Below are 115,343 nucleotides of genomic sequence, written 5' to 3'. Positions count from 1 at the left end.
AATTCGCCAACAAGACTTTATCGAGAGTATTGAAGATGCGCTGCAGTATATCTCGTACTATCATCCACTGGATTTTATTCAGGCGCTGGAGCAGGCTTACCATAAAGAGCAGAATCAGGCGGCTAAAGATGCTATTGCCCAAATTCTGATTAATTCGCGAATGTCAGCGGAAGGCCATCGGCCAATTTGCCAGGACACCGGTATTGTTACCTGTTTTGTCAAAATAGGCATGGATGTGAAGTGGGATAAAACTGACCTGACCGTGCAGCAAATGGTTGACGAAGGTACCCGTCGTGCTTACTTAAACCCGGACAACCCATTGCGCGCTTCTATTGTCGCTGATCCTGCTGGCGCCCGCAAAAATACCAAAGACAATACGCCGTCAGTGGTACATATCGATTTAGTTGCCGGTCATCATGTTGAAGTAATGATTGCCGCCAAAGGTGGTGGCTCAGAAAATAAAACTAAAATGGCCATGTTAAACCCGTCTGATTCTATTGTTGACTGGGTACTGGAAACCTTACCAAAAATGGGTGCTGGCTGGTGTCCGCCTGGTATGCTCGGCATAGGTATTGGCGGCACGGCGGAAAAAGCGGCGGTACTGGCTAAAGAAGCGCTGATGGAGCCGGTTGATATTCAGGAGCTTATTGCAAAGGGTGCTGAAACCGCTGATGAAAAACTGCGGCTGGAACTGTATGAAAAAGTAAACAAACTGGGCATTGGTGCCCAGGGCTTAGGTGGCTTAACGACCGTAGTTGATGTAAAAATTAATAGCGTGCCAACCCATGCTGCCAGCTTACCGGTAGTGATGATCCCGAATTGTGCTGCTACCCGCCATTTGCATTTTCACTTAGATGGCAGTGGCCCGGCCGATATTAAACCGCCAAAACTGGAAGACTGGCCACAGGTTACCTGGGAGCTGGGCAGTAAAGTGCGGCGGGTGAACCTCGATACTATTACTCCGGCCGATGTGCAAAGCTGGCAGGCCGGCGAGACCGTGCTTTTAAGCGGCAAGATGCTGACCGGCCGTGACGCTGCTCACAAACGGATTGCCGATATGCTGAATAAAGGTGAAGGCTTGCCCGAAGGGGTCGATCTGCGTAACCGCTTTATTTATTACGTCGGTCCGGTAGATTCAGTGCGGGACGAAGTAGTAGGCCCGGCCGGCCCGACAACTGCCACCCGGATGGATAAGTTTACCGAAATGATGTTATCGCAAACCGGTTTGCTGGGAATGATTGGTAAATCCGAGCGCGGTGATTTAACCGTAGAAAGCATTAAAAAGCACAAAGCGGTGTATTTAATGGCAGTAGGTGGTGCGGCCTATCTGGTATCGAAAGCCATTAAGAAATCACGGGTAGTGGCGTTCGCCGATTTAGGGATGGAAGCCATTTACGAGTTTGAAGTAGAAGATATGCCGGTTACGGTAGCGGTAGACTCCAACGGCAATAACGTGCATAAACAAGGCCCGGCTATCTGGAAAGCGAATATCGCTGAACTGGATGCTAAGCTAAAAGCAAAATAATAACGACATAACAGCGCTGGTTTATACCGGCGTTTTGCTTTGATTTTGATATCCTGAAGGGGAGCGACAATGAAATACTCACTGATGCTGCTAACTGCCTTAGTTGCAGCGCCATTGGCAGCACCACTGGCGGCAAAAGGGCCGTTGACGGTAGAACACCTGAATCAGTTTAATAAAATTAATGCCATTAGCATGTCAGACGACGGCCGCTACCTGGCTTATGTGCAAAGCAACGGCGGTTTTGCCCCGGCTAATCACAGCACTGATATTTATTTAAAAGACCTGCGCCAGAACAGCCCGGCTAAGCGGTTAACCCAGAGTACTGCCAGCGAGCGGGCACTGGCGTTTAGCCAGGATGGCCAACACTTATATTTTATTGCCAATCGTAGTGGCAGTAATCAGGTATGGCGTTTGCCGCTAAACGGTGGCGAAGCGCTGCAACTTACTGATTTACCACTAGCGGTTGAAGGTTTTAAAGTCGCGGCAGATGGCAAAACCCTGGCGCTTTCACTGGCGGTATTGCCGGGTTGTGACACATTACAGTGTACGGTAGATGCCAAGGCAGCAGAGAAAGAGCGTAAAGATAGTGCGCTGGCATATGACAGCCTGATGGTGCGGCACTGGGATCACTGGCGTGAACCGTATCGCAGCCAGCTGCACGTTGCCACTATTGGCGATGACATGGTGACTGATGCCAGAAACCTGATAAGCGACTGGGATACCGATATCGCCGGCATCGACCAGGTTGCGTTTACACCCGACAACCAGCATCTGGTATTCAGTGCCAAAGCACCGGCTAAAGATCAGGCCTGGCATACTAACTACGATATATTCCAGGTCTCGGTAAATGGCGGGGAGAAGGTTAACTTAACAGCAGAGAATCAAGCCTGGGATGCCAGGCCAAAATTTTCGGCTGACGGCCGTTTTATGGCTTACTTGGCAATGAGCAAGCCCGGCGCTGAAGCGGACAGTTTTGGTTTAATGCTGCTGGATATGGTGACCGGACAGCGCAAAGAGCTGGCAGCAGACTTTGACCGCTCGGTCAGTGACTACCAGTTTGGCAGTGACAACCGGACTATTTATGTTACCGCTCAGGATCTGGGCCAGTACAGTATTTTTGCCATCAACACCAGCTTTGGTGATGTGCGCAAAGTCTATGGCAATGGTTACGCCGGTAATTTACAGGTAGCCAGCGACAAGCTGGTGTTTACCAATCATCGCTTAGATATGCCGACCGAAGTGATGCAACTCAGTACCGATGGTGGCCAGTTAACCCAGCTAACCGATATCAATGCTAAATGGCGGGAACAAGTGCAATTTGGCGACTATGAGCAATTCAGCTTTAAAGGCGCCAATGATGCCACTGTGTATGGTTACCTGGTAAAACCATGGGATTTTGACGCCAGTAAAAAATACCCGATGGCGTTTTTAGTGCATGGCGGGCCGCAGGGTAGTTTTGGCAATATGTTTAACGAGCGCTGGAACGCTCAGATGTATGCTGCTAAGGGTTATGCAGTAGTGATGGTCGATTTTCACGGCTCAACCGGTTATGGCCAGGCGTTTACCGATGCAATCAGTCGTGATTGGGGCGGTAAGCCTTTGGAAGATCTTAAAAAAGGCTTTGAGTACATTGTTAAAGCCCAACCATGGATTGACGGCGACCGTGCCTGTGCACTTGGGGCCTCGTACGGCGGTTATATGATGAACTGGATTGCCGGCAACTGGCCAACCGGTTTTAAATGTCTGGTTAACCATGCTGGTTTGTACGATATGCCAAGCTTTTATGGCAGCACCGAAGAGCTGTGGTTTCCGGAATATGATTTAGGCGGGCCAGCTTGGCAGGAAGGTAGTGATTATCAGAAATTTAACCCGGCGGCCCATGCTGATAAATGGCAAACGCCGATGCTGGTTATTCATGGCTTAAAAGATTACCGGGTGCCTTATGCCCAGGGTTTAGGTGCTTTTACCAACCTGCAACGCAAAGGTATCGATTCGCGCTTGGTGATTTTCCCGGATGAAAACCACTGGATCTTAAATAAAGATAACCGGGTGCGCTGGTATAACGAAGTATTTGAGTGGCTGGAGAAGTACACCAAATAGTCAGTAAATATACAAAACCCCGCTTTAAGCGGGGTTTTGTATAAAAACGCCTTTGTGGGTTGGAGCAAAGAATGCAATTAAACGACGTAGTTATTCTGGACGGTGCCCGCACAGCTATTGGTAGCTTTGGTGGCAGCCTGGCCGGTTTAAGTCCGGCAGAGTTAGGCACAGCGGCCGCGACAGCGGCGATAAGCCGTAGCACTGTGACGCCAGCAGATATTGATCATGCGGTGTTTGGCCATATTATTACTACTGGCCCGGCAGATGCTTATCTGGCGCGGCATATTGCGCTTAACAGCGGCATGCTGCCCTCATCTGCTGCTTTTAACGTTAACCGCTTATGTGGCTCCGGCGTGCAGGCAGTGATCTCGGCCGCGCAGCAAATCCAGCTGGGACAAAGCAACATAGCCCTGGCAGGCGGTGCTGAGAGCATGAGTAATGGCGCCTATTTACTACCCAATGTCCGCCGTGGCCTGCGGATGGGCCATGCCACGGCTATCGATCTGACCCTGGCTATTTTAACCGACCCCTTTGGTAGCGGCCATATGGGTGTTACTGCTGAAACTATTGCCAGCCAGTATGGTTTAAGCCGCACAGATTTAGATAGCTTTGCTGCGCTAAGCCATAGCCGGGCAGCTTATGCGCAGCAGCAAGGCTATTTTAATGAACAAATAGTGCCGATTACCGTTAAAGCCGGCCGCAGTGAAAGGGTATTTTCGCAGGATGAGCATATCCGGCCGGATACCAGCATTGAGAGTTTAGCTAGGCTAAAGCCAGCGTTTCAAACAGACGGTATTGTTACAGCAGGTAATGCTTCAGGCTTAAATGACGGTGCGGCTGCGATGGTGCTGACCAGTATGGCTGAGGCAACCAGGCGCGATTTAAAGCCGCGCGCCCGCCTGCTCGGTTACGCCTTTGCCGGGGTAAAGCCCGGCGTAATGGGGCTGGGGCCGATACCGGCGGTGCAGCAGGTATTGGCGCAAAGCGGTATTACGCTTTGCGATATAGATGTTATCGAATCCAATGAAGCTTTTGCTGCCCAGGCCTTGGCGGTAAGCCAGGCACTGGAGTTAGAGCCGGCAAAAGTTAACCCGAATGGCGGTGCCATTGCACTGGGCCATCCTGTTGGCGCGACCGGTTCTATTTTAATTATTAAACTAATGGCAGAGCTTAAGCGCACCGGTGGCCGCTATGGATTAGTGACCATGTGTATTGGCGGCGGCCAGGGCATTGCGCTGTTGCTGGAATCCCTGCAATAGCGCTGCATGCTTTGGTGCTTAGGCACTTTCGCCGGCGATTTGCTGCAGCGCCTGGGCCAGTTGTGCCGGCTCCTGCGCGCCGGAAATAAGGTATTTATTATTAATAATAAAGGCCGGTACCGACGAAATGCCAGCCTGCTGATATTTGGCAATATCTTCGCTGACGGTATTGGCAAAGTCATCCGTTGCCAGAATCCGCTCTGCTTCACTCTTATCCAAACCTGCTTGCTCAGCACAATCGGCTAATACCACTGAGGCAGAGACGTCTTTTGCTTCACCAAAATAAGCGTCAAACAGTGCCAGCTTCATCTCTGTTGCTTTATTATCGGTGGCCGCCCATTTCACCAGCCGATGGGCATCAAAGGTATTGCAGGTAAACCGCTGCTGCATTTTATCAAAATTAAGACCAAGCTCACTGGCAACGTTCATCATATTGGCCTGGGCAGCGCGCATTTCATCTTCACTGCGGCCATATTTGCGGCTCAGCGCCGGCAAAATAGGCTCTTGTGCTGCGTTCTTATCCGGGTTTAGTTCAAAGGCATGCCACTCCAGCTCAACGCTAAGGTCTGGCAACGAAGCCAGCGCCTGCTGCAGTCGGGCATAGCCAATGGCACACCAGGGGCAGGCGATATCTGATACTAGGTCAATTTTCAGGGTGGTCATGCTGGCGATACCTCGCAATTTGCCCGGTTAATGTCATTGAGTCAGACGTTATCATAACCGTTTAAAACCAACCAGCCAGCTTGCTGCAAAGTGGCAACTAAACAAGTTTAGCAGTAAGAAAGTCGACTAGCACCCGCACCTTGGCAGACAAATGACGGTTTTGTGGGTAGATCGCCCAGATACCATCATCGGGTTGGCGAAGATCATTCAGCACCGCGACTAACTCACCACTTTGTAATTTTTCACTAACGTAATAGTCGGGCAGTTGCACCAGACCTAAATCTTTTAATGCGGCATCGAGCAGCGCCACCCCACTGTTACAGATAACCCGGCCCTGCGGTTTAAACTGCAGTATTTTCCCTTGCTGCATAAAGCGCCACTGGGTGACTGTGCCGGTTAAGCATTGGTGCTGTGCCAGCTCAGCAATACTTGTGGGTGTGCCATTCGCTGCCAGATAAGCCGGCGAGGCCACCACATATTGGGTGCGGCTGGCCAGCTTACGGGCAATCAGGCTGGAGCTTTCCAGGGTACCCAACCTGATAGCCAGGTCAAACCCGCCCTGAATTAAATCAAGCTTGTTATTGGATAGTTGTAAATCCAGCTCGGTATCAGGATAAAGCTGTAAAAAATCATGCAGCAGTGGCGCGATGCGGGTTTCGCCGTAAAACACCGGCGCAGTAAGTTTAATTAAGCCGCGTGGCGTGGCTTTTAAATTTGCCAGCGTACGGTTGGCTTCTTCCAAACTGCTGACCAGGTGGCGGCAATGCTGTAAATACAGCTGGCCTTCTTCGGTCAGGTTGACATTGCGGGTGGTGCGATACAACAGCTTAATAGCCAGCTGCTGCTCCAGCTCGGCAATATTGCGGCTGACCTGAGCGACTGAAATACCCAGCTGTTTGGCAGCTTTGGTAAAGCTGTGCTGTTCGGCAACCGCCACAAATTCGCTAATTCCGGTCCATTGTTTCATAAGTATCTCATAGTAGCTGCTTATTTATCCCAGGCTGTTTGGTAGATCTAGTTAGCCCGTACTAAGTAAGGCAGCGGTTGGAACCCCGTTTTGGTTGCCACAGAGTGTCTGAGCGAGCGCGCCAGCGCGAACGAGTTGCTGTGGCAAGCCAGGGCGGGCGTTGCAACGCAAGCTGCCTGCAGACCAACTATTACAAATTTGCAAAACTAATTTGTATTTTAGCTGTATTAACCCGGATATGGAAAAGATAAAAAACGCGTTATAGTTAAAGCCGTTAAATTTAAAATTACCGAGTTGTTAAAAGGATACCTTATGAAGATGATTAAAACCCGCGCCGCCGTCGCCTGGGGCCCAGGCCAGCCGTTATCGATTGAAGAAGTCGATTTAATGCCACCACAAAAAGGCGAAGTGCTGGTAAAAATTATCGCCAGCGGGGTGTGTCATACCGATGCTTTTACCTTGTCTGGTGAAGACCCTGAAGGTATTTTTCCGGCCATTTTAGGCCATGAGGGCGGTGGTATTGTTGAGGCAGTAGGTGAGGGTGTAACCTCGGTAGCAGTGGGCGATCATGTTATTCCACTGTATACACCTGAGTGCAGTAAATGTAAGTTCTGCTTATCTGGTAAAACCAATCTATGTCAGGCGATTCGTGCCACCCAGGGCAAAGGCCTGATGCCGGATGGCACTACCCGGTTCTCGAAAGACGGCAAGCCGATTTATCACTATATGGGCACTTCTACCTTCTCGGAGTACACCGTACTGCCGGAAATATCCCTGGCGAAAATCAATAAAGAAGCGCCGCTGGAAAAAGTCTGTTTGCTGGGCTGTGGCGTGACCACTGGCATGGGCGCGGTAATGAACACGGCCAAGGTAAAAGAGGGCGACACTGTTGCGGTATTTGGCCTGGGTGGGATTGGTTTGTCGGCGATTATTGGTGCGGTAATGGCTAAAGCCAGCCGGATCATCGCCATTGATATTAACGAAGATAAGTTTGATATTGCTAAGAAACTGGGCGCAACCGATGTGGTGAACCCAAAGAAATTCGATAAACCCATTCAGGATGTTATCGTTGAAATGACCGACGGCGGTGTTGATTTCTCGTTTGAATGTATCGGTAATGTCAATGTGATGCGCTCGGCGCTCGAATGCTGTCACAAAGGTTGGGGCGAGTCGGTAATTATTGGGGTGGCCGGTGCTGGCCAGGAGATTTCAACCAGGCCGTTTCAGCTGGTGACAGGCCGGGTATGGCGCGGTACGGCGTTTGGCGGCGTAAAAGGGCGCAGCGAATTGCCAGATTATGTGGAGCGCTATTTAAAAGGTGAGTTTGAGTTGGATACCTTTATTACCCACACTATGCCATTGGAGCGGATTAACGAAGCCTTTGATTTAATGCATCAAGGTAAGTCGATCCGGACTGTTATTCATTTTTAGAAATTAATTATTCTGGCTCAGGACAACCAAATATTTTGGGCAAAGACAATGTCAGAACAGAGACGGATTAGAACCCCGTTTTGGGCGCCACAGAGTGTCTGAGCGAGCGCGCAAGCGCGAACGAGTTGCTGTGGCGAGCCAGGGCGGGCGTTGTAATCTGTCTCTTTAACACTAAACGAGACATTTTATGACAACTTCAGCTTTAACCAAAGTTAGCGAACAACTTTGCTTTGGTGGGAAACAAATCAGGTTTACTCATCAGTCAGCCGTAACCAACTGTGAAATGCAGTTCTCGGTATTTCTGCCGCCTCAGGCACAAACCGGCAAGGTACCGGCACTGTACTGGTTATCGGGCCTGACTTGCACTGATGAGAATTTCTCAGGTAAAGCAGGCGCCCAGCGGGTTGCTGCAGAGTTGGGAATAGCACTGATTATTCCCGACACCAGTCCGCGCGGCGATGGTGTGCCGGATGATCCAGACGGCGCTTACGACTTTGGTTTGGGAGCCGGATTTTATGTTAATGCCACCCGCGAGCCTTTCGTAAAACACTACCAGATGTATGATTATATCGTCAGTGAATTACCAGCCCTGGTTGAGGCTGAGTTGCCGGTATCAGCAGTGCGGGCCATTAGTGGCCATTCAATGGGTGGCCACGGTGCGCTGGTTATTGGCTTGCGTAATCCTGAGCGCTACCGCTCAATATCAGCTTTCTCGCCAATTGGTAACCCAGCAAAAAGCCCATGGGGCATCAAAGCATTTAGCGGCTATTTGGGCGATGATCAAAGCCAATGGGTCCATTATGATGCTTCAGTGTTGCTGGCAAAAACTGAAAAGGAATTGCCAATCCTGGTCGATCAGGGGTTAGCAGATAACTTTTATCCGCAACAGCTGCGCACTGAAGCTTTAATTGCCGCGGCAGAGCAAAGCGGTGCTAAAGCACAGATCCGGCTACAGGACGGTTATGATCACAGCTACTACTTTATCGCCAGTTTTATCGAGCAGCATTTACGCTTTCATGCAAAATATTTAGCAAACTAACTTTAAGTTTGAAAAGCGGCTGGAACCCCGTTTCGGTCGCCACAGAGTGTCTGAATGAGCGGAAGCGAATGAGTTGCTGTGGCGAGCCGGGGCGGGTGTTGCAGCCAGTTTTCTTTTTGAGTTTACGGTTTATGCCTAGCTCCAGCCCGCGCTTTGGTTACTAGCAGATACCTTATCTCTGGTATTTTTGCTTTTGGTACTGGCATAATCAACTACATTTGCCGTAACGGCCCGCAACAAGGAGTATTGCATGAGCTACGATACCAATAATATTTTCGCCAAAATTTTGCGCGGTGAAATTCCCAGTTTCAAAATATATGAAGACGACTACACCCTGGCGTTTATGGACATTATGCCGCAGGCTGAGGGCCATGCCCTGGTGATACCGAAATTTGAAGCCACCACCTTGCTGGACATTCCGGCTGACCAGCTTACCCATACCATGACTACCGTTCAGAAAGTGATAGCAGCGCAAAAATCAGAACTGGGCGCTGAGGGTGTGGTGTTAATGCAGCTTAATGGCGAAGGTGCCGGCCAGACGGTACCGCATTTACATTTTCATCTTATCCCGGCCCATTTATCCCAGTTAAAACGCCATGGAGCTGAGCAGGGAGATATGAAAAAAATAGAGGCAATTGCGGAAAAAATTCGCGCCGCGCTGTAAAGCGCAGTAAGCTTTGGCAAAACTACAATAATAAGTAGCTTATGCCTTACCAAGCCGAGAACGCACCAGCCTTATTGTCGTGGCTACGAAGTTCAGTACTTCTGCGTCATAGTCTGCTATTTATTTTATGGCTGGCAGTCTGGATGCTGGGTTTACTGGTGGAGTACACCGAACACGCCAGCGTCTGGTTTCCTGCTGCCGGGCTAACATTTGCAGCGCTGTTTATTGTCGGGCTGCGAATACTACCGGTACTGCTTTTGGCGTGTGTGGTTATTACCTTCTGGACCGTCCATTATTATCAGTTGCAACTGACTAGCTGGCAGACCTTACAGGGCGGCTTCCTGTTCGGACTGGCCCATATTGTGCCCTATTACCTGGGTAGTCAGCTGTTGCGCCGTTTGGCAATAACTACACAATGTACCCTGCCACTGTTTGTTATAGGCTTTATTTTGCTGGCGGCAAGCAGTGCGCTAATTGCCACCTGGACTGTTATCGCAGCTTTAGTGTTTGCTGGTATGATGTCAATCAGCGCAGTCTCTGCAACCTGGTTACCATTCTGGGTCGGTGACATGGCAGGCGTGATAGTTCTTGCCCCGCTATTTGCCGCGATACTCAGTGTGTTTTATCCGGCGACGACATCACTTGGCCAGTTTGTCGGGCCGGGCCAGCGCTTTGCCAGTCGTTACTTTATTTACAAATTACTGTTAAATCTGGTTCTGCTGAGCCTGGCAATGTTACTGGCCAACTATGCTGATACGCCGGAAAGTGCCTTCGCTATCTTTTTTCTGGTGATCCCCCATATGTGGATTGCCTGCACCGAATCTGCCTTTTATACCACCTTAAGCGTTGCTATCAGCAGCTTTGCTATTGCTTTGCTGGTAAATATTTTCGCCCTGATGGACTACGTTATGGTGTATCAGTTCGCGATAGTTGTTATCGGGGCTAATGCCCTGTTTGGGTTGGCGGTGCCGGCGTTAATGGCCTCGAACAACCAGTTACGATTAGTGGCCTCGACCGACAGTCTGACCCGGGTTGCGTCACGCGACTACCTGCAACAACGGTCGGAACTGGAAATCAGCCGCAGTTTGCAGCAGGACGAACCGTTATGTCTGATGGTGTTTGATATTGATCATTTTAAGCAAATTAATGATAAATATGGCCATAGCACCGGCGATCAGGTGCTGTTACATGCTTGTCAGCAGGCACAGCAAATACTCAGGCCAGCCGATGTAATCGGCCGCTATGGCGGTGATGAGTTTGTGGTGATTTTACCCAATACCGCTAAAGAAGCCGTGGTAGCCATTGGCAACAGGATTATCGAACGGTTGCAGCAGATAGAATTAGCGGAGCAGTTAACGGTATCTGCCAGTTTTGGTGTGGCAGCATTGCAGCCGGGGGACAGCTTCCGCAGTCTATTTGAACGGGCAGATGCTGCGCTATACCGTGCCAAACAGCAAGGGCGAAGTCAGGTTGCCTGGCACTGATCCCGAATGGGTAATTGACCTGACTTATTTTCACTTGAGCTCAAAGCGGTTTGTGCTTATGGTAAGCGCAAGTTATCAGTTTTAGCAAAATGGACTTGTTTATGTTGTTTTCTAAACGTGCTGCTGCGCTTGTTGCCTCTCTTGCAATTAGCTGCGTTGTTGTTGGCTGCAGCAGCCAGCTTGCTACAGACAGTAGCAATGAACAGAATGATGGCCTGCGCCTGACCCTGGTTCATATTAATGACACTCACTCTCAGTTTGATGCCACCCCGGCCAGTGTGCGGGGGCCGGATGGTGAGCCTTTATATACCTTTATCGGCGGCCACCCGCGCTTATTGACCAAAGCACAGCAACTGCAGCAGCAGGCAACGGCGAACGGGATTGCATCTTTGTTCCTGCATGGCGGCGATGCCTTTAAAGGCAGTGCTTATTTCGAGTTATTTGAGCAGAAAATAAATATCGATATTCTGAACCGGATGGGCCTGGATGCCATGGCCCTCGGCAACCACGAGTTTGATATTGGCCTGACCAAGTTGGCCGATTTTGCCGCTAATATTAACTTTCCGCTACTGGCGGCCAATGTCGACACTGACGCTGAGCCGGCCTTAGCAGATGTTAATAACTTAAAAAGTTACCAGTTATTTACTGTTGATGGCAATGAGCTTACCCCGGTTGCCGGCACCACCGATGCAGCAGGCAAAATCATTGTAGCCGTGTTTGGCCTGGCGCTGGAAGATATGCGCAGCATGGTGCCGGGCACCGGCGAGCTGGTGTTCGCTGCTGAGGTGGCATCTGCCCAGGCAACAGTTGATTATCTGCAAACCCAGGGCGTAAACCATATTGTTGCGCTGACTCATTTAGGCCATCAGCGCGATTTACGGTTAGCACAACAGGTTAATGGTATTGATGTGATTGTCGGCGGCCATTCGCACAGTTTACTTGGCGATTTTCGCCAGTGGTACCTGGGCCAGCAGCCGCCGTATGCGGAGCTCATCGCTAATCCGGATGGTGTCGGCCAGACCTGTATTGTGCAGGCCGGCCAGTTTGCTCAGGCAGTCGGGGCGGCAGAGCTTAAATTTGACAGCGCCGGACGCTTAAGCCAGTGCGATGGTGAAAACACCTTACTGGCCAGCCGGGATTATTTCAGTTTGCCCCTGCGTAGTGAAAGTAGCCGTATAGCCGAAGCAGAGCAGGCAACAACCGAAAGTTATATTAACAAGCTTAAACGCACCGCTATTACTGAAGAGAACCCACAGCTGCGTCAGGTATTAGACGAGGTGTATTTACCGGCTGTGCAAAAAGCTTATGGGGCGCAAATTGGTGTCACCGAACAAACTATTAACCATGTACGCTTGCCGGGTACTGGCGGTAGCGATCAGCATGGCTCGGTACTGGCCGGTCATATTACTGATGCGATGTATTATTGGTTAAACCAGCCGGCGGTGCGTGCTAAAACTGGTCGTCAGGTTGATTTCACCTTAATTGGCGCTGGTAATATCCGGGCTGATCTGGCGGCAGGCGCGATTTATGAAGGCCATATCCGCTTAGAGGTATTACCCTTTGATACTCCGCTGAGTATTGTCACAATAACCGGCGCTGAGCTGACAGAGCTACTGAGGGATGTGATTAGTGCCACCTTACCGGAGGGCGCCCATGCCGGCAAATTCCCGTATGGCAGTCATTTGCGCTATATCGCCCGTGAAGCAGAAAATGGCGAGGCTGTCCTGGAGCAGTTGCAATGGTTGCAGGGACAGCGCTGGCAGGATATTGAGCCGGATGCCCAATACAGTCTGGCGACCACTAATTATCTGGCTAACGGCAATGATGGCTGGCAGCGGCTGCAACAGGTACAGCAGCAAAGCACCGACCGGATTGACGTGATTATTGAGCAGCAGCAACTGGCCATTTATCCGCTTAACCGGGTAGAGGCTATTACCGACAGCAGCGGCCAGCAGGCATTTGTGCCGCAGTATCAGCAAGCAGACGGCCTGCCGTGTAAAGTAGCAGGTAACGATTGCAAGGTGGCAGCCGCTGCGATGATCGATTATTTAAAAGCCACACCGACCTTGTGGCAGCAACAACGGCAACCCACCGTTACGCTCTACAGGCGTTAGAGCGGGCCATGGATAAGACTAAGCAGCATGCCGGCCACGGCTGCTGCGGCCAATACCCGCATAATGCTTTGCTCAAATTTAAATAATGCCAGGCCGGCCGCTAAACCCAGCAACAAGGCGATAATATCGAACTGGCCGCTTAAGCCCGCTGGCCACAGCACATAGTAGCCAAAAAATAGCGCCAGATTAACAATTACCCCGACTACCGCCGCGGTAACGCCTGTCAGCGGCCCGGTAAAAGCCGCTTGCTGACGGCTGGCTTCCACTAACGGCGCACCGGCGATAATAAACAAAAAAGATGGCAAAAAGGTGAAGAAGGTGACGATGGCCGCCGCCATCACCCCGGCCTGGAATAAACTCTCCGGGCCAAATAACTGCTCGCTCCAGCCGGCGACAAAACCGACAAATGTCACCACCATAATCAGCGGCCCCGGCGTGCTTTCGCCCAGGGCCAGGCCATCAATCATTTGCAGCGCGGTTAGCCACTGGTATTGCTCTACTGCAGCCTGATACACATAGGGCAGTACCGCATAGGCACCGCCAAAGGTCAGCAGTGCGGCTTTAGTGAAAAACCAGGCCAATTGGGTTTGAGTACTGTGCCAGCCATAGACGGCAGTCAGCAAGCCAATCGCCGCCAGCCAGATAACAATACCAATTGCCAGGGCAGCAAGCAGTTTGCGCCAGCTAAAACCTGCTGCCGAGTGCGGGCTGTCATCATTGATAAGCGGGGCAGTCTCTGCCACGCCACTGGCCGCTGCAGAGGGCACCGCCAGCTGGCTTGGCCACCATTTCATCAGTATTAACCCGCCGAGTGCTGCTGCCAATATGATTAGCGGAAAGGGCAGGTTAAAGCCGGCAATGCCAATTAATGCCAATAGCGCTAACGCTGCCAGGGCAGGGGTATGCAGGGTTTTCTTCGCCAGACGCCAGGCAGCAAACAATACGATGGCAGTAACGGCTGGCTTTATGCCATACAGCACACCTTGCAGTAACGGTACGTCGCCGTGTGCCAGATACAGCCAGGCCAGTAAAGACAAAATAAAGAAAGAGGGCAGAATAAACAGCCCTCCGGCAATAAAAGCGCCGCGTTTGCCATGCAGCAGCCAGCCGATGTAAGTCGCCAGTTGTTGTGCTTCCGGCCCGGGTAGTAACATGGTGTAATTCAGCGCATGTAAAAAACGCTGCTCTGATAGCCAGCGCCGCTTTTCAACCAGTTCCTGATGCATCATGCCCAGCTGGCCAGCCGGGCCACCAAAGCTGATAAAACCCAGCTTCAGCCAGTATAAAAAGGCCTCGCGCAGGCTGACCTGAGTTTGCTGTTCTGCCATCAATTTTTTCCTTAGCGCTTAAATTTCGTTTCCAGAATAACCGACGAGGTGGTGCGTTCCACCCCTTCCAGGTTACCAATATCATCCAGAATATGGCTGAGCTGCTCGGTATTTTGCGCCTGTACTATGGCAATTAAATCGTATTCGCCACTGATGGCATACAGTGCCGCCACCTGGGGTATTTGCTTGAGCTCAATATTAGTGCGGGCAGTCAGTTTCTGGCGCACTTTAATACTGACATGGGCTGCTACCAGGGTGGCTAAATACGCATCGCCATACTCTACCGTGTAGCCTTTGATCACGCCGCTTAATTCCAGCTTTTGCAGCCGGGTTTGCACCGTAGAGCGTGACACACTGAGCTGGCGGGCTAAATCAGAAATACTGGCCCGGGCGTTATGCTGTAACACCGCTAGCAACTTTTCATCTTCTTTGCTAATGGCGCTTCTATTGGCACTTTTAAGGGGGTGTTCTGACACTTTACTAAATCCTTCCGTTAAAATGACGTATTTACCTATTAAATTGTTAATAATGATACTGCACATTGCTAAAGCTAGCCAATATAATAGTGGCATTGTTTCCGCCCCAACTAACACCAACAACATTTACGGGGCCTTTGCTGACCGACAGAGGTAAAAAATGGTAGTAAGCAGAAGTTTGTTTGATGAAGTGATGGTACCTAACTATGCTCCGGCGCAGATTATTCCGGTAAAAGGCCAGGGTTCTAAACTGTGGGACCAGGCGGGCAAAGAATATATCGATTTTGCCGGTGGTATTGCCGTTAACTGTCTGGGCCACTGCCATCCGGCGTTAGTTACCGCTTTAAAAGATCAAGCCGATAAGCTGTGGCATTTATCTAATGTACTCACCAATGAACCAGCATTGCTGCTGGCCAAAGCGCTGGTCGATAATACCTTTGCTGAAAAAGTCTACTTTGCTAACTCGGGCGCCGAAGCCAATGAAGCCGCGTTAAAGCTGGCCCGTCGTTATGCTAAAGACAAATATGGTGAGCATAAAGATCAGATCATCTCGTTTAAGCAGGGCTTCCATGGCCGTACTTTCTTCACCGTTACCGTTGGCGGCCAGCCAGCCTATTCAGATGGCTTTGGCCCTAAACCCGAGGGCATTGAACATGCTGAGTTTAATAACCTGGATAGCTTAAAAGCACTGATCAGCGCCAATACCTGTGCGGTAATGGTTGAGCCAATGCAGGGCGAGGGCGGTGTGGTGCCGGCTACTAACGATTTTATTAAAGGCGTGCGCGAACTGTGTGATGCCAACAACGCGCTGCTGATTTTTGATGAAGTGCAAACCGGCGTCGGCCGTACCGGCGAGCTGTATGCCTACATGGCGTATGGCGTTACCCCGGATATTCTGACCACCGCCAAAGCGCTGGGTGGCGGCTTTCCAATTGGTGCCATGTTAACCACCACCGAAATTGCTAAGCACTTAGTGGTGGGCACCCATGGTTCTACCTATGGTGGCAACCCACTGGCTTGTGCGGTGGCATTGGCGGCAGTGGATACCGTCAACACCCCGGCGGTACTTAAGGGTGTGCATAGCAAAGCGGAGCTGTTTAAGCAGGAATTACAGCGGATTAACGCTAAGTACAAGATATTTAGTGAAGTACGTGGCATGGGCTTATTAATTGGCGCGGTATTAAATGCCGATTACGCCGGTAAAGCGCGGGATATTATGCTGGCGGGCGCTGAGCACGGGGTAATGACCCTGGTGGCCGGGATGAACGTAGTGCGCTTTGCGCCATCACTGGTTATTCCGGATGCTGATATTATTGAAGGCATGGCCCGGTTTGAGCAGGCAATTGCTCAGATCGCAGCAGCAAAACAGGCGTAAATTATGTTGGTTATCAGGCCTATTACGTCCGCTGATTTTGCAGCACTTAAGCAAATAGCCATTGAGTCCGGCCATGGCTTTACCTCCTTGCCGGTGCATGATGGCCGCTTAACCCAGAAAATTAAGCATGCCGAGCAGAGCTTTAACGTCGACGTAACGGCGCCTGGCGATCAGGGTTATTTGTTTGTGCTGGAGGATACCACTAGCGGCGAAATTGTCGGTACTACCGGTATTGAAGCCGCAGTAGGCCTGCAAACCCCGTTGTATCATTTTCAGCAGAACACCGTTATTCACCACAGTGCTGAGCTGAACGTAATGAACCAGCTGCGTACCCTGACCCTGTGTAATGACTACACCGGTGCTTCAGAGATTTGCACGCTGTTCCTGCGCGAAAGTTACCGCCGTAACCATGCCGGGCGCTTTTTATCCAAGGTGCGGTTTTTATTTATGGCCGAGCACCCACAGCGTTTCGCCAGCAAAGTGATTGCGGAAATGCGCGGTGCTGCCGACAAAGACGGTCAGCCACCGTTCTGGCACTGGCTGCAAAAGCTGTTTTTAACTATCGATTTCCCGACTGCCGATCAGCTGATTGGCGTTGGTAAAAAAGCCTTTATTGCCGAGCTGATGCCACGCCATCCGATTTATGTTGGTTTGCTGCCAGAAAGTGCTCAGGCGGTAATTGGCCAGGTGCATGAAAACACCAAGCCGGCACTGCGGATGCTGGAAAAAGAAGGCTTCAGTCATCGCGGCTACATCGATTTATTCGATGCCGGGCCAACGGTGGAAGCGCCGCTGCACCAGATCAAATCAGTCGCTGCCAGCAGAAAAGTGCCGGTAAAAGTGGCTGCATCAGCAGAAGAAGCGCAGGGCGAATATACCCTGGCCGTCGCCAATACCGAGATTAAAGATTTTCGGGCCAGCTTTGGTAAAACCGCCCGTGTTGATGAGCAAAGCAATACCCTGATTATCAGCCCACAGCTGGCAGAAATTCTGCAGCTCAGCAACGGCGAAATGGCACGATTTATTAATCTGGATCAGGCCTGACGCTCTGGTATTACTGTATACTGCGCGCCATAAATTCAAGCTTATTAAATTAACGTTTTAAACATTGTGATTAGACCTAAACCGGAGTAGATATGCACACTGATGTAAATGCCCTGTTCGCCAACTTATGGCAAGACTATGTAGCGGTAACGCCGTCGGCCAAAAAAGTGCACCAGCTGCTGGGTTCGTCACAACAGGATGATGTGATAAACGATCATATTGCCCTGCGTACCTTTAACCTGGAAAAAGTAAGCCTGGACAAACTGGCCGCGCATTTTCTGGCTTTGGGTTATGAAGAGTGTGGTGAGTATCATTTCGAGGCGAAAAAGCTGTACGCCAAGCATTTCGAGCACCCGGACCGCAACCAGCCTAAAGTGTTTATCTCGGAATTACTGTTAGATAAATGCTCGGCCTTTTTACGTGACACCATTACTGAACTGGTTGCGCAAATACCAGATGAAGCAGTAACGGCTGATAACTTTTTATACAGCGGCACTCACTGGCAGGTAAGCCAGGCTACTTATGAAAAACTGCTGGAAGAAAGTGAATACGCTGCCTGGGTTGCTGCCTGGGGTTACCGTGCCAACCACTTTACTGTTAGCGTCAACGAGTTGGCCAGTTTCGATAGCCTGGAGCAGGTAAACACTGAGCTGAAACACGCCGGCTTTTTACTGAATACCTCTGGTGGCGAAATTAAAGGCACGCCGGACGTGTATCTGGAGCAGTCATCTACCCTGGCTGACTTGCACCCGGTGCAGTTCAGCGACACCGTAGCCACTATCCCCAGCTGCTTTTACGAGTTCGCCCGCCGTTACCCATTAAGCAACGGCATGCTGTACAGTGGTTTTGTTGCCGCATCCGCCGATAAAATCTTTGAAAGTACTAACGCTCGTTAAGATCAGGCCCGTTAAGATCAGGCTTGTTAATTAGCACTAGAATTAACTGCGTTTACAAGGCCAGCACTCAGCTGGCCTTTTTTATGTTTATCATCCCGCATATGTTCTATTCTTAGCTGATATGTTGTTAATCAGGCTTAAGAAAGTCAAATTGCTATGAATCAACCGGAACGATATTTAGTTGAGCAAAACCAACAAACTGTCGGTGGCTGGGGCAGCTTTCTGGCTTATCTATTGTTTATTCTTGCCGCCTGGACACTATTTATTAAGTATCTGTTTCCAATTGGCTATTCGCTGGCCTATGGTGAGCCGCTGACAAAATATATTTACTGGGACTTATGGCCAATAGCCCATGTTTGGCTGGGTTGGGCGCTATTAGCGCGCCCGACATACACCCGTATGCTGGCCATTAGCATGGCGGTGATTGAAATTGCCATTATTTGCACGCTATTCGCCTGGTTTCTGGCCGAACCCGACTGGAGCATCTGGCGCACCAACTGGTTTGTTAATAAAGCCTTTGTGCTGAGCTGTTTTGCGCTGATCCTGGGCACCGCTTTGTATCGTCCCCACAAGCTTTGAGAATGTCTTTGCTGTCCGCCAGATGCTTGTTAATTTTACAAAAGGACTAAAATTCGATGTTTAACTCCAAATTTGTGACTCCTGCCACCTTAGCTATTTTATTGATCGTCAGTAACTTTACATCGGCAGCTGACACCGAGAGTGCAGCGGATACAAAGATCGCTGCTGAACCAACCTACCGCCATGCCAATGAAGCCATCGGTACCGTGCGCCAGGTGTATGATGGCAAGCTGTATCCGGATCTTCAGGTAAACACTTTTCGCAATATTGACCGCTTATTTCCAACCCGCACGGTAGCGCGGGGTGACAGAGTTAGTGAGTTACCAGTTAGTGATAAGCCTCTGCAAGCGTTTAGCTATGCCGTTGATGATCAGACTTACGATTTATACGATGTGTTGGCCATGAACCGGGTCAGCGGTATGCTGATTATTCACAACGGTGAAATTAAGTTTGAGAAATACCTGCTGGGGAATGATGAGCATAGCCGCTGGATGTCGATGTCGGTAGTGAAATCGATGACCGGACTATTAATTGGTGCAGCGATAAAAGACGGCCATATCAACAGCATCGACGATAAAATTGTCGATTACCTGCCACGTTTTAAAGGCACGGCTTATGATGGGGTAACGGTAAAACACCTGCTGCAAATGAGCTCAGGTGTCGCCTGGAATGAAACGTACACCGACCCGGGCTCCGACCGGCGGCGGATGCTGGAGGCGCAAATTAGCGGCAAGCCGGGCGCAGTGCTGGAGCTGATGGCCTCGCTGCCAAGAGCAGCAGAGCCGGGTAGTGTCTGGAATTACAGTACCGGCGAAACCCAGCTGGCCGGGGCGCTGGTGCGCGCGGCGACCGGTAAGCCGGTGGCAGAGTATTTATCGCAGAAAATCTGGGCGCCACTTGGCATGGAAAGCGATGCCAACTGGTGGCTGCAATCGCAGAGTGGCCTGGAAGTCGGGGGTAGTGGCTTATCGGCCACCCTGCGCGACTATGGCCGTTTTGGTTTGTTTATGCTAAATGATGGCGTAATTACTGTTGATGACAAGCCACAGCGGGTATTGCCACAGGGCTGGATGCAAGCGGCCAGTACCCGCCAGCTAATTGGCGGCAAGACCGTTAATTATGGCTATATGCTGTGGCCGATGCACGGCAACAGTTATGCCGCTGAAGGTATTTTTGGCCAGTATGTATTTGTCGACCCGGACATCAATTTAGTAGTGGTGCAGTGGGCCGCACAACCAAAACCGCTGTATCGGGTCGGGTTGGATGAATATAGCTTTTTTAAGGCGCTGTCAGCATATTTCGCGTTATAGTTAACAGCATAGCTGGCATAAATGCCAGAGGGTAACGGGTTAATTGAGGCCAGATCAGATGCCATTTCGGACCTTGCAGGGTTTGTCAGCCTGTTTGTCGGTAAACGTGTTGCTGATAAAAGTATTGCTGATAACAGCGCTGCTGTTATTCAGCGGCGCACTGTTGGCTGAGCCGTTGGCACCTTGTCAGTTCAGCGTCCGGGTAGAGTCAGAGCGCCAGAACGATGCGGCGGGCTCGCACAACGACACCCGGGTATCGCAGCAGTTTTATACCCTGCTTGACAGCCTAGCCGCAAAAGTAAACTGCACGGTTCGGCCGATTGCCTTGCCGGCTGGCCGGGCCATAAAAATGCTGGAGCAAGGCGAACTGGATGTGATGGTGGGCATGTCTGAAACAGCTGAGCGCGCCCGCTTCAGTTTTTTTGTCGGACCGCACCATAGTGAGCGGATGGTGGTTGTTGCTTCGCGTCGTATCGCCGATTCAGTGACTGATCTGAAGCAACTGCTGGCGCTTGACGGCTTTATTTCTATTACCGAGGGAGCTTATTATGGTCCGGAGTGGCAGCAATTACTGCTGGATAACCCGGCGTTACAGGCGCGGTTGTTTGCTGCTTCCGGTAACCAGCAAAAGCTGGCGATGCTGGTATCTGGCCGGGTGATGGCTTCGCTGGAAGACGAAGCCATTGTTGATGAGCTGCTTAAACGGGATGATCTCAGTAGCCAGTATCGTAAGCTTTTTGTCATTCACGATAACCCTGTCTATTTTGCGTTCAGCCGCCAGTCGGTTAATCAGGTACTGTTGTTGCAATTACAACAACAATGGCAGCTAATGCAGGCGTCAGGTGAGGTTGAACGTATCAGACAGCAGCTGCCGACAGCACTGCCGTAACAGATTGATCCGGCCTGTAGTTTACTCAGTACTTCTTACTAAATTATTGTTACTAAGTTATTGTTAGTTAAAGCCAGCTGGTGTTGCTAGCCGATATCGCGCTTATAATTTATTCAGGGATGTTTTTGCCTATGTACTCTTTGTTACCGTTAGCCTTAATCAGTGTAGCGTTAATCAGTGCGCCACTGGCCGCTAAGCAGATGGATAAAGTGACCATTGCCCTCGGCCACCCGGCTAATGGCAATATGGTGCACCTGGATGATGAAAAACTGCTGGCGGTATCTGGGTTCAGTCAGTTTGAACGCTGGTTAAGTCTGGTGAATTTAACGGGCGATTATAAGATGCAGCGGGTGGTGATCCCTGCTAATGCCCAGTACTTTAGCCAGACCACGCTGCTGGCCAATGATATGACACAATCTAACTCAACCCGGCAAGCGCTGGTTTTCTTAACGCTGGACGGGATTAGCGCCTATAACCCTGAAACCGGCCAGACAGAGTCGTTACTCAGCAGTCCGTCTTTATATCGGGTGCTGGATAAAAACCGGCTGCGTAGTAGCGATTTTGTGCTGGAGCTGGACAGTGGCCGCGCTGATTTTCTGCTGCCCGACTTTAACCATAGCCATTTGTTCCGGCAGCAGGCCGATGGCAGTTTTAAGCAATACTCGTTAAATATTGAGGCTATGGTAACCAGTTGGCGCGACAGCCCCAGCTATGAGCCACGGCCTCATTACGTTGTTGATGTCGATTTAGACGGCCGGCTGGATTTAGCTTTTGTTGCCGGTGGTAAATTTCAGGTATTTTATCAGCTGGCCGATGGTGGTTTTAATACCGAACCGGTTGCTCAGAACTGGCCGGTGACATTATCAACTGAACAGGAAGCCGACCAGCGCAATGACGCCGGGCGCAGTTACAGTGGCCAGAATATTGACAGTGTGCGGGATATTACCGACATTGATGGCGATGGTATTGCCGATATTGTGGTTAACCGTGAGCAGCTGGCCGATGCACTGGAACGTAACAACAGCTTCCGGGTGCATTTCGGTAAAAAAACCGCTACCGGCCTAAACTTTAATGCAGCGCCTGATACCCGGATCACCACCGATACCTCACCGATAGCGGTAGTTATTGATGATTTTAATGCCGATGGTCGCAAGGATTTCTATATTCCCAGCACTCACTTTGGCGTTGGAACTATCGTGCGGGTGTTACTACGGGGCAGTGCTAAACTCGATATTGATTTCTATTTGTTAAACGAGCAGCGCCAATACAGCAGCAAGGCTGATTTTAAACAAAGCGCTACTATCGATGTCAGTATCAGTAATCTGCGTTACGATATGCCGTTGTTTGAGCTGGCGAACCTGGATGGCAGTGGCCAGAAAAGCCTGATAGTGGGCGAAGGTGGTGACGAGCTGCGGTTTTACAGTCCGGAACCCGGCCGCTTATTTAGCCGTCGCTCTGAACGGGTAGACCTGACCCTGCCACGCGATGCCCGCAAGGTACTGGTAGCCGATTTAACCGGCAATGGTAAAGACGATATCGTGTTGCCGTTTGACGCTCAGGATGCAGAGCCACAACGTAATCAGCTGCTGTTGTTATTAAACAGTTCACAGTAATAATAAAAATAGGATATTTGTTAATTTCAAATTTACACGGTGTTTTCTAGCTGATATTGTCAGGACAATATTTTTGTTAGAGAACATTTTATGAAGCTGTTCAGTACCTTATCCGTATCGCTGGCACTCGCCGTTTGCATGGCTCCGCTACAACCCTCGTTAGCCGCAGAGGGTGCATTGCACGCTGAGAAGTTACCGGGCGCAATTCGCAATATTCCGTTTTCAGCTATCAGTCAGTTTCAATTGCATAATTTACAGCACGGACCGGCCCTGACAGCAGAAAATAGCGGCCTGTTGATTACTACCAGCGATAAAAATTCCTTTAGCCTGACGTTACCGCATGCTGACAGAGGCGTAAACGTCCGGATCACTCAAAGTATCAGTCATGATAATGGTGATATTACTGTTACGGGCACAGTTTCATTAAATGGCAAACCGCATCAGGTGATATTAACTCAGGGTAAAGCTGGTGCTATTGGCGAAATAGTCGGTGCATCAGGCCATAGTCTTATTCTGCAACAACATGGCCAGGTCTATCTGGTTAATTTAAGCCAGGCCGGTCTGCTGGAGCCGTCATATGAAAATGATGTGGTGATGCCAGCAGCATCTTCCGTACCTTTAACCAGGCCAGATAACCGGACAACAACTCTGCAGGCAGATGACGGCAGCGTTATCATCGTCGACATTATGATGCTGTATGCCAGGGATGTCGCCGAGCAGTACCCTGATGGCTTAGCCGATACCCTGATGAATCAGCTTGTTGCCAAGGCAAATCAGTCTTTTGCAGACAGCGACATCAATATGCAGCTAAGACTGGTCCATCGTCAGTTTGTAGATTATAGCCAGCCCTCTAATTTTACTGCGCTGGACGATTTGCGCACTGCTCTGAACGCTAACAGCACATTACCCGGCAATAACAGCCTGAGCAATGTGGCAGCACTCAGAGAGCAATATGGTGCTGACATTGTATCAATGATCAGAGTACATGATATTAATGAGCGCAGGGTTTGTGGCGTGGCTCTATTTCCGCAATCTGACTCAGATATTGTTATTAATATAAGTAATGTCGGTATTAGCGGTGGCTCCAATTGTATTAACACCTTTACCCACGAAATAGGCCATAACTTTGGTGCAGGCCACCAGTTTCGTGATGGTGTAAGTGTCGGTAGTCTGCCATTTTCTGGTGCACTGCTGGTCGACGGTAAATTTAATACCGTGATGAGTTCAATTGGTACCGGAGATATAAACCGCAACTATAAACTTAACCGCTTTTCTAATCCGCACCTAAATTGCGCCGGCGTTGCCTGTGGCGATACCGAACAGGCTGACAATGCGTCAACAATCAACTTTTACGCAACGATTAATGCCGGTTTACGTGCTGCAGTTTCTGACATCAATGTCACATTGCCAATCCCCAGCAACCCTGATTCTGATGGTGATGGTATTACCGATCTGGATGATGCTTTCCCGTTTGATGCTACTGAACAAAGCGATACCGACAACGATGGTATTGGTGACAATGCCGATGTGTTTCCCAATGATCCACAGGAAACTGCAGATTTTGATCTTGATGGTATTGGCAATAACGCCGACCCTGATGATGATAATGATGGTGTGCCGGATACGCTGGATGCATTACCTTTTGATCCTACTGAATCAGTTGATTCTGATGGAGATGGTGTTGGCAACAATCAGGATCAGTTAGCCTTTAATTTTCAGGATTTTAATGATGCCGACAACGATGGTACAGGCAATCGTTTTGACTATGATAACGATAATGACGGTGTAGAGGACTTTGATCGGCGAGCAAATGGCAGGCAGCAACTTATTATAGTGAGTGCCGGCAATGACACGATAAAGGCCGTTAATTTGCCAGAAGGCGACTTTGCCGACACGCTGTATCAGGCACCTGCCGGAAGCTTTAATTTTCGTTCAGATATTATTGATTTAGGGGCAGGGCAGTTGGGCTTTATTCAGTTCAGTGATGTGTTAAGACACAACCGGCATAACAATGTTGTTGATGTTCTGCTATCGCGTTCGCAACTTAGCAGCAGTTTCGCCGCTCATTTGCTTAAAACCGGCGAAACCCAGGCTGATAGCAGATTATATGTATCTAATGGTCTGGCCCCGTCGCATCTGGAGGTATTTCAATTTACCAATAGTGCAACGTTGTCTGTTACAAAGCTGTCTGCGGCTGATGATATTTACCGTGATACCGTTGCCATAAGTGACAGTCAGAATTTATTGGTGCGGCGCGACAGCAATCAGTTGCTCCGTTATCCGGTTGGCGTTGCTTCACCGCAGCTGACAGTCTGGGCGCAGGGTTCAGGGCTGGATAAGCCTGAACATCTGGCGCGGCTGGCAGATGGCAGTGTTTTGGTAACTAACGCCGGCAGCCGCAATGTAACCCGTTTCAGCGGCTCTGGTCAGTACAGCGGTGAATTTATCAGTGCGGGTAGTGGCGGGCTTGGCGTGCCGGGCTGTATAGCTGTCGATAATAGCGGCGATGTATATCTATGTAGTTCTGATACTAATCAGATTATCAAGTACAGTGGTAATAATGGTGCGCCTATTGGGGTGGTCGCGTCTGCTGAAAGTGCCGGAATAAATAATCCGGTTTCTATAGCGATAGTAGGTGCAGCATTAGACCTGGCGCCATTTGATCCAACAAATGACACGGATGGCGATGGTGTTGCCAATAATACCGATGCATTTCCACTGGATGCGTCGCGTTCAGCACCTGTAATGCTGCCAACACCGCCACCTGTTCAGGCTGAAGGTAGTGGCGGTAGTCTGTTTTTCCTGCTGCCGCTTTTACTGATACTATATTGGCAACGACGTTTTCCGGGTCAAACAAGAACAGGCTCAATACAAACGTCAAAAAAGTTTGAGCTGCGATTCAATGAATAGGATGTAACAAGTCTGAGCAACATTTTTCAATTGTCGCCATTAGTGTTATTTATATTAATCGTAGCAGCCGCCGCTGGTGGCATGCTGCGTTTTGCTGTTTCTAATAGCCTTGCCAGATTTTGGGGCGTGCAGTTTCCGCTGGGTACCTTACTGGTAAACAGCAGCGGGGCGCTGATGATGGGGATGCTGGCAGCCTGGCTGGCTGCATTTCCGGATCGCGCCGCCTGGGCGCAGCTTATAGCTGTGGGTTTTCTGGGAAGTTATAGCACGGTATCGTCATTCAGCCTGCAAACCCTTATTTTGTGGCAAAGCCACCATTACCGCCAGGCAGTACTGAATATTGGCTTATCATTGGGCTTGTGTTTAAGTCTGGTATTCGCCGGTTTTAGCCTGGGTAAGCTGATATGGTAAGGCCCGGATTATATGTGGCAGTAGGAGTTGGCAGTGCAATAGGGGCCTTATTGAGGTTTGCTTGTTCGTTGTGGCTGGCCACGCCTGACGGCAGCTTACCGCTAGCTACTTTGCTGGTGAATGTGCTCGGTTCATTCTGGATTGGCTGCTATGTCAGCCTGACCGGGCCGGATGGCCGCTGGCAGGTATCAGCCTGGCAAAAACAGTTTATGTTAAGCGGGGTCTGTGCCGGCTTTACGACCTTCTCGCTATTCAGCCTGGAGTTTATGCAATTGTTGCAGGCCGGGCAGGTATTGCTGGCATGGAGTTATGTTGTGTTGTCATTAATACTCTGGCTGCTGGCCTGCCTGGCAGGTTTAACGCTTGGCGCCAGAGCCAACCGGCTAAGGTCGCTCAATTAAGGTGAAAATGGTGTTGAAATTTTTAGTTGCTGCTGCAGCTTTACTGCTGTTAAGCGCTTGCGACAAGATGCAAACCTTGTCTGAAGCAGAGCAAATTGAGCGGACTATCCGCCAGGAAGTCAACCGCGATGTTAAAGGTTTAAATGCCTTAACAGAAGTTGCTGCGGCCACTGACTATGATGGCTTTGCCTGGCGCCGCGGCGAGAAAATTCAGATAAGGCAGCGTCTGGCCGGCGAGCTGGCTTTACTGGAGCAGGCCGAGGCGCCCGATGTTATCGCGACAGCGGTAAAACACCGCATTCCCAGTTTTAGCCTGGTACGCTATCAGCAAGGCTGGCTGGTGGTGTTTCGTACCTATGTCAGCAGCCATTGCCAGGTGGTATATGCCTACGCTTACCGTGGCACCTTACCCGATACGCTACAATGTGCAGAAGACTTATTTGCCAGCCAGGCCAACGGCAAGTGCCAAAGCCCGATTAATGACGAGTGGCAGGTATTTAAAGAATGGTTTTTTGCCGAGTCACTGGTGGCAGAGGGCAGCCCGGTGTGTGCTGCCAAGGCAGAACAGGGCTGGCAGGTGCCGCAATGAAATGTCATTCAATTGCGGCGCGCTGAGCTTGTAATATCGACTACAGATACTTGTCGATACTGATCTTCCTACTATTCGCGTTGGCGTCCTTAACGGCTTCCAGCATAGCATCAAGCTGCTTGCGCCCAAATACCCGGCCATTAACGATCACGGTGTCGATTGTCCGGGTGTTGTTGATATCGCTCAGTGGGTTCTTGCTGAGCAGAACCAGATCGGCACGTCGACCCACTGCAATAATACCGGCATTGCTCTTCATCAACTCAGCAGGGTTCTTAGTGGCAGTAGCGAGTGTTTGGGCTGGGCTCATACCAGCCAAATTAAGGGATGTTAGTTCATCATGTATTGAAAAGCCTGGCACAACTAAGTTCGCGCCAGCATCTGTACCGGCGACTATGTTAACGCCACGCCTGACCATTGCTTTTAACAGAATATGATGTGCTTTCTCGCGGGCTTGCCAGAAAATATCATTCTTGTTATATATTTCTTCTGAGGGAGCACTGGTAGCCTCGAATTGGTTGTAACCGGGTAACCAGCCGACTTTAAATTCTTCAGAGTCTTTGGTACCTTCAACAATACCAGGGTTGGCGTATTCAATAGCGACTTCAGTTAACGCCTGCTCAAGATTGCTGAATTGATCATGGATACTTTCCATAAACCACAGTACAGAGTTGACGGTAATGTCATTCGCCAACAGATCGTCAATAATGTCATCGCTGCGCAATGCTACATGGGCATAGAAGGCATCGCTGCTTTTGTCATTGATAGAGCCAAACTCCCGGATCAGCACCCGGACAATTTCCTCAAGATGGCCAATTTCTGATTGCTGCGTTACGGCAAGTTCCGACAACTCAAATGTCAACGGAAAATGGCCTGTCGTTGGCATATCCAGTTCGACAGCCAGTTCGTTAACAGCGCGGTAGCTTGGCATATCAAGGTGATAGATTTTAATGGCATCGTAACCTTGCTTTGCAAACTTTTTAACCATCCTTTTGGCATGTTCTACATCGTGGGTGTTTTTATGGAAGGTAATAAATTCCCAGAAAGCGCCCTCTAACAGGCCCATTGAATCAATTGCCGGTGATGAAACAAATAGCCGGGGGCCTGTGCGACCTTGCTCAATCTCCTCGCGCAATTGCAAACGATCAGCCGGGCCACCCAAGTCACGAATATGGGTGACGCCGTTGGCGACGTAAAGCAACAGATCATTAGGGCTCTGCAGAAGATGGGCGTGTGAATCTACCAGGCCTGGAATAAGGTATTTGCCATGGCCATTAATAACCGTGGCATTGGCAGGTGTAGTGCCGCCGACAGTAATTGAAATAATCTTACCGTCATTGATGACTATTGTCCGGCCAGTAAGCATTGTTTGCCCGTCTGGCGACAGGACGTTGACATCGGTAATTGTTGTCAGCTCAACCGGTGCAGCAAAAACGGTATGATCGACCACTTCGGTGTGAGCGCCATAAATAAAATTGACGCCGTGTTTAAACCACAGCAGATAGGCGGTGATAAGAATTGCTGCACAAGCTAACAGGCCAATAAGCCATTTCGAAAGTGTTTTTAACATAGTTAGGTTCCATCTGTTATCGATGGCCTAATTTAAACAGGTAAGCGGGGCGGGGCGTCCGGATTTATAAGATTAGACGTCCAGTTTGGTATTTTTAAAGCTGGACGCATTTATAACTGACTCAAAACTTAGCTGAATCAGCAGTGTCAGGTGATTGGCTTCGATACTGGCTTGGGCTTTGCCCGGTGTGCCTTTTAAAGATAGCATTGAAACTGCTTTTTGACGCAAAACCCGCATCCAGCGCCAGATCAAGCAATTTGCGGTCGCTGTTGTGGTCGAGTTGCGCACACACCTCTGCCACCCGATATTCGTTAATAAATTGATTAAAATTCTGGCCACCGAATTGATTTAATGTCTCTGACAAATGATGGACACTGACCCCAACTTGCTGTGCAAGGGCGACCAGAGTAAGTTGACTATCCCGATACAAAGCCTGTTGCCTGACCTGGTTTTGTACCATTCGAAAAATGTCTGAGCGTGTATCGTGGTCTAATAAGCCATCGGCTGATGGTTTGTGTTTTGTTGTGTCTGGTTGCGCTTTTTGCGTTGTATGTGAGGTCGTAAGTTGTGTTGCAAGTTGCTGAATATGAAACAGGCCAGGGTTGCGCCATTGCATAATGGCAATAGCATAAATCATGATCACCAGCAGGCAATCGGCCATAATATTTAACATTGGAGCCGGGCTAATAAAGTAAAACAGCACCTTTAAACCCCATATCGTCACCATGAAAGTAGTCAGGCTCCATAGCCACCTGAAAATATCGGGGTTATAAGACGCTAATGTTTGTTTAGCTTTAGCCTGGTACCGACTGACCATGCTAATTAATAACGTCGCATAAACTAAGGCCTGACCGTAAAAAACAGCTTTTGTCAGGTTATGTTTTAACAGGGTGGTTTCAGCCATTGTGACAAAGTTTAGCGCTTTTTCGGCAGAGAATAGCAGGTCATAATTAAGCAGATAGCATAGTGCCAGTGGCAACAGGTGCAGCATATCGCTGGGTTTAAGTGCCGAGCCGGTGATTGCGGTTCGACAATACAAGTAAGTAAGTGCGCCATAACAGGCGGGTAAAAATACCAGCAAACCAATCAGCCAGGCAAATTGGCTTTCTCCGGCGGCAACAATGAGCGGCAGTACAAAGCTGGTCGCTATCAACAGGCATTGTAAACCCAGTAATTTACTGGCGTAGTTAACCCGCTTATCACTCACTAAAAGTGTGAATAGCAGCAAGCCCTGAAATGCGCCAATGGCCAATATTAAAGTCTGAGTTTGCGACATGCTTATTTGTATTACGTCAGAAATATAACAGGGCGAAAGTCTATCTTTTCAGCGTGCTAATGTCGAACTATCGGTTGCCAGCAGCAATAAGTGAGCCCTCCCAGCCAGGTTTCGCGTTGTGCTGCCAAGGTAGAGCAGGGCTGGCAGGCGCCGCAATGAAAAGTGACGGAGAAATGCTACTTTTTGCCCGGTTCTTCGTATATGCCGTATCATCGATCAAGTTAAGGATATACCGTGAAATTTTTACTCTCTGTTATTGCGTCAGTATTGTTAGCCGGTTGCTCGGTATTTGGCCAAAGTAACGTGGAAACTGCTCCCTACACCTTGCTAAAAACAGATGCTGAAAAAAATATTGAAGTGCGCAATTATGACGCCATGGTGCTGGTATCCACCAGTATGGCGGGCGAGGGCCGCAATAGCGCTTTTCGCAAACTGTTTCGCTATATCGGTGGTGAGAACGAAGGCGCCACTGAAATATCGATGACAGCACCGGTGTTTATGGATAACGCTAAAACGACGGACAATAACAAGGGTACTGAAATTGCCATGACAGCACCGGTATTTATGGATAACAGGGCTGGCGAAGCGATGATGTCATTTGTGATGCCAAAAGACTTTACCCTGCAAACCACACCTAAACCGACTAACCCTGAGGTGAAGGTCACTGAGCTTAACAATTATAAAGTTGCCGCTATTAAATTCAGCGGTACCCTGAGCAAGCGGAATGTTGCTAAACACACTAAAACCTTAACGGACTGGATTAACGAAAACGACTACACCGCAATTAGTGAGCCGGTAGAAGCAGGCTACAACGGCCCGCTAACCTTACCGATGCTGCGCCGTAACGAAGTGCTTATTGAAATAAAGTAATAACCTGAGAGGCGGCTATTGCGCTTTGGGTAATAAGGGCCATACTGCTAAACGTAAGGCGCCGCGGGCCCATACGTAAAACACAGGTGATTAAAATGAGCAAAGGCCAGGACAGTAAAAAAGACGTGAAGAAGAAACCACTATTAACCGCTAAAGAAAAGAAAGCGGCCAAAACGTCCAAGAAAAGCGAGAAAAATATACTAGGTCATCAGAACTAGCAAAACCACTTTACAGTACTTCGCCGACAAAGCTGAATTTTGCCGGCGAAATTGCCCTTTTTTCCCGAAATTAACTACTTTTTATTGCTATTGTTTTTGTGCATGATTACGGCAGCAACAAACACAACAAAAATAATTAAACCAACCTTTAGCGCTATATCAATTAACGTTTCCATGTTTGTTCCTTATTTGTCCTGCCAATACCATCAACAGCTAGCGCAAGGCTTGGGGGCGACTGAAGCGCAGCGCAAACCGTTCCAGCCGCGCTAACGGCGACAATAGCGCCCCGTTATACATTTGATAAAGCATTGAATTTTTTAATTATATAGAAAACCATAGCAATATTTACAGTACCCATGGTTGCCAGAAGCTTGATCAAAATGGTGATTTCTGGCGCGTGAGCATAGACAAAGCCGATTGCAAAAAATGACAAAGCAATTAAACAAAATGCCAAAACAATCAACATTGTAAATTCCGACATAGCATTGCGAGACTTAACTACATTTAATACGTTGGACATTAAACTGACACCTCCAGAAAACACATAACAACTTATTCAAAAGATCTGCACCCGCAAGTTGCAGCCAGAACAGCTTCTAATTTTCTTAAAGCTACCCGAGTCTATTCTTGTACCCGAATGTAAATCAAGCATTTTATTGTTGTGATAATTTTTGTCGCCGAACAGCGTTTATCGCGTTAACATCGTCAAACCACAGATAAAGCGTTATATTGGCGGGCGAAAAATATAATTTCAGGGAAATCCGCTATGTACATGATAATAAAACATACCCATCTGACCATAATTGCGCTGACGTTGGTGTTTTTTCTAATCAACTTTGCCTTAACGCTGAAGGGCTCTGATAAGGTAAACAACAAACTGCTGAAAATTGGCCCGCATATTTTATATACCTTGTTTATTGTTACCGCTATTTATTTAGTGATGGTGAATCCGCTGCAGTTGTATCCGTTCGTTAATGGCTGGGCCTCGTCAAAACTGGCTGGTTTTGTGCTTTATGTGCTGTCTATTACCCTGGCACTGAAGTGGGCAAAAACAACCGTTTGGCGCTTTGTCGGTTTTATCAGCGCGCTGTTCTGGTTTGTCATGAGTGCCCGGCTGGCGTATGCCCACCGTCTTAAAGTAAAAGGCGCTGCCGAGGATGTTAATGCTTACATTGATACTTTTCAGTCAATGAGTCAGTCAATGTTAGTGGTAGTAAGTTAAATTAAAAAAAAGCCCCGGCAGAGCCGGGGCTAATTATTGAATTAAGCCAGTTGTTACTTTGGCTCAAACTCAAATGGCTTACGTTGTCTTTCGCGGGTGCCAATTTCGTTCATGCTCTCAGCATCAAACAGCCTGCCGTTGACCATAGTGTAAATTACCTTATCGCTAACCCGGATGTCTTGTAACGGGTTACCGTCGATAACGATTAAATCAGCCAGTTTACCGGGTTCGATGCTACCTAACTGATGGTCCATACCAAAGGTTTTAGCCGGGTTGATGGTCGCGGTTTTTAACGCTTCCAGCGGGCTCATGCCGCCCTGGGCGAACATCCAGATCTCCCAGTGGGCACCTAGGCCTTCGCGCTGGCCGTGCGGGCCAATATTCGCAACCACCCCGACATCCTGTAACTCTTTGGCCGTTTTAACCACGGCAAAGTGATTGTAATGATGATCCGGTGCGGTAGGCCGGCGCATACTGCGTGGTGCTAATACGTCCATAGGCACATACTTGCTTAAGCGTGGGTGTTTCCACACTTCGGTTTTATCGTACCAGTAGTTTTCGCCCCAGATGCCGCCATAGGCGACGTTCAGGGTAGGGGTGTAGGCGGTGCCGCTGGCCTGCCATAACTGTTTAATGTCGTCATACACTTTTGCTGCAGGCAGGGCATGTTCTATGGTGGTATGGCCGTCGACGATCATGGTCAGGTTATGCTGCATTAACGAGCCACCTTCCGGTACTACCATCATGTCCAGCTCACGTGCTGCCTGAATTACCTGCTGGCGCTGATTACGCCGCGGCTGGTTATAGCTTTTCACACTGAAAGCGCCCACTTTCTGTAAGCGTTCCAGGTGGAATTTAGCGTCGTCCAGGCTGTCGATATGCGAGGTATAACCTGCGCCCTCAGCCCCGTATAAAATGGTTCCGGTAGAGAAAATCCGCGGCCCGACAATTTGGCCGGACTGCTGCATTTCACTGGCCGAAAATATTTCACGGGTATCGTTTGACGGGTCGTGAATACTGGTTACGCCAAAGGTTAAACCGGCATAATTCAGCCAGTTTTGTTGCGGGGTAATTTGCTGGTTGCCCTGGCTGCCATGGGAGTGAGCATCGAATATGCCGGGCATAATGGTTTTCCCGGTAATATCATACACCTTGGCGTTACTGGGCACGGCCACATCAGCGCGGTTGCCAACGGCAACAATTTTATTGTTCTCAACCACTACCACGCCATTTGCAATGACTTCATCGCCCTTCATACTCAGCACCTGGCCACCGACAAAGGCAACCACACCGCGTGGAATGTCCGCCGGGAATTTAAAGCCGAGGTTAATACCATTTTCTACTTTAAAGTCATCACTTTCAGCGCCGTGCTCGAACAAACCATTAATGCTGGCATGATACAGCTCGGGGCCTAAGCTCCAGTAAAGGTTGCGGCTGTCACCACTCCAGCTGATATATTCGCCGGCGCGCACAGATAACTGTTTTACCGGTAACTGTTTGTCGTTGCCACTGATATCAATAGCCCGGCCCCGTTCAATAAAGGGCGTAACAAAGACTTTAAAGCGATCAGCAAACGCCAGGTATTTACCATCAGGCGACAGTTTAAATTCGGTCCCGAACTTGGCGGTATATAAGGTTTGCTGGGTTTGTTTGTTTAAATCGATGCTGATAAAACTTGGCGAACTGCCATAATCCATAGCGTACACTTTATCATTGCTGGCGCCGAACATCGGCGCCCGGCCATTGCGGGCCAGTAGCTCGCTGTCGCCACCGCGGCTGCTGATTTTATACAGGCCGGTATTCAGTGACCATTGCCGTGGCAGAATGCTGCCAGCGCCGATTTTCCGGTACACCACCGTTTTACCATCGGGGCTTAAGGTTGGCTCAATATACTTACCCGGTTCGCTGGTCAGTTTGGTTACCCGGCCGTTTCGCAGGTTTAACAGGTTTACTGCGCCCTGAGTTTGGTCATTCCAGCTGACAAAAACTAACTCTTTACCGTCGCGGGAAAACTCGGGGTAAAACTCAAAATCGGTAGTTTGCTTGGTTAGCCTGCGCGGTTTCGGGTCATCTAAATCGGTAATGTACAAATGGCCCAGTGCGGTAAATACCGCTTGTTTGCCATTGGGTGAAACCTTAACGAAGCGCAGCATTTTCACATCAACGTCGGTTTTATCCAGATCTTGAGTAACCCGCAGCGCGGTTTGAATTTGTTTACTGGTATTAACTTCAAATGGCACCGTTGCCACTTGCTTGCTGGCAATATTTAGCCGTTTAATTCCACCACCGGCCCAGAATAACAGCGCTTTATTATCCGGGGTCCAGCTTAAGGTGGGGTATACGCCATGAATAGCCCAGGTTTCCTGCATGTCACGGTCCAGGCCGTCGTACAGTTTAATATGTTCGCCACTGCTTAAATCATATAAAAACAAGGTGCTTTGAAAATCGACCCGGCGGATATAGGCCAGGTATTTGCCGTCAGGTGAGGGCGTAGGGCGGATGGCACCGCCGGCACCGCCAAGCAGCTCTTCAATTTTACCGGTTTCACGCTCAAAGCGCTTAATAACGTAAATGCCTGATTCGGAATCTTTGCTGTAGTGAAAGGTTTTACCCGGGGTATCGTCCTGCGAGAAATAAATGTACTTACCATCATTGGAGAATGCCGGCTCGCCTAAGTCTTTCTGGTCATTTGGCCGCTCAGTTAGCATTACGCCATTACCGCCACTAACGTGATATTGCCAAACTTCACCGGCGCCTAACGATCGGCTGGCGGTAAAGTGCTTGCGGGCAACAATAAACTGGCCATCCGGGCTCCAGGCCGGGCTGTTCAGTAAGCGGAAGGTTTCGTTGGTTACCGCGCGGGGCTCGCTGCCATCGGCATTCATCAGCCAGATATTGTCGCCGCCATCGCGGTCACTGGTAAAGGCAATGGTTTTACCATCGGGGCTGAACACCGGTTGCATATTCCAGGCAATGTCATTGGTCAGGGCAGTGGCTTTACCGCCGCTAATTGGCATGGTGTAAATATCACCCAGTAAATCAAAGGCCAGGGTTTTACCATCCGGGCTAACGGTGATGTTCATCCAGCTGCCTTGCTGCACATTAATATCTACAGTTTCAAACTGGCCTTGCGGCGCATTAACATCCCAGTCTGGCTTTTTATCTTCTGCCTGCAAGGTAAGGCTGGCGATGGCCAGTGCCAGCAAACATGGTTTAAATGTGGTCATTAGTAGGTTCCCGTGGCGGTTTTCGTTATAGTTAGCATTTTAAACGCTGTTAAAAGTAAGCCAGATTGGCACAAAGCGCCTGTAAAGTTAAGAGCGAGTGAATGACAATACGACCAAAGTGCCGGAGGAGCCGACAAAATTATGCCTGAATCACCCTGTGTGGCCTGTTGCCGTTTAAACAGCGAAAAGCTGTGTGTCGGATGCTACCGGCATATAACTGAAATTGTTAACTGGAATAAGCGGTCAGATGCTGAAAATTCCGCTATATTACAAAAGGTTGCTCAAAGAAAAAAACAAGCAGAGCAATATAATGATGAGCAGGAGCCGACAACGGCGATTACTCAGGCTGAGTGGCAGGCAGCAAAAACCGCGGTGCGGTAGACATAGGTCATTTTTATTCAGGGGAACAGCATGGCGGATTGGCAAAGCATAGTGGCAATAGATCCGCTAGGCTGGCAGGAGCTGTTAACAGCGCTGGCCTGCGGTTTTATTATTGGTCTGGAACGGCAATTGCGGGGTAAGCCTGCCGGGATCCGCACCTCTATTCTGATAGTGATGGGTACTTATGTTTTTATCGCAGCCTCGATGTCAGTTAATTCTGAAATGACGGATCCGTCCCGGATTATTGGCCAGGTGATTACCGGCGTGGGCTTTCTCGGCGCCGGGGTAATGTTAAGCCGCGACGGCATGGTACTTGGAGTTACTTCTGCCGCCACCATCTGGGTGTTGGCCTCAATAGGCGTTTGTATCGGCATCGGTCAGGATTTAGTCGCCATTAAGTTATCGATTCTTGTGGTAAGCGTCCTGGTAGGTATTGGTGTTCTGGAAAGCTCGTCGTCGGCGTTACGTCGTGGTGTCCATCGTACCTATAACGAGTGGCTGCAACGCACTAATGGCGGTGGTCTGTTTGCCCGGCGTAAAGATGATTTGCCGCGAGCAGACCGTGCTGATATTGATGATCCACATTAACACCGAATAATTATTTTCAGTTATTATCTGACAAAGATGATAGTGCAATTAGGGATAACCAATGCTTGAAGCTGTCTGGATAGGGTTTGCATTTTCACTGGGTTTACTGGTGCGGTTAATTGGTTTACCGCCATTAATTGGCTACCTGCTGGCGGGTTTTGTTATTTCTGCTACTGCCAGCGACATGAGCCTGCCGGCAGAAGGGCCCTCGATTATTCACCATGTGGCGCACTTAGGTGTGCTGTTGCTGTTGTTTACCGTCGGCTTAAAGCTGAATGTGCGCAGCCTGGCAAAGGCAGAAGTGCTGGGCGGTGGTACCCTCCATTTCGGGTTATCCATCCTGCTGACCTTGCCTGCGGTGTTGTTTATTTTCGATGTCAGCTGGTACCAGGCGCTGATGCTGGCCATCGCATTGGCCTTTTCAAGTACGGTACTGGCCGCCAAAGTACTGGAAAGTAAACGTGAGCTGCGGGCATTTCATGGCCGGGTGGCGATAGGTATTCTGATTGTGCAGGATTTACTGGCGCTGCTGGTAATGAGTGTCGCCAGTGGCACCGTGCCGTCCCCGTGGGCGTTACTGGTGTTTGGCTTGCCATTATTACGGCCGGTACTTTATAAACTTTTGGATGCCAGCGGCCACGAAGATTTATTGATCTTGTTTGGTTTACTGCTGGCACTGGTAGTGGGTGGTCAGGGCTTTGAGTTAGTCGGGCTAAGTTCAGAGCTCGGCGCCCTGGTATTTGGCGCTATGCTGGCAAAACACCCGCGGGCGGGCGAGTTATCGAAATCGTTGTGGAGTATTAAAGAGTTTTTTCTGGTCGGTTTCTTTTTGCAAATTGGCATAGATGGCCTGCCAGATGCTAATGCCTGGTTATTCGCCGGCGTGATGACCCTGATCCTGCCGCTGAAGGCGGTGCTGTTTTTCTTATTGCTGATACTGTTTAAACTGCGGGCGCGTAGTGCGTTTCTGGCCAGCCTCAGCCTTACTAATTACAGTGAGTTTGGCTTGATCGTCGCCAGCGTGGTGTTGCCCGAGTGGCTGGTCCCGCTGGCATTGACGGTAGCGATATCTTTTGTGATCTCGGCGCCATTAAACCGGCTGGCGCACCCGCTGTATGAACGTTTATGCAACCGGCTGCTGAAATTCGAGCGCAATATTCATCACCCGGATGAGCAACCGGTGTCGCTGGGGGATGCTGACGTGTTAATAATGGGGATGGGCCGCACCGGTACCTCTGCTTATAATTATTTAAAAGCCAGTCGCAAGATTATTGCGATGGACTCCGACCCGGCTAAAGTCAGTGATCATCAGCGCCAGGGCATTAATATTTTTTATGCCGATGCCGAAGATCAGGTGTTCTGGCAGGGGCTGGATTATGGCAAGGTTGAGGCGGTTATTCTGAGCATGAACGACGTCGAAGCCAAGGTGATTGCTGCGAAAAAGTTACGGGCCTCCGGTTTTCAGGGCTTTATTGTCTCGCACAGTATGCACAATGACGAAGCGCGCGACATTATTGCCGCGGGCGCTGACCAAACCTACTTAACTATGTCAGAGGCGGGGGTTGGTATTGCCGAGCACGTGAAACAGCACTGTTTTGGCATAAAAGCCTGAGCTGGAAATAATAAAGGCGCCCCGAAGGCGCCTTTATTGCAACGTTACGCAGTAGCTGACTTAGCTGGCGCTACGCTCTTTAATGGCATTAATTACCGGTGATGCAGCAAAGCCATTGCTTTGCGCCCACTCAGCATCGCCTGAAGCAGCAACTACACTGCCTGGTAACTGCTTAATCATAAACTCAGCAGTTTCGTTGGCGTTGTGTTTAATGGCATGACGTACTAATGGCAGACCGTCACACACCACACCACTATAAACGGTTGATAAGCGGATCCGGTTGTCGCTTAATACTTTACGCAGGTTATTACGGCTATCGGCGGCAACATAAGAGCAAATAGACAGCGCTAATTGATCGTTGGCGGCAACAGGAGTGCTTACAAAAGAGGTGGCAGCGATAACAGCGGCTAAAGCGATAATTTTGGTTTTCATATTCAAGCTCCGAATTGAGTCAGTTCACGATCATTGTTAGCAACCGGGGTTGCGGTACACGAAAGGTCATGCGTTTAACTCTGGACGAAACAGAATAAAACATCGCAATTTGCGACGGCAGCCCAGCTATCATAGGGTTTCCCCGTTAGACCTGAAGCTTTGCGTGATCATCTTTTCAGATGACTTGCCTTTCGAATCCGCGCATCATAAGGAATGCTTAAAATTTATGCAAGCGTTAAATTTAAAAAAATAATTTCATTAAAAACTCAGTAAGCTGAGAAAAAATCAGGCAATTAGCTGGTCTGCCTGCTGTTGCAAACTGACTGCAATGCAAATTTTCAGGGCTTTTATCTGGGTAGTGAGTTCCATACTGGGGCTGCCGGGGCGGTTCAGTACCTGTTGTGGCAGGTAGGGTAAATGAATAAATCCGCCCCTAATACTAGCGTACTGGTTTTTAATCAGGTGCATCAGGCCATAAAAGCTGTGATTACAAACGTAACTACCGGCCGATAGCGACAGTTGGGCCGGAATATCCTGCTGATGCAAGGCTTGTAACATGGCGGTAAGTGGTAAATTACTAAAGTAAGCGGCCGGCCCATGGGACGCGGTCAGGCAGTTGCGCGGTTGCTGACCTGAATTATCGGCAATGCTGGCATCAATAAAATTACTGGCGATTTTTTCAAGCCTGAGTTGACTGCAGTCCGCTGCCTGACCGAGCATAATCACCACTACTGGTTGTAGCTGGTTAACAGCTTGTTCCAGATTTAGCAGGCTTTGTTTAAAGACACAGGGTAGTTTTACTGCAGTAACCACAACCTCATCATCAAGCTGCCAACTATCCAGCGCGCTGGCCACCTGCCAGGACGGATTTACAGAGTCGCCAGCAAAGGGTTCAAACCCGGTAATTAATACCTTTGCCATCTTCATTCCCTCTGCGCTTTTTGTTTAGGCACTACTACTATAGCTGCTGCTTCAGCACAGCAGCAACTGCTGTTTGCCAGTGTTGATACAATTTAGTTTGTTCAGCACCGCTTATTTTTGGCTTATGTTGCTGGTCGGCTTGCCATAACCCGCTTATTGCCGAAATATCCGGGTAGTAGCCCAGGCTGACTGCAGCCAAAGATCCAACGCCAAATACCGTCGCATCTGTTGTATTGCAGCGCTGCACCGGTTGTTGACATAAATCGGCCAGCGCCTGTAAAAACCACTGGTTGTTGGTCATGCCGCCATCAACTCTTAATTGCGCGACCTGAATACCATCCTGGCGCATGGCGTTAAGTAAGTCTGCACTCTGGTAAGCCACGGCGCACAGCGCTGCTGTGGCTAACTGCACTTTGCCGGTATCCCGGGTCATGCCAAACAATGCGGCTTTAGCCTCCGGTTGCCAATAGGGGGCGCCGAGTCCGGTAAAGGCCGGGACTAACAATTCTGTTTGCTGATAACTGCTCTGGCTGGCTAACGCTTCAGTTTCACTGGCCTGACTTATAATGCCCAGTTTATCGCGCAGCCATTGCACTGTTGCACCGGCCATAAAAATACTGCCTTCCAGTGCATAAGTGGCTTTACCATTAAGTTGCCACGCCAGGGTAGATAACAGCTGGTTATTACTGCGAATGATCTGATCGCCGGTATTCACCACCGCAAAGCAGCCGGTGCCATAAGTGCTTTTCAACATGCCAGGGCTGATACAGGCCTGGCCCAACAATGCCGCTTGTTGATCGCCCAGTATCGCCATGATTGGTATAGCTGCGCCCAGGACGTCCACCGAGCTGGTGCCAAACACGCCGGCACTGTCTTTTACTTCTGGTAACAGGTTTGCCGGAATATTAAACAGTTGCAGCAGTTCCGGGTCCCAGGCCAGGCTGTTAAGATTGTACAAGGCGGTGCGGCTGGCATTGCTGGCATCGGTAGCATGCACTTTACCGCCGGTTAACCGTGATAAAATAAAGCTGTCTACGGTACCAAAGCACAGCTTACCGGCTTTGGCCTTAGTTCTGGCATCCGGCACATTGTCCAAAAGCCAGCCAATTTTACTGGCTGAAAAATACGGGTCGGCTCGTAAACCGGTTTTCTGGCTAATTGTCTGTTCCGCCCCCTGTTGTTGTAATTGCCGGCAAAACGCGGCTGTACGCCGGTCTTGCCAGACAATGGCATTGGCGATAACTTTGCCGGAGTCTTTTTCCCACAGGACAGTGGTTTCCCGCTGATTACTGATGGCGATAGCGGCGATATTGGCAATGCTAAGGCCGGCGCGGCTAACAGCCTGGTCAATACAGTTTAAAACGCTTTGCCAGATTTGCTCAGGATCCTGCTCGACCCAACCTGGCTGCGGATAATGTAATGTCAGTTCATGCTGCGCACTGGCTATTGGCTGCATCTGCCGATCATAAATAACCGCGCGGCTGGAGGTGGTGCCCTGATCAATTGCCAGAATGTAACAAGAGTTATTGCTGCTTGTCATACTATTACTGCAAAGTAGGTTATGCTTGCTGTCAGAGTAGCAGCAAATAACGGAGTAATACTATTAATGGAGCAATACTATGGTTACCTTTAAAAGCAAAGCGGGCAGAGATGTTGATTACCACACCAACGTGGGATTGCAGCTTTTGAAAATGATGGGCCGGGATACCAAACTGCCCAGCGCCATGTTTGCTGATGATGTGCCAGAAGCTTTAGCCCGGTTACAGCAGGCATTGGCCAGATTAGCGGAAGATGAAGCGCCGGAAGCGGAACAGGCCGCAGCAAAAACCAGTGACAACGAGGATGAAGATAAACCAGAGCGGGTAAGCCTGAGCGTCAGGGCGGAGCCACTACTTAAATTACTGCACCAGGCACAGGAAGCCAATGTCGGGTTGATGTGGGAGTAGCGTTGACGGGTTAACGGGTTGGCAAGGTTACCGTCACTTGCAGGCCGCAGATCCTGTCATTAGCAATTTGCTGGCTAACGTTGTGTAAACTGATACCGCCAGCATGCGCTTCAGCAATGTCGCGGCAAAGCGTCAGGCCAATACCTGAACCCTGAGGTTTGCTGCTGTAAAAAGGCACCAGCGCCTGCTGCAGTAGATCGGCGGCGATACCACCGCCGCCATCTGTGACTTGCAGCTGCAATTCATTACCAAGTTCAACACAGCGTAGACTGATATGTTCTGTTGCCGAGCCGCTTTCATGGGCATTTTTCAGCAAGTTTAATAGCAGCTGTGCCAATTGCTGCGGATCCGCCTGCCAACTGCGCTTTGGCAAATCGCCCAGCAATTCAAACTCATAGTGATCCTGCAGCTGATTGATTAAACGTGGCCAGTTAATGTCAGTTAGCTGAGGTGGCGGTAACTTAGCGAAATTAATGTAAGCCTGCACAAACTGATTTAAATGCCGGCTACGTTCACTAATGGTATCAAACAGCCGGCTTAATTCAGTTTGTTGCTGCCGGGCAGCCAGTTGCCGGCCAGAAAAGGCCAATGACGATAAAGGGGCCAGGGTGTTATTCAGTTCATGCCCAATGACCCGTAGCAGTTTTTTCCAGGCGTTCAGCTCTTCCCGCTGGATCTCCCGGCTCAGCGGTTTAAGCAGATAAAGCCAGTGCTGCTGCTGATTTAACTGAAACTGGTTGATTGATAAATGCCATACCGCCTGACCGCTATTATCCAGCCGGATTAAACCTTGCTGCTGGCGCTTAAGTGCCTGCTGTAGCGGTGGTGCAATATCTGTCAGCGCGGACAATTTACTGCCAGTAAATTTTTTGCCGTTATTCAGTAGCAGGCAGGCGGCCGGGTTACCCATCAGGACAGTGTCAGAGTGGTTAGTCAGAACAAGCGCCGTAGGGCTGCTTTGCAGCACGGTATCGAGCAATAGCTCGCGCTGATATAAACTGGCACGCTCTGCCCGTAACTGTGCCGACATGGTAATTAAACTGTCAGCCAGCGGGCTGAGCTCTTTAATATTCAGCTGATTTGCACTGGTGTTAAAGCTGCCGTCCTGTAAGTTTTGCGCGTGCAGATTCAGCGCCAGAACTTCCTGACGCAGTGGCCTGAGTGTCCAGTTTATCAGCAACCACAGCACAACGCCGCCAGCAGCAATACTAAAGCCTGAGCCAAAACTGAGCATGCCAAAGTGCGCCAGCACGGCCAGGCTGAAAACGGTAAGCGTCAGGCAAAGCAACGCCAGCCGGCTGCGGCTGCCCAACCTGAAGGCCGGACGTTGTCGGATCGCTGCGGCTGCAGGCTCAGGGCGCGGCAATGCCATAAAACTCCATTCTTCTGTATAACGCCTGGCGGCTGATACCTAAATGTTTTGCTGCCCGGGATACAACACCGCCTGCCTGCACCAATGCCTGCTCCAGTTCGTCCCGGTTTATATCATCCAGCGCTCTTTTGGGATGGGTGCTGTGGTCAGGCAAACCCAGATCGCTGCTTTCAATCTCGCTACCTGCACTTAACAGCAGCGCGCGCTGACAAACATTTTGCAGTTCGCGTACGTTGCCAGGCCAGGGGTAACTGAGCAATTGTTGCTCAGCCGCTTTACTTAAGGTTTTTTTGCCAGCCAGAAAGTAACGGGCCAGTACCGGTATATCATCAGGCCGGTCGCGCAGTGGCGGTAGCTGCAGTTGCACCACGTTTATCCGGTAATATAAGTCCTGCCGGAATTCGCCCTGGCTGATTGCTGCGGTTAAATCGCTGTTGGTTGCGCTAATCAGCCGCACATCCGTTTTACGGGTCTGGCTGGAACCCAGCCGCTCATACTCGCCGGTTTGTAGCACCCTGAGTAACTTGGCCTGGCCAGCCGGTGATAAATTACCAATTTCATCCAGAAAGAGGCTGCCGCCGTCTGCTGCTTCAAACCGGCCAATTCGGGTCTTCGTTGCGCCACTGTATGCACCGGCTTCAGCGCCAAACAGCTCGGCCTCCATTAAATCTGCGGGCAGGGCGCCCATATTCACCTTAATAAAGGGCTTGTTTTTACGTGGTGAGTTGGCATGCAAGACGTTGGCAATGCCTTCTTTTCCGGCGCCATTGGGTCCGGTAATTAATATTGCGGCATTGGCTGGCGCCAGTTGCAAAGTCATTTGCAATAGCTGCTGCATTTTACTGCTGGCAAATACCATATTGCATAAGTCTTTACCGGCAAAAACGGCCTGGCGCTCACGCTCAGCACGTTGCTGCTGCAAGCCAAGTTGTTTTAGTTTCAGGGCATTGGCTACCGTCAGCAGTAGCCGCTGATCGTCCCACGGCTTGGCGATATAGTCGGTAGCACCGGCTTTTACCAGCTCTACCACCATATCAAGCCGGGTCCAGGCAGTCATTAAGACGATGGGGATGTCCGGGTATTGCTGGCGTAACTGATAAAACAGCGCCTTGCCCTGATCGCCATGCATTTCGCCGGCGCTGAAGTTCATGTCCTGCAGGATCAGGTCAATGTCATCGGTGGCCAGCAGCTGCCAGGCCTGATCGGGCACAGTAGCGCAATGCACCTGATAGCCCTGTAACGCAAACAGCGTTTGCAGGGCCTGGCAGATTGGCTGATTGTCATCAATAACCAATAATTTCAGCATAGTTTATAAGGCTTTAGTGGCAGTGGCCGGTGACACCCGGGTAGCAATCGCCGCAGGATACCATGTTGCTGCAGTGACACAAAATAGTAGCATCAGTGCGCCGGCAAACGGTAGCCATAATGGTAGCGCCGGTAATGAAATAACGGTTGCCAGTTGCTGTTGCAATAAAAAACTCGCCAGTAATCCTAAGGTAACGCCAATTCCGGTTGTCAGCCAACTTTCACTGAGCACTTCCAGCAAAATACGGCGCTTGCTGGCTCCTAAAGCTCGTTTAATACCAATTTCATTCTGCTGCTGTACCCCATGGAATAACGCATGACTATAGGCTGATATCATCGCAACTAATAACATCAGAGCACTTAATACTGACAACAAAATGGCCAGGCCGCGTTCCTGCTCAAACACATCGCGATGCAGCTGGCGCAAACTAACAATGTGCTGGATATCAATTTCGGGTTCAACCTGGCGCAGGCTCTGGTTAATCTGTTGGCGTACGGCAGCAACCGCCTGAGATTCAACCTGTAGTATCAAACGATAGCCATAGTCGGCCCGGCTTAAGTCACGGTTAAAGAATAGACCGTAATACTGATCACTGGCAAAACGCTGGTACATCATATCTGCGACGACACCTACCACTGTGCCTGCTGATATCTGCTGGCCTAACGCAAGATGGCTTTGTCCGAATAACCGGTTTGCCAGTTTTTCTGTCAGTACTACATTATCGGTATTTTTATCTTCAGCAGATAACCAGCGGCCGTGAAGCAGGGTCATTTGTAAGGCATCAAACAACCCGGCTTCAGCATAATTATAGGGAACGGCATCGACGCTGCTGGTCTCAGCGTGGTCCGGAACAAAGACATCACCGTTCATACCACCAAACATTAACGGTGTCTGGTTAGTGAATGCGGCATAACGGACCCCGTTTATTTTGCGCAACTCTGCTAACTGGCGCTGAATAAGTTCACCGAGCGCCGGATGTACTATCAGATTCTCATCTGTCGGCTTCAGTTCAATTGCTAATGTTGTTTCCAGTTGCAGGCCGGTCGGTTGGTTACTTAACGTATAGGCTTGCTGGCTGAGCAAAATGCTGTTGCTCACCAGGGCAAGTGTCAGCATCAGTTGAATCAACAACAGGATGGTAATCACTTTTCGTTGCAGCAAAGATTTAAACAGTAGTGTCAGGCTCATGATAGTTTCCTGTTATTTAAGCTGGCGGTTTAAGCTGCCAAATGAAGCGCGGATGGCAGGGTACAGGCTGACGATGTAACTGGCGGCCAGAGCGGTTGCGGCCATAGCAAACAGCATGGCCGGGCTCCAGCTGGTAAGATTGCGGGTTGCCGGTAATAAATGATTAATCAACGCCATGGCAACCATCGCTACTGTCAGTGACAGCAGCAAGGCAACAGCAGCATTAACAGCAACATCGGCCAGAATAAGCTGTTGCAACTGGCCGCGGCTGGCGCCAAGTGCCCGGCGCAGGCCAAACTCGTACTGGCTGGCCAGATAACGGTTTAGCGATAAATGGCTGGCATTAAATAAGCACACCAGTAAAAACAGCAGTGACACCAGCGCAAATGCATCTAACTGGCGGTTGCGGGCATTAAAGTGTTCGGTAATGTCGAGAATATTAGTCAAACGATTACCCTCAGGTCTGGGGTGGCGCCCGGCTTCTTTTTCGCTTTGCACCAGTTGTTGCATAAATTGCCGATAGGCGCTGACCTGGTCGGCTGTATCAAGTTGCACCCAGAACTGTGCCTGGAAAAAATCACCCTCGCGGCCATTAACGGCGAAATTGTCACTGTAATTGCGGCTGTCCCGCGACATGGTTGTGGTATTTGACTTAATTCCTAAATCATAGGCTGTTTCCCACGGCAAGTAGATATCAGCTGATTGGGCGCTGTTCAGGCCGTTGGCCACGTCATACAGCCTTGGCAGCATGGTCCAGTCATCCAGCACTCCCGTTATGGTGTATAGCTCGTTACCAAGTTGCAGGGCTTCGCCCACCACATTTGTCCGGCCAAAAAATCGCTCAGCACTGGCTTTACTTAAAATCAGCTCGCGCCGTGCGCTATTGTCTGCCCAGCGCTCACCATGTAAAAAGGGCACATCAAACAGCGTAAAAAAATCGCGTTGGGTGATCCGTAACGCCACCGGAGTTGGACTTTGCCGAGTATTTTCCGGCAAGCGGGCATAGCCGGCAGACTGAAACATTGCTGCCTGAGCAGAGGGAATGCCGCTGCTGCTAAGTTTCTGAACATCCTGGTAGCTCAAAACCCGCAGTGGCTCGGTACAGCTATCACAAGGTTGCAGGGTGGCATTTATTTGCGGATAGAACAGCGTCTGACTCTTATGCGGCAGTGGATCGTGATTCAGCCAGTAATACAAGGTGGCATTTGAGAAAAACATGCCCAGGCCCAGGCTTAAAATTAACACTGTCAGTAAGTAAGGCAGTGGTGCGCGTTTAATATTGCGTATCGCCAGCGCAAATACATGCAGCAGATTATCCATGTCAGGCTCCTTGTACTGCTGCCAGCGGCTGATGCAGCGGTTGTGATAGCGGTTGATAAAGGGTACTGTCATGTAACTGACCATCAACAATCTGAATATGGCGGCCAGCACGCCGTGCCTGTTCCGGATCATGCGTTACCATCAGAATGGTGCAGCCACGCTGGTTAATTTGCTCTAACAGCTCCATAACCTGACGTGCCATCAGTGAATCGAGGTTACCGGTCGGTTCATCGGCCAGCAAAATACGAGGCTCACCGGCAATTGCCCGGGCTATGGCGACCCGCTGCTGCTGACCACCTGATAGCTGGCCGGGCAGGTAGTCGCGACGGGCATGTAAGCCGACCAATTCCAGGGCCTGGTCAATCCGTTGCTTACGATCAGAAGCCTTCAGCCCCCGGTAACGCAATGGCAGCTCGATATTGTCAAAAATGCTGAAGTCCTTAATCAGGTTAAAGCTTTGAAATATAAAGCCAATCTTTTCGTTACGCAGCTTTGAAAGGGCGGCATCAGACAAGCCTTTGACTGACTTGCCATCCAGCAGGTAGTCGCCACTATCAAAATTCTCGAGGGTGCCGAGGATATTTAACAGGGTGGATTTTCCCGAGCCGGACGGGCCGGTCAGTGCTGCAAATTCGCCTTCATTTACCTGCAGATTTACTTCGCGCAGGGCATGCGTTTCAATCAGTTCAGTGCGGAATATTTTGCTTAAGTTGGTTAGCGTTATCATCAGTTGTCCTTTTTCGGTAATCCGGTTTTCGTTAGTCTGGTTGGTAATAAATAACGTGTTAGTTCAGGTTGATCCGGCTTTGGTCCTGAAAATCACTCAGGTTCGAGATCACCCATTGTTCGCCCTCTGTGGCACCAGTTAAAATTTCTACCCACTGCACGGACAGCGCGCCAAGTTCCACGTTTTTGCGCACAGCCTGGTTATCGAGCACCTGATATGCCTGGCGGCCACCACCAGAGCTGACAAAATCTCCACGGGCAATTTTTAGCACATTGGCTTTGTGCTCGAGGATCACCCGGGCGGTCAGCCGCTGGCTCTGGCGTAACGCCAACGTATCGGCCTGTTCAAAGCGAACCCTGGCACTAACCTGATTATTGCGAACCTCAGGGGCGATATAGCTAATAACCCCATTTAGTTGTTGGTTAGCGATAACAATTTCTACCTGTTGGTTGGGTAGTAAATCGCGGGCGTAACTCTCCGGTACCGCAAGTTCTGCTTCGTACTGACTTAAGTCAATTACAGTTAACAGTGCCTGTCCCGGCAATACATGGCTTTGCTGCTCGACCAGCCAGTTGCCTAATTGTCCGGTTACCGGCGCGGTGATATTCAGCGCCGCCACTTTGCGCTCCAGTTCATTTACTACCAGTTGCTGGCGATGAATATCCTGGGCCCGTGAGCTTTGCTCAAACGCCAGTTTGTCGCGGGCCAGTTCCACCTTGCGTTTAGCGTGGTCAAACTCCAGTTCAGCTTTGGTTAGATTATCTTTGGCGATATCGAAATCGAGCCTGCGAATCACCCCTAGCTCAATGGACTGGGTAGCACGTTGCAATTCGCGCCGGGCGGCCAGCAAATTCACCTGGGCATTATTCATTACCTGCTCAATATCTAGCTGCTGCTCGCGGGCATTTAATACTGCGCGATCTGCTTCTGAAGTCATACCGGACAGCACGGCCTGTTGTTGCTGTAAATCATTTTGCAGCGCCGGGCTGGTGATCGTGGCGACAATATCTCCCTGATTTACCGCTTCACCGGGCTGTTTAAACAACTGGACCTGACCGGTTTCCTGGCTGTACAGAGTAGGGGCGTTTGCGGCAACAATCCGGCCCTGCACCGCAATATCCCGGACTAAATCGCCCCGCTGTACCGTTGCGAACTGCAGCTGATTGCGTGCAACCACCAGGCTGGCACCGTTAGTTGCCATGGTCCGGAATAACGCCAGAGTTAACAGGATAACGAGGGTTATAATGGTGACGGCGGGTAGCAAGCGGCGCAGGCGGCTGCTGGCTGGACGTTGCATAATTCTATCTTGTTGTTCGGTGCCCTGGATCATGATCTGCCCTTGTGGTGCTGTGTGCTATGCAGGTTAGCTAGTTTACTGGTAGTGCTAAAGCAGCTTTAATGCCAAGTTTTATCTTGTTGATTTTTAATAAAATAATGATTTGCTGATGGTTGTAATGACTGTCCGCGGACAGGAAAAGTGTCCGCAATAAATATGCGGACAACTGTTGCTAAAACAATTGCTTAACGTAGAATCAGTCTGATAAGAAAAAGAGTTGTGAGTCTAAGATGGATACATCGGAACAGCGATATTGTGATAACTGCAACAGCGCGTTACACGGCGAATTCTGCCATCAGTGCGGTCAGGAAAAGAAAAGTTATATCCGCAATGTCAGCGGCGTGGTGACTGAGTTTTTCGGTGAATTCAGCAACTGGGATACCCGGCTGTGGCGTACGCTAATACCGCTGTGGTTTCGCCCGGGCTATTTAAGTCTGCGTTATGTTGGTGGCCACCGGGTCCCTTTTGTACCGCCTCTGCGACTGTATCTGTTTACCTCTATTATCGCCTTTCTGATTTTTGCCAGGCTGTTGCCGGACACGTCGGCTGATGTCAGCGCGCCTGACAATGTGCTAGTCCAGCCAACAGTTCAGCCAAAAAAAGATGCTCCGCCTGATACTAACAATCTGAGTGAAATCGCGACTGAAATTAATAAAAACTTTAAGGAAAGCAGAGAGAGATCACCTTCCGGTGTCAAGGTATCGTTTTTATCTGATGAGGGCCAACAAGAGTTCAACGCCAAACTGGACGCTATTATCGCCAACCCCAAACTGGCCATAAACAAGTTTTTCAGCCTGGCACCGCAGATGATGTTTTTGCTACTGCCAATATTTGCCTTGTTACTCAAACTGCTGTACATCCGCTCCAATCGTTATTACATGGAGCATTTGATCGTCGCGCTGCATAGCCATAGCTTTATTCTGCAAATGTCAGTAATTTATTTAGGCTTGGGCGCATTGCAAAACAGCATTGGCTGGAATTGGTTAGCGACAATAGTGGGATGGCTGGAAACGGCAGCTTTCTGGTGGATCCCTTTGTATTTATTTCTTTGTCAGAAGTTTTATTACCGGCAGGGCTGGGGCAAAACACTGCTAAAATTCTGGTTAACCAGCTCATTGTACAACGTGTTATTTATCAGTGCTGTAATGGCGTTAATTGTGTTAAGTATACTCTGGGCTTAGCCAGTTACTGACTGGCTTGCGGTTTTACTTTGCATTGCAGTAATTGTTTTTTAAAGTTATTTATCTGCTGTTGGTTGTCAGCTTTGCTGTTAGCCAGCATTTGTTCAAATATTACAAAGTTCTGCTCGATGTAATCCAGCTCACAGCTGCATTCTGCTTTAATGTCTTCGCTGCTGTAGCCTTTACTATGCAATACTTCTACACAACGTTTTAAGTAACCGTCCAGTACCGCCGTTTTAAAATCGCCGTTGTTGCTGTCAGATTGTGCTGCCGCCGCTTGTAAATCAGCTATTGGTAGGTTGATGATAAAAACGACAACCCAGGCCCTGACTAGCAAACCTTTAATATTCATAAGTGTATTGCGCCCTTTTTTAAAACGTTAACCATACCGGATTGGCGGGCAAAAATCAGCTATAAACCCGCTTGCTCCAGCAGGCTTGCCATATGTTGCAGCGCAGCAAGACCCTGAATGTCCGTGGCTTGCAGTGGTACCTTGTAGCGGGGAAGGCTAGCAAAATCTTGTGCTATCTGGGCTAAATGGACTTTTTCCTGGCTGCGACGCGCCGTCAGAAAGTCACCATCGGCATTGTCGGGCAAAATACGGTTAACCACTAAGCCTGCCAGTGGCAGTTTTTCCTGCTGCAAGCTTTGTACTGCGCGGCCGGTTTCCAGAATAGGCAGTTTTTCCGGCGTCAGTACAAACAGCAGGGCACTTTGCTGTTTATCGGTGAGGATCTGCCGGGTGCGCTGTAATAAACGCTGGCGGGATAGCAGGGTTTCAGTAATGGCTTTATTGCGCTTATCCATGCCGGCGGTGGCGTGCTCGTCCGGATCCGCTAGCGGGTTATCGACATCGCGGCCCGCTTTTGGGGTTAAATGACCGAGCACGTCGCCCAGCTTTTCTGAGCGCTTATTGGCATTAAGCAAACCCTGAGTCCAGGCAGCCATAGCTTCCGGCAAGCTGAGTAAGCGTAAAGTATGGCCGGTGGGGGCGGTATCAAAAATCACTAAATCGTAGTCTTTAAGACCCAGTTCAATCACATTGGCAATGCGCTCGAGCATAGCTGCTTCCTGCGCGCCCGGTGATTGGCGGGTTAAGCGCATTTGCCGTTCAATTTCGCTGTACATTTCTGGCCGGGTAAAGCGTTTTAGCTGGGCGGTGACTTTAGCCAGGTGCTGCTCAACCTCCCGGTCCGGATCAAGTTCCAGACCATCCAGGTTGGGCGCCAGGCGGGTTATGCTATCGCCAATTGGCCGGTTAAAAGCATCGCTCAGGCTGTGCGCCGGATCGGTGGAAACCAACAGGACTTTTTTGCCACGCTGCGTTGCCAGCAAAGCCAGTGCTGAGCTGGTGGTGGTTTTGCCCACACCGCCTTTACCACCGACTAGCAGCAACCGTTTGTCTGTTAACAGCATTTAATGTTGTCCAGCGGTGAGTGCTCCATGCCCATCCGGGTATGCCAGTCGTGAAAACGCTCCATCAATAGCGGCTGTAACTCCAGGGTGTAATAGCTGGCGGGGTTGGGTACCCCCATCATTTCTGAGAAAATCAGCAGCATAAATAAATCGTCCTGCTCGCGTTTAGCGCGGGCTATCGCGCTGCGATAGGGAGAATTGTACGCCTCTTCGGCATAAAAGCTGGCCTGGCGCAGCCAGGCCTTAAGTTTTTCCAGCTTCATGATTTATCGGTAACCGGGGTGTTCTTATTCGCTTTAATTTGCTTGGTTAACGTAGCTGAGCACTCCAGGGATACCAGAATGGCCGCGGCCAGTACCACTAAGTCCAGGGTAAACAGGAACCAATCACCTTTATCATAGAAGCTTTTCAGCTGGGTCAATAACGCCAAAGTCGTCATCACCAGCAAGAAAATCAACGGCGCCAGGGTGTACCACATTGGCCGGCGTTTTTTCACCAGCATAACAGTGATCACCAGTAAAGTTAACCCTGCCAGTAACTGATTGGTGGTACCAAATAATGGCCAGATAAGCATGCCGCCTGCACCATCGCCACCAGCACCAAAGGCTAGTAGTAAACAGGAACCAACCGCCAGCAAGGTGGCAGGCGCCGCTTTTTGCATCCAGCCGATATTATAGATATGGCCCCATTCCTGAAAAATATACCGCTGCAGCCGCAGTCCGGTATCCATGGTAGTGCCGGCAAACAGTACTACCATTACCGTTAATAAGGTTTGCGCCAGCACAGTGTCCAGGCCAACCCCTTGTTGCAGAATATTGGCACCGCCATTGATAAAGGCCGATACGCCGCCCTGGCCAAAGCTGTGATATATCGCCTGCCAGTCAGCCAGCGTAGCAAAGCCGGCGGTAGCGGCAATAATAGCGGCTAAGGCTAACGAGCCTTCACCTACAGCACCAAAATAACCAACAAAACGGACATCGGGCTCTTTATCCAGTTGTTTGGAGGTGGTACCGCTGGATACTAAGCCATGAAAGCCGGAAATGGCGCCACAGGCGATGGTCACGAAAAGCAGGGGGATCATCGATGGTGTGTTCTCCGGCAGGTTAGTATTGAAGGCCGGTGCAACCAGCTCCGGGCCTGAAATCAGCACAGCGCCATACATCAGAATTAAACCGATAAACAGCTGAATTCCGTTGATGTAATCACGTGGTTGCAGCAGCATCCATACCGGTAATAATGAGGCGATAGCGGCGTAGGCAAATAAAATAACGATCCAGCTTTGGCGGGCACTAAAACCAGCAATGCTGTCGGGCAGGGATAATGGCAACATAGGCCCGGCATATATCATCGCATACAACGCCACTACACCAATTATAGTGACCATCAGCAGGCCAATTATTTTACGGTAAATCAGCTGGCCGATAATCAGTGCCACGACAATAGCACCCCAAACCGGAATGGTTGCGCTGGGGAAATTAATCAGCTGGCCGGCAATAACCACCGCAAACACGGCGTTAACCATCAGCAGGACCAGGAATATCACGATCATAAAAATGCTGCGGGCGCGGTTGCCAACGATATCGCCGGTTAATGAACCGATAGACTTGGCTTTATTGCGGGCGCTGGCCCAGATAGCACCGGCATCGTGCACTCCTGCAAAGAAAATAGTACCAAATACCACCCATAAAAAAGCCGGTACCCAACCCCAGATCACGGCAATAGCAGGCCCGATAATAGGTGCTGCGCCAGCGACAGAGGTAAAGTGGTGACCCCAGAGGATATATTTGTTGGTTGGCACATAGTCGATGCCATCCTGCAATTCATGCGCAGGGGTACGAAAATGCGGATCGACTTTGAAAATTTTCTCGCAGATAAACTTAGAGTATACAAAGTAGCCCAGCGCCATGGCGCCGAGGCCCATCAACATCAAAAATATCGCGTTCATTCAACACCCTCTGATTATTACCAGCGTTAAGTATGACGGTGTTAAGCATAGTACATTAGTGGGTATTGGATAGGGATGCGACTAAAGTCTAACACCAGCTTGCGTTAGGCAAGCTGGCATTTAAACAGCCAGGATTAACGTTTTTTGAGCCACTCGCCGTCAATCCGGATATAGTGGCCATTGGCGGTTTTCTCTATCGCCTTTTTGCCGGCAATGGCTTCTACATCGGCGACAGCAATATTGTTTTGTTTTGCCATTCTGGCGTATTCAGCACGGCGGGCATCATTAATCAGCTGAACCACCGCTTCGCTTTGTTCGGTACTTTGCACGACACCCAGATAACCATTGGGTTGCTCGCCAACCAGGCCCTGCGATTTAGTCTGGCTGAGTGCTGCCATGGCTTGCTGCAGGTTCATTGCCATTACCGGCAAACTTAACGCTAACACTAAACCTGCTAATAACAGGCGGAATTTTGTCAGTTTCATCAGTATGATCTCCTTAGAATAAGCCACTGTTTTCGCTAAATAATTCATCAAGTTGTTTATCTACTTTGATATAGATCTCATGCTGAATTTTGACGTTAAGATTGATATTTATCGGTTCATTCGGTAGTTCAACCTGAACCTTAGGGGTACAGGCAAGTAACACGATACTTGCAGTTAGCACCACCCCGGCTAGTCGTCTCATGGTTTTTCTCCATTGGCAGCAGCTGCTGCTTGTTGTTGTTTAAGATACTGTTGGACCCGCTGAGTGATCACATCGTTCAGCTTATTGGTCAGTTGCAGACTGGTAATCAGTGCAGGTAGATCTTCTTCCAGGTTTACATTTAAATTAATGGCCCGGCCTTGTTGCAGATTTGGGTTGCTACCCTGTAATTTCAGCCCCAGCACAAGTCTGCCACTGGTATCGTAGCTGATATCACTACTAAGTACCGTATACTGGAAATTCTCCAGTGCATCAAATACCAGTTTCATATTGCTGTTAGATTTTGCCATGGCGCTGGTGCTTTCTGACTGGTACTGCAAGCGGCCGCCTGGCGCTTCGGCTGCAATTCTGCCTTCATTAACGCTAAGCCCCTTGGTACCAATAGTAATGGGAACGGTACCAGAGAGCTTGCCATTACCGGTTAAATCACTGGACGGGTGTTGTTGTAACAGGCTGGCCAGGTCAATCTGTTGAAGTTGCAATATCAGTTGGTTTTCAGACTGGCTAAAATCCAGCTGCTGATTATTGGCGGTTATTTTTCCTTGCATCAGCTGTAATTCAACTTGTTGTAAGTCGACGGTTAACTGTTCTGGCCTGGCTAAGGGCAGGCTGGCGGCGCCGGTCAGGCTAAGGGGCCCCATCTCAAAACCATGATTAAGTCTGTCAAGCCGGAAGTTTGTGGTATCAAGGTGCAAGCCGTTATCGTGCAGTGCGATGTCGACGCTGGCATTTAAACCGGCAAACAAACTTCGATCGTAAATGCCGGCTAAATCTCCCAACTGTAATTGACTACTGCTGGTTACGTCACTGTGGTTAACATTAATCTCACCACTGGCGCTGAGCTTGCCCCGGTTTAGTGTCAGTAGTTCAGGCCAGGCATTGATAGTGGCTGCCAGCGGGTTACCAGCCAATAAAAAAATCTCTGCCAACTGCCATTGTATCGTCACGGCACTGGTCGCTGTCTGATAGTTAAGCTGGTGCGAAACCGTTATTCCGGCATCATTGCTAAGCTGGCCGTTTTCAACAGTAAAGTGCGTCGCGTTACCACGAAGCAGGCCCTGCCACTGCCAGTTCTGGCTAAGTAATGCCGGATGACTGAGTTTATTGACGCTGAGACGCAGATCCGTGCTTAAGTCTGTTATACCACCTTGATCGCCACCGACATGACTTTTAGCTAACGATAGCTCAAGATTGTTCGTCGTTACGGTGTCTGTGGCCAAGGCGCCTGAAAGTGAGCCTGTCAGTGAACTGCCATCTTTTAGTGTTACTTGCCAGTTGTCAGCCTGCCAGTGACCGCTAAGCCCGGTTTTAAGCTGCAGGCTAGTCAGTGCAGCAGCCTGTTGTGGTAGTTTAAGCCTGGCGACTGAGGCCATGAGTTCTGCTTTATTAATGGCGATGGCTAAGCTGTCAGTCAAATCGACCGTCAGCTCACTTTCCAGACTGAAATTGGTGCCACCTTCGCTCGATAGTGCCAATTGCAGTGGTAACGCGGCCATATCTAATGGCCTGGTAGTGTTGGAGCTGAGGGTGGCGGGATTGGTGGTGTTGGCACTGATGACAAAGTCGACCGGATTCAGTTTCACGCCGTAATCTGCTGCAGCGGCAGGCAGTTCCAGCTCAGATAAGGTGCCGCTGGCGTTAAGTTGCCAGCGCGATACAAGTTGATTTTTCAGGGTGAGCTCTGCATTTAGTTCGCCCTGAATTAACCCCAGTTGCGGCAGGTAAAACGGGTCAGGTGCACGGCCGACAACTATTGCCTCTATGTCGTGCTTGCTAAGCAGGGTACTCAGATCGCCATTGGCGGGTAACTGCCACTGCAGTTTGCTGTACAGTTGCACCGGTTGCTGGAACTGCGCCAGCCAGGCGTCAGGCAGCTCAACACCCCATTGGCGGAGCAACGTCTGATTAGCTGTTGAGGGCGGCGACAGTGCTAGTATCAACTCAGTAACAGCCCGCTGACTGTCAGGGATGATCTGTTGTTTTACCTTTAAGCCAATTTGTTCTGCTTGCTGTACCGTTAATTCCAGCGTTGGCTGCGGTGCCGGCTGATAGGTCAGGTCAATCAGAAATTGTGATATGGCCTGGTCTGTCTGCTGCCCATCTTGTCCCTGATGATTGCCTGCTGCAGCGGGTAGTGCGCTAAGGCTGAGCTGGCTTTGCCAGTAAGGTGGTTTGCTGGAATCGGCTGGCCCGGCAGATTGTGGTGGGTTGACGTAGTTTAAGTAGCCATTCAAATCCAACTGACACTGACCTGCAGGGCAGGGTAACAGTATGCGGGTATCGTTAATGTGGATATGCTCTGGCAACCAGTCTGGTAATTGCCAGTTATCAGGTAACCTGAAAGGGCTCTGTTGCGTTGTGGCTTCAGGCTGGGCTGGCTTATCCAGTGTAATCAGGCCCGGGCCCAGGCTCAACTGCTGTAAGGCGGGTTTAAATGCTTGTTGCCATTGCCAGTTAATATCGACGTTTTGCAGCTCAAGCTGATGCAAAGCGCCATTGTGTGCCAGTTGCAAGCGAACGCTGGCAAACGAAGCACCTCGCAAGGTTAACCGGCGAAAATCCAGCTGCAGATTACTGATCCCGGCCTGAACAATTTGTTGCTGGATATACCAATAGCCAACGACGGCTATCACAGGCAGGCCGATAACCAATATTAGCAATGCTTTTAAAAAACGTCGCATAGTGTGTCCAAGCGGCACCAGTCAGGTAAGTTATTAACGGTGAACAATAATTGTTAATGTAGTTAAGCCTACCTGAATAAGTTCTGAATTAACAAGTTAGCCTGAAAATGTCGAACCAACTAGTTATTAATTGTAAAAAAGGGCAACCCCGAGGCTGCCCTTGCTGTAGTCAAACTCTTGTAGTTGGCTGCTTACTGCCGGGCCTCGGCTGACGCATCGCGAATAGCACGGAATTCGTTGCCTTCATACCAGTTTGGCCATTGACGGCTGTTTGCCAGTTCATTACCTACCCGGTAATACAGGAATAAATCCTGCTGAGCACCGCGTAAGTCGAAATCATCCCGCCATTCATCCTGTACCTTATGATAGCAGCAGCGGTTGTATTCAGCGCGCTGGGCCGCACCCCATTCAGCGCCTTTCTGGTAATGATCATTGCCGCCTTTAGCGTACAGAATAGGCACGCCTTTTTTCGACAGGTTAAAGTGATCTGAGCGATAGGCGATGCCGGCTTCCGGGTTAGGTTCTTTCACCGCATAACGGCCTTGTTGTTCGGTATATTTAACCAGAATTTCTTCTACCTCGGTGTTACCCAGGCCAACTATTACCATATCTTTCATCGGGCCATACATGTTCATCACGTCCATATTAATGGCCGCCGCGGTTTTCTCCAGTGGAAATACCGGATTAGATGCATACCAGGCAGACCCCAGCAAGCCGCGCTCTTCTGCTGTTACCAGCACAAAGGCAACTGAGCGCTCGGGTTGGGGTTGTTTGGCAAAGTGCTCTGCCAACGCAATAACTGCCCCGGTGCCGCTGGCATTATCCTGGGCACCATTAAAAACTTTATTATCCGGGTTAGAGAAATCCATACCCAGATGGTCCCAATGCGCCATATACAGCACGTATTCGTCCGGGTATTTACTGCCTTCAATATAGCCGACGACATTACTGGAGGTCAGTTCGCGCAAGTTGTTGTTTACGGTAACCGATGCTTTGGCATTCAGCGGTACTGGTTTAAAGTCTGGCTCCAGTGCTTTTTTATGCATGGTCGCTAAATCGGTGCCGGCGTTGGCAAACAGTTTTTCAGCTGACTCTGTCGTTAACCAGCCTTCAACTTTTGAGCGGCTCATGTTTTTATCTTCGTTAACCAAATCAAATTTGATGGGTGAACCGTGAGCAACCACGCCCCAGCCGTAGCTTGCCGGTGCGGTTTCATGAATAACTAAAGCCATGGCTGCACCCTGGCGGGCCGCCTCTTCATATTTATAGGTCCAGCGGCCATAGTAGGTCATGGCATTGCCGTTAAACAGTTCCGGATCCTGGGTGGCATAACCCGGATCATTTACAAACATAACCACCGTTTTGCCTTTAACATCAAGACCTTCATAGTCGTTCCAATTGTATTCCGGGGCGACGATACCGTAGCCGACAAAAACCATCTCGCTGTCTTCAACGCTTACCTGCTCTGTTACCTGCGTGGTCCAGGCAATCATTTCATCCCGGTATTTAAAACTGTCCGGCAGGTTTTCACCCGTCAACGTCATATCAGATACTTGCTTCGGGTCGATTTGTACCAGCGATACCGGCTGCTGATAACTGTCTCCGTCTATCGGCTTTAAACCAATACGCCGGAAATGCTCCTCCAGGTAGGCAACGGTTAATTCATCACCTTTGGTTGCCGGGGCCCGGCCCTGAAATTCATCAGATGCCAGTGTTTTAATATACTCAGCTAAACGCGGGTTAAATTCGGTATCAACCAGCTCAGCGGCTTGCTCAGGTTCAGGCTGACTGTCTGCTGCCGGTGCCTCTGGCTCCTTTGAACAGGCGCTGAGGGTTAATACCCCGGCAAGAATGATATAAAGTGGTGAAAACTTCAGTGACGTTTTCATAATGGCTCCAGTGTATACGTGGTTGTTATTAATAGCTTATTATCGTTTTAAATGGTTAGTCTGCATAGCCCCAGGGCGCCGGCGGCAACGCGACCTCCTGGGTCAGATCAAAATCTACCCGAAACTCCCGGCCTTCCCGGATTAACCGGTAGCTGAACTGTTCAGGATAAATAAACATTTGCCAGATATTGGTATTTGACTGTGGGATACCCCGGGCGGTAAACAGCTCCTTTGAATACTGATCGGCATGAAAAGACTGTGCTGTAGCCCAACCGGCATCGAGGGTCTGACCGCCATACATGGTTTGATCATCATGGCTGCCGTCGGCATTGCGATGGTCGTGTTTTAAGGTTAAGCCTGAGCCGGTTTTAGTGATGATCCAGGTGCGGGAATGATTATCACCCACGTGAAACGGGATTTGCAGCTGGCTGTCAGTGCATTTTCTGACATGCATGATCAGGGCACCTTCAAACCCGGGAGCCGGTGGATTATCGACGGCAATTTTACCTGCGAAAGCTTTACCGCACAGCGCTTTTAAGTTGTCAAAATAGGCGTCATGGGTATCGATGGAAACTAAGGGTGCGTCCTGGACAATATTGGCGCCGGCACCGAGGCTGATAAGTAAGGTGGCAGCAATAAGCGTCTTTTGCATTTTTTTCTCCTTTTAAGACAACCGTACTATACCCGCATTGCGTAAAGTCATCAAACTAATGGCTTTTAGCTGCTATGCTAAACAGCAACCCTGACTAAACCAGTAAAAACGGACCGATTATGCATAATGAACTTGATGGTAAATTACTTTTAAATGTTTATGCCAAGGTAGAAAAACATGGCAAGCCAGTGGATACCGACCACGGTGCAGGTTTTACTCTGGATGGCCTCACTGTCAGCCAGGGCTTTGATGGTTATGAAGTCTATTTTGCCTCTGCCAAAGTGCAATTAACCCTGGGTTTTCATCATAAATGGCACAGTGATGCCCAGAATGAGAAAGACATGGATGCCTTTATTGAATTGATTAAATATATTAACAATAATTACAGTTAATTGATTAAATACTCCTATCACTAAGGCAGTATTCAGTTAATGCTGTTATGATGCGGCGCAAAATAACCGATGTAAATCGGTAGACGTGCGCTAAGCTGATAGACGGCTAAAAGGCTATTGCTATCTGGCGGCTGACAGGGTAAAGTGGCCGCCGTCAATCATATCTGATAGACCAGAAGAGGCGCGTTAACCAGGTAACCCGTGACAGAAGACTATACTTCGCAGCGCGGGCCAGGGGGATTAACGCCGAGGAAGTACGCGATATAGTGTGTGTGCTTTCGGTCGGGCAGGCTGAATCCTGCCGACTGTCACCTGTTTGTTTGGTGGAGAGCTTCTGGCCTTTGTTATCGATAGCAACGGTCTGTAACCATTCCCGTTTTGCTGCAATTAGCAAAAGCCATGCTCTGCTTATTTTATTTTGTAAGGAGAGACACCCTTGTCCAATCTTATTATTGCAAAATTCGGTGGCACCAGTGTCGCTGATTTTGATGCGATGTCCCGTTGTGCCGACATTATCCTGGCCAACAATGCCATCCGGGTTGTTGTGGTCAGTGCCAGTTCCGGCGTAACCAATCTGCTGGTAGAAATCACCAAAACCACTAATGTTACCGAGCGTTATGACGCTTATGCTGGCATTGAAGCCATAACGCTGGCGGTACTGAACCGCTTAAGCCAGCCAGAGCAAGTCGCTCAGGCAATTGAAGTATTGCTGGCTGAGCTTAAAGCGTTAATTGAAAACGGTGGTGCAGTATACAGCAGCGCCCATAAGGACCTTATTCAGTCATTTGGTGAGCGCTTAAGTTCGGCGCTGTTCAGCCAGGTGCTGAGTGAGCGCGGTGCCACAGCACAGTGTTTTGATATTCGCCGGATAATGCGCACCGATAGCCGCTTTGGTCGTGCTGAGCCGCAGGTTAAGCAGATTGCTGAGCTGGCGGAAATCCACTTAAAGCCGTTGATTGCCGATCAACGAATTGTAACCCAGGGTTTTATTGGCCAGGATGAATTTGAGCAAACCACTACGCTTGGCCGGGGCGGCTCTGATTATAGCGCCGCGTTGCTGGCCGAAGCATTGCAGGCTGATACCGTGCAAATCTGGACTGATGTGGTCGGTATTTTTACGACCGACCCAAGGTTGACTGATCAGGCGCGTTGTATTGCTGAAATCAGCTTTGATGAAGCGGCTGAAATGGCCACCTTTGGTGCTAAAGTGCTGCACCCGGCCACGCTTATTCCGGCCATGCGGCGCAATATCGGGGTGTTTGTCGGCTCCAGTCGTGAACCGGAAGCAGGCGGCACCTGGATTGCCAGAGAAGTACAGCAAAGGCCACCGTATCGCGCTATCGCCCTGCGTAAATCACAAACCTTAATCACGGTGAAAAGCCCTGATATGTTGCACGCAGCAGGTTTTCTGGCGCGGGTATTTGATATTTTAAGCCGGCATCAAATCTCCGTTGATTTAGTCACCACCTCAGAAATCAGTGTCGCGTTAACCTTAGATGAAGGCGGCATGACCAGCGCCTTCAGCCATGCGGTAGAGCCGGCACTGCTGGAGCTGCGGGCGTTTTGTGAGGTGGTAGTAGAGCAGGGCTTAAGTCTGGTGGCAGTAATTGGTAACCATTTGCACAGCAGCAAAGGCATTACCGGTGAGCTGTTTCAAACGCTGGAACGGATTAATATGCGGCTGATTTGCCATGGTGCTTCTAAACACAACCTGTGCTTCTTAGTGCAGGATGCTGATGCGCCGGCGGTGGTGAAACAGTTGCATTCAAACTTGTTTAGCGCCTGAATTAAAATAACAGCCCCAACTCCTTACGCCAGAGCTGGGGCTGTTATTAGTCGATAACAGACTAAATGTTAGCTATTAACCGTTGCGGCAGTATCTGGCAGTGCCTGTTCATTTACCAAACCCTCTGAGCGACCTACCACTAATGCCACCATGGTATCGCCGGTAACATTGGTAGCGGTGCGCATCATATCGATTATCCGGTCGACTGCAGCAATAAAGGCGATACCTTCCAGCGGTAAACCGACCACACTTAGCGTGACTGTTAACATTACCATCGCAGTGCCCGGCACCCCTGCAGTACCTAATGAAGCCAGCGTTGCCGTACCGGCGATAAGCAGGTAGTCCAAAGCGTCCAGCGGTATACCATAGATATGGGCAATAAAAATAGCCGCTATCGCCGGGAAAATACCGCCGCAACCATCCATATTGATGGTGGCGCCCAGTGGTAACACAAAACTGGCATAGCTTTTTGATACCTTAAGATCTTCCGTCACCACTTTATGGCTAACCGGCAGGGTACCGTAGCTACTGGCACTGCTGTAGGCCACTAACTGCGCGGGTAAAACTGCTTTAAAGAATGCCCGTACACCCATACCACCAAACATTTTTACCAGACCGCCATACACCAGCACGATATGAATTAAACACGCCAGATAAACCGCGCCAATAAATTTAGCTAATGGCAGCAGTGTCGCCAGACCAAAACTACCTACTGCCCATGCCATCAGGCCAAACACACCCAGAGGTGTTAATTGCATAACCATCCTGGTGATCTGATACATTATTTCCGCGCCCGCATGGATTACTTTTTTCATTGGCTCCGCTTTTTCGCCAACGACATTTATAGCAATCCCGACCAAACTGGCGAAGATGATTATTTGCAGTACATTGCCATTAACCAGCGCCGCAACCGGATTGGTTGGAATAAGATTAGTGATAACGTCGGCTACCGGCGGGATAGTGCGTTCACGCACCTCACTGGTGGTAAGTTGCAGGGCATCGCCCCAATTAATTAAACTGCCAATGGTTAAGCCGATTAGACTGGCAATAAAAGCAGTAAATAAAAACAAACCAATGGTTTTACCGGCCAGTCGGCCCATTTTCTGGTTATCAGCCAGCGAAGTAATACTGGTGATCAGCGCAAAGAATACCAGCGGCACCACCAGCATCTTGATGGCGTTAATAAATAGCGTACCCAGCGGCTTTAATGCAGTGGCGGTTTCACCTAACACCAGGCCGGCTATGACGCCCAGAATCAAGGCACCCAGTACCCGCTGCCAGAAGGGGATTGCAAACCAGAACGCAAACATAAGTTACCACCCGAGCGTAAAACTATCGCTAAAATATAAAGTTGCGCCATTATAGAGACAACAAAAGCGGCCACAAGGCCGCTTCTCTATATGTTATAACCAATATGTTAGGTGGAGTGGTGTTGGATCAGTTGCGACTGTTATTCGTAGGGTAGCGGATCGGTAGCGTTATTAAGGGCAAAGGCTTCTAAGCGCTCCTGACAGGAGCCACATTTACCGCAGGCCTTTTCACGGCCGTTGTAGCAGGTCCAGGTTTTGCTGTAATCAAGGCCCATTGCCAGGCCGTCTGCTAATATTTCAATTTTAGTCTGATAAAGATAGGGGCTGACAATATCAACCGGCTGATAGTTGGCAATCTGACAGACATCATTCATTTTCTGGACAAACTCTGGCCGGCAATCGGGATAAATAAAGTGATCGCCGGAATGGGCGCCGTAATAAACCGCCCGGGCACCGATTGAGTCGGCGTAGCCCACGGCCAACGACAGCAAAATCATGTTGCGGTTGGGCACAACAGTCGATTTCATATTATCGGCGGCATAATGACCCTCAGGCACATCGATGTCACTGGTCAGTGATGAGCCACTTATCAGCTGATTAATAGCTGAAATATCGACAATTTTATGGTTGATATTCAGTTCTTTACAAACACTGGCGGCGCATATCAGCTCTTTAACATGGCGCTGGCCATAGTTAAATGATAAAGCATAAACGTCGTGGCCGGCGGCTACCGCTTTGTGCAGTATGGTAAAGGAATCCATACCACCAGAATAAATAACCACAACTTTTTGGCTCATCAGTGCCTCTCTCTGTATAATAGCGGACAAATCGGCCGCGCATTGTACTTGAACATCGCTGTCAGATCACCTGCTTGTCATAAAGGAAACCGCGGCTTGTTGTATAAGGTTAATGAAATTTTCGAAACCATCCAGGGCGAAGGTAGTTTTACCGGGGTGCCCGCGATCTTTGTCAGGCTGCAAGGGTGTCCGGTGGGCTGCGCCTGGTGTGATACCAAGCATACCTGGCTGGTTAATCCTGAGCTTGAAGTTAAGCTGGACAAGGTGATGGCCAAAGCAGCGGATACGGAACAGTGGACCTCGTTATCTGCTGAACAAATGTTGACCCTGTTTGAAAGTGAAGGTTACCAGGCACGGCATGTGGTTATTACCGGTGGCGAGCCCTGCATGTATGATCTTAAACCGCTTTGCAACACCCTGCACAACGCCGGTTATCAAACCCAGATTGAAACCAGCGGCACCTTTGAGATACTGGTACCGCCAGAAAGCTGGGTAACGGTGTCACCCAAAGTAAATATGAAAGGCGGTTATAAAGTATTGCAAAGTGCGCTGGACCGGGCAGATGAAATAAAACATCCGGTAGCGATGGATAAACATATTGAGCAACTGTTACAGTTACTCAATGATACTGATACCGGCAATAAGCTTATTTATCTGCAACCCATCAGTCAACAAGCCAAAGCGACGGCGCTGGCTATTGCTTATTGCAAAAAATATAACTGGCGGTTAAGTGTGCAGGTGCATAAATATCTGGGGATTGAATAATAGCCGGCTGCTGGATGATGTCAGCGCGACGGGCTCAGCTGTTATGTTCTAGCCAGTTTTGTAATTCTTCCAGACACGTTATCGGGTCATGCTCGGCAGAGAGTTTTTGTTTTAAACCCGGCTGCATTGGCATCAATTCCAGCCAGCGCGACGCAAGCCAGCTGGCATTATTTAGCTCAGGCTCCGGGTAAAGCTGTTGCAGCTGGGGGTATTCTGCCAGTAGATGCAGCAGTGAACTCGCTAAGTCACTGTAGCGTTCACTGAGTCTGGTTACTGGCCAGCTGGTTAACTCATTTACCTGCGCCACGTTCAAACCATCATCTTCCTGCCAGCGCCGGGTAATTTCTACCCGGCATACGCCTCGCACTGTTATACCTAGCAGACCATCCGGAAGTTGTTCAAAATCGTCAATAACCACCTCGGTTGCCAGTGGCAGGATCCGATCACGATGCTGCTGGGTAACAAAGGGGTTGAGCAAGGCCATCGCGAAACGGCGTTGACCCAGTCCGGCTTCTTTTACCAACCTGATATAACGTTTTTCGAACACCCGCAGGCGCATTTTACCACCCGGTAAAATAAAGCTGCTCAATGGAAATAACGCCAATTGTTTACTCATACTGCAATACACTGCGATTTCGTTTCTGATAATGTTAACAATACGGCCATCGTTGTTTATCAGATCGGCGCTGTTCAAATATTTCTGGCCATCGGCTCACTGGCTATTTTAACAATTCATGTTAAATTTAGAGGGTAAATCATTACTATGCGCAATGCTCAGAGGTTTTAATGCTGTTTATCCTGCGCCAGTGTGTAATGCTGTTATTACTGATATTTACAGTAGCCTGCAGTGTTGCTGCGAGTGAAAGAAGCGTGTTACGAGCTGTGGTCAGTGACAGCAATACGCCTCCTTACGCTATTTTCGACGACTCGGGCAAGCTGACTGCCGGCCTGAGTAAAGATATACTTGATGCGTTAGCCCTGGTCAGCCAGTTGGATATTCAATACCTGGATTTACCCAGAGCCCGTATAGAAAGCTGGCTGGAAACGGGGCAGGCTGATATTGCCTGCTTTCTCAACCCGGATTGGGTGGCTGAGCCAACCCTGTATCTGTGGAGCCCACCGCTGTTTGCTACCCAGCAATTGTTTATACGTCGGGCTGATAGCCAACCCATTAACGCGCTTCCTGATTTAGCAGGCAAGCGGGTGGGTACAACCCGGGGGTTTACTTACCCTGAGCTTGAGCAGGTTTTCGCATTGGGTGACGTGATCCGCGATGATGCTCATTCATTGCAAAGCAATCTGAAACGGCTTGAGCAAGGTCGGCTTGATGTGGTGATGAGTGTCGATTTATCTTACTATTTTTTTATGAATAATGGTGGCTTAGGTAGGTTCGGAGCGGATCCGATCTGGTCGGCGCCGCCATCAGTTTACTGTGCCATCAGTCGTCATAACTCACAGTTATCGTCCCGGTTGCTGAGGGGGCTGAATACACTGGTAGATAACAAGTTTATTAGCAGGCAACTTCGGCGTTATAAAGGCGAACCAGCCGAATAAATCAAGCTGGTTACAGGTTAACGTCGTGGATCGTTTTTTAGGCTGGGGATCTTCAAACCCAGCTCGATCCCCCGATGTCTTGCATAGTAGGTACAGCCTATAAACATCGCTGTCGCCAATGCCAGCTCAACGCCTGCCAGCAACTGATATAAGCCAGAACTGACCCATAAGTTAGTTAAACTATGCAGAAAGTAGATCATCACAATGAAATTTGCCCAGGCAAAGGTATAGGCTTTGCCTTTGATAATGCCATACATAGGTAACCATAGCGGTAACCATAACAGGCCGGTGCTGATTAACTTATTACCTGTGACCTCGTCAGCACCACCACCATAACTTGCCGGTGCTAACCAAAGTAGCCACAGCGGTATCAGCAACCATAAACCCCAGTATCCTGCCCGGGCCAGTCGGAGAAACATCCTGGTGCGCGGCGCCATTGCTACATTATTTTCTTTATTCATTGTTTATCAAAACCTGCAGATTTCAGCGACATACTCAGTTGAGCAAGTCGCTTACCAAAAGCCACTGCCAGACGTTGCTCAGCCACGCTCAGTTTAGTATCACCCTGTAAACCGCTAACATGAGTCGGGCCATAAGGCGTACCACCACTTTGGGTATTGTGTAATTCCGGTTCGGAATAGGGAATACCCATTAATACCATGCCATGATGAAGTAAGGGTAACATCATACTTAATAAATTAGCCTCGTTACCACCATGCATGCTGCCTGATGAAGTAAACACACCGGCAGCTTTGTTTATTAGTTCACCTTTTAGCCAGACACTACTGGTATTGTCCCAGAATGCTTTAGCCTCGGCTGCCATATTACCAAAGCGCACCGGGCTCCCAAACGCCAGGCCATCACACTGGCTGAGATCGGCATTGCTGACGGCTGGATGCCGACCAGGTTGCTCTTGCTGAAAACCGGCAATACTACGAATAACCGCTGTCGCACCGGCCTGAGTAATGCCAATTGCAATTTTCTCTGCTAATGCTGCCACGCTGCCATGCCGGGAGTAATAAAGGATCAGAACCTGCGCGCTCATCAGAGAATCGCGCTTATATTACTTAGTGGTCTGCCAATGGCTGCCTTTTCACCATTGATAACAATTGGGCGCTCAATGAGTTTCGGGTGTTCTGTCATTGCCGTTATAAGCTGTTGCTCAGTGAGGGCAGGGTCATTTAATTGCAGGCTGGAATACTCGGTTTCTTTTGCGCGTAACAAGCTGCGGGCAGGAATGTTGAGTTTGGCGAGTATATTGGTTAGCTCGTCATATGTCGGCGGTGTTTTCATATAGTCAATAACAGTCAAACTTTTACTGTCATGTTGCTGTAGCAGCGCCAAGGCCTCGCGGCTTTTTGAGCAGCGTGGATTGTGGTAAATAGTAATCATAATTTTTCCGTTAACGTCTTGAAACGGGTTAGCTGGTCGAAGCTGACTGCTAACCCGGCTTACATTTGTTTAAGCCGATCAAACTCAGCCTGTAGTTGTTGTTTTTTTGCCTCAACCCGTCTGTTTTCCAGCCGGGATTTTTCACCAATATGATTAAGTGCCTCGTTCAGATCATCAATGGCTTTCGGGTAATTAGCCAGTTGGTAATACAAATCTGCCCGGGCCTCGTAATATTTCGGATAATCTTCCAGTTGCTTGTAGGCCGCAGATAATAAATCGTAAGCCAGAATATTGTCGCTTTTGTAATAGAGTAAGTTGCGAAGCAGGTGGATAGCCAGACGATAGCTGCCAGCTTTAACTGCAGCATTAGCGTAATTAAGGGTAACAACCTGATTATTGGGCCTGATTAGATACTCTTGCTCCAGCATTTCCAGTGCTTTTTCAAATTGATTCTGTCCCAGCAAAATATCAGTATACGCATCTACGTAATATAAGTTATGTGGATCTTGCTGCAGTAAATCTTCGATGATTTGCTGCGCATCAGCGAACAGGCCGTTATCAAGTTTAGCCAGAGCCAGACCGTAAAGGTTAGCCTTAGTGTTGCCTCCTGGCTGACTTAACCTTTGTTGAAATATTTCTACAGTCTCTTTGCTTGAGTATTGATATCGTGCCAGCACCCTGGCTTTACTTAAAATGTAGTCTTTGCTATCAGGAACATAGCGCTTTGGAAATTGTTCAGCCCGAAGTCGGGTATCGCTAACCCGAGCCTGAGACAGGGGGTGCGTTTGCAAAAATGCTAATTGCTGATTTACAAAACGGTTTTGCTGAGTAAGTTTATAAAAAAACTCGGGAACGGCGTAAGGGTCAAAGCCCGAGTCCGCCAGTACTTTCATGCCTATCCGGTCAGCTTCTTGCTCATTGCCACGAGTGAAATTAATAGCGCTTTGCTGTGCTGCACCTTGTGTCGCCATCATCGCCGCCATTCCGGCTTCAGCATTTACACTGGCCAGTACAATTGCCCCTAATATGGCGGCTAAAGACATCGGCGCACGTTGATTTTGTGCTTCGACAAAACGGGCGATATGGCGTTGCGTAACGTGAGCAATTTCATGAGCGATAACTGAAGCAAATTCACTCTCAGAATCTGAGACGGCCAGTGTGCCGGTATGAGACGCAATATTACCGCCCAGGGTCGCAAAGGCATTGATGTTTTTGTTGTTAACCCAATAAAACTTAAAAGGAAATTTGACGTCGCTGGCGCGTGCTACCAGACGGTTGCCCAGGTCGTTGATGTACTCATCAAGCAGTGGGTCGTATACCATGGGCAAGCTACCCCGGGTCTGGCGCATCATGACATCGCCCAGCTGTTTTTCTTTTTCAGGTGTGATGGTTGAGAAAGCGTTGCCACCTATGTCGGGCAATCCTGACTGGGCTACGACAGAGCCACTTATAATGCTGAAACTGGCCACGCAACCTATTAGAAACTGCTGTGCTGCTTTATATGACATACTGCCCCGATATTAGTGTCAGATGATGACATTTACTGGAAGATTGGTCTGTTAATTAACGATTTAGTTCAGTAGCAAACAGCTATTTATTGTGGCCTGTCAGGTTGTCATAACGCAATCAGTATATTTAGCAGAAGAAGCGATAATTTAGCATAATCAGTAGCTGGACTGACAGATAAGCCACAAAATTTGTTTTAAGTTAGTTATACTGAGCCAATACGATGTTTTTACAAGCAAAGGGTTGGAGCGGCGTTATGCTGGACTGGTTAAAAAAGTGGTATACCAATAAATTTTCAGACCCTCAGGTTGTTACCTTATTTTTAACACTGTTATTGGGTTTTCTGGCGATCTATTGGTTAAGTGGTATGCTCGGCCCGGTATTGGTGGCCATTGCGTTTGCTTATTTACTGGAGTGGCCGGTAGCGCGCTTATCCAGGCTGGGCTTTAGCCGTACTATCAGTACGACTGTGGTTGTTGTGAGTTTTATTTCTGTAATTACTCTTATCGTCATGTCAATTATTCCGGCTGCCTGGGCGCAGGGACGTAATCTGGCCAGAGACTTACCCAGTATGATCGAGTCAGGTAAAACCTATTTACTTGAACTGCCTGAATTATTCCCCGGCGTGGTTAGTGCTGAACAAATTTACTTGATGATTCAGACCGCTGATGAGCGTTTGATGACATTTAGCCGGGAAATTCTGTCACTTTCACTGGCCTCGATTTTTGACGTCGTCGCGGTACTTATTTATTTGGTACTGGTACCGGTGATGGTGTTTTTTATGCTGAAGGATAAAGAGTCGCTAAGCAGCAGCTTTGTTGGCTTGCTGCCAACCGAACGCAAATTGATTAGTCAGGTCTGGCATGAAATGAATGGTCAGATTATGAATTACATCCGGGGGAAAATTCTGGAGATCCTGATTGTAGGTGCAGTCAGTTTTGTTGTCTTCACTCTGTTTGGTTTGAATTATGCGTTATTACTGGCGGTATGTGTCGGGTTTTCAGTATTGGTTCCTTATATCGGCGCTGCGTTGGCAACGCTGCCTATAGCCCTGGTTGCACTGTTTCAGTGGGGGCTTACCGCTGAATTTGGCTACCTGATGCTTGCTTACGGCATTATTCAGGCATTGGACGGTAATGTGCTGGTGCCTTTGTTATTCTCTGAGGTTGTCGACCTGAACCCGGTGTTTATTATTATTGCTGTGCTGTTCTTCGGTGGTCTTTTTGGTTTCTGGGGAATTTTCTTTGCTATTCCGCTGGCATCGCTGGTGAAAGCGACGATAAAAGCCTGGTCCAGCAGAGTTCACCCACAGCCGGAAAATGCTGTGGATGGCCCGGTTTAATCCTAACCGACAATACCAGTGTCACCGGACCAGAGTTACCAGCGATAACTTACGGCAATACCGGCGGCAAATTCACGGCCAGCGGCAGGTTCAAATGATCTGCCATTGGCCTGATTAACGACCACTGCACCGACATAGGCTTTATCAGTAATGTTATTCAGGCTGAGCCACTGACTGAATTGCCAATGCTGATATCGTTGCTGGCTATGTACACTGGCGCTGAAATGGATAGCGGCCGGAGCGGCATCACTATTGTCATCAGTGGTATATACCTTGCTACGATAGTGGCTTTGCAGTGTGACATGCAGCGGTACCGTTAATAATGGCGTGAAGTGCCACTGCCAGTTAAGTTCACTGGCTGCCACCCCGGGTAATTGCATGCCAGCTCTTACGCCATCATCAAATTCTGCTCGTAAAATATGCCCGGATAGCTCAGAGCGCCATTGTGCTGATAATTGGTAATGCCACTGCAACTCCAGACCAACTCTGCTTGTTTTACTGGCATTGGCAAAACTGGTGCGTCCACCATCACTGTTTTGAGCAATAATTTCATTGTCAGTATCGATATTAAACAGGCTGAAACTGGCCCGCTGCTGGTTGTTTTGCCATTTAAGGCCTGTTTCCCATTGCTGGTTAGTACTGGCAGCAAGTTGCAGGTTGATACCCCCACCATTCGGGCTGTAAGCCAGTTCTGCCAGAGTAGGGGTTTCGAAGCCTTTGCCGGCACTGGCAAACCAGGCGAGTTGTGAACTTAACTGCCAGTTAACGCCAACCGCAAAAGCTTGCTGATAGTAGTTGCGGGTGCCACTATCATCCGGGTTTTCACCCTGAATATAATAATCGGTTATCTGATAGGTTAAATCGGTGTAGCGCCAGCCACCATGCCAGTTAATATCTGCACTGGCCTGATAATTCAGCCGGATAAACCCATCAATATTGCTGGCCTGATTGTTTTCATCCCGGCGCAGTTCACCACGTTGTCCAAAATCATTAATAAAGCCAAAGCGCCGATCATCGGTCCGGACCGCACTGCCGCCGATAACCGCGTTAACGTTGTTATGCAGCGTTAGCTGATACTGACCTTTCAGGCCATGATACTGCCTGTTCAGCAGTACTTCGCCGCCCGCTGAGGTAACGGCTGAACCGGGAAAAGGCAGACGCTGATTAATATCGCGCTCGCCCTGCCACAACGCGAGCTGGAACGGGTTAGTACCATCATCAGTTAAACTGATGCTGGTTTGTCTTTGTTTTACTGTTTTCTCGGTATCAAATAAGGTTGCCGCTGCAATCGTCTGGCGTGGATCCTGTCGCCACTGCTCCGGACTTAAACTCAATGGATCCTGCAAGTAAGGATCGTATGTCCAATCATAACGCAGGTTGAATTGCAGACTGTCTGTTAAACGCCGCTGCCAGTTAAACTGCAGTTGGTCTTTCGCTGCCCGCGAGTGTGGACGGTAGCCTTTTGTTTTAAACTGCTTTGCTGCAAGTTGCAGGCTTTGTTGATCACTTACCAGTGCGAGATTAAGTTGTTGTTGCTGATGTTGTTCACTCAGCGCAGCACGGGTTGTCAGTTCGTTCTGACTGTACTGCCGGCTATTAAGTGAAATCACTGCACCGGCGCCGTTGCCATAAAGCACCGCCAGCGGGCCCCGCAATACTTCCAGGCTTTGCACATTATCAAGTAAGACACTGGCAAGTTGGCCCTGACCATCTGGTGCACTTAGCGGAATGCCATCTTGTTGCAGGTAGATCCCCCTTATTCCAAAGGGACTGCGACTGCCAAAACCCCGCACACTCAAGCGGGTGTCTTGCGCAAAATTTGCCCTGCTGTCTGCTTGCAAGCCAGGGATACCTTGCAACAGCTGGGCACTGTCGAAGAGCAGTCCGGACTGCTCGGGCCAGGAGATATCGATACTGGCTGGGCTTTGCAGCCAGTTTTGTGCACTGTTGGTGGCACTGATAACGATGATTTCAACCGGCTCTTCAGCACTAATGGCTGACGCATGGAAAAGTACCGCCAGTGAACTGGCGGTAAGTAATGGTTTGAAACAAAGCAAAAGGAGGTGTCCTGTTATTTTATCGGTGTTAGTCGTAAGATCTGGCCATTTTTCTGATCAGTTAATAAGTATATCGCGCCATCCGGTCCCTGCCGGACATCACGAATACGCTGGCCAATCATTATCCGTTCTTCATCAGTAACTTTTTCGCCACTGAGTTCCAGTCGTACCAGCTGGCCAAATTTCAGGGAGCCCACCAGCAGGTTTTGTTGCCAGGCTTTAAACAGCTCACCGGTATAAAACGTCATCCCACTCGGTGCAATCGACGGCACCCAATAGTGCAGGGGTTGTTCCATACCATCTTGTTTGGTTTTACCAATTTTACCGCCACCATATTCTTCACCATAGGTAATTTCCGGCCAGCCGTAGTTGTGATCAGCGCGGGCGATGTTAATCTCATCACCGCCTTGCGGTCCATGTTCATGGGTCCAGAGCTGTCTGGTTTGCGGATGCAATGCCGCACCCTGAATATTACGATGACCATAAGACCAGACATCTGAAAGTGCATCAGCCCGCTGTAAGTAAGGGTTAGCAGCGGAAGGGCTTCCGTCGGTTGTCACCCTCACCACTTTGCCGTGGTGAGTGTCAAAGGTTTGCGCATCGTCACGGCGCTGACCGCGATCACCGAGTGTGATAAATAAGTCACCATTGTCAGCAAACACCAGACGGCCGCCAAAATGGTGGCGGCTGGCAAACTTGGGTTGAGCGCTGAAAATAACCTGAACATCGCTGATAGCATTATCTGTAAGCGTGGCTCGGGCCACTGCGGTGCTGCTGCCAGTCTCACCTGGTTCGTTATAGCTGAAAAAAATCTGGTTGTTTTTTGCAAACTGCGGGTGAAGAATAACATCCAGCAGACCACCCTGGCCTGCGACAGTGATGTCGGGCAACCCCGATAATGGTTCACTCAGGCTGCCATCGGCATTAACATAGCGCATGCGGCCGGCTCGTTCTGTTACCAGCATTTTGCCATCGCCCAAAAATGCCAGGCCCCAGGGGTGCTCAAGCCCCTCACTGACAACCTGAAGCTGGATGGTCGCTTTCTCAGATTTAATTTCTATGCTCTGTTGGGCACAGAGGCCAGTGCTTACTGCCAGCAGCGCAGCACTGCTGCAAAGCATTTTTGTCAGCTTATTCATAGCATCTCCTGTAAGGTTTTGGTTATCCTAGCCGTTGTGCCGGCATTTGACATAAAGACAGGCCAGAATGGCCAGCTGGCACGACAAATACCGGGTTAGCGAACCGTTACTGACTTTGCAGGTAGTCGATCACCACCTGATGGTGATCTTTCGTTTTGAATTTATCAAATACATGGGCAATGCTGCCGTCCTGATTTACCAGGAAGCTCAGCCGGTGTAAACCATCGTATATTTTACCCATAAATTTTTTGCTGCCCCATACACCAAACTGGTCGGCAACCTGATGATCCTCATCACCAAGCAGGATAAAGTTAAGCTGGTCCCGTTCGGCAAATTTTGCCAGCCGGGCAGGGGCGTCAGTGCTGATGCCAACAACTTTTACACCATGTTCCGCAAGCTTTGTCTGACTGTCCCGTAAGCCACAGGCCTGAACCGTACAACCCGGTGTCATGGCTTTTGGATAAAAATACACCAGGACTCTGCTGTCTTTAAGTAACCCGCTTAAGCTAACGGGTTGGTTGTGCTGATCTGGCAGCGTAAAGTCAGGTGCTTGCTGGCCAGTGGTTAATGTATGCATAGTAACTCCTTTGACGGGATTAAGTAGTGTCGCGGTACTTCAGGGCTTATCGAACAGTAAAAGTACCAGTAAGATTCAGTTCGGCCAGCAAGGTCATAACCTGGTTTTCAATTAATGCTGGCTGCACACCATCAGGAATTTCCAGGATCATCTGGCTGTGCATATGCACGGTGTTGTCATCATTAACCGATGTTGCCGATTGTAACGCGCCGATATAAATATTCTGGCTGGCCAGTAATCCGGTAATCGCGCCCATGGTGCCTACCCGGTCGGGTCCTGAGTAGTCCAGCACATAATGTGCAGCAACCTGAGTGCGGGGCCGGGCGGTTGTACGTTTAGTCATAGTCGTCAGATCAAGTTCAAGACCAAGCGCCGGGATCAGGTGTTCAATTTTGCTGATCGCCGCCTGATCACCCTGAATAAGCATAATAAAAGTAAACTCATTGCCAAATACTGCCATACGGCTGTCAATGATATTAGCATTGTAATCAGTTACCAGTCTGGCCAGCTTACTAACGATTCCTGTACGGTCAGTACCAATGGCGGTAATTACGAGTTGTTGAGACATAAAACTCCAACCAAAAAATGTTGAAATAAAAAGTGATACTAAACAGTCCAATAAGCTTAACATAAGCAGGTTTGGCTAACTATTAGCATTATCGGTTTCGCGTCTTGTGTTTGTCTGCTGCACTCTTTAACATAGGCCGCCTTGTAATTAACGCCTGTGTTTAATGTGGAGCCCTTACCTGTGATGTTCAGTGGAAGTTTTGTTGCCTTAGTAACCCCGATGTTGGCAGATGGCGAAATTGATTATAAAGGTCTGGGGCATCTGGTCGACTTTCATTTGCAACAAGGGACGGATGGCCTGGTTGTAATGGGTACCACAGCCGAGGCAGCAACGCTTAGTTTTGCTGAGCAACTGGATATTATCAGCCGGGTTGCCAGTCAGGTCAGCGGTCAAATACCTGTATTAGCGGGCAATGGCACCAATGCGACATCTGAAGGGGTAGCGCGTACCTGCGAGCTGGATAAACTGGCGATAGACGGCTTTCTGACAGTGACACCGTTTTATAATAAACCAATGCAAAAAGGGTTACTTGCGCATTTTCAGCAAATAGCAGCCGCAACGGCTAAGCCGGTGTTGCTTTACAACGTGCCGGGGCGAACTGGTGTAGACCTGTTGCCAGAGACAGTTGCAGAGCTGGCGATGACAGATAATATTGTGGGAATTAAAGAAGCAACCGGCTCGCTCACCCGGCTGAGCGAACTGCAGCAACGTTGTCCGGCCGGTTTTGCCTTGTTAAGCGGTGATGACGCCACCAGTCTTGCTTTTATGCAGGCCGGCGGGCATGGGGTAATTTCAGTTACTGCAAACGTTGCGCCGGCGCTGATGGCCAGACTATGTAAACTGGCGCTGACAAAACGTGATGCAGAAGCTAAAGTGCTGGACGACCAGTTACAAGGCTTGCATCATCAGCTTTTTATAGAGTCAAATCCGATACCGACAAAGTGGGCGTTGCAGCGAATGGGCTTAATTGACTCAGATTTAATGCGCTTACCATTAACACAGCTGGAACCAATTCATCACGGGATAATCGAACAGGCATTACGACACGCCGGGTTACTGGCTTAGTGTCAGAATTATATATTGACTAATTTCACCGGGCGCTGGCAGCCGGGTTCTCAGAAAGACCTTCTCAGGAGTAGTATAGGTGCATTATTGGAAAAAGAGTTGTATCACATTGTCGCTGGCAACTGTTTTATTGAGCGGTTGTTCGGTATTTAAGGATGAGCCCGACAGCCGTGCGCAACGTCAGCAAGTGAAGCTGGACATTCCAGCCGAACTGGCCACGCCTCGTCAGCCAGGTAAGTATGATATTCCACAAAGCGACGGCGTGGTCGGAGACGTAGCCGATAAGTCACCAGTATTGGTGTTGGCAACTGCCTCTAGCAGCCGGATCACTGATGAGGCCGAAAAGCTGGCCAGAGTGATGTTTGAACGGAACGACCTGACGGGTGATTTAATCCCGTTTTTAAAGGCACAAATCAGTAATTACTTTGCGGCTGAAAATATCGACATCAACGCCACCGACAGTGATAAGCTGAATTTTGAGACAGGCTGGATCAAAGGTTATCGCACAGAAGGTTTTTGGTTTTGGCAAGATGAACAGCAAGTAGATGAAGCCAGGTACGCTATTAATATTGAACCACGGCCGCATGGAAGAACGGCGACGGTTAAGGTTACGTTGCTGGAGCATCGGTATTTTGACAAGCAAGCTCAGTTGAGCAAAGCGACTGTCCGCGATAATGAGGTGGCGTTATTAAATGGCTTAATTAATCAGGTAGCCGTAGCTGAAATCGAGACTGCGATCGCGAACCGTGATCGGGTGCCAGAAGTGGGTCTTGAGCCTGGTTTGAATAGTGCTGGCGACCCGGCTTTTATTACTCAGCAATCAATAGATGTCACCTGGTCCCAGTTAGAACCCGTGTTTGAACAACTTAATTTTACTGTTAACGATATTAATCGTTCAGCTTTCACGTACTATGTGAGCTACAGCAAACCGAGTCGTGGCATGTGGTCAACCCTGATGGGTCAGGAACCGCCGCCGGTCTTACCCATTGCAGAAAGTGATTACCAGATTGTATTGCAGCGCGCTGCAGCTGGCACCGTGATAACGCTGTTAACTAAAGAAGGTAAACCGTTAGCTGCTGATACGGTTGTTGCCGCATATGACCCCTTTGTTGCGGCAATAAAAGCGGCTAAAGTGGAACTTTAAACTGAACAAAGAAAAAGTCAGTTGCCAACAGCATAAAGATCTTTATACTTTCGCCTGATTTTTTCGCCAGGCGATCGGAGTGAATAATGGTTCAAAAAACGACAGAATTGTACCGCGGTAAGGCCAAAACAGTATATAACACGACTGATGCAAACTTACTTATCCTTCACTTTCGCAATGATACCTCTGCGTTCGACGGTGAACGTATAGAGCAGCTTGATCGCAAAGGTATGATAAACAATAAGTTTAATTACTTTATTATGCAAAAGCTGGAGCAGGCTGGCATTCCTACCCAGGTTGAAGCGTTGCTGGCGGATGATGAAGTGCTGGTGAAAAAGCTGACAATGATTCCGGTAGAGTGTGTCGTACGAAACTATGCTGCCGGTTCATTGGTACGCCGGCTGGGTGTCGCCGAAGGGATTGAACTGAGCCCGGCGACATTTGAGTTATTTTTGAAAAACGACGCCTTACATGATCCTATGGTAAATGAATCGTTAGCAGAATCGTTTGGTTGGGCTACTGCTGAACAGTTGGCGGAAATGAAACGTTTAACGTTTAAAGCCAACGACGTATTACAGACACTGTTTGATGATGCCGGTATGTTGCTGGTAGATTTTAAGTTAGAATTTGGGCTGTTTAATGGCCAGGTGGTGCTGGGAGATGAGTTTTCACCAGACGGTTGCCGGTTGTGGGATAAGGCAACCCGCAAAAAGCTGGATAAAGATCGGTTCCGGCAGGGACTTGGTGGCGTCGTTGAGGCGTACGAAGAAGTGGCCAACCGACTTGGCGTAAATTTAGATTAAGTCCGTATTAAAGCCACCGCAAGGTGGCTTTGTTGCGTTATATACCAGCCTTAATGCGCGACACAGATAAATGAGGAGTTCAGATGGTGCCACAAATGCAACCCTTTAAGCTGTTGCTGGCCACCTTACTTATTTTGTTCAGTAATCTTGTGGCAGCTATCGAGGTTGATAATTTATACGTTGCTGATGTTAGTGCTGAACAAAACCAACGTCAGTGGCAGAGCAATGCGCTTGCTCAGGTTATTACCCGCTTAACGGGTATTTCTGAGCTTTCGGACTACCCGGATATTACCAGTGAGCTTGCTAGTGCCGGTAAATATGTAAAGCAATTTGAGTCTTTCCGCCAGAATGGTTCGAATCGTTTAAAAGTGTTGCTTGATGCCAGCCTGATTAACGTCTTATTGCAACAGCAGGGCATTGCTATCTGGGGCTCCCATCGACCTGAAATATTGCTCTGGGTAGTTCAGCAACAAGGGTCTGAACGGTTTTTTTTGCGACAGCCAGACAATGAGTTAGTGAAGCTGTTGCTGCAGAGTCTGAGTGAAAATGGTATTCCGGTAACATTACCTTTGTATGATATCGACGATTTAATGCTACTGTCGGAAACAGATGTCTGGGCGGGCTTCTGGCAACCCATTAAGCAAGCAAGTCAGCGCTACCGGCCCGATATGATCATGACGCTGGCATTTGATGAAGTGAGTCAGGATGGAACCAGCCAGCTTCGGCTGAGTTGGCAGCGACAAAGCCCGGTTTCGGGTACTAATCAGAGCCGAATTATCCGAAATGAAGTTACTGCTGCCGACAATACCGCGCTGATTAGCGCGTTCAGTGCGGCTTTAACCCGCGAGTTGGCTGCGGAGCAGGCTGTGCTACTGAACTCGGAACACAGTACTTATCAGCTGGCGGTTGAGAATCTGCAAAGTCTGGCTGATGTAGTAGCGGTAGAAAGGTTATTAAACCGTGTACTGGGTGTGGCCGCAGTGACACTTAGTGAATTTTCGGAGAATGAAGCGCGCTTCGCAGTTGATTTGCAAATAGAACTTGCACAGCTTACCCGGATTTTGCGATGGGAACCGGCATTAACCTTGTCAGATGACACTAGTGGTAACAGAACTGTTACAGCAATTGATGAACGATTTGAACCTGCTGTTGAGCTGAGTCCGGAATCCCCGGCCGACGTCAGATATATGTTTATCAGACGCTAGATGCAACCACTGCAATATACCCTGGCGGTAACGCTACCAGAAGATGAAACGCTTGATAGCTTTTATGCTGCAGGTCAAACTGAAGCTGTAAGTGTGGTAAAGCGCTATCTGCAGAGTCCTGCCGGTCAGCCACCATTGTATTTGTTTGGCGCCAGTGGCAGTGGCAAGTCGCATTTGCTTTACGCGTCGTGTATTTATGCGCAGGAACATGGTTTAACCAGCCAGTTGCTGGCGTTGCAGGATTATCAGCAGCTAAGCCCGCGTTTGCTTGATGACCTGGAACAACTGGATGTCGTATGTCTGGATAATATTCAGGCAATAGCGGATGATCTCAGTTGGCAGATTGCGGTGTTTGATTTGTATAACCGGATGGTTGAACAGGGTAAAGCCTTAGTTATTGTTGCTAATCAGACGCCCGCCCGGTTGGGTTTTACCTTAGCTGATCTTGTGTCCAGGCTGCATGCCTGCCAGAGTTTGCAGCTACGATTATTAACAGATGAAGACAAGCAGAAGCTAATACAACAAAAAGCCCATCAACGTGGCATGGAGCTGGGGGATGATGTTGCCCGTTTTTTGCTAAACCGCTATGAGCGAGACATTCGTTCCCTGGTATCAATATTAGATCAGCTCGATAAAGCTTCGATTGTCCATCAACGTAAGTTAACCATTCCTTTTATTAAATCTATTCTTCTTTAGCGGCTTAAGCGTTATTTTTACTGAAAAAAGCCGGTTTGGCACTGCGATCTGATTGCTGTTTTGGTGTATCATTAGCGGTTTTAATCTGACTGACTATCTTGGCTGCTTTGAGGACAAAGATGAATCTGACTGCAATATTAGACAATGCACTGCAAGCTGTTGCTGCTGCACCAGACATAGCGGCACTGGACGAGGTTCGCGTAACCTTTATGGGTAAAAAAGGCAGTATAACGGAACTGCTGAAATCATTAGGGGCGATGGATCCTGAACAGCGTAAAATTGCCGGCCAGCAAATCAATGAACTTAAACAGCAGGTACAGGACGCGCTAAATCAGAAGCGGGATCAACTGCAACAGACGCAACTGGCCGCCAAGCTGGCGCAGGAGCAGATTGATGTGACCTTACCAGGTCGCAAACTGGACGATGGTGGCCTGCATCCGGTTACCCGGACCATTGCCCGGATTGAGAGCTTTTTTACTGAATTAGGCTTTGCAGTTAAACACGGTCCGGAAATTGAAGATGATTTTCATAATTTTGATGCGTTAAATATTCCAGAGCATCACCCGGCGCGGGCTGATCATGATACCTTTTATTTTAACCCTAAGCTGATGCTGCGTACCCAGACCTCAGGTGTTCAAATCCGGACGATGGAGCAACAACAACCGCCACTGCGGATTATTTCGCCTGGGCGCGTATATCGCAACGACTACGATCAGACCCATACTCCGATGTTTCATCAGGTAGAAGGGTTAATGGTTGATAAAAATGTCAGTTTCACTGAGCTCAAAGGCATTTTGCATGACTTTTTGCAGAATTTCTTTGAGGAGGACTTGCAGGTGCGGTTCCGACCGTCATTTTTTCCTTTTACTGAACCATCGGCAGAAGTCGATGTGATGGGTAAAAACGGTAAATGGTTGGAAGTACTGGGCTGTGGCATGGTGCATCCCAACGTGCTGCGCTCAGTCGGGATTGATCCTGAGGTATACAGTGGCTTTGCTTTTGGTATGGGTGTGGAGCGGCTGACTATGTTGCGCTACGGCGTGACCGATCTCAGATCCTTTTTCGAAAACGATTTACGCTTTTTAAAGCAGTTCAGATAAGCGGAGTATTCCAGGTATGAAATTTAGTGAAGCATGGTTACGGCAGTGGGTTAATCCGGCGATTGATACTGCAACCTTATCTGAACAGTTGTCGATGGCTGGTCTGGAAGTCGATGGTATTGAGCCTGTTGCTGGCGTATTTACCGGCGTGGTAGTGGGTGAAGTTGTGGCCTGTGGCCCTCATCCCGATGCCGATAAATTACAGGTGACTCAGGTCAATGTAGGTCAGCCGGAATTACTGGATATTGTCTGTGGCGCAAAGAACTGCTGCCTGGGTTTAAAAGTAGCGGTGGCAAAAGTGGGTGCTGTGCTACCTGGTGATTTTGTCATTAAAAAAGCCAAGCTGCGCGGTCAGTCATCAAATGGTATGTTGTGCTCATTCTCTGAACTGGGTATGGCAGATGATTCTGACGGCATCATGGAATTGCCGGCTGATGCACCGGTAGGTATTGATATCCGGCAATATCTGGAACTGGATGACCATACAATAGAAGTCGATTTAACACCAAACCGGGCTGACTGCCTGGGTATTAAAGGCCTGGCCCGCGAAGTTGGGGTGTTAAATAAACTGTCAGTATGTCAGCCAGAAATGACAGCAGTAGAGCCAACGGTTAGCGACCAAAAGGCAATTAAACTGTCAGCCGCAGAGGCCTGTCCTCGTTATTTAGGGCGGGTTATTAAAGATGTCGATCTTAGCCAGAGCAGCCCATTGTGGTTAACCGAAAAATTGCGTCGCAGTGGTGTGCGCAGTATTGACCCTGTGGTAGATGTAACTAATTACGTGCTATTGGAGTTAGGTCATCCGATGCATGCGTTCGATTTAGATGAACTTACAGGTGATATCGATGTTCGTTTTGCTCGTGATGGCGAAAAGTTGGTCTTACTGGATGAAACTGAAGTTGAGTTAAAAGCGAATACCCTGCTAATTGCCGATAGTGAAAAAGCACTGGCAATGGCCGGTATCTTTGGTGGCATGCAAAGCGGCGTTACTGGCAAAACCAAACATATCTTTCTGGAAAGTGCTTTCTTCTCACCGCTGGCCATTGCCGGTAAAGCCCGCCAGTACGGACTGCATACTGACGCATCACACCGCTATGAACGGGGTGTTGACCCTGAACTACAACGCACTGCCATCGAGCGTGCTACCGCATTATTGCTGCAAATCGTGGGTGGTAAAGCCGGACCAGTAGTAGAAGCCGTCGCACCGGAGCACTTACCAAAGCAAGCTGAAATCCGTTTATCTGAAGCTAAGCTATTACGTCTGTTAGGCCATCCAATCGCTAAAGCGGAAGTCACTGACATATTGACCCGCCTGGGATTAACCGTTACTGACACCGTTGATGGCTGGGCTGTAACGGTACCAGGTTACCGGTTTGATATTCAGATCAGTGAAGATCTGATTGAGGAAATCGCCAGGGTTTACGGTTACAACAACATACCGAACGTTGCACCGCAAGCGGCATTGAGTATGCGCAAGTTCAGCGAAGCTGCGTTAAGTGTGCAGCGGATGCGTGAGCTGTTAGTCGACCGTGGTTATCAGGAAGCTATTACTTATAGCTTTGTTGACCCTAAAGTGCAGCAAATTTTGTTTCCGGGCCAGCAGGCAATGATTCTACCCAATCCGATTTCGGCAGATATGTCGGCGATGCGGCTTAATTTATGGCCCGGTTTAATTCAGGCTGCGCAGCATAACCAGAACCGGCAACAGACACGGCTGCGTTTTTTTGAATATGGTCTCAAGTTTATTCCGGACGCATCAGCAGAGGGTGGGGTACGCCAGGTTGAAGTGATTGGCGGTCTGGTTGTTGGCTCGTTAAGTAACGAACATTGGGCAATAGCTGAGCGGGCAGCTGATTTTTATGATGTAAAAGGTGATGTTGAGGCGTTACTCAGTGTTACCTCTGTACCAGCAGAGTTTGCTTATAGCCAGGCTGAGCACAGTGCATTGCATCCCGGGCAGACCACTCAGGTTATCCGTGCTGGTAAGGTAGTTGGTTACCTTGGGGCACTGCATCCGGAAGCAGAGCGGAAACTGGGTATTAAAGGTAAAGCGTATTTATTTGAGCTGGAACTGGCGGCGCTTGGACAGCGTGCTATTGTTGAAGCTGAAGATTTATCAAAATATCCGGCCAACCGTCGTGATCTGGCGGTCGTAGTTAAATCGGATGTGCGTTTTGCTGATATTGCTGCTAGTATAAAAAAAGTTGGCGTAAATCAATTGGTTGACCTAAAATTGTTTGACGTATATACCGGACAGGGTGTGGCAGACGGTTATAAGTCACTTGCTATTGCGCTGACCTTGCAGGATAAAACACGTACCCTTGAGGATAAAGATATCCAAGTAGTTGTAAATCAAGTGGTTAACGTGCTTAAAGACGAATTCGACGCAACGTTGAGGGATTAAGAATGGCGCTTACCAAAGCTGATCTAGCAGAACGGTTGTTTACCAAGTTTGGCGTTAGCAAACGTGATGCTAAATTAATAGTAGAAGCTTTTTTTGAAGAAATTCGTACCGCGCTGGAAGCGGGTGAACAAGTAAAGTTATCTGGCTTTGGTAACTTTGACTTACGGGTTAAAAATGAACGACCCGGTCGAAACCCCAAAACCGGGGAGGATATACCGATTTCTGCCCGCTGTGTGGTAACGTTCCGGCCGGGTCAGAAGTTAAAATCCCGGGTTGAAACCGGCACCAGTAAAACCTGATTATCGTCAACAGCCATTGCTAATGTTAATGTTAGCGGTTAATTGACATTGTCACTGTTGCTATGGTTTTGGGTATTGGCAGCCTGAATATTCAAAAGCATTAAAAAAACGATAGTTACCACGCTGGTAATTGTCGTTTTTTTTTGCGCATTTTTAGTAGTAAATTTTCAGCAATAAACTGATCCGCAGACTGGCTTCACCTGTAAAGAAAAGGGTTCACTACCGTTGTAGATAAATCATCGTGTTTCAACAAGAATTCAGGGTAAAGTATTACATGTTCAGAGCTTGCGGCGTATGACAATCAAAATTGGCATCAGTGCCTGTGTATTAGGCGAGCCAGTGCGGTTCGATGGTGGTCACAAAGCATCGACTTTTTGTCTGCAACAATTAAAACCGCTGGTGCAATTTGTTGCAGTATGTCCTGAGCAAGCTATTGGTCTTGGCGTTCCGAGACCGGCTATAAGGTTGCAGCGCGACGAGCAACATAATATCAGACTGGTGCAAAGCAGGGATCCTGCCGTTGACCATACTTCACAGATGCTAGCTTATACTGAAAAATTGCTTCCCGGGCTTGCAAGTCTAAGTGGCTACGTAGTGTGTGCCAAGTCGCCTAGTTGCGGCATGGAGCGGGTCAGGTTATATGACGATGCTGGTCAGCAACTGGGCAAAATTGGTGTGGGTATTTTCACCCGCCAACTTATGCATCATTTTCCCTGGTTACCGGTTGAAGAGGATGGCAGGTTACTTGACCCTGCACTTCGTGAGAACTTCATCACCCGGATATATGCTTGTTATGATTACCAACAGCAGATGCTGGACGGTTTCAGCACAGCCAAGCTGGTAAATTTTCATAGCCGCTATAAGTTTTTGGTTATGGCACACAGCCCGGTAGCTTATAGGGAACTGGGCCGTCTGGTTGCCAGTGCAAAACTATTTGACGCCGCAGAGTTATCGTTACGTTACCTGACAGACTTGATGCAGGCGCTGAAAAATATTGCCAGCAGAAAGCAGCATGCAAATGTGTTGCAGCATTTGCAGGGCTTTTTGAAAAAATCTTTAAGTCAGGCTGAAAAACATGAGCTGACTGATTTAATTCATCGCTACCGCCAGGGCTACTTACCGCTTATGTCTCCACTGACTCTGTTAGCACATTATCTACGTCAGTATCCAAATCAATATGTTGCAGCGCAACGGTATTTGAGTCCTTATCCGGAACAATTAGGATTGCGAGCCTGATATGGCAAAAAAAACATCATTTCACGTCGTTTGGCTGCGGAATGACTTGCGGTCATACGATAATGCAGCGCTTTATAATGCAGCCGCAGCCGCACATGCCGAGCCTGAAAGTGCGGTGATAGCATTGTTTATTGCTACACCCGAAACCTGGCAGCAGCATCATATGGCACCGCTGAAACAAGACTTTATCCGGCGCAGGGTTGCGCAGATGCAGAAAGAGCTTAACGATCAAAACATAGCACTGCTGGCATTAGAAGCCGGAAACTATGAAGATTGCATGAACATATTCAGGCAGTTAACAGACGCTGGCATGATAGCGTTGTATGGCCAGACTGAATATGAACTACGCGAGCAACATCGCGACAAAATTATAAGTCAGCAACTACAAGATGCAGGGGTTACAGTAAATTGGTATGACCGGCTGTGTATTATGCCACCTGGCAGTATTCTTACTCAGAACGGGGACACCTACAAAGTCTTTACCCCTTTTAAACGTAACTGGTTAGCCAGGTTACATGAGCAGGAGGTTCGTTGTTTTCCAAAAGCAAAGAGCACAATGCTATTTAATGTTCACGATCTGGCAGGGCACCTTAGCTTTCCGGCAATGATTGATGGCGATGACAGTTCTGTAAAGTGGCCAGTGGCCGAGCAACAGGTGCTGGAGATTATGCGCGAATTCTGTCAGCAACACGTTGCAGATTATAACAACGATCGTGACTTTCCCGCTGTTAAAGGCACGTCGGGTTTATCAGCTTATCTTGCGTGCGGTGTTTTGTCTGCACATCAATGCGTTAACCGCTTACAAATGGAAGCCAGGCCTGCGTTGGAGCAGGAGAAAAGTGGCGCCAGTGTCTGGTTGTCTGAGCTGATATGGCGTGAGTTCTATAAGCATATTCTGGTTGCTTATCCGGCGTTAATTAAACACAAGCCATTTCAGGCTGATACTGCTGCCATCCGTTGGCGTAACAACAAAAAGTTATTTGAAGCCTGGTGTGAAGGTAAAACCGGTTACCCGATAGTTGATGCGGCCATGCGCCAGTTGAATCAGACGGGGTGGATGCACAATCGGCTCAGAATGATCACCGCAAGTTTTTTAGTTAAAGATTTACAGATTGACTGGCGCTGGGGCGAGCAATATTTTATGTCGAAGTTAATAGACGGTGAGTTTGCAGCAAATAATGGTGGCTGGCAGTGGGCCGCGTCAACCGGTACTGATGCCGCACCGTATTTCCGGATATTCAATCCAGTCACACAAAGTGAACGTTTTGACCCACAAGGTAAGTTTATCCGACAGTTTATGCCTGAGCTGGCACAATCAGATAATAAAGAAATCCACTGGCCACATAAAAAATCAACACCCTCTAATTACTGGCCGGCAATAGTTGACCACAATGAAGCCCGTAAAATCACCCTTGCGCTATTTACAGAGGTTAAAAAGTCAGATGAATGAAAGTGCTGAAAATAAATTAGCAAGGTTTCTGCAGTTCTATAATGCATTGTCGCATGATGGCTTAGACCGGCTGGCAGATATTTATACGGAAGACGTTACCTTTGTGGACCCGGTACACCAGATAACTGGCCGGCCGAATCTGACTGCCTATTTTTCTCATGCCTATCAGCGACTGACATATTGTAAATTTGAGCCGGTAAGCCAGACAGACGCTGAGCAGCTAAGTTTTATCAGCTGGATTATGACGTTGTCACATCCGGCAATTGGCAAGGGAAAATCAATTGAGGTCCACGGCTGTACAGAGCTGCGTTGGCGTGGCCAGCGCATCTATTATCACCGGGATTTTTATGATCTGACCGAGTTGGTTTACCAGCATTTACCCATACTCGGTTGGGCGACAACTCATGTAAAACACAGAATGGCAAAAGCCTGATTAAGGAATCGTGAATGCGTATAGCAGTAATTGGCGGGGGCATATCCGGAATGCTCAGCTGGTATTTATTACAGCAGGAACATGATGTAACTCTTTTTGAAGCAAATGATTACCTGGGTGGCCACACTGCCACTGTTGATGTTAATGTCGCAGGCACTACGTATGCAATTGACACCGGTTTTATCGTATTTAACGACTGGACTTATCCTGTATTCAATAAATTTATAGCTGATTTAGCTGTGGACAAACTGGATACAGAGATGAGTTTTTCAGTCAAAAATTCACACCAGAACCTTGAATATAACGGTAATACTTTTGCCAGTCTTTTTGCTCAGAAACGTAACTTGTTGCGGCCTTCCTTCTGGCGAATGTTACGGGATATTGTCCGTTTTAATAAACTAGGCAAGCAATTAGTTGCACAAGAGCACCCGGATCTGGACTTAAAACTGGGGGAGTTCCTGCAAAAGTATAAGTTTGGTACTGGTATGCGGGACAATTATTTAATGCCGATGGGGGCCGCTATCTGGTCTGCTGGTTTAACCGAGATGCCGTCGTTTCCGGTACGTTTTTTCCTGCGTTTTTTCAATAATCATGGCCTGCTTAATATTACAGATCGGCCGCAATGGGCTGTTATAAAGGGTGGATCGAAGCGATATATCGACGCGCTGTTAAGCAGATTGGGTACAGCTAACCTGAGATTGTCGCAAAATATCTCATCTGTCGTCCGTGATGAGCAGGGAGTTACTATAAATTTTGCCAACGGAGATTGTGAGCAATTTGATAAAGTCATATTTGCCTGTCACAGTGATCAGGCCCTGGCATTGTTGGCTGACAACGCAACGACAGAGGAGCAATCAATATTAGGTGCTATCGCTTATCAGCAGAACGAAGTGGTTTTGCATACTGATACCAGCTTGTTGCCGAAACGTCGTGCTGCCTGGGCGTCATGGAATTACAATTTGGATGCAACAGAGCGCAGCCGTGCAACCTTAACTTACAACATGAATATCTTGCAGCGACTGGATGCTCCCGTTACGTTTTGTGTTACGTTGAATAATACTGCTGCTATTGCCAGCGATAAAATTCTTGGAACATATCAATATGCTCATCCGGTTTATAATATGATGACCATGACGGCTCAGTTGCAGCGCAATGTTATCAACGGTCAGAATCATAGTTATTTCTGCGGCGCATACTGGTATAACGGTTTTCATGAAGATGGCGCCAGAAGTGCAGTTGATATTGCGGCCATGTTTGGGATCAATTATTAATGCAAGCCGGACATGCAGTATATTGTGGTGAAGTTGGTCACAAACGTTTTGTGCCAAAGGTGCATGGTTTTAACTATTCCTTTAATGCTTACTGGCTTGACTGTGACGTATTGACGCCGGCAAGTTTATCGCAGGTTGGGATTAAACATGAAGGGTTTGGGGCCCTTAGTTATCGGCGCCGGGACTATCTGGCGGGTAATGAGGTGTTGTTGCTGGCTGTGCAGGATAAAGTGCAACAGTTAGGTGGTGCCAAGCAGATTTCCCGGGTTTGTTTACTGACACCGCTGGCCAACTGGGGTTATTACTTCAGCCCCATTACCCTTTATTACTGTTATGACCAAAATGGGGTATTTTGCTATTTGCTGGCTGAAGTCAGTAATACCCCCTGGAATGAGCGCCATTACTACTTACAGACCATTGATACAGATACTACCCAACCAGGCTTCTATCAGCACGATAAAGCCTTTCACGTGTCGCCATTCAACCCTATTGATATGCAATATCGTTGGCAGATACCTGAACCAGCAAATGAACTGTACTGCAGTATAACGAATCTTAAGCAGCAGCAGGCCGTGTTCAGTGCCTGGATTAAGTTAAAGCGCTTCGAACTGAGTAAAGCTAACCGGCAGCGGATCCTGATCCGCCATCCATGGCAAAACGTACAGGTAATGTGGCGCATATACTGGCAGGCATTAAAACTTTATTTAAAGGGTGTGCCGCTGCATCAACATCCAAAATCCAGGGAACAGTAGTTATGAGTTTATCGCTTACCGATCAGGCGGTGTTTGCAAATTTGGGTTGGTTTGACCGGCTGTGCCGGAAATTTACCCTGACTTTTTTGGGGCAACTTAAACAGGGAGATATAACCCTGATTGAAGGAGACCAAAGATTTCAGCTGGGAGAAGCGGGCAGTGACTTAAAAGTCACATTAACCGTGCTAGATCCCGGCTTCTACCAGAAACTGGTGCTTGCCGGTTCAGTTGGGGGCGGTGAAGCCTATATCGAAGGGTACTGGCGCTGTGACAACCTGACCGCCCTGGTACGAATTTTTGGCCGTAACCTGCCCCTTTTGGATAAAATGGATTCTACCTGGTCGAGATTGAGCAGGCCATTTTTGAAAGCCCTGAATTGGCGTAACAGTAATTCTAAAGTGCAGGCTAAAAAGAACATTGCTGCTCACTATGATCTCGGCAACGAGATGTATCAGCTGTTTCTGGATGACAGTATGATGTACTCCAGTGCTGTTTTCCCATCTGAGACGGCAGATTTGGCCTCTGCACAGCAGCACAAACTAAAGCAAATCTGTGACAAACTGCAGCTCAAGCCAGATGATCATCTGGTTGAAATTGGCACAGGTTGGGGAGGCATGGCAATTTACGCTGCTCAGAATTATGGCTGTAAGGTAACAACAACCACGATCTCAGCCGAGCAGCTGGCATTTGCAAAGGCGAAGGTTGAAGCCTTAGGTCTGCAGGATCAGATAACATTGTTGTTTGAAGACTATCGTGATCTAAGCGGTCAGTTCGATAAACTAGTCTCTATCGAGATGATTGAAGCTGTCGGCGATAATTATCTGGATGAATATTTTCAGAAGTGTGCCAGTTTGCTGAAACCCGATGGCTTAATGGTGTTACAGGCTATCACCATTGTCGACCAACGTTATCAGCAATATGTGCGGGAAGTTGATTTTATTAAGCGTTATGTTTTCCCGGGAGGGTGCTTACCGTCTATCAGTCGGATGGCCAGCGCAGTAAGTCGTAAAACTGATTTGGTGATCCGTCAGGTTCAGGATATTGGTTTTGATTACGCTAAGACCCTGAAGTTATGGTGTGATAATTTTATGCATCAGCGGGATGCTGTGCATCAATTAGGTTATGACGATAACTTCATCCGCCTGTGGCATTTTTATTTATGTTATTGCGAAGGTGGCTTTATGGAGCGCGCGACCAGTGCAGTGCATATGGTCCTGTCGAAGCCGGATAATCGTAGCGTATGTTAGTTAGCATTATAACGCCGATACCTTAACCTGCATTTTTTTCAGACAGGCCGGTAAATTGTGCTTAATTTTTAATGTTGAATTAACATTAAATCAAGTGTATATGTTTTAGTTTAGTTAAATCAAGCGCTTAATTTTTCTTTCTAAGTTGGTACGGGCATTGCTTTATTTATAATGTGGTTGGCGCAGTATCTGTGTTACTACAACGACTGCGGCAAAGCTTTTGTTCGATAATTCAACGGAGAATAATTATGAATAGTGATATTGCAGAAGGCAAATGGCGTCAGATAACAGGCTCTGTGAAAGAGAAATGGGGCAAGCTGACTGACGATGATATCCAACAGGTTGATGGCAGTTTCGAAAAGTTCTGCGGTAAGATGCAGGAGCGTTATGGCATGAGCCGTGACCAGGCAGAGCAGGAATTTAATCGTCTTAAAGATTAATTATTTGAAAAGGGCCGTCAGGCCCTTTTTTATTGCCGACAGCTTATCTAAACTCAACCGAGCTGTAACGTCAATCAAGCGTTCGCATGACGCTATTTTCATCAGGTTTGATTGTTTTTTGTCACGGTAAAACGGGTCAGTCCTACCAAACGGCCGGACTCAGTTACCACCTGAACCTGCCAGTTGCCGGCAGGGTAAGGCGGAAACACCAGTTTATGGCTCCAGGCCCGGTAGCCGGCCTCCCGGCCACCGCGAATATCCAGCACAATCCGGTCAACTTCCTTGCCATTCAGCAACCAGACATGATGAATTTGTTCTCTAAGTCCCCTTGGCGCCCGCACCGCGGTCCAGGCATATAGTCCATTTTGTAAATCTGCTACGTCAAGGTGCTCGATGTTAGCCCCGGCACGTCGCTGCTCTTCATCAACCTGATAAGAGATTGCAATATCGGTTAGCCTTATGCCGGCAGGGGGAACCCAACTTCGCAATTGCCATAGGGTAAATGCCATCAGGCAGAGCATCCCAATCAACATAGGCAGCCGCCACCAGCGCCCTGGTGGTAATACCCGTACCATACTGGGTAAGCTAAAAAGCATCGCGGCGACAATTGCTGCAATCAGGCTTTGCTGGGTTGTTAGCTGCAAAAGCAATGGCAGAACCACCAGCATTACCACAAATAATGCCAGGGTGTGAAATGCAACAAAAAGTGCGTAACGAGTGGCCAGGTATTTATAGTAGAGCGGGTCGATAATAGACACCAATGCACACAACAGCAGTAAACTGGTGAATACTGCCTGACCGTGATCCCAACTGGTTACTGCCAGAAAAAAAGGTAAAGCAAAAAATAAACTTTCCTGATGCACTAACTGGGTTAGAAACCGAATCACTATCGGAGATATATTCCAGCCAAAACTGCGCTCTAAACTTGTTCTGAGCCAATTGTCGGCAACCAATAACACCCAGCTGGCCAACATAAAAGCCGCGATAAACTGGGCAATGGATTCTTTACGATCGACAAGAACATAACTGGCAATCCCAGAGACAAAAGCCAACACTGCCATCAGCCCTGAATGGCGTTGAAACACATCGAGCAGCCAGTTTATCGCGGGCTGTATTTTTGCCATTCTGTCTGTCAAAGGAAGTTTAGCTGCCAACTAACATGATGCCGGCATCTAATATTACGATTTTTTTATTTTTATAAAGCGTACCAATGGCTTGTTTATAAGCTTTTTTGCTCACACCGAATGTTTCGTAGATAAGTTCTGGTGAACTTTTATCGGTTAATGCGAGTTTGCCGCCATTTTGTTTCAATTTGTTCAGGACCTGTTCTGTCAACTCCAGCGCCTGCTTATAGGTTGTCGCAGTTAATCGCAAGTCTATTTTGCCATCTTCCCTGACTTTAACAATGTACGCAGTGTGTTTGTCTCCGCGCCGAAGTGGCTTGAAAACTTCATTTTTGTAAAGTACACCCCAATGCTGCTGGTTTACTACCGCTTTATAACCAATATCGGTTTGTTCGCTGACAATAATATCGACCTTATCTCCTGGGTTGTAGTGTGGCTCCGTTTTGTGCAGATGTCGGTCTAACTTAGTGGAAGCGACAATCCGGGTACTGAGGTCAACATAACAGTAAACCAGATATTTCTGTCCTTCCTTTAGTGGAATTTGTTGTTCACTAAAAGGTACCAGTAAATCTTTCTTCAGACCCCAGTTTAAAAATGCACCAACTTTGGTCACTGCTACCACAGGCAACATTGCAACCTGACCGACCATAATTGCCGGTTTCTCAGTGGTGGCAATAAGCTGATCTTCAGAGTCGAGATAAAGAAAAACCGGCAGTTCCTGACCAATTTCCAATCCGGCTGGTGCCACATTATTGGGCAACAGTATTTCTCCCCAACTTAATCCGTCAAGGTAAAAACCAAATTTAACCTGCTTTTTCACGGTTAAGGTATTGAGGGTGCCCAGTGCAATCATTGTTTATCCAGGTTCATCTTGCTAATGGCGTATTGTAACTGCTTTTGCAGCTTGCTGCAGAGCTTATTTAGGTCAGCTGCTGCATGGAATGCAGCTATAATTGCACTAACGTGCGGCTACGTTTTGGCACTGAATGTCTGACGGGTCTATCTTGCTGTAACCGCTGCCAAATTTTTTCGTGAAAAAAATACGCGACTGTGTTGGCGGCGGGCTCTATTACCGCGACCAGGCCACCGAGAACCAGATCGCCGGTTATTGCGTAAGTGACTCCAAAAGCGATAGTGAAGTGCATTAGCGCGAAAGTAATTGTTTTAATCATGTTGCAGACTCCTAATGATGTTGTTAGATAATAACGATTCACATTAGTATATAAAGCAAATAATACTGTTTAACTTAATCTGGAATATAGATGATGAGATCGGTTGAAACGGTTCAACCAGGTTATCGCAGTAAATATAGGAAAGCCGATGGACTGTCGACAATGGTTAGACATAAAACAATACGAATTCTTATTAAACTGGTTTATGCGTAAACAGCGTGAGACGGGTTTAGCTGAATTAAATGAGCCGTACTCTTACGATGGTTACAGCCAGTATGACCAATTGTGTCAGCAGATGGTTAAAGATGCGCAGATAGCTTATGTGGAACGCTTCAGTGAGCCGGCCCCGCCAATTGTATTTACTAATTTGTTTCATCTGGCAGAGTTAGAGCTTGCAGGGAAGAGGCCGAAGATAAAAGCGTCTAAAACCCTGCAATAGACAGTACTATTGGTTTGCTGGCTCGAGTCTCTTTAAGGCGTCTGTCAGCATTGGCGTATCAAGTTTTTCGTTCAAAGGCACTAAGGTGCCTGCTGACCAAACGCCATAACTACCATCCTGGCGCAACACCACCATTTTATCTTTTCTTATACTGACGATGTCTTGCTGGCTTATACCTAGTTTAGGAAGCGTTTGACTTTGCAACAAATTATCGCCCAGCCAACTACTTTCAGTGCTGCAACCAGCTGAACTTAGCAAGGTAGGTAATAAATCGAGATGCATTGAGTTATGCTGTTTTAAACGCTCTGTAAGCTCGGGCCAGTGGATCATGGCGCTGACCGGAGCCAACACAAAATTTGTTTCTAAACTGGTAAGGGGCAGTAACACTATACGATTATATTGTTGATAGTCGTGCCAGTTAGTATGTGGTGAATCATCAAATATGATGTTGATTGCAGCACCTGTTGCTGCCTGGTTACTGGCCAGCCAGGGCAGTTGGCTTTTGATCACGTCTGACTTGCTATGGATCCGCATAGTATTCGGTGGTAACTGCTGAAGAAATGCTGGTGGCTGTAGCAGCTGATGCTTACTGTCAGCCGTTAACATGAATTGACCATACAACAATTGTAGTAGTGCTTCCGTATCATTGTTGGGCGCAAAATGCTGGTCGTGACTGCGTAATCCCTGCTTGCCCATAAACTGACCCATCTTAGGAGACAGCTGTGCAGCAATAATTACTAATACCGGCTCAGCGGGGGTAACGGCACATTGTAACTGGCGAAGATTCAGTTCCGGATTCGATATACTTAGTCGATCAGCTTGACGCTGCGCCCGCTGTGCTAAATCAACTAACTGATATCTTGCAAGAAAAGTTTTAGCCGTAGCAGGGTAGGAAAAAGGTAAAACATTATCCAGTTTTGTCACATCCCATTTTAACCGGGCATCAGCATAAATGTGGATAATATGACTAAGTACAAAGCTGCCAATAAAAATAGCTAACAAGGGTTTACTGGCGCGGCTTTGTTTTAGTCTGGCAATTTTTTTCCAGCAGTAATTACCAATTATCAGTTCTATTGCTATCAGAATAGCGGCAACGACGCTTACGATCAGTACAAAGTTTCGCAAGTTTGTGACAACTTGCTGCCGGAGCAAAGCTATAGTCTGGTCCCAGGAAGTGCTGCCGATATGATAACCAAGGTTTGAATAAACGTAGGCATCGAAGATCAGCACTACCATACCAACTGTAGCAAGCAATGCCGCTAACCCCCGCACATGCTTTTGATATGGAAAAACTAATGAAAGCGGGAATACGGTTATTATGAAGAACATAAAGCAAAGAAATGCTGTATGGCCAAGCCAATAGCATAGTAAGTACAACCACCCCAGAGCCGACTCTGGTGATGGTTCAGATAACCAGTAAACGCTGGTAACGGCCAATGCCAGTAATATATTGAAAAAGCTGAACCAATGACCCCAGCTGAGCAGCCGGTTGACTTTCTTTACCAGCGATAAGTTTTGTTCAATAACCATTCGGGATTAGTTACTTTTATGGTTAATGGCGTCAGCTAGTGCCTGACTAAAGTGGCTGGCAACAGCAGCACGTTGCGCTGCTGGCACACTGCTGTTAATCACGTGACTGACCGCATTACCTAAACACATCAGACTTAATTCAGTAGTAGCATTGTTAGTGTGAAAGGTATCCAGTAACTGATTTACCAGATTTTCAATTTGTGCGGTTGAATACTTTGATACAATGGGCATGCGTCACTCAGATTAAGATGATTTTCAAACTAAAGAATAGTATCAGATTTCAGTTAAAACAGGAAAAATTATGTCCGTGGATGTGTTGCATTTAGCTATTAACTATATCGATCTTTCAGCCAATGGCGAACACAGCGCTCACTACCGTGAGCAATTAATTGGATCTGACGGGTCTGTAGCCACTTTACTGGAGCAGCTCCACCTGGCATATAATGGTAAGCCAGCAAAAGGTTATGCCAGTTTTACCGAAGACAAAGATCCAACCGTGCCGCTGGCGCTGGCTAGCTGGCTAACTGCGGATACTGACTATCTTGGTTTTGCCAAAGCCATGACCGATGCATTGATTACTCAGTTAAGCACGCACCAGCTACCTGAAACAGGGTACCTGCTGCTTGGCCATTACCGTTATCTGGCCAGCGAATTTCTGCTCGTTTGTCTGCTGGGTAGTAAAGATCACTTCGCCCTGACCGAGCAGCTGGATCTGTCAACCTCCCGTCATCTTGATATCGCCAGAATGCAGTTAGCTGCCCGTTTAGATCTGACCGAATATAAGGTTAATGCTGACGCCGGAAATTATATTAGTTTTATCCGGGGCAGGGCAGGCAGAAAAGTCGCAGACTTTTTTCTTGATTTCCTTGGCTGTATTGAAGGTACAGATGCCCGACAAAACAGCAAAAAGGTATTGTCGTCAGTTGAAGAGTATTTTGCCGCGGCCGAGTTTGAACAAAATGAAAAAACCTCTGCCCGACGTCAGGTATTTGATTATTGTGAAGAAAGAGCTAAGGCGGGCCAGGATGTCGTGCTGGCTGAGCTTTCTGCAGTAGTTGATCCAGAACAGGAGAACGGCTTTTTGCATTACTGTACTGAACAACAACTTGAAGTCGCAGAGCAATTTCCGGTTGAAGTGAAAGAGTTGAAAACAATGGTGAAGTTTAATGGTGCCGGTGGTGGTTTATCGCTTAGTTTTGATGAAAAGTTATTGGGTGAACGGGTTCAGTATGACGTTGGCACTGATACGTTAATCATTAAAGGGACACCACCAAACTTACGGGACCAGTTACAACGCTTTACTCAGGGCTATTCCGCTTTTCAGCGTCAGAGCGATGGTGAGTAACATCGTTGTTGTAGTTGACCGGCCTGGGATGGGTTTCTTTCGCATCTTTCAGGCTGGGCATTTTGATTTTCGCAGAGTGTTTTACCAGCATGATATTGCCAATGACCATGCCAAAGCCAAACAGTAGAGCCCAGAATAACGGCCAGTTCATCAGATGTCCTCACAAATATTAATAACGTAAGTCTGATACAGTTGCGCTAAATTAGCCAGCACACATTGCTGTTCGGCTACCGGATGTTGTTGCAGGCAACATTTTAAAGTATCCAGAGTTAAAGCCTGCAAATAAGGATTGGCAAGAGGGGCATAGCTCAGGTGCCAGGGTTCAGCTGCCACGCCACCTTGATACTGGTTATAGGGCCTGAAGAAACCGAACTTGCTGGCCTCTGTTCTAAGCCACTGATTTAATTTGGTAAAAGGCCCAGTATCCTGATATTCAGTCTGCAATAATTGTGGTTGGTAGTTTTCTGCCACCGCAGAGGCATCATAAACATCCAGTTCGGTGCCCCAATGATGTCTGCTTGCCCCTGGTAGTGCTGAATACAACAAGATAGCATCCAGTTTAGCCAGGCCAGTTAAGGCTGTTATGTCTACCTGCTGTTGCGCCAGATTATAAACCGGGCGCAAGCCGTCGCACTTTGCTTGCCAGATGGTTGCCTGACGTTGAAAGCTTCTGAACGCAGAAACAATTTTTATTTCCATCCCATCCAACGCGGCGGCTTGCTGCAGTTTCAGCCATGCCGAGCACATCTGACGATGAATAAGATGGCCATCTGCCAATTCTGTCAGGTGTGATTGGCTGCGACCTGTCAGAATGTCAGCAGTTGAGGCTACGATATTCATGCCGTTAGTTTTTGCTGTAATTGCTGCAGTAACGCCTGATAAATATCAGCCAGTATTGTCAGGTCATGAATTGACACACATTCGTTTACTTTGTGAATTGTCGCATTACATGGGCCAAGTTCGACAACCTGTGCACCGGTTGGAGCTATAAAGCGACCATCTGAGGTGCCACCGGTAGTTTCGAGCCTTGGACTAAAGCCCTGCACCTGCTCAACAGCCGCCACGACGGCCTCAACTAAATTGCCGCTGTCAGTAAGAAAAGGTAAACCGTTTAATATCCAGTCCAACTGATAATTCAGACCATACTTGTCCAGCATGGCATAAACCCGTTGTTGTAATTGTTCAGCTGTGACTTCAGTGCTGTAGCGAAAATTAAACATCACTTTTAATTCGCCGGGTACGATGTTTGATACCCCTGTGCCGGCATTGATATTAGCAATCTGAAAGCTGGTTGCAGGGAAGAAGGCATTGCCATTGTCCCATTGCTCACTTGCCAGCTCGGCCAGCGCCGGAGCCGCTTTGTGCACCGGGTTATCGGCTAAATGCGGGTAAGCCACATGCCCCTGAATGCCTGTTACGGTTAAATGGCCGGTTAACGAGCCACGACGGCCGTTTTTGATAACATCTGCCAGTTTCTGACCACTTGATGGTTCACCTACTAAACACCAGTTTATCTTTTCATTTCGGGCTTCCAGTGTGTCAACTACCCGGATGGTGCCATTAATAAATGGTCCTTCCTCATCGCTGGTAATTAAGTAAGCAATGTTAAAAGCCGGTTCAGGGTATTGTCCGAGAAAGCGTTCAGTTGCCACTATCATTGCAGCCAGACTGCCTTTCATATCAGCAGCGCCACGGCCGAATAAATTATCACCAATAATAGTGGGGGTAAAAGGTGGGGTATGCCATTGTGCCAAAGGCCCTGTTGGTACAACATCGGTATGACCGGCAAAGCAAAACAATGGTTTGCCACTTCCATGTCTGGCCCACATATTCAGGGTGTCTGCAAACTCCAGCATTTCGATATTAAAACCTATGGCAGCTAACCTGTCAGCCATCAACGGCTGACAACCCGCATCCTGAGGGGTAACGGACTCGCGGGACATTAAGTCCATCGCCAGTGATAATACCGGGTTTTGTTTTGGATCAAGCCAGCTCATCTTAGTCTTCCAGGAGTTGTTGATAAATGTCATTACTAAAACCAAGGATGTATCTTTCGTTTAGTTGCAGCAGTGGCCGTTTGATCATTGCAGGTTGTTGCAGCATCAGCGCAAGTGCAGCTTGTTCGTTCAGATTCGCTTTTGTTTCAGCATCCAGTGCCCGGTACGTCGTGCCACGGGTATTAAGCAGGTTTTGCCACCCAAGTTGCTGGCTGAATGCAGCCAGGCGTTCAGCACTAAGACCGTCCTGCCGGTAATCGATAAACTGATAATCAAGCTGATGTTGCTCCAGCCATTTTCTGGCTTTTTTAATAGTGTCACAGTTTTTGATACCGTACATTTTAATCATAGAAAAAGTTTCCACAGGCCTAAGACAACCATCATATATGAGGGGTGTCTGCAAAAATATGTAGGTAATACTAACGTAATATTAATTTTTTTTCTGCTGTTAGTTGCAGCGAATGAATGAAATACAAGGGCGCCAGGCCGGCTTATCTTGTTAAACATGACAGAACGATGACTTAATGATGAATTTTTTCCGAAATAGTCTTTTTTGTTGATAAAAATGCTGACAGCAGTCGATATCGCAGCTTTTCCGCGCTAAAACTTGTCCACAGCTTCTGTGGGTAAGATTGTTGGTAACAGGAAGGCTTCTACATAAGCATATAATTTTATTAGAAATGTAATGTGGCTTGGAAATTGCTTTAATCTTTCATGGTCAATTTTGTCGCTATTTAAGTCAAAATGAACAGTTAGCTAAGTGTCTAAACAAATTCTGTTACCACTTTTGCTGATCTTGACCTTTACACTGATACAACTAAGCCTGCGCATCGTATAGTAACTGTGCTAAGGTTAACATTGGCCGTTGTACTTATTAGGGGCTATTTCAATGAAATTATTTGCACTGCTGCAAGAAGGGCGCCAGTACAGCATGGTCTGGCCGGTGAAGCCTGAGCTCAACTCACTGTTTCCCGAAAACAAAATTATTCAATTGACCAGTCTTGGGTTTCGTTACTTGCCAGGCCTCGCTGTATTAACAGCGTTTTTTCAGTTAACCTTGCTGGGTAGTGGTTTTACCGGGCAAATTCTGGCGATGATGTTGTTTATTCTGTCATTGCCATTGCAAGGTTGGTACTGGCTTGGGGTCCGTTCTTCAACCCGCTTACCACCTGCTCTGGTAAGTTGGTGTCGGCAAATTCGCCAGCAGATGCAGGAACAAGGTGTGGAAACACCGGCGGTTAACGAACCGCGCAACTATTTAGATTTGGCGAATACATTATCCATTGCTTACAAGCAACTGGACAAAACATTTATGCGGCCCTGGCTTTAGGCCGCACAAGGATTTCAGGCAACTGTCAGTAGCTATTTTTCAAGGTTGAAAACAGACCAAACCGGTGCATGGTCTGACGGCCGCTCAATGCCACGAAGTTCATAATCTATGCCGGCTTCTGTGCAACGTTCAGCCAATGGTTGGGTTGCCATTACAACGTCTATTCGCAACCCCCGATTGTCATCAAAGCCTTTAGAACGATAGTCAAACCAGCTGAAACGACTGATATCTTCAGGGTACAGTTGACGATAGGTATCTATTAAACCCCAGTCTTTCAGACGCTGCAGCCATGCCCGTTCTTCCGGCAGGAAAGAAGTTTTACCTTCCCGCAACCAGCGTTTGGCATTAGCTTCGCCGATACCAATATCGAAATCGAGGGGTGAAATATTAATATCGCCAATCACTGTCAGATAGTCGTCAGCGTTATGATGTTGTTCAATATAATGCTGTAAGTCAGCATAAAATTTTTCTTTAGCCGGAAATTTTGTCGGATGGCTGCGGTTCTCACCTTGAGGAAAGTAACCGTTAAGTACTGTCAGGGTTTTGCCATTAGCTAACGAATACTGACCAATTAGCATCCTGCGCTGCGCATCGTCAGCATCGCCCGGGAAACCGTACTGCATGTTTTTCGCGGCTTGTTTACTTAAAATAGCTACGCCATAATGGCCTTTCTGACCGAAATGGTACACGTGGTATCCCATCGCCATCACCTGGGTCATCGGAAACTCGTCATCGTGCACTTTAATTTCCTGCAAGCCAATGATATCGGGTTGATGTTTATCAATAAGGGCTTGCAACTGGTGTAGCCTGGCGCGGATACCATTAATATTAAAAGAGATTATTTTCATGTCGTTCAATTTGCCTCAAGCTGGAACAAGGTTGCATCATAACATGCGAATCTGTCAGGCGGTAAGTCCACAGGGGTCAGGTTGGTGATGACGGGATTAGCTGATTACTATCAACAATCTGACTATGAGATTGTCTACAGCCGCCGTAAAACTCTGGCAATTGTGGTTAGTCAGGGCAGGGTAACCGTACGGGCGCCTGTTGGTTGCAATATTAAACAGATCCAGCAACTGATAGCAGCGAAGCAGCTCTGGATAAAACGGCATTTATTGCGGCAACAGGCACAAACTCCGGCAGTTAGCTGGCAACAGCGTGCTGAAATATTGTTTGAAGGCAGACTTCGGAAGGTTGTTTTTTGCAGAGCAAGTAAAAGTGAAGTCTTGCTGGAAAACGATAGTCTGGTGATTGCGGTCAGTTATCGTGTAGCCAATACTAATCTGGCAGCCTGGCATGACAAGTTATTAAACCGCTGGTTAAAGGCACAAGCAACAATCAGATTCAACCAGCGTCTGTCCGTTTGGGCTGACGCCATGAAGATTAATTATCGGGAGCTGAGACTAGGCCAATGGCAACGTCGTTGGGGGTATTGTGACAGTTTTGGAGCAATAGGCCTGAACTGGCGGCTGGTGATGGCACCAACCTGGGTGAGTGACTATGTGATGGTACATGAACTGGCACATCGCGTCGTTATGGACCATTCGCCACATTTCTGGCAGACAGTGAGCTGCTATGTACCAGACTATCCGCAAGCTCAGGTCTGGTTGAACTACTTTCAACAACAGCTAGTTGATTAGTCACCGGACCAGTCGGGAAACTGCAGACAAAAAAACGCCGGCTAATAACCGGCGATAAAATAAGGACAACTTAATTTCAGGGAGAGAAGTAAACACAACATTACAACTATTAACTCTGACTGGCCTGAGATTAAAAAATTCCATATAAAAAATATTTTTTTCACTTTTTGCATTTTTAATTGGTTGTGGTTTACTCTGCCAGTCAAATTTTACAGGATCAATATTGCGGTTGTAGCCTGGCTGGTAAACGAATTACGGAAGCTTAACAATGACTAACCGATTGCGCTTATTGCAACTTATTAAATTACTCGATGTTACCCGATTAAATGACAACGACGATGCTCAGCAGATGGCTGACTGGTTGCAACAGCAGCCGCAGTTTCCCGTGCCTATCGCTGCATACTGCGTTTATCCAGATTATTTACCACAGCTCAGACAGTTGATAGCTGACACCAGGCAACCATATGCTGTCGCTACAGTGGTCAATTTTCCTGATGGTGAAATGCCGGTAAGTGCTGTTTGCCAGCAAATTAATGTAGCTCTGGCAGCGGGTGCTACTGAAATTGATTGTGTGATGCCTTATCAGGCGTTGTTGCGTGGTGATCATCAGCTCGTCAGAGAGTTCTTAACTGAAATCCGGCGCTGTTGCGCAACGACCTGTCTGAAAGTAATTATTGAGTCCGGCGAGCTTATTACTGCTCAACAGGTTGCCAAAGCGACTGAGATTGCAATTGAATGCGGCGCCGACTTTGTCAAATCATCAACTGGCAAAGTTGCTGTTGGCATCACCGAGGAGGCGGCAAGGATTATGCTGACGATAATTGCTGCAGCGGATCGCCCTGTTGGCTTTAAAGCGTCAGGTGGGGTACGAACTATCGCTCAGGCGTTACAATTAATCGATTTATACGAACAAATTACCGGTATTACGGCTACCAGTGCCAGCATGCGGATTGGCGCAAGTGCTCTGGTTTCTGAATTGGCAGAACAATTGATTACTAATTAAGAAACTGGCCACGTTAAGTTAGATGCAATAGTACTATTTACGGCGCTTTGCTGGTTTAAGTTGGGAGAATTGACTGAGTAGCTCCTGGTAGCGCTTACGGTGATGTTCTGGCAAAGGCATATTATCGACAATTCTGAAGGCTTTCTTGCAGCGTTCCAGCATGTTGCCGCCTGGCCCATGACTTTGTGTTTTAAGTAGTTGTAAGCTGGTTTGAATTACGTTCAAAGCACAACCCGTATTCATTGGTGCCAGTTCCAGCGCTTGCTCAAATAAGGCAAGTGCTGCCATGTGCTGCCCCTCTTTATACTGGCGGATACCGTCTTTGTTCAATTGAGCGAAATGTTGTTGCTGTGACTGGTTCTGGCGTTGTTGTTCTGACAACAAACGTTGCAGTACCGGATCTGCCTGAAGTTCGGGGTCGATTAGTGAGGCCAGTCTGTCTGCCTGTTCAAATTCACCAATCTGGTTTAGTAACAATACCGTGTCAGGCAGAACCTGTTGCTGGGTTTCTGCGTGCTCTGCAACTGCTGCATAGGTCTTTTTGGCCTGAAATTGCTGGCCACTCACTGAATCGAGTCTTGCCTGACATAAAATTTCAAAAAGATCAAAATCAATTTCCCGGATCAGACTGTCATCGCGACGTGCACGTTGCAGAGCAATAGCGACTTCCTGAGAATAGCGGTTGCGCTGCTGGGGCTCTTCACTCAGGGTCGCTGCAGCAATAATGCTGCGAATATAATTAAGTAGGTGAACAACATCCTGCCGGATCGAACGCCTGGTTATTTCATACAGCTGTTTGCTGGCCAACACTTTGGCATTGGTATCTTCCAGGGCATGCGCGATATCCATATAGAGATATTGGCGTTGCATTGAATATGGAGCAATGTCGGTGGCGGCTGTAATACAACTGAACGCTTGTTCAGGGTCGTCTTCTGCAAGATAACTACGCGCCTTAATATCGTAAGCTTCAGCAAACAAGCGATTCTCTTCTAATGCTTCATCGCACAACGCCTGACTTTCTGTCAGACGCTGTTGCTCAAAGCACACCCTGGCCATCAACAGTAATGCCCAGCCATTTCGTCTTTGCTCCAGACAGCTGTTTAAAACCTGCTCTGCTTCACTAAAACGTTGTAACTTAATCAAGTTTTCAGCAAGTACTCGTTTGCAGAATTGTTGATAGCGACCGGCCTCAGCAATTTCCCGCTGACATAGCTCCGTTACCTGTTCAGAATTATTGTCATACAGTGCCTGAAATAATTCAGCCAGCTGCACTTTTTTCTTTTGAATTCGAATTATGCGGCTTCGCAAAACACTTTGCGAGAAAGGTTTTACCAGATAGTCATCAGGTTCAAGTTCAACAGCACTGACTACTACCGGCACAGAGTTTTCCCCGGTAACCAGCATGAAGATACTATGTGGTTTCAGCAGTTTCTTCTCGCGTAAATCTTCCAGTAGCTGTTTACCATTTTTGCCAATGCCTAAATGATAGTCGACAAATAATATGTCGTAATCAATATTGCTGCATTTAGCCAGCGCTTGCTCACCCGTTGGTGCAAAAGCAACGTTAGTTGCGCCCATGGAATAAAGCACGCCCTTAAACATTAACTGGAATGCGCGTTGGTCATCAACGATCAATACCCGCTGATTTTCCAAAGTCTTATTTTGCATTAGCGCCTTAACCCTAGCTTGAATAGGCTAAGTGTCGGAAATATAGTGCAGTTTAGCAAGCAAATTAATTTTAAGCGGAATATTTGAATCACAAGAATAATAGAGGGTGTTGGTAACGAGGAAATGGTGGAGGGGGAAGGATTCGAACCTTCGAAGGCAGTGCCGGCAGATTTACAGTCTGATCCCTTTGGCCACTCGGGAACCCCTCCACGAGTGCGCGCATATTACCAAACTGTCTTTTGATGTAAAGCATTTTACTTAACTTTTTTGGCTAACTGCCGATAAACCAAGCATCTCTTATTTGATAAGCTGCTATGACTACTATTATCAATGAATGGCAACTTGATTGCCGGCTTAACAAAGCAATTAACCAGCAACACAGAGCAGATTTTGCATTGTGGCTGGCATTTCTTTCGCCCGCCATTGATGAAATGGCTGAATTTCAGACACCAAAAACAGAATCTGCAGCCGAAAGTACCAATTTGTATACCCGGTTTTCACTGCCTCAGCCAAGAGGCTACGGCTGGCAAGAGCATGATATTGCCAGGCTAAACCAACATAGTCAGGCTCTTAACTCAGGGGGGGTACGTCAACTTAAAATGCAGCAATATCTGGCAGAAGGGCCGCTGGTGCTGGCTGACGATAAAGCTAAATTGGCTTCAGAAGTGGTTCAGAACTTAGATGCACACAGCAAGCGTCGGCGCGACGGTGGTGAGGTTAACAGGACTGAGGCCGATCCAACTGCACTGTATGAAATGTTGCAACAGATGCAGCATAGGGCTGCTTGATCTAGCCTTTGTCTCATTCTTTGATTTGGTGCTTAGCTCGGGGTAGTCAGGATGCTACCTGATAATAAATGGACAATGCATTGCTTAAACTTTTTTCCGCTACCACATGGGCAACGATCATTCCGGCCAATGTTCAAAACTGTTGATGCAGCAATTTCTCCGTCGTAATAGTACCAGCGGTCGTTTAGTGTAAAGCGCGACTTTTCAGTCAGGGTTTCCAGTTTATTACTGAATATATATCTGGCAACAAAGCTGACAGAGCCGCTATCGCCATGGAGGGGGGCCTGGCTTTGTGACCAGTCAGAAATAGTCAAACCAACAAAATGTACTGTGTCGGCAAACTCCTCGATCTGAGCTTTTGAATTAGCTTCCCGTTGCTCCGGGTGATAGCTTTGAAAAATATACTCAATATTTTTACTACAGTAGGCACTGTAACGTGAGCGCATCAGTTGAAGACAGCTATCAGCCGTGGCGGTACCTTCAAGTAACGGCTGACAACATTTGCTGAAAAGCAGGCCGGAGCAACAATAACAGTTCAAAAGTACCTCAAACATCACAACTAAGCGTCAATACCGGCAGTATACCCTAAATGCCAGCACTAACGCTGTTGTGCTAATGAGTCTGCGAAGCCAAGTTATTGAACTGGTAAAACCAACGCTGTTGGCTGGCGGCATACTGGCTTAACTGCGACGTGAGCTCGTCTGAGCCAGGCTGACAAAAATTAACAATCACCCTGCAACCGCGGCTATGTAATAACTGATGTAAGGTTTTCGCCGGGTCTTTTATAGCATCAGAATGGATGACCAGTATTTTATCGACCGGCAGGCGTAAGTAGTCGGCCAGCGCCTTCGATGGTAACTGCTTTGGCGCCACCAACACAATCCAACCGGTTTCGCTGCAATGCCGCTGTAACAATTTAATCAGTAATTGCTCTGCGTTGGCCGCTGAAGCTGTGGCGAGTTCCTGATAAAACGGTTTGGTCGATGCCACAGCTGCCGATAGCCGTTGTAAGCGTCCGGTGCCTCGCTTAACAGGTAAGCCCGCAGTGTCTGAAATGTGGTTAGGTAAAATTGCAGTTGCTAACATACTTTGCTCCAGCTGTGTATTTATACAGTGTATGGATATACAGTAGTGGCTGTTTGAAATTAACGCAAGTTTTTTTTAAAAGATTTGATGGCGCAATGCTGCTTCCATCTTTTTTACTTCAGTATCCTCTGCAGCAGTAAGTTAACATTGCTTATTTATTACTGGCTGGACCATTTAACCGCTAATTTAGGTTAGAATTGCTGGCTTAAGTCTAAAAAGTGAGTGCCTTATTGATGTTGTTAGACGATTTTGTCACCCGTTCTGCCGAAGGTTTTAGTTTCAGCCGCCTGCAATCCTGCAGCTTCGCCAAACAAATAGCGACCGATTTCAATCCCATTCACGATGTCGATGCAAAAAGATTTTGTGTGCCCGGTGACTTACTGTTTGCTTATTTGCTAAGTCACTATGGCCTTAGCAAAGAGCTCAGCTGTACTTTTGCCGGCATGGTAAGTGCTGATGTCCTGTTACACTGTGAACAGCATGATGCTGAACTGCGAATATGTGACAGGCAGGGTAAGGTGTATTTGTCTTTACAACAGCAGGGTGATACCAGCCATGATTTGTCGGTAATAGAGCCGCTGATCCGTGATTATGTGAAATTTTCAGGGCAGAACTTTCCGCATATTTTGCAGCCGCTGATGCAACAGCACAATGTCATGATCCATCCCGGGCGCCCTTTAGTTATCTACGAAAGTATGGCCTTGTCATTTGATACGTTACCTACAGCGCAAGTGGAACTCAGTCTTGCGGCATCTTCGTTACAGGTAGAGGGTAAGCGCGGCAATGTTCTGCTGCAGTTTGTGCTGACTCAACAGGGCCAGCAAATTGGTCGTGGTGAAAAGCGAATGATCCTAAGTAATTTGCAAGCCTATGATGAACAGCAGATGCAACTGATGATTGCTGAGTACGATCGCCGTAAAAACCTAAGCAAAGCGCAGTGCTAAGCCGCTTTTAATCGCTATGTAAAATCAGCTATAGTGGCAGCCTGTTGTCCTCAAAGGCTTTTTATGTCGCAGGCTAGCTCATTACAACCTGGTTTTCTGGTGGTGCATGCCAATGCCCCGGAGCAATTGCGTGCGTTGGTAGTTAACTGGTTGCAACGCTATCCACTTATGCCATTGGAATCTGAACAGATTCTGGTGCAAAGTAATGGTATTGCACAATGGCTTAAACTGGCTCTGGCCAATGAACCTGACGCTGCAGAAGCCGGCTGCGGTATTGCCTGTGCAATAGACGTTCAATTGCCTGCCCGTTTTATCTGGCGACTCTACCGCAAGGTACTGGGCGAGACAGAAATCAATGAACGCTCTGCGTACAGCCGGGAGCAGCTGCGTTGGCACTTACTGAGTTTACTGCCCGAATTACCAGAGAATCAATGCTTTGAGTCTCTGAGACATTTCTATGCCGATGACCCAACCTTACTTAAAACCTATCAGCTGGCAGAGCAGCTGGCAGCGCTGTACGATCAGTATCAGGTGTACCGGGCCGATTGGCTGAACCTGTGGCAACAAGGCCAGAATAAACTGGTTACTGCCCGGGGGCATCTGACAGACCTCAAACCAGAACAACTGTGGCAAAGTGCCTTATGGCGAATGTTGCAGCGCAGAATCAGTGAGCGACAGCTTGGTGACAGCCGCGCTGAGGTACACCAGCGTTTTATTGATAAATTAGCTAAGTTGTCAACAGCTGAAGCAACCAGCTTACTCCCCAGACGCTTAATTATTTTTGGTATTTCGGCGATGCCACAGCAAAGTTTGCAGGTGCTGGCGGCAATAGCGCCTTTTTGTCAGGTCCTGCTGGCGGTGCATAACCCTTGTCAGCATTATTGGGCAGCCATAATAAGTGAAAAGGAGTTGCTAAGGGCAGAGCGTCATCGTCAGCCGTATAAAGCGGGGATGCCAACTGATATCAGCGAAGAGCAATTGCATGTGCACGCTCAGCCACTGTTAGCGTCTTGGGGAAGGCAGGGCCGTGATTATATCAGGTTGCTGGATGAGTTTGATGAAACAGCACAATACAAAAACCTTTTCGTTAATCAGCGGATTGACTTGTTTCAGCCACCTGCCACCCACCATTTACTGGGCATGTTGCAACATGATATTTATGACTTGAGGCCCGTACAAGACAGTCAGCAACATTGGCCGGCAATATCAGATACCGATCAGTCTATTCAGTTTCATTTGGCACACAGTGCAATGCGTGAAGTGGAAATCCTACATGATCAATTGTTAGCGGCGTTTGAGCAGGATCACAGTCTGACACCGCGCGATATTATGGTGATGGTGCCTGATATTGCCAGTTATGCACCGCTGATCCAGGCAGTATTTGCATCGTTAAAGCCGGACGATCCGCGCTACATTCCTTTTACTATTGCTGATTTACCTCCCGGCACCGAGCAGCCAATGTTTAAAGCGGTTGAACAGCTGATGGGATTAGCACAAAGCCGTTTTCAACTGAGCGATATTCTGGATTTACTTGAAGTTCCCGCAGTGCGCCACTGTTTTGCTATTGAAGAGTCTGCTTTACCTATGCTACATCAGTGGCTGCAAGCTGCAGGAGCTCGCTGGGGGTTGGACGCGACCCAGCGGCAAAGCCTGGATTTGCCAGGTGGCATGCATCAGTTCAGCTGGCAGTTTGCCCTCGATCGGATGTTACTGGGTTTTGCCACCGGACCGGTGTCAGATGCTGAGCAGTTAGCAGAAGGCTGGCATGGCATTGAACCTTATACAGAGATTAGTGGCTTAGAGGCAGCGTTGATAGGCCCGTTATATCAGTTGCTGGCAAAATTGAAACACTACTGGCAATTATTGCAACAACCGCATAGTCCGGCGCAATGGCAGCAGTTGTTAAACGCGATGTTACAAGATTTTTTACTGCCTCAGCTGAGTGATGAACAAGCTTTGCTGGCGCAATTAAATGAAGCCTTAGATGATTGGTTCAGTCACTGCCAGCAAGCGACACTTTCCACTAAGTTACCCGCGCCCATTGTTGCTGAAAGCTGGTTGAGTCTAGTATCGCAGCCGGGCGTGCAGCAACGGTTTCTATCCGGTGGCGTGACATTTGCTACCTTGCTGCCAATGCGGGCAATACCCTTCCGGCATATCTGTTTACTCGGCATGAATGACGGGGCATTTCCGCGCCAGCAGCCACGGCAGGACTTTGATCTTATGCAAACAGATATGCGACCAGGGGATCGTTCGCGCCGCGAGGACGACCGCTACTTATTACTGGAGGCGTTGTTGTCAGCGCGAGACCGGCTTTATATCAGTTGGATAGGGCGCAGTGTGCATGATAACAGCGAACGGGCACCGTCGATGTTGATTGGTCAATTACGTGATCATCTGGCCCAGTGCTGGCAGCCTGCTGTCAGTGCTGCCAATCCTGATAAGGCGATCTTGTTATCACAGTTGACTACAGCACATCCGCTACAGCCGTTTAGTGCACGTTATTTTAATCAGACCGAGCCGCGGTTATTTAGTTACCAACATGAGTGGCTGGCTGACAGCGTCCCATTGGACACTGGCGGCATGCTCAGAGACTGGCAGCCAAGTGAGCCTTTAAGCTTGCGCCAGCTTAGCGATTTTATGCGCGATCCGGTAAAGAGTTTTTTTACCCAACGGCTGACTATCTGGCTTGGCCAACCTGATGTTGCCGGTGAAAACGACGAAGCTTTTGCGCTAGATGGCCTCAGCCGCTGGCAATTGCAGCAACAGTTACTCACCCGTGTGCAACACGCCCTGGCTGATAACGAGCCATTAGATACTGCTGTCAGCAATTGTCTGGTGAAAATGCAGCGCCGCGGTGAGCTTGGCGTGGGGGCGGCAAGCCGTTTGCATGCCGGGCAATTAGCTGAACCGGTAATGGCCTTAGCCGGGCGGCTTGAACAATTGCAGCAAACTTATCCTATTTGTCAAAAGACGTTGGCAGTGCACTGGCAACATCAGGCCATTGAATTACACGACTGGCTTAGTCAGCTAAGACAAAGCGCCAGTGGCCAGCAATGTCAGCTGCTACTTAGCGCCAGTGCAATTATTAAACAACGTAGGTATCAATGGCGACATCTGGTGTTGCCCTGGCTTAGCCATTTGCTGGCGAACACCCTCGGGCCTTGTCAGACCATAGTATTGAGTCAGGCAGGCGAAATCGCTTTTGCTGAGCTGACAATTGAGGCCGCGACTGAACAGCTTAGTCAGGTAATGAGCTGTTATCTGCAGGCGCATCAGGCACCGTGGCCGTTAGAATTAGAGTGCGCCATGTTATACCTGCAGCAGACCGATACCGGCAAACTCAGCAGCGAGCAAATTCTGCAACAATGCGAAAAGCGCTACACAGGTGACAACTTCAATCCGGGTATTGTTCAGCGTAACCCTTATTTGCACCGGCTGTTTCCTGATTTTCATCAGCTTGCCGGTAACGGTGACTTTGTCCGACTTGCTGAGCAACTGTACCGGCCACTGCTAAGTGCAGTGGCCCAGGCCGGTAAGGTTGAGGAGGCTGAATGAAAAAGCCGGAAGCGCTTGAGCTGTTAACGCTGCCACTGAAAGGTAACCGGTTAATTGAGGCCAGTGCCGGCACGGGTAAAACTTTTACCATCGCTGCGCTGTATTTACGTCTGGTACTGGGTCATGGTAAAGCGCACGCTTATCAACGGCCATTGACGCCACCGGAAATTCTGGTCGTAACCTTTACCGAGGCGGCAACTCAGGAGTTACGCGACCGTATTCGGTTACGCCTAACTGAGGCGGCGCAGGCATTTCGCCACGGCGAAAGCGCAGATGGCGTGCTTGCGGCCTTACTGGCTGATTATTCAGAAGCTGAATATGCTTACTGTGCCCGCCGCCTTGAATTAGCTGCACAATGGATGGATGAAGCGGCAATTTCAACTATTCATGGCTGGTGTAACCGGATGTTAGCAGAGCACGCCTTTGCCAGTGGTAGTTTATTTAGCCAGCAACTGAGTACCGACCTTACTGCCCTGAAGTTACAGGCAGCGCGCGATTACTGGCGTAGCTTTTATTATCAGTTGCCTGAGCATGCGCTCACTGAATGTCTGAGTTACTGGCAAACGCCAGAACAGCTATGGCAAAGCGTTGCCGGGCTTACCAGTTACTATCTGGAGCGGGTCGAATCTGAAAAGTTCAGTTACGCGGAACCTGAAGTAGCTATTGCGCAATGTCAGGCAGATCGTCAGGCTCAGCTGCAGCAGCTTACAGAAAAGTGGCGGCAGTGGTTACCCGAATTAGCCGAATTACTTAACGACGCTATTAGTACAAAAGCCGTAAATGGCAGACAATTACAGCAACGTTTTCTGGATAACTGGCTGCAAAAGTTGCATGCCTGGCTACAGGCACCTGATACAAGCCTCGATTTAGGCACGGGTTGGCACCGATTATCGCCACAGGGAATAGCAGAGTGCTGGAAGCAGCCGCCGGTGCCCAGTCATCCGGCATTTGACGGCATTGTCGATTTACAAGCAGCGCTGCAGAACCTGGTAGAACCACGCCAGTTATTAATGCAACATGCTGCCAGCTGGCTGGCACATCGGATACAGGGCGAGCTCAGCCAGCAGGCGTTGATGGGCTTTGATGACATGTTGCTCAGACTGCACAGAGCCTTGCATGGCAACCAGGGTGCTGAGTTAGCGGCGTTGGTGCGCGATCAGTATCCGGTTGCATTAATAGATGAGTTTCAGGATACCGATCCGATTCAGTATCAGATATTTTCAGCAATCTATCTGAAAAGTCCGGCTACTGCTAATGCCGGATCAGAGCCTGAAGACCAGCATGCGCTGTTGCTGATTGGCGATCCTAAACAAGCAATCTATGCCTTTCGTGGTGCTGATATTTATACCTATCTGAAAGCGAAGCGTGCCACAACGGGTCGCCATTATACGTTGGACACTAACTTCCGCTCAGACGCCAGGCTGGTGAGCGCTGTCAATTATATATTTGGTGAAGCGGAAGCCCGTGCCGGCGGTGCATTTCTGTTTCGTCAGGACCATGGCAGCGATAACCAGGGCCCACTGCCATTTCATCCGGTTAATGCTAAGGGCAGCAGCTGGCAGCTGCATATTGGACAACACTCTGCGCCAGCACTGACCGGCTGGTTACCCGATTTCAACTCCGATAAAGCGCTTAGTCGCCAGGCATATCTGGATTTATATGCCGGTGGCTGCGCCAGTTATATCACCGATATCCTGCAACAAGCTGCCTGTGGTGCGACTTACCTCATCAATAATGATGGTGAAAAGCGTCAGCTTAAGCCGTCAGATATTGCCGTTTTGGTAAACAATCAGAATGAAGCACAGACTATAAGGGGTCAGCTGGCTCAACGTCAGATCCGCAGTGTGTATTTATCTGATCGTGAATCGGTATTCAGCTCTGCTACTGCAACTGATTTACAACTTATCCTGAGTGCCTGTGCTGAGCCCGAACAAGACAGCTTACTTCGCTCAGCTATTGGTTGCCGAATTATTGGGCTTAATCTGAGTGAGCTTGATCAGTTGCAACAACACGAACTGAAGTGGGAGAAACTGTGTCTGCAGTTTAAACGCTATCAGCAGCAGTGGCGCCGCTATGGTGTGCTGCCGATGTTGCGCAGCCTGCTATTTGATTTTGCAATACCGGCCCGCTTGCGCCTGAATGCTGATGGCGAAAGGGCGCTAACAGATTTATTGCATCTGGCAGAGTTATTACAACAGGCCGCCCAGCAACTCGATGGTGAGCAAGCATTGTTGCGCTTTTTAGCTGAGCATATTCAGCAGCAAGCGGCGGGGGATAATGAGCAGCAGAAAGTCCGGTTGGAAAGTGATGCTGAGTTGGTACAGGTTATTACTATTCATAAATCAAAGGGCCTGGAATACCCCTTGGTATTTCTGCCATTTATTTGTGCCGCCCGGCCGGTTAATGCTAAACAATTGCCGGTAAGTTATCGCGATGCGCAGGGGGCGCGCTGTTTTAGTTATCAGCCTGATGAACACGTACTGGCGGTGGCAGAGCAGGAGCGACTGGCAGAGGATATTCGTAAATGCTATGTCGCGGTTACCCGAGCTAAGTATGCCTGCTGGTTGGGTTTGGCGCCGCTGGCAGAAATAAGCGCTATTAGTTATTTACTGGCCACCTCAACTGTTGAGCCTGCAGCGTTTTCGGCGCAGGTGCAAACAGTTTGGGCCGGCTGTCCGGCAATCAGCCTGGAAAGTCTGCCAGCAGCCAGCCAGAATGGTTACCAAGCGCCCGGACATAGCAAGCAAACAGCCGTTGCCCGTCAAATGACGAATATGTTCCGCCAGACATGGTGGATTGCCAGTTACAGCGCGTTAACCAGGCAGCTGGGAGATAACAGTAGTCTGTCACAAAGCGGACCAGAGCGGGCCAGTGATAAATTATTGCCGGAGCTTTTTAACGAAATTTATCATGAGTTTAGCGCAGAGCCAGCAGCACAGGAGCAGGATCCTGCCATTCAATATCAGTTTATTGCAGGTCCGCAAGCCGGTACTTTTTTACATGGTATGTTGGAATGGATGGGTCAACAGGGTTTTGCAGTTATCAGCCAGCAACCAGAGTTACTGGCAACAGAGCTCACCAAACGTTGTCAGCTGAGAGGCTGGCAAGCTGACTGTGCTGCATTGCAAAAGTGGCTTATGCAGCTGTTACACAGTTGTTTCACGCTACCAGGTCTCACCAGAGTTGATCCGGTAACGCTGGCCGGGCTTTCCAGCTATCAGGTAGAACTGGAGTTTTGGTTACCGTGTCAGCACATTGATATCCAACGCTTAGATCAACTATTGCAGCAGCATATCTGGCCAGGGCAACCACGACCGGCGTTATTGGCGGGCCAGCTCAATGGCATGCTAAAAGGCTTTATCGATTTGGTTTTTTGTCAGCAGCAGCGCTACGTGGTGTGTGATTATAAATCTAACCTCGCTGGACAGTGTGCCAGCGCTTATAACGACAATGCCTTGCAACAGCTTATGTTGCAAAAGCGCTATGACTTGCAGGCGGTATTGTATTGCCTGGCTTTGCATCGGTTATTACGCAGCCGGCTTGCCGGTTATGATTATATGCGGGATATAGGTGGTGCTATGCATTGGTTTATCAGAGGTTTAGCGGCGCCACAGCGTGGTATGGTCTGGCTGAAACCATCTCTTGAATTAATTAATGCGCTCGATCAGCTGTTTCGCGGGGAGGCCATTGATGTACGCTGAGCAAATGCTGGAACAATGGCAAACCCAAGGCTGGTTGCGTCCGCTGGATCTGGCTTTTGCCAGCTTTATCGCCCGCTATGAGCCGGCACAACCTCTGGTCTGGCTGGCCGCAGCGCTGTGTAGTTATCAGTTGAAACAGGGCCATGTTTGTCTGGATCTGGTAAAACTGCAGGCGGATCCGGTGATAACGCTTGGACTGGTGGCTGAGCTGGCGCCAATCCTTCAGCAAGACTTGCAACAGCAACTTGCTGCAGTGAGCGTAGCGCAGTGGCACTCAGCACTTAGCCAGTCTGCTGTAGTGGACCATGGCCACGGTAGTAACCCGCTGGTATTGACGGGTAGCCGTCTGTATTTGCGACGTTACTGGCAATATGAGCAGGATATTGCTGTGCAGATTAATCAACGCCTGGCCCAGAATGATGCGTTGACAGCGCAGTTACCAGTTAACGCATTGTTACCTCTAATTAGGCAGTTGTTTCAGCAGAGCACCCAGCAACAGAATCAGCCGCAACCCGATTGGCAACAGCTGGCTTGTGCTCTGGCATGTCGCAGCGCCTTTACCGTTATCACCGGTGGCCCGGGTACGGGTAAAACCACGACGGTCGTCCGTTTGTTGGCATTGTTGCAGTTATTGCAGCTCAGCCAGCAACAGCCGCTACTGGAAATCCGGCTGGCCGCGCCTACCGGCAAAGCTGCAGCCCGCTTAAAAGACAGTATCAGTGGTGCGTTGAGCCGGCTTGCGTCGCTTGATATTGCAGGTTTCAGCAAGGTTGAACAGGCTATTCCGTCTAACGTCAGCACTATTCATCGTTTACTGGGCGTGCGGCCGGGCAGCAAAAGCCTGCGGTTTAATCGTTATCAACCGTTGCCACTGGATATTCTGGTGCTGGATGAAGCGTCAATGGTAGACGTGGAAATGATGGCCGCGTTATTACAAGCGTTACCCGGATCAGCCCGGGTTATATTGCTGGGCGATAAAGATCAGTTGTCATCAGTAGAAGCGGGTGCCTTGTTAGCTGAGCTGTGTAAAAACGCCAGTGCAGGGGACTATCGTCCGGCAACAGTTGCCTGGTTAGCAGCGCAGACCGGCCAGCAGATCCCTGATGAGCTTATCAGTAATGATGGCAGTTTATTGTCTCAGCATATTGTGATGCTGCGTCATAGTCACCGCTTTGGTCAAAGCAGTGGTATTGGTCAGTTGGCGGCGATGGTGAATAGGGGGCTGCTTAACTCTGCTATCTGGCAAGACTATCCCGCCGAATTGCTGCTATTGAAAGAAACCGGCACTGCCAGTGCCGGTTTTCAACAGTTAGTATCGAATGGTGGCAATATAACGAAAGGCTATGGTTATCAGCATTATTTATCTTTGTTAACTGATACTCCACCGCAACTTGAAGAACAGGACAACTGGGCACATCAAATCCTGAGCGCCTATAGCTGTTTTCAGATCTTGGCAGCTACCCGTAAAGGTGAGTTAGGTGTCGAGCAGCTAAACCTGAAAATTCAGGATATTCTGGCAAAGGCCGGCTTAATTGCGCCTGAGCATCAGTGGTATGCAGGACGGCCGGTAATGGTTACCCGCAATGATTATCAGTTGGGGCTAATGAATGGCGATATTGGTATTTGTCTGCCAAAATTAGTAGTCCAGCCAGATGGTAGCGTGGTCAGCACCCTCAGAGTGGCATTCGCTGTTGCTGATGGCATTAAATGGGTTATTCCAGCCCGCTTAAATGCAGTAGAAACGGTTTTTGCAATGACGGTGCATAAATCGCAAGGCTCGGAATTCCGCCATACCGTATTGGTTGTGGCTGATCATGATAATGGCATGTTGAATCGAGAGTTGTTGTATACCGCCATAACCCGTGCTTCGGTCCGTTTTAGCCTTATTTGTGCTGAGCCGAAGCAGTTAGCGCGTGCAGTGCAGCGTCAAACCCTGCGTGCTGGCGGTTTGTCTTTAGCGCTGGCAGATTAGTTTTAATATTGCCTGGTTGTTTTTTAGGCAAACGATTTAGTTTTTTTAAAAAGCGCTTGCAGAGTATTTTAAACTCCCTATAATGCGCATCCACAGACGGGGCAGCGGCAACGCAGCAAACGACTGAGAAAGACTACTGAGAATGGCGCAAGCGGTTCTCGCTTCACTCTTGTAACAACGAGTTTGAAGCACGCTCTTTAACAATTAGCAATCAATTATCTGTGTGGGCACTTATAATGATGTTCGTGTAAACGAAAAAAATCAGTATGAG

107 protein-coding genes, 1 tRNA gene and 2 riboswitches (1 of these 110 running past the window's edge) are annotated in these 115,343 nt (G+C 48.6%); of the genes, 57 read left to right on the top strand and 51 right to left on the bottom strand.

Features of this window, described 5'->3' with window-relative positions:
• The 3 genes from CRO03_RS07435 to bktB all read left to right on the top strand — a co-directional run.
• Positions 1–1,525 carry the 3' portion of a fumarate hydratase gene (locus tag CRO03_RS07435; RefSeq protein WP_097111005.1) on the top strand. 8 nt of this gene lie to the left of the window's left edge, so 1,525 of the gene's 1,533 nt are visible here — the last part of the coding sequence; the start codon falls outside the window, past its left edge; the stop codon is at positions 1,523–1,525.
• A gap of 69 nt (positions 1,526–1,594) precedes the next feature.
• Positions 1,595–3,625, top strand: a complete 2,031-nt coding sequence (locus CRO03_RS07430) for a S9 family peptidase (protein WP_170948966.1) — start codon at positions 1,595–1,597, stop codon at positions 3,623–3,625.
• A gap of 71 nt (positions 3,626–3,696) precedes the next feature.
• Positions 3,697–4,884 carry a beta-ketothiolase BktB gene (bktB, locus tag CRO03_RS07425; RefSeq protein ID WP_097111004.1) on the top strand — a complete coding sequence of 396 codons (1,188 nt, stop codon included), beginning with the start codon at positions 3,697–3,699 and terminating at the stop codon, positions 4,882–4,884.
• Between the two features lie 18 nt (positions 4,885–4,902).
• Here the strand turns inward: bktB and CRO03_RS07420 are convergent, their stop codons facing one another.
• Together CRO03_RS07420 and CRO03_RS07415 are read right to left on the bottom strand one after the other, a co-directional pair.
• Positions 4,903–5,547, bottom strand: a complete 645-nt coding sequence (locus CRO03_RS07420; protein ID WP_097111003.1) for a DsbA family oxidoreductase — start codon at positions 5,545–5,547, stop codon at positions 4,903–4,905.
• Between the two features lie 97 nt (positions 5,548–5,644).
• Positions 5,645–6,514 carry a LysR family transcriptional regulator gene (locus tag CRO03_RS07415; protein ID WP_097111002.1) on the bottom strand — a complete coding sequence of 290 codons (870 nt, stop codon included), beginning with the start codon at positions 6,512–6,514 and terminating at the stop codon, positions 5,645–5,647.
• Between the two features lie 321 nt (positions 6,515–6,835).
• Here CRO03_RS07415 and CRO03_RS07410 point away from each other — a divergent pair, with 321 nt between their 5' ends.
• The 5 genes from CRO03_RS07410 (at position 6,836) to CRO03_RS07390 (ending at position 13,246) form a co-directional block, all read left to right on the top strand.
• Positions 6,836–7,945, top strand: coding sequence for an S-(hydroxymethyl)glutathione dehydrogenase/class III alcohol dehydrogenase (locus CRO03_RS07410; protein ID WP_425426997.1), 1,110 nt, complete (start codon positions 6,836–6,838; stop codon positions 7,943–7,945).
• Between the two features lie 187 nt (positions 7,946–8,132).
• Positions 8,133–8,984, top strand: a complete 852-nt coding sequence (fghA, locus tag CRO03_RS07405) for an S-formylglutathione hydrolase (protein ID WP_097111000.1) — start codon at positions 8,133–8,135, stop codon at positions 8,982–8,984.
• Positions 8,985–9,234: 250 nt separating this feature from the next.
• Positions 9,235–9,648 (top strand): HIT family protein, encoded by a 414-nt coding sequence (locus CRO03_RS07400; RefSeq protein WP_097110999.1) that lies wholly within the window; start codon positions 9,235–9,237, stop codon positions 9,646–9,648.
• A gap of 41 nt (positions 9,649–9,689) precedes the next feature.
• Positions 9,690–11,132 carry a GGDEF domain-containing protein gene (locus tag CRO03_RS07395; RefSeq protein WP_097110998.1) on the top strand — a complete coding sequence of 481 codons (1,443 nt, stop codon included), beginning with the start codon at positions 9,690–9,692 and terminating at the stop codon, positions 11,130–11,132.
• A 101-nt stretch (positions 11,133–11,233) separates the two neighbouring features.
• Positions 11,234–13,246 (top strand): bifunctional metallophosphatase/5'-nucleotidase, encoded by a 2,013-nt coding sequence (locus CRO03_RS07390; RefSeq protein WP_097111267.1) that lies wholly within the window; start codon positions 11,234–11,236, stop codon positions 13,244–13,246.
• On the opposite strand, the gene chrA is transcribed toward CRO03_RS07390, so the two are convergent.
• Together chrA and CRO03_RS07380 are read right to left on the bottom strand one after the other, a co-directional pair.
• Positions 13,243–14,574: a chromate efflux transporter gene (gene chrA, locus CRO03_RS07385; protein ID WP_097110997.1), complete on the bottom strand. Its 1,332-nt coding sequence runs from the start codon at positions 14,572–14,574 to the stop codon at positions 13,243–13,245. The two genes, CRO03_RS07390 and chrA, sit on opposite strands and share 4 nt — an antisense overlap.
• Before the next feature lie 11 nt (positions 14,575–14,585).
• Positions 14,586–15,050, bottom strand: a complete 465-nt coding sequence (locus tag CRO03_RS07380; RefSeq protein WP_245861522.1) for an Lrp/AsnC family transcriptional regulator — start codon at positions 15,048–15,050, stop codon at positions 14,586–14,588.
• 160 nt (positions 15,051–15,210) lie between these two features.
• Between CRO03_RS07380 and CRO03_RS07375 the strand changes: the two genes are divergently transcribed.
• From CRO03_RS07375 to CRO03_RS07325, 11 genes are all read left to right on the top strand, one after another.
• Positions 15,211–16,425, top strand: a complete 1,215-nt coding sequence (locus CRO03_RS07375; protein WP_097110996.1) for an aspartate aminotransferase family protein — start codon at positions 15,211–15,213, stop codon at positions 16,423–16,425.
• Positions 16,426–16,428: 3 nt separating this feature from the next.
• The gene (astA, locus tag CRO03_RS07370) at positions 16,429–17,469 is read left to right on the top strand and encodes an arginine N-succinyltransferase (RefSeq protein WP_097110995.1); all 1,041 of its coding nucleotides are present in this window, start codon (positions 16,429–16,431) and stop codon (positions 17,467–17,469) included.
• Positions 17,470–17,561: 92 nt separating this feature from the next.
• Positions 17,562–18,365, top strand: coding sequence for a DUF1338 domain-containing protein (locus CRO03_RS07365; protein WP_097110994.1), 804 nt, complete (start codon positions 17,562–17,564; stop codon positions 18,363–18,365).
• A 156-nt stretch (positions 18,366–18,521) separates the two neighbouring features.
• The gene (locus tag CRO03_RS07360) at positions 18,522–18,944 is read left to right on the top strand and encodes a hypothetical protein (RefSeq protein WP_097110993.1); all 423 of its coding nucleotides are present in this window, start codon (positions 18,522–18,524) and stop codon (positions 18,942–18,944) included.
• Between the two features lie 56 nt (positions 18,945–19,000).
• Positions 19,001–20,254 (top strand): serine hydrolase domain-containing protein, encoded by a 1,254-nt coding sequence (locus tag CRO03_RS07355; RefSeq protein WP_097110992.1) that lies wholly within the window; start codon positions 19,001–19,003, stop codon positions 20,252–20,254.
• Between the two features lie 58 nt (positions 20,255–20,312).
• Positions 20,313–21,143 carry a substrate-binding periplasmic protein gene (locus CRO03_RS07350; protein ID WP_097110991.1) on the top strand — a complete coding sequence of 277 codons (831 nt, stop codon included), beginning with the start codon at positions 20,313–20,315 and terminating at the stop codon, positions 21,141–21,143.
• A 131-nt stretch (positions 21,144–21,274) separates the two neighbouring features.
• Positions 21,275–22,756 carry an FG-GAP repeat domain-containing protein gene (locus CRO03_RS07345; protein WP_097110990.1) on the top strand — a complete coding sequence of 494 codons (1,482 nt, stop codon included), beginning with the start codon at positions 21,275–21,277 and terminating at the stop codon, positions 22,754–22,756.
• A gap of 90 nt (positions 22,757–22,846) precedes the next feature.
• Positions 22,847–25,666 carry a reprolysin-like metallopeptidase gene (locus CRO03_RS07340; RefSeq protein ID WP_097110989.1) on the top strand — a complete coding sequence of 940 codons (2,820 nt, stop codon included), beginning with the start codon at positions 22,847–22,849 and terminating at the stop codon, positions 25,664–25,666.
• Between the two features lie 42 nt (positions 25,667–25,708).
• Positions 25,709–26,077 carry a fluoride efflux transporter CrcB gene (gene crcB, locus CRO03_RS07335; protein ID WP_281256379.1) on the top strand — a complete coding sequence of 123 codons (369 nt, stop codon included), beginning with the start codon at positions 25,709–25,711 and terminating at the stop codon, positions 26,075–26,077.
• A 14-nt stretch (positions 26,078–26,091) separates the two neighbouring features.
• The gene (locus CRO03_RS07330) at positions 26,092–26,478 is read left to right on the top strand and encodes a fluoride efflux transporter FluC (protein WP_245861520.1); all 387 of its coding nucleotides are present in this window, start codon (positions 26,092–26,094) and stop codon (positions 26,476–26,478) included.
• 7 nt (positions 26,479–26,485) lie between these two features.
• Positions 26,486–27,067, top strand: a complete 582-nt coding sequence (locus CRO03_RS07325; protein WP_097110987.1) for a hypothetical protein — start codon at positions 26,486–26,488, stop codon at positions 27,065–27,067.
• Positions 27,068–27,107: 40 nt separating this feature from the next.
• On the opposite strand, the gene CRO03_RS07320 is transcribed toward CRO03_RS07325, so the two are convergent.
• Positions 27,108–28,634 carry an amidohydrolase family protein gene (locus CRO03_RS07320; RefSeq protein WP_097110986.1) on the bottom strand — a complete coding sequence of 509 codons (1,527 nt, stop codon included), beginning with the start codon at positions 28,632–28,634 and terminating at the stop codon, positions 27,108–27,110.
• Positions 28,635–28,755: 121 nt separating this feature from the next.
• The gene (locus CRO03_RS07315) at positions 28,756–29,910 is read right to left on the bottom strand and encodes a helix-turn-helix domain-containing protein (protein ID WP_097110985.1); all 1,155 of its coding nucleotides are present in this window, start codon (positions 29,908–29,910) and stop codon (positions 28,756–28,758) included.
• A 234-nt stretch (positions 29,911–30,144) separates the two neighbouring features.
• On the opposite strand from CRO03_RS07315, the gene CRO03_RS07310 reads away from it, so the two are divergent.
• Positions 30,145–30,780: an SOUL family heme-binding protein gene (locus CRO03_RS07310; RefSeq protein WP_097110984.1), complete on the top strand. Its 636-nt coding sequence runs from the start codon at positions 30,145–30,147 to the stop codon at positions 30,778–30,780.
• 95 nt (positions 30,781–30,875) lie between these two features.
• The gene (locus CRO03_RS18610; protein ID WP_281256378.1) at positions 30,876–30,998 is read left to right on the top strand and encodes a hypothetical protein; all 123 of its coding nucleotides are present in this window, start codon (positions 30,876–30,878) and stop codon (positions 30,996–30,998) included.
• A 289-nt stretch (positions 30,999–31,287) separates the two neighbouring features.
• Here CRO03_RS18610 and CRO03_RS18385 read toward each other — a convergent pair whose 3' ends face one another.
• Positions 31,288–31,518, bottom strand: coding sequence for a hypothetical protein (locus CRO03_RS18385; protein WP_141397735.1), 231 nt, complete (start codon positions 31,516–31,518; stop codon positions 31,288–31,290).
• A 246-nt stretch (positions 31,519–31,764) separates the two neighbouring features.
• Between CRO03_RS18385 and CRO03_RS07305 the strand changes: the two genes are divergently transcribed.
• Positions 31,765–32,220, top strand: a complete 456-nt coding sequence (locus CRO03_RS07305; RefSeq protein ID WP_097110983.1) for a SirB2 family protein — start codon at positions 31,765–31,767, stop codon at positions 32,218–32,220.
• Between the two features lie 53 nt (positions 32,221–32,273).
• Here CRO03_RS07305 and CRO03_RS07300 read toward each other — a convergent pair whose 3' ends face one another.
• Positions 32,274–35,447 (bottom strand): amidohydrolase family protein, encoded by a 3,174-nt coding sequence (locus tag CRO03_RS07300; RefSeq protein ID WP_097110982.1) that lies wholly within the window; start codon positions 35,445–35,447, stop codon positions 32,274–32,276.
• 141 nt (positions 35,448–35,588) lie between these two features.
• On the opposite strand from CRO03_RS07300, the gene CRO03_RS07295 reads away from it, so the two are divergent.
• The 3 genes from CRO03_RS07295 to CRO03_RS07285 all read left to right on the top strand — a co-directional run bounded on the left by CRO03_RS07295 (position 35,589) and on the right by CRO03_RS07285 (position 38,028).
• Complete coding sequence (locus tag CRO03_RS07295; protein ID WP_097110981.1) at positions 35,589–35,828, top strand: DUF1289 domain-containing protein; 240 nt, start codon at positions 35,589–35,591, stop codon at positions 35,826–35,828.
• Between the two features lie 30 nt (positions 35,829–35,858).
• Positions 35,859–36,416, top strand: a complete 558-nt coding sequence (locus CRO03_RS07290; RefSeq protein WP_097110980.1) for an MgtC/SapB family protein — start codon at positions 35,859–35,861, stop codon at positions 36,414–36,416.
• Positions 36,417–36,477: 61 nt separating this feature from the next.
• Complete coding sequence (locus CRO03_RS07285; protein WP_097110979.1) at positions 36,478–38,028, top strand: cation:proton antiporter domain-containing protein; 1,551 nt, start codon at positions 36,478–36,480, stop codon at positions 38,026–38,028.
• A 60-nt stretch (positions 38,029–38,088) separates the two neighbouring features.
• Here the strand turns inward: CRO03_RS07285 and CRO03_RS07280 are convergent, their stop codons facing one another.
• The 3 genes from CRO03_RS07280 to glpK all read right to left on the bottom strand — a co-directional run bounded on the left by CRO03_RS07280 (position 38,089) and on the right by glpK (position 40,921).
• Positions 38,089–38,460 carry a DUF3718 domain-containing protein gene (locus CRO03_RS07280; protein ID WP_097110978.1) on the bottom strand — a complete coding sequence of 124 codons (372 nt, stop codon included), beginning with the start codon at positions 38,458–38,460 and terminating at the stop codon, positions 38,089–38,091.
• Positions 38,461–38,573: 113 nt separating this feature from the next.
• A riboswitch (cyclic di-GMP riboswitch) is annotated at positions 38,574–38,659 on the bottom strand.
• 86 nt (positions 38,660–38,745) lie between these two features.
• A complete protein-coding gene (gene pcp / locus CRO03_RS07275) occupies positions 38,746–39,381 on the bottom strand; it encodes a pyroglutamyl-peptidase I (protein ID WP_097110977.1) in 636 nt (211 codons plus the stop codon).
• Between the two features lie 37 nt (positions 39,382–39,418).
• Positions 39,419–40,921, bottom strand: a complete 1,503-nt coding sequence (gene glpK / locus CRO03_RS07270; RefSeq protein WP_097110976.1) for a glycerol kinase GlpK — start codon at positions 40,919–40,921, stop codon at positions 39,419–39,421.
• 79 nt (positions 40,922–41,000) lie between these two features.
• Here glpK and CRO03_RS07265 point away from each other — a divergent pair, with 79 nt between their 5' ends.
• A complete protein-coding gene (locus tag CRO03_RS07265) occupies positions 41,001–41,327 on the top strand; it encodes a DUF1840 domain-containing protein (RefSeq protein WP_097110975.1) in 327 nt (108 codons plus the stop codon).
• Between the two features lie 10 nt (positions 41,328–41,337).
• Here the strand turns inward: CRO03_RS07265 and CRO03_RS07260 are convergent, their stop codons facing one another.
• Genes CRO03_RS07260 through CRO03_RS07235 form a run of 6 tightly spaced genes read right to left on the bottom strand, consistent with a single transcriptional unit; the run spans position 41,338 to position 48,570 of the window.
• Positions 41,338–42,699, bottom strand: a complete 1,362-nt coding sequence (locus CRO03_RS07260; protein WP_212682375.1) for a sensor histidine kinase — start codon at positions 42,697–42,699, stop codon at positions 41,338–41,340.
• Complete coding sequence (locus CRO03_RS07255) at positions 42,680–44,005, bottom strand: sigma-54-dependent transcriptional regulator (protein WP_097110974.1); 1,326 nt, start codon at positions 44,003–44,005, stop codon at positions 42,680–42,682. The genes CRO03_RS07260 and CRO03_RS07255 overlap by 20 nt, the downstream gene beginning before the upstream one ends.
• Before the next feature lie 3 nt (positions 44,006–44,008).
• A complete protein-coding gene (locus tag CRO03_RS07250; RefSeq protein ID WP_097110973.1) occupies positions 44,009–45,193 on the bottom strand; it encodes an FtsX-like permease family protein in 1,185 nt (394 codons plus the stop codon).
• 12 nt (positions 45,194–45,205) lie between these two features.
• Positions 45,206–46,513 (bottom strand): ABC transporter permease, encoded by a 1,308-nt coding sequence (locus CRO03_RS07245; RefSeq protein WP_097110972.1) that lies wholly within the window; start codon positions 46,511–46,513, stop codon positions 45,206–45,208.
• 1 nt (position 46,514) lies between these two features.
• The gene (locus tag CRO03_RS07240; RefSeq protein ID WP_097110971.1) at positions 46,515–47,240 is read right to left on the bottom strand and encodes an ABC transporter ATP-binding protein; all 726 of its coding nucleotides are present in this window, start codon (positions 47,238–47,240) and stop codon (positions 46,515–46,517) included.
• 58 nt (positions 47,241–47,298) lie between these two features.
• Positions 47,299–48,570 (bottom strand): efflux RND transporter periplasmic adaptor subunit, encoded by a 1,272-nt coding sequence (locus CRO03_RS07235; protein WP_097110970.1) that lies wholly within the window; start codon positions 48,568–48,570, stop codon positions 47,299–47,301.
• 236 nt (positions 48,571–48,806) lie between these two features.
• Here CRO03_RS07235 and CRO03_RS07230 point away from each other — a divergent pair, with 236 nt between their 5' ends.
• On the top strand, positions 48,807–49,757 hold the full coding sequence (locus CRO03_RS07230; protein ID WP_097110969.1) for a DUF3667 domain-containing protein: 951 nt from the start codon (positions 48,807–48,809) through the stop codon (positions 49,755–49,757).
• A gap of 4 nt (positions 49,758–49,761) precedes the next feature.
• Here the strand turns inward: CRO03_RS07230 and CRO03_RS07225 are convergent, their stop codons facing one another.
• The 9 genes from CRO03_RS07225 to CRO03_RS07185 form a co-directional block, all read right to left on the bottom strand.
• Complete coding sequence (locus CRO03_RS07225; RefSeq protein WP_097110968.1) at positions 49,762–50,109, bottom strand: hypothetical protein; 348 nt, start codon at positions 50,107–50,109, stop codon at positions 49,762–49,764.
• Between the two features lie 59 nt (positions 50,110–50,168).
• Entirely contained in the window at positions 50,169–51,173 is a 1,005-nt protein-coding gene (locus tag CRO03_RS07220; RefSeq protein ID WP_097110967.1) for an ArsA family ATPase, read from the bottom strand.
• Positions 51,164–51,436 carry a cory-CC-star protein gene (locus tag CRO03_RS07215; protein WP_097110966.1) on the bottom strand — a complete coding sequence of 91 codons (273 nt, stop codon included), beginning with the start codon at positions 51,434–51,436 and terminating at the stop codon, positions 51,164–51,166. Before CRO03_RS07215 ends, CRO03_RS07220 begins: the two co-directional genes overlap by 10 nt.
• Positions 51,433–53,118: a carbon starvation CstA family protein gene (locus tag CRO03_RS07210; RefSeq protein WP_097110965.1), complete on the bottom strand. Its 1,686-nt coding sequence runs from the start codon at positions 53,116–53,118 to the stop codon at positions 51,433–51,435. Before CRO03_RS07210 ends, CRO03_RS07215 begins: the two co-directional genes overlap by 4 nt.
• Positions 53,119–53,252: 134 nt before the next feature.
• Positions 53,253–53,603: a YdbL family probable chaperone protein gene (locus CRO03_RS07205; RefSeq protein ID WP_097110964.1), complete on the bottom strand. Its 351-nt coding sequence runs from the start codon at positions 53,601–53,603 to the stop codon at positions 53,253–53,255.
• A 13-nt stretch (positions 53,604–53,616) separates the two neighbouring features.
• Positions 53,617–53,805, bottom strand: coding sequence for a YnbE family lipoprotein (locus tag CRO03_RS07200; protein WP_097110963.1), 189 nt, complete (start codon positions 53,803–53,805; stop codon positions 53,617–53,619).
• On the bottom strand, positions 53,802–56,504 hold the full coding sequence (locus tag CRO03_RS07195; RefSeq protein WP_097110962.1) for an intermembrane phospholipid transport YdbH family protein: 2,703 nt from the start codon (positions 56,502–56,504) through the stop codon (positions 53,802–53,804). The genes CRO03_RS07200 and CRO03_RS07195 overlap by 4 nt, the downstream gene beginning before the upstream one ends.
• A 191-nt stretch (positions 56,505–56,695) precedes the next feature.
• Entirely contained in the window at positions 56,696–58,393 is a 1,698-nt protein-coding gene (locus CRO03_RS07190; RefSeq protein ID WP_097110961.1) for a M28 family metallopeptidase, read from the bottom strand.
• Positions 58,394–58,448: 55 nt separating this feature from the next.
• Positions 58,449–59,045 (bottom strand): hypothetical protein, encoded by a 597-nt coding sequence (locus tag CRO03_RS07185; protein WP_097110960.1) that lies wholly within the window; start codon positions 59,043–59,045, stop codon positions 58,449–58,451.
• 119 nt (positions 59,046–59,164) lie between these two features.
• On the opposite strand from CRO03_RS07185, the gene CRO03_RS07180 reads away from it, so the two are divergent.
• Together CRO03_RS07180 and lysC are read left to right on the top strand one after the other, a co-directional pair.
• A complete protein-coding gene (locus CRO03_RS07180) occupies positions 59,165–59,437 on the top strand; it encodes a DUF3081 family protein (protein WP_097110959.1) in 273 nt (90 codons plus the stop codon).
• A gap of 168 nt (positions 59,438–59,605) precedes the next feature.
• Positions 59,606–59,779: riboswitch (Lysine riboswitch) on the top strand.
• A 94-nt stretch (positions 59,780–59,873) separates the two neighbouring features.
• Positions 59,874–61,223, top strand: coding sequence for a lysine-sensitive aspartokinase 3 (gene lysC / locus CRO03_RS07175; protein WP_097110958.1), 1,350 nt, complete (start codon positions 59,874–59,876; stop codon positions 61,221–61,223).
• A gap of 68 nt (positions 61,224–61,291) precedes the next feature.
• Here lysC and CRO03_RS07170 read toward each other — a convergent pair whose 3' ends face one another.
• Both CRO03_RS07170 and queC read right to left on the bottom strand, forming a co-directional pair.
• Positions 61,292–62,533 carry a dicarboxylate/amino acid:cation symporter gene (locus CRO03_RS07170; protein ID WP_097110957.1) on the bottom strand — a complete coding sequence of 414 codons (1,242 nt, stop codon included), beginning with the start codon at positions 62,531–62,533 and terminating at the stop codon, positions 61,292–61,294.
• Between the two features lie 140 nt (positions 62,534–62,673).
• The gene (gene queC, locus CRO03_RS07165) at positions 62,674–63,330 is read right to left on the bottom strand and encodes a 7-cyano-7-deazaguanine synthase QueC (RefSeq protein WP_097110956.1); all 657 of its coding nucleotides are present in this window, start codon (positions 63,328–63,330) and stop codon (positions 62,674–62,676) included.
• Between the two features lie 96 nt (positions 63,331–63,426).
• Here queC and queE point away from each other — a divergent pair, with 96 nt between their 5' ends.
• Complete coding sequence (gene queE, locus CRO03_RS07160) at positions 63,427–64,095, top strand: 7-carboxy-7-deazaguanine synthase QueE (RefSeq protein WP_212682374.1); 669 nt, start codon at positions 63,427–63,429, stop codon at positions 64,093–64,095.
• 34 nt (positions 64,096–64,129) lie between these two features.
• Here queE and CRO03_RS07155 read toward each other — a convergent pair whose 3' ends face one another.
• Complete coding sequence (locus CRO03_RS07155) at positions 64,130–64,711, bottom strand: LON peptidase substrate-binding domain-containing protein (RefSeq protein WP_097111262.1); 582 nt, start codon at positions 64,709–64,711, stop codon at positions 64,130–64,132.
• Positions 64,712–64,881: 170 nt separating this feature from the next.
• Here CRO03_RS07155 and CRO03_RS07150 point away from each other — a divergent pair, with 170 nt between their 5' ends.
• Complete coding sequence (locus tag CRO03_RS07150; RefSeq protein WP_245861519.1) at positions 64,882–65,649, top strand: substrate-binding periplasmic protein; 768 nt, start codon at positions 64,882–64,884, stop codon at positions 65,647–65,649.
• Between the two features lie 17 nt (positions 65,650–65,666).
• Here CRO03_RS07150 and CRO03_RS07145 read toward each other — a convergent pair whose 3' ends face one another.
• From CRO03_RS07145 to bepA, 4 genes are read right to left on the bottom strand one after another with little or no spacing between them, the layout of a single operon-like run.
• Complete coding sequence (locus CRO03_RS07145) at positions 65,667–66,110, bottom strand: DUF2069 domain-containing protein (RefSeq protein ID WP_097110955.1); 444 nt, start codon at positions 66,108–66,110, stop codon at positions 65,667–65,669.
• A complete protein-coding gene (gene wrbA / locus CRO03_RS07140; protein WP_097110954.1) occupies positions 66,107–66,694 on the bottom strand; it encodes an NAD(P)H:quinone oxidoreductase in 588 nt (195 codons plus the stop codon). The genes CRO03_RS07145 and wrbA overlap by 4 nt, the downstream gene beginning before the upstream one ends.
• Positions 66,694–67,041: an arsenate reductase (glutaredoxin) gene (arsC, locus tag CRO03_RS07135; RefSeq protein WP_097110953.1), complete on the bottom strand. Its 348-nt coding sequence runs from the start codon at positions 67,039–67,041 to the stop codon at positions 66,694–66,696. The genes wrbA and arsC overlap by 1 nt, the downstream gene beginning before the upstream one ends.
• Positions 67,042–67,100: 59 nt before the next feature.
• Positions 67,101–68,549: a beta-barrel assembly-enhancing protease gene (gene bepA / locus CRO03_RS07130; RefSeq protein WP_097110952.1), complete on the bottom strand. Its 1,449-nt coding sequence runs from the start codon at positions 68,547–68,549 to the stop codon at positions 67,101–67,103.
• A gap of 254 nt (positions 68,550–68,803) precedes the next feature.
• Between bepA and CRO03_RS07125 the strand changes: the two genes are divergently transcribed.
• Entirely contained in the window at positions 68,804–69,889 is a 1,086-nt protein-coding gene (locus CRO03_RS07125; protein WP_097111260.1) for an AI-2E family transporter, read from the top strand.
• A gap of 35 nt (positions 69,890–69,924) precedes the next feature.
• On the opposite strand, the gene CRO03_RS07120 is transcribed toward CRO03_RS07125, so the two are convergent.
• From CRO03_RS07120 to CRO03_RS07105, 4 genes are all read right to left on the bottom strand, one after another.
• Positions 69,925–71,946 (bottom strand): TonB-dependent receptor family protein, encoded by a 2,022-nt coding sequence (locus tag CRO03_RS07120; RefSeq protein WP_097110951.1) that lies wholly within the window; start codon positions 71,944–71,946, stop codon positions 69,925–69,927.
• A 14-nt stretch (positions 71,947–71,960) separates the two neighbouring features.
• Complete coding sequence (locus tag CRO03_RS07115; protein ID WP_097110950.1) at positions 71,961–73,085, bottom strand: PQQ-dependent sugar dehydrogenase; 1,125 nt, start codon at positions 73,083–73,085, stop codon at positions 71,961–71,963.
• A 106-nt stretch (positions 73,086–73,191) separates the two neighbouring features.
• Positions 73,192–73,662 carry a thioredoxin-dependent thiol peroxidase gene (gene bcp, locus CRO03_RS07110; RefSeq protein WP_097110949.1) on the bottom strand — a complete coding sequence of 157 codons (471 nt, stop codon included), beginning with the start codon at positions 73,660–73,662 and terminating at the stop codon, positions 73,192–73,194.
• Between the two features lie 46 nt (positions 73,663–73,708).
• A complete protein-coding gene (locus CRO03_RS07105; RefSeq protein WP_097111259.1) occupies positions 73,709–74,230 on the bottom strand; it encodes a glycine cleavage system transcriptional repressor in 522 nt (173 codons plus the stop codon).
• A gap of 183 nt (positions 74,231–74,413) precedes the next feature.
• On the opposite strand from CRO03_RS07105, the gene dapA reads away from it, so the two are divergent.
• The 15 genes from dapA to CRO03_RS07030 all read left to right on the top strand — a co-directional run bounded on the left by dapA (position 74,414) and on the right by CRO03_RS07030 (position 89,775).
• Entirely contained in the window at positions 74,414–75,295 is an 882-nt protein-coding gene (gene dapA, locus CRO03_RS07100) for a 4-hydroxy-tetrahydrodipicolinate synthase (protein WP_097110948.1), read from the top strand.
• 79 nt (positions 75,296–75,374) lie between these two features.
• A complete protein-coding gene (bamC, locus tag CRO03_RS07095; protein WP_245861517.1) occupies positions 75,375–76,439 on the top strand; it encodes an outer membrane protein assembly factor BamC in 1,065 nt (354 codons plus the stop codon).
• An 83-nt stretch (positions 76,440–76,522) separates the two neighbouring features.
• Positions 76,523–77,242 (top strand): phosphoribosylaminoimidazolesuccinocarboxamide synthase, encoded by a 720-nt coding sequence (gene purC, locus CRO03_RS07090; protein ID WP_212682391.1) that lies wholly within the window; start codon positions 76,523–76,525, stop codon positions 77,240–77,242.
• Positions 77,243–77,325: 83 nt separating this feature from the next.
• Positions 77,326–78,447: a DUF2066 domain-containing protein gene (locus CRO03_RS07085; RefSeq protein ID WP_097110946.1), complete on the top strand. Its 1,122-nt coding sequence runs from the start codon at positions 77,326–77,328 to the stop codon at positions 78,445–78,447.
• Entirely contained in the window at positions 78,448–79,143 is a 696-nt protein-coding gene (hda, locus tag CRO03_RS07080; protein ID WP_097110945.1) for a DnaA regulatory inactivator Hda, read from the top strand.
• Between the two features lie 119 nt (positions 79,144–79,262).
• The gene (gene pheS, locus CRO03_RS07075) at positions 79,263–80,243 is read left to right on the top strand and encodes a phenylalanine--tRNA ligase subunit alpha (RefSeq protein WP_097110944.1); all 981 of its coding nucleotides are present in this window, start codon (positions 79,263–79,265) and stop codon (positions 80,241–80,243) included.
• 16 nt (positions 80,244–80,259) lie between these two features.
• Positions 80,260–82,647: a phenylalanine--tRNA ligase subunit beta gene (gene pheT / locus CRO03_RS07070; RefSeq protein ID WP_097110943.1), complete on the top strand. Its 2,388-nt coding sequence runs from the start codon at positions 80,260–80,262 to the stop codon at positions 82,645–82,647.
• A 2-nt stretch (positions 82,648–82,649) separates the two neighbouring features.
• Positions 82,650–82,946 (top strand): integration host factor subunit alpha, encoded by a 297-nt coding sequence (gene ihfA, locus CRO03_RS07065; RefSeq protein ID WP_097110942.1) that lies wholly within the window; start codon positions 82,650–82,652, stop codon positions 82,944–82,946.
• 294 nt (positions 82,947–83,240) lie between these two features.
• Positions 83,241–84,182: a YbgA family protein gene (locus tag CRO03_RS07060; RefSeq protein WP_097110941.1), complete on the top strand. Its 942-nt coding sequence runs from the start codon at positions 83,241–83,243 to the stop codon at positions 84,180–84,182.
• 1 nt (position 84,183) lies between these two features.
• Positions 84,184–85,632 (top strand): deoxyribodipyrimidine photo-lyase, encoded by a 1,449-nt coding sequence (gene phrB, locus CRO03_RS07055; RefSeq protein WP_097110940.1) that lies wholly within the window; start codon positions 84,184–84,186, stop codon positions 85,630–85,632.
• Complete coding sequence (locus CRO03_RS07050) at positions 85,625–86,065, top strand: nuclear transport factor 2 family protein (RefSeq protein ID WP_097110939.1); 441 nt, start codon at positions 85,625–85,627, stop codon at positions 86,063–86,065. Before phrB ends, CRO03_RS07050 begins: the two co-directional genes overlap by 8 nt.
• A gap of 14 nt (positions 86,066–86,079) precedes the next feature.
• Positions 86,080–87,336 (top strand): NAD(P)/FAD-dependent oxidoreductase, encoded by a 1,257-nt coding sequence (locus tag CRO03_RS07045; RefSeq protein WP_097110938.1) that lies wholly within the window; start codon positions 86,080–86,082, stop codon positions 87,334–87,336.
• Positions 87,336–88,088, top strand: coding sequence for a DUF1365 domain-containing protein (locus CRO03_RS07040; RefSeq protein ID WP_097110937.1), 753 nt, complete (start codon positions 87,336–87,338; stop codon positions 88,086–88,088). The genes CRO03_RS07045 and CRO03_RS07040 overlap by 1 nt, the downstream gene beginning before the upstream one ends.
• 2 nt (positions 88,089–88,090) lie before the next feature.
• A complete protein-coding gene (locus CRO03_RS07035; RefSeq protein ID WP_097110936.1) occupies positions 88,091–89,335 on the top strand; it encodes an SAM-dependent methyltransferase in 1,245 nt (414 codons plus the stop codon).
• 248 nt (positions 89,336–89,583) lie between these two features.
• Positions 89,584–89,775 (top strand): CsbD family protein, encoded by a 192-nt coding sequence (locus tag CRO03_RS07030; protein WP_097110935.1) that lies wholly within the window; start codon positions 89,584–89,586, stop codon positions 89,773–89,775.
• 101 nt (positions 89,776–89,876) lie between these two features.
• On the opposite strand, the gene CRO03_RS07025 is transcribed toward CRO03_RS07030, so the two are convergent.
• The 3 genes from CRO03_RS07025 to CRO03_RS07015 all read right to left on the bottom strand — a co-directional run bounded on the left by CRO03_RS07025 (position 89,877) and on the right by CRO03_RS07015 (position 92,071).
• Positions 89,877–90,899, bottom strand: coding sequence for a DUF5924 family protein (locus CRO03_RS07025; RefSeq protein ID WP_097110934.1), 1,023 nt, complete (start codon positions 90,897–90,899; stop codon positions 89,877–89,879).
• 19 nt (positions 90,900–90,918) lie between these two features.
• Entirely contained in the window at positions 90,919–91,752 is an 834-nt protein-coding gene (locus CRO03_RS07020; protein WP_097110933.1) for a CvfB family protein, read from the bottom strand.
• A 94-nt stretch (positions 91,753–91,846) separates the two neighbouring features.
• On the bottom strand, positions 91,847–92,071 hold the full coding sequence (locus CRO03_RS07015) for a DUF2061 domain-containing protein (RefSeq protein WP_097110932.1): 225 nt from the start codon (positions 92,069–92,071) through the stop codon (positions 91,847–91,849).
• 148 nt (positions 92,072–92,219) lie between these two features.
• Between CRO03_RS07015 and CRO03_RS07010 the strand changes: the two genes are divergently transcribed.
• On the top strand, positions 92,220–92,510 hold the full coding sequence (locus CRO03_RS07010; RefSeq protein WP_097110931.1) for a hypothetical protein: 291 nt from the start codon (positions 92,220–92,222) through the stop codon (positions 92,508–92,510).
• 6 nt (positions 92,511–92,516) lie between these two features.
• Here CRO03_RS07010 and CRO03_RS07005 read toward each other — a convergent pair whose 3' ends face one another.
• Together CRO03_RS07005 and CRO03_RS07000 are read right to left on the bottom strand one after the other, a co-directional pair.
• Entirely contained in the window at positions 92,517–94,040 is a 1,524-nt protein-coding gene (locus tag CRO03_RS07005; protein WP_097110930.1) for a DUF3413 domain-containing protein, read from the bottom strand.
• A 6-nt stretch (positions 94,041–94,046) separates the two neighbouring features.
• A complete protein-coding gene (locus CRO03_RS07000; protein ID WP_097110929.1) occupies positions 94,047–94,271 on the bottom strand; it encodes a YejL family protein in 225 nt (74 codons plus the stop codon).
• A gap of 70 nt (positions 94,272–94,341) precedes the next feature.
• On the opposite strand from CRO03_RS07000, the gene yejK reads away from it, so the two are divergent.
• On the top strand, positions 94,342–95,385 hold the full coding sequence (gene yejK, locus CRO03_RS06995; RefSeq protein ID WP_097110928.1) for a nucleoid-associated protein YejK: 1,044 nt from the start codon (positions 94,342–94,344) through the stop codon (positions 95,383–95,385).
• Here yejK and CRO03_RS18380 read toward each other — a convergent pair.
• The 4 genes from CRO03_RS18380 to CRO03_RS06980 are packed head-to-tail and all read right to left on the bottom strand — an operon-like array spanning position 95,339 to position 97,731.
• Positions 95,339–95,536: a DUF2897 family protein gene (locus CRO03_RS18380; protein WP_141397734.1), complete on the bottom strand. Its 198-nt coding sequence runs from the start codon at positions 95,534–95,536 to the stop codon at positions 95,339–95,341. The genes yejK and CRO03_RS18380 overlap by 47 nt on opposite strands.
• Positions 95,536–96,225, bottom strand: a complete 690-nt coding sequence (locus CRO03_RS06990) for a M15 family metallopeptidase (protein ID WP_097110927.1) — start codon at positions 96,223–96,225, stop codon at positions 95,536–95,538. Before CRO03_RS06990 ends, CRO03_RS18380 begins: the two co-directional genes overlap by 1 nt.
• Entirely contained in the window at positions 96,222–97,382 is a 1,161-nt protein-coding gene (gene dapE / locus CRO03_RS06985) for a succinyl-diaminopimelate desuccinylase (RefSeq protein WP_097110926.1), read from the bottom strand. The genes CRO03_RS06990 and dapE overlap by 4 nt, the downstream gene beginning before the upstream one ends.
• Before the next feature lies 1 nt (position 97,383).
• Complete coding sequence (locus tag CRO03_RS06980; protein WP_097110925.1) at positions 97,384–97,731, bottom strand: ArsC family reductase; 348 nt, start codon at positions 97,729–97,731, stop codon at positions 97,384–97,386.
• A 540-nt stretch (positions 97,732–98,271) separates the two neighbouring features.
• On the opposite strand from CRO03_RS06980, the gene yfbV reads away from it, so the two are divergent.
• Positions 98,272–98,712: a terminus macrodomain insulation protein YfbV gene (gene yfbV, locus CRO03_RS06975; RefSeq protein WP_097110924.1), complete on the top strand. Its 441-nt coding sequence runs from the start codon at positions 98,272–98,274 to the stop codon at positions 98,710–98,712.
• Between the two features lie 32 nt (positions 98,713–98,744).
• Here yfbV and xthA read toward each other — a convergent pair whose 3' ends face one another.
• Entirely contained in the window at positions 98,745–99,560 is an 816-nt protein-coding gene (gene xthA / locus CRO03_RS06970) for an exodeoxyribonuclease III (protein WP_097110923.1), read from the bottom strand.
• 87 nt (positions 99,561–99,647) lie between these two features.
• Between xthA and CRO03_RS06965 the strand changes: the two genes are divergently transcribed.
• Both CRO03_RS06965 and deoC read left to right on the top strand, forming a co-directional pair.
• A complete protein-coding gene (locus CRO03_RS06965; RefSeq protein ID WP_097110922.1) occupies positions 99,648–100,352 on the top strand; it encodes a M48 family metallopeptidase in 705 nt (234 codons plus the stop codon).
• Between the two features lie 268 nt (positions 100,353–100,620).
• Positions 100,621–101,355, top strand: a complete 735-nt coding sequence (gene deoC / locus CRO03_RS06960; protein WP_097110921.1) for a deoxyribose-phosphate aldolase — start codon at positions 100,621–100,623, stop codon at positions 101,353–101,355.
• Positions 101,356–101,388: 33 nt separating this feature from the next.
• On the opposite strand, the gene CRO03_RS06955 is transcribed toward deoC, so the two are convergent.
• The gene (locus CRO03_RS06955; RefSeq protein WP_097110920.1) at positions 101,389–103,023 is read right to left on the bottom strand and encodes a response regulator; all 1,635 of its coding nucleotides are present in this window, start codon (positions 103,021–103,023) and stop codon (positions 101,389–101,391) included.
• A gap of 124 nt (positions 103,024–103,147) precedes the next feature.
• Positions 103,148–103,232, bottom strand: a tRNA-Tyr gene (locus tag CRO03_RS06950).
• 105 nt (positions 103,233–103,337) lie between these two features.
• Here CRO03_RS06950 and CRO03_RS06945 point away from each other — a divergent pair.
• Complete coding sequence (locus CRO03_RS06945; RefSeq protein ID WP_097110919.1) at positions 103,338–103,811, top strand: VC2046/SO_2500 family protein; 474 nt, start codon at positions 103,338–103,340, stop codon at positions 103,809–103,811.
• A gap of 32 nt (positions 103,812–103,843) precedes the next feature.
• Here CRO03_RS06945 and CRO03_RS06940 read toward each other — a convergent pair whose 3' ends face one another.
• Complete coding sequence (locus CRO03_RS06940) at positions 103,844–104,257, bottom strand: YchJ family protein (protein ID WP_245861516.1); 414 nt, start codon at positions 104,255–104,257, stop codon at positions 103,844–103,846.
• 166 nt (positions 104,258–104,423) lie between these two features.
• Positions 104,424–104,897, bottom strand: coding sequence for a hypothetical protein (locus CRO03_RS06935; RefSeq protein ID WP_097110917.1), 474 nt, complete (start codon positions 104,895–104,897; stop codon positions 104,424–104,426).
• Between the two features lie 218 nt (positions 104,898–105,115).
• Here CRO03_RS06935 and CRO03_RS06930 point away from each other — a divergent pair, with 218 nt between their 5' ends.
• The 4 genes from CRO03_RS06930 (at position 105,116) to recD (ending at position 115,072) form a co-directional block, all read left to right on the top strand.
• Positions 105,116–105,841, top strand: a complete 726-nt coding sequence (locus CRO03_RS06930) for a DUF3581 family protein (RefSeq protein ID WP_245861515.1) — start codon at positions 105,116–105,118, stop codon at positions 105,839–105,841.
• 63 nt (positions 105,842–105,904) lie between these two features.
• Complete coding sequence (recC, locus tag CRO03_RS06925) at positions 105,905–109,399, top strand: exodeoxyribonuclease V subunit gamma (protein WP_097110915.1); 3,495 nt, start codon at positions 105,905–105,907, stop codon at positions 109,397–109,399.
• Positions 109,396–113,100 (top strand): exodeoxyribonuclease V subunit beta, encoded by a 3,705-nt coding sequence (recB, locus tag CRO03_RS06920; RefSeq protein WP_097110914.1) that lies wholly within the window; start codon positions 109,396–109,398, stop codon positions 113,098–113,100. The genes recC and recB overlap by 4 nt, the downstream gene beginning before the upstream one ends.
• Positions 113,090–115,072 carry an exodeoxyribonuclease V subunit alpha gene (recD, locus tag CRO03_RS06915; protein ID WP_097110913.1) on the top strand — a complete coding sequence of 661 codons (1,983 nt, stop codon included), beginning with the start codon at positions 113,090–113,092 and terminating at the stop codon, positions 115,070–115,072. Before recB ends, recD begins: the two co-directional genes overlap by 11 nt.
• Positions 115,073–115,343: the final 271 nt, after the last annotated feature.

Source organism: Arsukibacterium tuosuense (genome assembly GCF_900215315.1).
GTDB lineage: Bacteria > Pseudomonadota > Gammaproteobacteria > Enterobacterales > Alteromonadaceae > Alishewanella > Alishewanella tuosuense.
The sequence above is the reverse complement of the archived record's forward strand: the minus strand, read 5'-3'. Positions and strand labels throughout refer to the sequence as shown.

Excerpts from the sequence above, each read along its gene's own strand:
- CRO03_RS07430 (WP_170948966.1), top strand. The coding sequence starts at position 1,595 with ATGAAATACTCACTGATGCTGCTAACTGCCTTAGTTGCAGCGCCATTG.
- bktB (WP_097111004.1), top strand. The coding sequence starts at position 3,697 with ATGCAATTAAACGACGTAGTTATTCTGGACGGTGCCCGCACAGCTATT.
- CRO03_RS07420 (WP_097111003.1), bottom strand. The coding sequence starts at position 5,547 with ATGACCACCCTGAAAATTGACCTAGTATCAGATATCGCCTGCCCCTGG.
- CRO03_RS07415 (WP_097111002.1), bottom strand. The coding sequence starts at position 6,514 with ATGAAACAATGGACCGGAATTAGCGAATTTGTGGCGGTTGCCGAACAG.
- fghA (WP_097111000.1), top strand. The coding sequence starts at position 8,133 with ATGACAACTTCAGCTTTAACCAAAGTTAGCGAACAACTTTGCTTTGGT.
- CRO03_RS07400 (WP_097110999.1), top strand. The coding sequence starts at position 9,235 with ATGAGCTACGATACCAATAATATTTTCGCCAAAATTTTGCGCGGTGAA.
- CRO03_RS07395 (WP_097110998.1), top strand. The coding sequence starts at position 9,690 with ATGCCTTACCAAGCCGAGAACGCACCAGCCTTATTGTCGTGGCTACGA.
- CRO03_RS07390 (WP_097111267.1), top strand. The coding sequence starts at position 11,234 with ATGTTGTTTTCTAAACGTGCTGCTGCGCTTGTTGCCTCTCTTGCAATT.
- chrA (WP_097110997.1), bottom strand. The coding sequence starts at position 14,574 with ATGGCAGAACAGCAAACTCAGGTCAGCCTGCGCGAGGCCTTTTTATAC.
- CRO03_RS07375 (WP_097110996.1), top strand. The coding sequence starts at position 15,211 with ATGGTAGTAAGCAGAAGTTTGTTTGATGAAGTGATGGTACCTAACTAT.
- astA (WP_097110995.1), top strand. The coding sequence starts at position 16,429 with ATGTTGGTTATCAGGCCTATTACGTCCGCTGATTTTGCAGCACTTAAG.
- CRO03_RS07365 (WP_097110994.1), top strand. The coding sequence starts at position 17,562 with ATGCACACTGATGTAAATGCCCTGTTCGCCAACTTATGGCAAGACTAT.
- CRO03_RS07360 (WP_097110993.1), top strand. The coding sequence starts at position 18,522 with ATGAATCAACCGGAACGATATTTAGTTGAGCAAAACCAACAAACTGTC.
- CRO03_RS07355 (WP_097110992.1), top strand. The coding sequence starts at position 19,001 with ATGTTTAACTCCAAATTTGTGACTCCTGCCACCTTAGCTATTTTATTG.
- CRO03_RS07350 (WP_097110991.1), top strand. The coding sequence starts at position 20,313 with ATGCCATTTCGGACCTTGCAGGGTTTGTCAGCCTGTTTGTCGGTAAAC.
- CRO03_RS07345 (WP_097110990.1), top strand. The coding sequence starts at position 21,275 with ATGTACTCTTTGTTACCGTTAGCCTTAATCAGTGTAGCGTTAATCAGT.
- CRO03_RS07340 (WP_097110989.1), top strand. The coding sequence starts at position 22,847 with ATGAAGCTGTTCAGTACCTTATCCGTATCGCTGGCACTCGCCGTTTGC.
- CRO03_RS07325 (WP_097110987.1), top strand. The coding sequence starts at position 26,486 with ATGGTGTTGAAATTTTTAGTTGCTGCTGCAGCTTTACTGCTGTTAAGC.
- CRO03_RS07320 (WP_097110986.1), bottom strand. The coding sequence starts at position 28,634 with ATGTTAAAAACACTTTCGAAATGGCTTATTGGCCTGTTAGCTTGTGCA.
- CRO03_RS07315 (WP_097110985.1), bottom strand. The coding sequence starts at position 29,910 with ATGTCGCAAACTCAGACTTTAATATTGGCCATTGGCGCATTTCAGGGC.
- CRO03_RS18610 (WP_281256378.1), top strand. The coding sequence starts at position 30,876 with ATGAGCAAAGGCCAGGACAGTAAAAAAGACGTGAAGAAGAAACCACTA.
- CRO03_RS18385 (WP_141397735.1), bottom strand. The coding sequence starts at position 31,518 with ATGTCCAACGTATTAAATGTAGTTAAGTCTCGCAATGCTATGTCGGAA.
- CRO03_RS07305 (WP_097110983.1), top strand. The coding sequence starts at position 31,765 with ATGTACATGATAATAAAACATACCCATCTGACCATAATTGCGCTGACG.
- CRO03_RS07300 (WP_097110982.1), bottom strand. The coding sequence starts at position 35,447 with ATGACCACATTTAAACCATGTTTGCTGGCACTGGCCATCGCCAGCCTT.
- CRO03_RS07295 (WP_097110981.1), top strand. The coding sequence starts at position 35,589 with ATGCCTGAATCACCCTGTGTGGCCTGTTGCCGTTTAAACAGCGAAAAG.
- CRO03_RS07290 (WP_097110980.1), top strand. The coding sequence starts at position 35,859 with ATGGCGGATTGGCAAAGCATAGTGGCAATAGATCCGCTAGGCTGGCAG.
- CRO03_RS07285 (WP_097110979.1), top strand. The coding sequence starts at position 36,478 with ATGCTTGAAGCTGTCTGGATAGGGTTTGCATTTTCACTGGGTTTACTG.
- CRO03_RS07280 (WP_097110978.1), bottom strand. The coding sequence starts at position 38,460 with ATGAAAACCAAAATTATCGCTTTAGCCGCTGTTATCGCTGCCACCTCT.
- pcp (WP_097110977.1), bottom strand. The coding sequence starts at position 39,381 with ATGGCAAAGGTATTAATTACCGGGTTTGAACCCTTTGCTGGCGACTCT.
- glpK (WP_097110976.1), bottom strand. The coding sequence starts at position 40,921 with ATGACAAGCAGCAATAACTCTTGTTACATTCTGGCAATTGATCAGGGC.
- CRO03_RS07265 (WP_097110975.1), top strand. The coding sequence starts at position 41,001 with ATGGTTACCTTTAAAAGCAAAGCGGGCAGAGATGTTGATTACCACACC.
- CRO03_RS07260 (WP_212682375.1), bottom strand. The coding sequence starts at position 42,699 with ATGGCATTGCCGCGCCCTGAGCCTGCAGCCGCAGCGATCCGACAACGT.
- CRO03_RS07255 (WP_097110974.1), bottom strand. The coding sequence starts at position 44,005 with ATGCTGAAATTATTGGTTATTGATGACAATCAGCCAATCTGCCAGGCC.
- CRO03_RS07250 (WP_097110973.1), bottom strand. The coding sequence starts at position 45,193 with ATGAGCCTGACACTACTGTTTAAATCTTTGCTGCAACGAAAAGTGATT.
- CRO03_RS07245 (WP_097110972.1), bottom strand. The coding sequence starts at position 46,513 with ATGGATAATCTGCTGCATGTATTTGCGCTGGCGATACGCAATATTAAA.
- CRO03_RS07240 (WP_097110971.1), bottom strand. The coding sequence starts at position 47,240 with ATGATAACGCTAACCAACTTAAGCAAAATATTCCGCACTGAACTGATT.
- CRO03_RS07235 (WP_097110970.1), bottom strand. The coding sequence starts at position 48,570 with ATGATCCAGGGCACCGAACAACAAGATAGAATTATGCAACGTCCAGCC.
- CRO03_RS07230 (WP_097110969.1), top strand. The coding sequence starts at position 48,807 with ATGGATACATCGGAACAGCGATATTGTGATAACTGCAACAGCGCGTTA.
- CRO03_RS07225 (WP_097110968.1), bottom strand. The coding sequence starts at position 50,109 with ATGAATATTAAAGGTTTGCTAGTCAGGGCCTGGGTTGTCGTTTTTATC.
- CRO03_RS07220 (WP_097110967.1), bottom strand. The coding sequence starts at position 51,173 with ATGCTGTTAACAGACAAACGGTTGCTGCTAGTCGGTGGTAAAGGCGGT.
- CRO03_RS07215 (WP_097110966.1), bottom strand. The coding sequence starts at position 51,436 with ATGAAGCTGGAAAAACTTAAGGCCTGGCTGCGCCAGGCCAGCTTTTAT.
- CRO03_RS07210 (WP_097110965.1), bottom strand. The coding sequence starts at position 53,118 with ATGAACGCGATATTTTTGATGTTGATGGGCCTCGGCGCCATGGCGCTG.
- CRO03_RS07205 (WP_097110964.1), bottom strand. The coding sequence starts at position 53,603 with ATGAAACTGACAAAATTCCGCCTGTTATTAGCAGGTTTAGTGTTAGCG.
- CRO03_RS07200 (WP_097110963.1), bottom strand. The coding sequence starts at position 53,805 with ATGAGACGACTAGCCGGGGTGGTGCTAACTGCAAGTATCGTGTTACTT.
- CRO03_RS07195 (WP_097110962.1), bottom strand. The coding sequence starts at position 56,504 with ATGCGACGTTTTTTAAAAGCATTGCTAATATTGGTTATCGGCCTGCCT.
- CRO03_RS07190 (WP_097110961.1), bottom strand. The coding sequence starts at position 58,393 with ATGAAAACGTCACTGAAGTTTTCACCACTTTATATCATTCTTGCCGGG.
- CRO03_RS07185 (WP_097110960.1), bottom strand. The coding sequence starts at position 59,045 with ATGCAAAAGACGCTTATTGCTGCCACCTTACTTATCAGCCTCGGTGCC.
- CRO03_RS07180 (WP_097110959.1), top strand. The coding sequence starts at position 59,165 with ATGCATAATGAACTTGATGGTAAATTACTTTTAAATGTTTATGCCAAG.
- CRO03_RS07170 (WP_097110957.1), bottom strand. The coding sequence starts at position 62,533 with ATGTTTGCGTTCTGGTTTGCAATCCCCTTCTGGCAGCGGGTACTGGGT.
- queC (WP_097110956.1), bottom strand. The coding sequence starts at position 63,330 with ATGAGCCAAAAAGTTGTGGTTATTTATTCTGGTGGTATGGATTCCTTT.
- CRO03_RS07155 (WP_097111262.1), bottom strand. The coding sequence starts at position 64,711 with ATGAGTAAACAATTGGCGTTATTTCCATTGAGCAGCTTTATTTTACCG.
- CRO03_RS07150 (WP_245861519.1), top strand. The coding sequence starts at position 64,882 with ATGCTGTTTATCCTGCGCCAGTGTGTAATGCTGTTATTACTGATATTT.
- CRO03_RS07145 (WP_097110955.1), bottom strand. The coding sequence starts at position 66,110 with ATGAATAAAGAAAATAATGTAGCAATGGCGCCGCGCACCAGGATGTTT.
- wrbA (WP_097110954.1), bottom strand. The coding sequence starts at position 66,694 with ATGAGCGCGCAGGTTCTGATCCTTTATTACTCCCGGCATGGCAGCGTG.
- arsC (WP_097110953.1), bottom strand. The coding sequence starts at position 67,041 with ATGATTACTATTTACCACAATCCACGCTGCTCAAAAAGCCGCGAGGCC.
- bepA (WP_097110952.1), bottom strand. The coding sequence starts at position 68,549 with ATGTCATATAAAGCAGCACAGCAGTTTCTAATAGGTTGCGTGGCCAGT.
- CRO03_RS07125 (WP_097111260.1), top strand. The coding sequence starts at position 68,804 with ATGCTGGACTGGTTAAAAAAGTGGTATACCAATAAATTTTCAGACCCT.
- CRO03_RS07115 (WP_097110950.1), bottom strand. The coding sequence starts at position 73,085 with ATGAATAAGCTGACAAAAATGCTTTGCAGCAGTGCTGCGCTGCTGGCA.
- bcp (WP_097110949.1), bottom strand. The coding sequence starts at position 73,662 with ATGCATACATTAACCACTGGCCAGCAAGCACCTGACTTTACGCTGCCA.
- CRO03_RS07105 (WP_097111259.1), bottom strand. The coding sequence starts at position 74,230 with ATGTCTCAACAACTCGTAATTACCGCCATTGGTACTGACCGTACAGGA.
- dapA (WP_097110948.1), top strand. The coding sequence starts at position 74,414 with ATGTTCAGTGGAAGTTTTGTTGCCTTAGTAACCCCGATGTTGGCAGAT.
- CRO03_RS07085 (WP_097110946.1), top strand. The coding sequence starts at position 77,326 with ATGGTGCCACAAATGCAACCCTTTAAGCTGTTGCTGGCCACCTTACTT.
- hda (WP_097110945.1), top strand. The coding sequence starts at position 78,448 with ATGCAACCACTGCAATATACCCTGGCGGTAACGCTACCAGAAGATGAA.
- pheS (WP_097110944.1), top strand. The coding sequence starts at position 79,263 with ATGAATCTGACTGCAATATTAGACAATGCACTGCAAGCTGTTGCTGCT.
- pheT (WP_097110943.1), top strand. The coding sequence starts at position 80,260 with ATGAAATTTAGTGAAGCATGGTTACGGCAGTGGGTTAATCCGGCGATT.
- ihfA (WP_097110942.1), top strand. The coding sequence starts at position 82,650 with ATGGCGCTTACCAAAGCTGATCTAGCAGAACGGTTGTTTACCAAGTTT.
- CRO03_RS07060 (WP_097110941.1), top strand. The coding sequence starts at position 83,241 with ATGACAATCAAAATTGGCATCAGTGCCTGTGTATTAGGCGAGCCAGTG.
- phrB (WP_097110940.1), top strand. The coding sequence starts at position 84,184 with ATGGCAAAAAAAACATCATTTCACGTCGTTTGGCTGCGGAATGACTTG.
- CRO03_RS07050 (WP_097110939.1), top strand. The coding sequence starts at position 85,625 with ATGAATGAAAGTGCTGAAAATAAATTAGCAAGGTTTCTGCAGTTCTAT.
- CRO03_RS07045 (WP_097110938.1), top strand. The coding sequence starts at position 86,080 with ATGCGTATAGCAGTAATTGGCGGGGGCATATCCGGAATGCTCAGCTGG.
- CRO03_RS07040 (WP_097110937.1), top strand. The coding sequence starts at position 87,336 with ATGCAAGCCGGACATGCAGTATATTGTGGTGAAGTTGGTCACAAACGT.
- CRO03_RS07035 (WP_097110936.1), top strand. The coding sequence starts at position 88,091 with ATGAGTTTATCGCTTACCGATCAGGCGGTGTTTGCAAATTTGGGTTGG.
- CRO03_RS07030 (WP_097110935.1), top strand. The coding sequence starts at position 89,584 with ATGAATAGTGATATTGCAGAAGGCAAATGGCGTCAGATAACAGGCTCT.
- CRO03_RS07025 (WP_097110934.1), bottom strand. The coding sequence starts at position 90,899 with ATGGCAAAAATACAGCCCGCGATAAACTGGCTGCTCGATGTGTTTCAA.
- CRO03_RS07020 (WP_097110933.1), bottom strand. The coding sequence starts at position 91,752 with ATGATTGCACTGGGCACCCTCAATACCTTAACCGTGAAAAAGCAGGTT.
- CRO03_RS07015 (WP_097110932.1), bottom strand. The coding sequence starts at position 92,071 with ATGATTAAAACAATTACTTTCGCGCTAATGCACTTCACTATCGCTTTT.
- CRO03_RS07010 (WP_097110931.1), top strand. The coding sequence starts at position 92,220 with ATGGACTGTCGACAATGGTTAGACATAAAACAATACGAATTCTTATTA.
- CRO03_RS07005 (WP_097110930.1), bottom strand. The coding sequence starts at position 94,040 with ATGGTTATTGAACAAAACTTATCGCTGGTAAAGAAAGTCAACCGGCTG.
- CRO03_RS07000 (WP_097110929.1), bottom strand. The coding sequence starts at position 94,271 with ATGCCCATTGTATCAAAGTATTCAACCGCACAAATTGAAAATCTGGTA.
- yejK (WP_097110928.1), top strand. The coding sequence starts at position 94,342 with ATGTCCGTGGATGTGTTGCATTTAGCTATTAACTATATCGATCTTTCA.
- CRO03_RS18380 (WP_141397734.1), bottom strand. The coding sequence starts at position 95,536 with ATGAACTGGCCGTTATTCTGGGCTCTACTGTTTGGCTTTGGCATGGTC.
- CRO03_RS06990 (WP_097110927.1), bottom strand. The coding sequence starts at position 96,225 with ATGAATATCGTAGCCTCAACTGCTGACATTCTGACAGGTCGCAGCCAA.
- dapE (WP_097110926.1), bottom strand. The coding sequence starts at position 97,382 with ATGAGCTGGCTTGATCCAAAACAAAACCCGGTATTATCACTGGCGATG.
- CRO03_RS06980 (WP_097110925.1), bottom strand. The coding sequence starts at position 97,731 with ATGATTAAAATGTACGGTATCAAAAACTGTGACACTATTAAAAAAGCC.
- yfbV (WP_097110924.1), top strand. The coding sequence starts at position 98,272 with ATGAAATTATTTGCACTGCTGCAAGAAGGGCGCCAGTACAGCATGGTC.
- xthA (WP_097110923.1), bottom strand. The coding sequence starts at position 99,560 with ATGAAAATAATCTCTTTTAATATTAATGGTATCCGCGCCAGGCTACAC.
- CRO03_RS06965 (WP_097110922.1), top strand. The coding sequence starts at position 99,648 with ATGACGGGATTAGCTGATTACTATCAACAATCTGACTATGAGATTGTC.
- deoC (WP_097110921.1), top strand. The coding sequence starts at position 100,621 with ATGACTAACCGATTGCGCTTATTGCAACTTATTAAATTACTCGATGTT.
- CRO03_RS06955 (WP_097110920.1), bottom strand. The coding sequence starts at position 103,023 with ATGCAAAATAAGACTTTGGAAAATCAGCGGGTATTGATCGTTGATGAC.
- CRO03_RS06945 (WP_097110919.1), top strand. The coding sequence starts at position 103,338 with ATGACTACTATTATCAATGAATGGCAACTTGATTGCCGGCTTAACAAA.
- CRO03_RS06940 (WP_245861516.1), bottom strand. The coding sequence starts at position 104,257 with ATGCGCTCACGTTACAGTGCCTACTGTAGTAAAAATATTGAGTATATT.
- CRO03_RS06935 (WP_097110917.1), bottom strand. The coding sequence starts at position 104,897 with ATGTTAGCAACTGCAATTTTACCTAACCACATTTCAGACACTGCGGGC.
- recC (WP_097110915.1), top strand. The coding sequence starts at position 105,905 with ATGTCGCAGGCTAGCTCATTACAACCTGGTTTTCTGGTGGTGCATGCC.
- recB (WP_097110914.1), top strand. The coding sequence starts at position 109,396 with ATGAAAAAGCCGGAAGCGCTTGAGCTGTTAACGCTGCCACTGAAAGGT.
- recD (WP_097110913.1), top strand. The coding sequence starts at position 113,090 with ATGTACGCTGAGCAAATGCTGGAACAATGGCAAACCCAAGGCTGGTTG.